The sequence below is a fragment of the Vibrio neptunius genome (assembly GCF_000967495.1).
GTDB classification, from domain to species: Bacteria; Pseudomonadota; Gammaproteobacteria; order Enterobacterales; family Vibrionaceae; genus Vibrio; species Vibrio neptunius.
Map to the genome: position 1 here is coordinate 57,672 of NZ_JXXU01000040.1, position 115,343 is coordinate 173,014.

General features: G+C 45.1%; 94 protein-coding genes, 2 tRNA genes and 1 other RNA gene (2 of these 97 cut by a window edge). 26 read left to right on the plus strand and 71 right to left on the minus strand.

The annotated features are described in order from the left end of the window. The 5 genes from TW84_RS13380 to TW84_RS13395 all read right to left on the minus strand — a co-directional run. A protein-coding gene (locus TW84_RS13380) for a NupC/NupG family nucleoside CNT transporter (protein WP_045976139.1) crosses the window boundary here: on the minus strand, window positions 1-579 show its 5' end (the start). The gene continues 684 nt to the left of window position 1, outside the view; the window shows 579 of its 1,263 coding nt (coding positions 1-579); its start codon is at window positions 577-579; its stop codon lies off the left edge, out of view. Between the two features lie 204 nt (window positions 580-783). Next, on the minus strand, window positions 784-1,557 hold the full coding sequence (locus TW84_RS13385) for a TatD family hydrolase (protein ID WP_045976140.1): 774 nt from the start codon (window positions 1,555-1,557) through the stop codon (window positions 784-786). Then, window positions 1,557-1,706, minus strand: a complete 150-nt coding sequence (locus TW84_RS24590) for a DUF5363 family protein (RefSeq protein WP_162197125.1) — start codon at window positions 1,704-1,706, stop codon at window positions 1,557-1,559. The genes TW84_RS13385 and TW84_RS24590 overlap by 1 nt, the downstream gene beginning before the upstream one ends. Before the next feature lie 12 nt (window positions 1,707-1,718). Beyond that, window positions 1,719-2,492, minus strand: a complete 774-nt coding sequence (yaaA, locus tag TW84_RS13390) for a peroxide stress protein YaaA (RefSeq protein ID WP_045976141.1) — start codon at window positions 2,490-2,492, stop codon at window positions 1,719-1,721. Between the two features lie 100 nt (window positions 2,493-2,592). Beyond that, a complete protein-coding gene (locus TW84_RS13395; RefSeq protein WP_045976142.1) occupies window positions 2,593-4,023 on the minus strand; it encodes an alanine/glycine:cation symporter family protein in 1,431 nt (476 codons plus the stop codon). Window positions 4,024-4,726: 703 nt separating this feature from the next. On the opposite strand from TW84_RS13395, the gene TW84_RS13400 reads away from it, so the two are divergent. After that, a complete protein-coding gene (locus tag TW84_RS13400; protein ID WP_045976143.1) occupies window positions 4,727-4,909 on the plus strand; it encodes a DUF3545 family protein in 183 nt (60 codons plus the stop codon). 53 nt (window positions 4,910-4,962) lie between these two features. Here TW84_RS13400 and TW84_RS13405 read toward each other — a convergent pair whose 3' ends face one another. The 3 genes from TW84_RS13405 to nfo form a co-directional block, all read right to left on the minus strand. Then, window positions 4,963-5,514 carry a hemerythrin domain-containing protein gene (locus tag TW84_RS13405; RefSeq protein WP_045976144.1) on the minus strand — a complete coding sequence of 184 codons (552 nt, stop codon included), beginning with the start codon at window positions 5,512-5,514 and terminating at the stop codon, window positions 4,963-4,965. Window positions 5,515-5,613: 99 nt separating this feature from the next. Beyond that, window positions 5,614-6,300: a uracil-DNA glycosylase gene (gene ung, locus TW84_RS13410; protein WP_045976145.1), complete on the minus strand. Its 687-nt coding sequence runs from the start codon at window positions 6,298-6,300 to the stop codon at window positions 5,614-5,616. A 244-nt stretch (window positions 6,301-6,544) separates the two neighbouring features. Next, window positions 6,545-7,429, minus strand: a complete 885-nt coding sequence (gene nfo, locus TW84_RS13415; protein WP_045976146.1) for a deoxyribonuclease IV — start codon at window positions 7,427-7,429, stop codon at window positions 6,545-6,547. Window positions 7,430-7,747: 318 nt separating this feature from the next. Here nfo and grcA point away from each other — a divergent pair, with 318 nt between their 5' ends. Both grcA and TW84_RS13425 read left to right on the plus strand, forming a co-directional pair. Beyond that, complete coding sequence (gene grcA, locus TW84_RS13420) at window positions 7,748-8,125, plus strand: autonomous glycyl radical cofactor GrcA (protein WP_045976147.1); 378 nt, start codon at window positions 7,748-7,750, stop codon at window positions 8,123-8,125. A 134-nt stretch (window positions 8,126-8,259) separates the two neighbouring features. Beyond that, complete coding sequence (locus tag TW84_RS13425; RefSeq protein ID WP_045976148.1) at window positions 8,260-9,105, plus strand: LysR family transcriptional regulator; 846 nt, start codon at window positions 8,260-8,262, stop codon at window positions 9,103-9,105. On the opposite strand, the gene TW84_RS13430 is transcribed toward TW84_RS13425, so the two are convergent. The 22 genes from TW84_RS13430 to rsmI form a co-directional block, all read right to left on the minus strand. Continuing rightward, on the minus strand, window positions 9,056-9,835 hold the full coding sequence (locus tag TW84_RS13430; RefSeq protein WP_045976149.1) for a TSUP family transporter: 780 nt from the start codon (window positions 9,833-9,835) through the stop codon (window positions 9,056-9,058). The genes TW84_RS13425 and TW84_RS13430 overlap by 50 nt on opposite strands. Window positions 9,836-10,023: 188 nt before the next feature. Continuing rightward, the gene (carB, locus tag TW84_RS13435) at window positions 10,024-13,254 is read right to left on the minus strand and encodes a carbamoyl-phosphate synthase large subunit (RefSeq protein ID WP_045976150.1); all 3,231 of its coding nucleotides are present in this window, start codon (window positions 13,252-13,254) and stop codon (window positions 10,024-10,026) included. A gap of 16 nt (window positions 13,255-13,270) precedes the next feature. Continuing rightward, the gene (gene carA / locus TW84_RS13440) at window positions 13,271-14,410 is read right to left on the minus strand and encodes a glutamine-hydrolyzing carbamoyl-phosphate synthase small subunit (RefSeq protein WP_019274504.1); all 1,140 of its coding nucleotides are present in this window, start codon (window positions 14,408-14,410) and stop codon (window positions 13,271-13,273) included. 535 nt (window positions 14,411-14,945) lie between these two features. After that, window positions 14,946-15,755 (minus strand): 4-hydroxy-tetrahydrodipicolinate reductase, encoded by an 810-nt coding sequence (gene dapB, locus TW84_RS13445; RefSeq protein WP_045976151.1) that lies wholly within the window; start codon window positions 15,753-15,755, stop codon window positions 14,946-14,948. A gap of 123 nt (window positions 15,756-15,878) precedes the next feature. After that, complete coding sequence (mutT, locus tag TW84_RS13450) at window positions 15,879-16,283, minus strand: 8-oxo-dGTP diphosphatase MutT (RefSeq protein WP_045976152.1); 405 nt, start codon at window positions 16,281-16,283, stop codon at window positions 15,879-15,881. 63 nt (window positions 16,284-16,346) lie between these two features. Next, a complete protein-coding gene (secA, locus tag TW84_RS13455; RefSeq protein ID WP_045976153.1) occupies window positions 16,347-19,076 on the minus strand; it encodes a preprotein translocase subunit SecA in 2,730 nt (909 codons plus the stop codon). 407 nt (window positions 19,077-19,483) lie between these two features. Then, window positions 19,484-20,401, minus strand: coding sequence for a UDP-3-O-acyl-N-acetylglucosamine deacetylase (gene lpxC, locus TW84_RS13460; RefSeq protein WP_045976154.1), 918 nt, complete (start codon window positions 20,399-20,401; stop codon window positions 19,484-19,486). Between the two features lie 100 nt (window positions 20,402-20,501). Continuing rightward, window positions 20,502-21,737: a cell division protein FtsZ gene (ftsZ, locus tag TW84_RS13465; RefSeq protein ID WP_045976155.1), complete on the minus strand. Its 1,236-nt coding sequence runs from the start codon at window positions 21,735-21,737 to the stop codon at window positions 20,502-20,504. A gap of 30 nt (window positions 21,738-21,767) precedes the next feature. Beyond that, window positions 21,768-23,030, minus strand: a complete 1,263-nt coding sequence (ftsA, locus tag TW84_RS13470; protein WP_045976156.1) for a cell division protein FtsA — start codon at window positions 23,028-23,030, stop codon at window positions 21,768-21,770. Continuing rightward, window positions 23,023-23,805, minus strand: a complete 783-nt coding sequence (locus TW84_RS13475) for a cell division protein FtsQ/DivIB (RefSeq protein WP_045976157.1) — start codon at window positions 23,803-23,805, stop codon at window positions 23,023-23,025. The genes ftsA and TW84_RS13475 overlap by 8 nt, the downstream gene beginning before the upstream one ends. A 183-nt stretch (window positions 23,806-23,988) precedes the next feature. Beyond that, on the minus strand, window positions 23,989-25,449 hold the full coding sequence (murC, locus tag TW84_RS13480) for a UDP-N-acetylmuramate--L-alanine ligase (RefSeq protein WP_045976158.1): 1,461 nt from the start codon (window positions 25,447-25,449) through the stop codon (window positions 23,989-23,991). 12 nt (window positions 25,450-25,461) lie between these two features. After that, on the minus strand, window positions 25,462-26,523 hold the full coding sequence (gene murG / locus TW84_RS13485; protein WP_045976159.1) for an undecaprenyldiphospho-muramoylpentapeptide beta-N-acetylglucosaminyltransferase: 1,062 nt from the start codon (window positions 26,521-26,523) through the stop codon (window positions 25,462-25,464). Next, window positions 26,510-27,709 carry a cell division protein FtsW gene (gene ftsW, locus TW84_RS13490; RefSeq protein ID WP_045976160.1) on the minus strand — a complete coding sequence of 400 codons (1,200 nt, stop codon included), beginning with the start codon at window positions 27,707-27,709 and terminating at the stop codon, window positions 26,510-26,512. Before ftsW ends, murG begins: the two co-directional genes overlap by 14 nt. A 14-nt stretch (window positions 27,710-27,723) precedes the next feature. Further along, on the minus strand, window positions 27,724-29,043 hold the full coding sequence (murD, locus tag TW84_RS13495) for a UDP-N-acetylmuramoyl-L-alanine--D-glutamate ligase (protein WP_045976161.1): 1,320 nt from the start codon (window positions 29,041-29,043) through the stop codon (window positions 27,724-27,726). A gap of 18 nt (window positions 29,044-29,061) precedes the next feature. After that, window positions 29,062-30,144, minus strand: coding sequence for a phospho-N-acetylmuramoyl-pentapeptide-transferase (gene mraY, locus TW84_RS13500; RefSeq protein ID WP_045976162.1), 1,083 nt, complete (start codon window positions 30,142-30,144; stop codon window positions 29,062-29,064). Beyond that, window positions 30,141-31,499, minus strand: coding sequence for a UDP-N-acetylmuramoyl-tripeptide--D-alanyl-D-alanine ligase (locus TW84_RS13505; protein WP_045976163.1), 1,359 nt, complete (start codon window positions 31,497-31,499; stop codon window positions 30,141-30,143). The genes mraY and TW84_RS13505 overlap by 4 nt, the downstream gene beginning before the upstream one ends. Continuing rightward, window positions 31,496-32,980: a UDP-N-acetylmuramoyl-L-alanyl-D-glutamate--2,6-diaminopimelate ligase gene (murE, locus tag TW84_RS13510; RefSeq protein WP_045976164.1), complete on the minus strand. Its 1,485-nt coding sequence runs from the start codon at window positions 32,978-32,980 to the stop codon at window positions 31,496-31,498. Before murE ends, TW84_RS13505 begins: the two co-directional genes overlap by 4 nt. 12 nt (window positions 32,981-32,992) lie before the next feature. Continuing rightward, complete coding sequence (locus tag TW84_RS13515; protein ID WP_045976165.1) at window positions 32,993-34,723, minus strand: penicillin-binding transpeptidase domain-containing protein; 1,731 nt, start codon at window positions 34,721-34,723, stop codon at window positions 32,993-32,995. Beyond that, the gene (gene ftsL, locus TW84_RS13520) at window positions 34,720-35,037 is read right to left on the minus strand and encodes a cell division protein FtsL (protein WP_045976166.1); all 318 of its coding nucleotides are present in this window, start codon (window positions 35,035-35,037) and stop codon (window positions 34,720-34,722) included. The genes TW84_RS13515 and ftsL overlap by 4 nt, the downstream gene beginning before the upstream one ends. A gap of 5 nt (window positions 35,038-35,042) precedes the next feature. Further along, on the minus strand, window positions 35,043-35,993 hold the full coding sequence (gene rsmH / locus TW84_RS13525) for a 16S rRNA (cytosine(1402)-N(4))-methyltransferase RsmH (RefSeq protein ID WP_045976167.1): 951 nt from the start codon (window positions 35,991-35,993) through the stop codon (window positions 35,043-35,045). 184 nt (window positions 35,994-36,177) lie between these two features. Beyond that, window positions 36,178-36,568, minus strand: an RNA gene (rnpB, locus tag TW84_RS23770) — RNase P RNA component class A. A 250-nt stretch (window positions 36,569-36,818) separates the two neighbouring features. Beyond that, window positions 36,819-37,682: a 16S rRNA (cytidine(1402)-2'-O)-methyltransferase gene (rsmI, locus tag TW84_RS13530; protein WP_045976168.1), complete on the minus strand. Its 864-nt coding sequence runs from the start codon at window positions 37,680-37,682 to the stop codon at window positions 36,819-36,821. Between the two features lie 63 nt (window positions 37,683-37,745). Between rsmI and TW84_RS13535 the strand changes: the two genes are divergently transcribed. The 4 genes from TW84_RS13535 to TW84_RS13550 are packed head-to-tail and all read left to right on the plus strand — an operon-like array spanning window position 37,746 to window position 41,079. Then, window positions 37,746-39,560: a penicillin-binding protein activator gene (locus tag TW84_RS13535; RefSeq protein ID WP_045976169.1), complete on the plus strand. Its 1,815-nt coding sequence runs from the start codon at window positions 37,746-37,748 to the stop codon at window positions 39,558-39,560. Then, window positions 39,544-39,912: a YraN family protein gene (locus TW84_RS13540; protein WP_045976170.1), complete on the plus strand. Its 369-nt coding sequence runs from the start codon at window positions 39,544-39,546 to the stop codon at window positions 39,910-39,912. The genes TW84_RS13535 and TW84_RS13540 overlap by 17 nt, the downstream gene beginning before the upstream one ends. 3 nt (window positions 39,913-39,915) lie before the next feature. Then, a complete protein-coding gene (locus tag TW84_RS13545; protein WP_045976171.1) occupies window positions 39,916-40,506 on the plus strand; it encodes a phosphoheptose isomerase in 591 nt (196 codons plus the stop codon). Window positions 40,507-40,509: 3 nt separating this feature from the next. Further along, entirely contained in the window at window positions 40,510-41,079 is a 570-nt protein-coding gene (locus TW84_RS13550; protein WP_045976172.1) for a BON domain-containing protein, read from the plus strand. Window positions 41,080-41,132: 53 nt separating this feature from the next. Here the strand turns inward: TW84_RS13550 and sspB are convergent, their stop codons facing one another. The 8 genes from sspB to zapE form a co-directional block, all read right to left on the minus strand. Then, on the minus strand, window positions 41,133-41,624 hold the full coding sequence (sspB, locus tag TW84_RS13555) for a ClpXP protease specificity-enhancing factor (RefSeq protein ID WP_045976173.1): 492 nt from the start codon (window positions 41,622-41,624) through the stop codon (window positions 41,133-41,135). An 11-nt stretch (window positions 41,625-41,635) separates the two neighbouring features. Next, a complete protein-coding gene (gene sspA, locus TW84_RS13560) occupies window positions 41,636-42,271 on the minus strand; it encodes a stringent starvation protein SspA (protein ID WP_045976174.1) in 636 nt (211 codons plus the stop codon). 97 nt (window positions 42,272-42,368) lie between these two features. Beyond that, on the minus strand, window positions 42,369-43,106 hold the full coding sequence (locus TW84_RS13565; protein ID WP_045976175.1) for a cytochrome c1: 738 nt from the start codon (window positions 43,104-43,106) through the stop codon (window positions 42,369-42,371). Continuing rightward, window positions 43,103-44,368, minus strand: a complete 1,266-nt coding sequence (locus tag TW84_RS13570; protein ID WP_045976176.1) for a cytochrome b — start codon at window positions 44,366-44,368, stop codon at window positions 43,103-43,105. Before TW84_RS13570 ends, TW84_RS13565 begins: the two co-directional genes overlap by 4 nt. Continuing rightward, window positions 44,368-44,961, minus strand: coding sequence for a ubiquinol-cytochrome c reductase iron-sulfur subunit (gene petA, locus TW84_RS13575; protein WP_045976177.1), 594 nt, complete (start codon window positions 44,959-44,961; stop codon window positions 44,368-44,370). Before petA ends, TW84_RS13570 begins: the two co-directional genes overlap by 1 nt. 328 nt (window positions 44,962-45,289) lie before the next feature. Beyond that, window positions 45,290-45,682, minus strand: a complete 393-nt coding sequence (rpsI, locus tag TW84_RS13580) for a 30S ribosomal protein S9 (protein WP_005436094.1) — start codon at window positions 45,680-45,682, stop codon at window positions 45,290-45,292. Between the two features lie 15 nt (window positions 45,683-45,697). After that, a complete protein-coding gene (gene rplM / locus TW84_RS13585) occupies window positions 45,698-46,126 on the minus strand; it encodes a 50S ribosomal protein L13 (RefSeq protein ID WP_045976178.1) in 429 nt (142 codons plus the stop codon). Window positions 46,127-46,358: 232 nt separating this feature from the next. Beyond that, complete coding sequence (zapE, locus tag TW84_RS13590; RefSeq protein ID WP_045976179.1) at window positions 46,359-47,462, minus strand: cell division protein ZapE; 1,104 nt, start codon at window positions 47,460-47,462, stop codon at window positions 46,359-46,361. Between the two features lie 152 nt (window positions 47,463-47,614). On the opposite strand from zapE, the gene zapG reads away from it, so the two are divergent. The 3 genes from zapG to degS all read left to right on the plus strand — a co-directional run bounded on the left by zapG (window position 47,615) and on the right by degS (window position 50,748). Then, window positions 47,615-48,073 carry a Z-ring associated protein ZapG gene (zapG, locus tag TW84_RS13595; RefSeq protein ID WP_045976180.1) on the plus strand — a complete coding sequence of 153 codons (459 nt, stop codon included), beginning with the start codon at window positions 47,615-47,617 and terminating at the stop codon, window positions 48,071-48,073. A gap of 126 nt (window positions 48,074-48,199) precedes the next feature. Further along, entirely contained in the window at window positions 48,200-49,567 is a 1,368-nt protein-coding gene (locus TW84_RS13600) for a DegQ family serine endoprotease (protein ID WP_045976181.1), read from the plus strand. A gap of 113 nt (window positions 49,568-49,680) precedes the next feature. Beyond that, window positions 49,681-50,748, plus strand: coding sequence for an outer membrane-stress sensor serine endopeptidase DegS (gene degS, locus TW84_RS13605; RefSeq protein WP_045976182.1), 1,068 nt, complete (start codon window positions 49,681-49,683; stop codon window positions 50,746-50,748). Window positions 50,749-50,792: 44 nt separating this feature from the next. On the opposite strand, the gene parC is transcribed toward degS, so the two are convergent. From parC to nudF, 6 genes are all read right to left on the minus strand, one after another. Continuing rightward, window positions 50,793-53,063 carry a DNA topoisomerase IV subunit A gene (gene parC, locus TW84_RS13610; protein WP_045976183.1) on the minus strand — a complete coding sequence of 757 codons (2,271 nt, stop codon included), beginning with the start codon at window positions 53,061-53,063 and terminating at the stop codon, window positions 50,793-50,795. A gap of 3 nt (window positions 53,064-53,066) precedes the next feature. Further along, complete coding sequence (gene parE, locus TW84_RS13615) at window positions 53,067-54,947, minus strand: DNA topoisomerase IV subunit B (RefSeq protein WP_045976184.1); 1,881 nt, start codon at window positions 54,945-54,947, stop codon at window positions 53,067-53,069. 214 nt (window positions 54,948-55,161) lie between these two features. Further along, on the minus strand, window positions 55,162-55,743 hold the full coding sequence (yqiA, locus tag TW84_RS13620) for an esterase YqiA (RefSeq protein WP_045976185.1): 582 nt from the start codon (window positions 55,741-55,743) through the stop codon (window positions 55,162-55,164). 28 nt (window positions 55,744-55,771) lie between these two features. Then, window positions 55,772-56,590, minus strand: a complete 819-nt coding sequence (gene cpdA / locus TW84_RS13625) for a 3',5'-cyclic-AMP phosphodiesterase (protein WP_045976186.1) — start codon at window positions 56,588-56,590, stop codon at window positions 55,772-55,774. 9 nt (window positions 56,591-56,599) lie between these two features. Continuing rightward, window positions 56,600-57,040, minus strand: coding sequence for a DUF1249 family protein (locus TW84_RS13630; protein ID WP_045976187.1), 441 nt, complete (start codon window positions 57,038-57,040; stop codon window positions 56,600-56,602). Beyond that, the gene (gene nudF / locus TW84_RS13635) at window positions 57,022-57,657 is read right to left on the minus strand and encodes an ADP-ribose diphosphatase (RefSeq protein ID WP_045976188.1); all 636 of its coding nucleotides are present in this window, start codon (window positions 57,655-57,657) and stop codon (window positions 57,022-57,024) included. Before nudF ends, TW84_RS13630 begins: the two co-directional genes overlap by 19 nt. Before the next feature lie 233 nt (window positions 57,658-57,890). Here nudF and tolC point away from each other — a divergent pair, with 233 nt between their 5' ends. Continuing rightward, complete coding sequence (tolC, locus tag TW84_RS13640; RefSeq protein WP_045976189.1) at window positions 57,891-59,216, plus strand: outer membrane channel protein TolC; 1,326 nt, start codon at window positions 57,891-57,893, stop codon at window positions 59,214-59,216. 57 nt (window positions 59,217-59,273) lie between these two features. Here tolC and TW84_RS13645 read toward each other — a convergent pair whose 3' ends face one another. The 4 genes from TW84_RS13645 to mnmL all read right to left on the minus strand — a co-directional run bounded on the left by TW84_RS13645 (window position 59,274) and on the right by mnmL (window position 64,905). Beyond that, window positions 59,274-59,720, minus strand: a complete 447-nt coding sequence (locus tag TW84_RS13645; protein WP_045976190.1) for a putative periplasmic lipoprotein — start codon at window positions 59,718-59,720, stop codon at window positions 59,274-59,276. Between the two features lie 5 nt (window positions 59,721-59,725). Beyond that, window positions 59,726-62,065 carry an aerobic respiration two-component sensor histidine kinase ArcB gene (arcB, locus tag TW84_RS13650; RefSeq protein WP_045976191.1) on the minus strand — a complete coding sequence of 780 codons (2,340 nt, stop codon included), beginning with the start codon at window positions 62,063-62,065 and terminating at the stop codon, window positions 59,726-59,728. An 81-nt stretch (window positions 62,066-62,146) separates the two neighbouring features. Then, window positions 62,147-63,895 carry a diguanylate cyclase domain-containing protein gene (locus TW84_RS13655; RefSeq protein WP_045976192.1) on the minus strand — a complete coding sequence of 583 codons (1,749 nt, stop codon included), beginning with the start codon at window positions 63,893-63,895 and terminating at the stop codon, window positions 62,147-62,149. A 50-nt stretch (window positions 63,896-63,945) separates the two neighbouring features. After that, window positions 63,946-64,905: a tRNA modification radical SAM protein MnmL/YtqA gene (mnmL, locus tag TW84_RS13660; RefSeq protein ID WP_045976193.1), complete on the minus strand. Its 960-nt coding sequence runs from the start codon at window positions 64,903-64,905 to the stop codon at window positions 63,946-63,948. A gap of 528 nt (window positions 64,906-65,433) precedes the next feature. Between mnmL and gltB (TW84_RS13665) the strand changes: the two genes are divergently transcribed. The 5 genes from gltB (TW84_RS13665) to TW84_RS13685 all read left to right on the plus strand — a co-directional run bounded on the left by gltB (TW84_RS13665) (window position 65,434) and on the right by TW84_RS13685 (window position 78,306). Then, a complete protein-coding gene (gene gltB / locus TW84_RS13665; protein WP_045976194.1) occupies window positions 65,434-69,984 on the plus strand; it encodes a glutamate synthase large subunit in 4,551 nt (1,516 codons plus the stop codon). Further along, window positions 69,984-71,453, plus strand: a complete 1,470-nt coding sequence (locus TW84_RS13670; protein WP_045976195.1) for a glutamate synthase subunit beta — start codon at window positions 69,984-69,986, stop codon at window positions 71,451-71,453. The genes gltB (TW84_RS13665) and TW84_RS13670 overlap by 1 nt, the downstream gene beginning before the upstream one ends. Before the next feature lie 432 nt (window positions 71,454-71,885). After that, the gene (gene gltB / locus TW84_RS13675) at window positions 71,886-76,349 is read left to right on the plus strand and encodes a glutamate synthase large subunit (RefSeq protein WP_045976196.1); all 4,464 of its coding nucleotides are present in this window, start codon (window positions 71,886-71,888) and stop codon (window positions 76,347-76,349) included. Between the two features lie 20 nt (window positions 76,350-76,369). Beyond that, a complete protein-coding gene (locus TW84_RS13680) occupies window positions 76,370-77,782 on the plus strand; it encodes an FAD-dependent oxidoreductase (protein ID WP_045976197.1) in 1,413 nt (470 codons plus the stop codon). A gap of 95 nt (window positions 77,783-77,877) precedes the next feature. Beyond that, window positions 77,878-78,306 carry a DUF1499 domain-containing protein gene (locus TW84_RS13685; protein WP_045976198.1) on the plus strand — a complete coding sequence of 143 codons (429 nt, stop codon included), beginning with the start codon at window positions 77,878-77,880 and terminating at the stop codon, window positions 78,304-78,306. 184 nt (window positions 78,307-78,490) lie between these two features. Here the strand turns inward: TW84_RS13685 and truB are convergent, their stop codons facing one another. The 10 genes from truB to ubiT form a co-directional block, all read right to left on the minus strand. Continuing rightward, complete coding sequence (truB, locus tag TW84_RS13690) at window positions 78,491-79,438, minus strand: tRNA pseudouridine(55) synthase TruB (RefSeq protein ID WP_045976199.1); 948 nt, start codon at window positions 79,436-79,438, stop codon at window positions 78,491-78,493. Further along, window positions 79,438-79,851 (minus strand): 30S ribosome-binding factor RbfA, encoded by a 414-nt coding sequence (rbfA, locus tag TW84_RS13695; protein ID WP_045976200.1) that lies wholly within the window; start codon window positions 79,849-79,851, stop codon window positions 79,438-79,440. The genes truB and rbfA overlap by 1 nt, the downstream gene beginning before the upstream one ends. Window positions 79,852-79,965: 114 nt before the next feature. Further along, window positions 79,966-82,656, minus strand: coding sequence for a translation initiation factor IF-2 (infB, locus tag TW84_RS13700; protein WP_045976201.1), 2,691 nt, complete (start codon window positions 82,654-82,656; stop codon window positions 79,966-79,968). Between the two features lie 22 nt (window positions 82,657-82,678). Then, window positions 82,679-84,166: a transcription termination factor NusA gene (gene nusA / locus TW84_RS13705; protein WP_045976202.1), complete on the minus strand. Its 1,488-nt coding sequence runs from the start codon at window positions 84,164-84,166 to the stop codon at window positions 82,679-82,681. Window positions 84,167-84,190: 24 nt separating this feature from the next. Continuing rightward, window positions 84,191-84,646 carry a ribosome maturation factor RimP gene (gene rimP, locus TW84_RS13710; RefSeq protein ID WP_006958050.1) on the minus strand — a complete coding sequence of 152 codons (456 nt, stop codon included), beginning with the start codon at window positions 84,644-84,646 and terminating at the stop codon, window positions 84,191-84,193. Between the two features lie 225 nt (window positions 84,647-84,871). Further along, window positions 84,872-84,948: transfer RNA gene (locus TW84_RS13715), tRNA-Met, on the minus strand. Window positions 84,949-85,003: 55 nt separating this feature from the next. After that, window positions 85,004-85,087: transfer RNA gene (locus TW84_RS13720), tRNA-Leu, on the minus strand. 15 nt (window positions 85,088-85,102) lie between these two features. Beyond that, window positions 85,103-85,438: a preprotein translocase subunit SecG gene (secG, locus tag TW84_RS13725; RefSeq protein ID WP_045976255.1), complete on the minus strand. Its 336-nt coding sequence runs from the start codon at window positions 85,436-85,438 to the stop codon at window positions 85,103-85,105. A gap of 223 nt (window positions 85,439-85,661) precedes the next feature. Beyond that, window positions 85,662-86,165 (minus strand): GNAT family N-acetyltransferase, encoded by a 504-nt coding sequence (locus tag TW84_RS13730; RefSeq protein WP_045976203.1) that lies wholly within the window; start codon window positions 86,163-86,165, stop codon window positions 85,662-85,664. Beyond that, complete coding sequence (gene ubiT / locus TW84_RS13735) at window positions 86,149-86,676, minus strand: ubiquinone anaerobic biosynthesis accessory factor UbiT (protein WP_045976204.1); 528 nt, start codon at window positions 86,674-86,676, stop codon at window positions 86,149-86,151. The genes TW84_RS13730 and ubiT overlap by 17 nt, the downstream gene beginning before the upstream one ends. A gap of 197 nt (window positions 86,677-86,873) precedes the next feature. Here ubiT and TW84_RS13740 point away from each other — a divergent pair, with 197 nt between their 5' ends. The 3 genes from TW84_RS13740 to TW84_RS13750 all read left to right on the plus strand — a co-directional run bounded on the left by TW84_RS13740 (window position 86,874) and on the right by TW84_RS13750 (window position 90,953). Beyond that, window positions 86,874-88,913, plus strand: a complete 2,040-nt coding sequence (locus tag TW84_RS13740; protein WP_045976205.1) for a putative bifunctional diguanylate cyclase/phosphodiesterase — start codon at window positions 86,874-86,876, stop codon at window positions 88,911-88,913. A 127-nt stretch (window positions 88,914-89,040) separates the two neighbouring features. Then, window positions 89,041-90,054, plus strand: a complete 1,014-nt coding sequence (gene ubiU, locus TW84_RS13745; RefSeq protein ID WP_045976206.1) for a ubiquinone anaerobic biosynthesis protein UbiU — start codon at window positions 89,041-89,043, stop codon at window positions 90,052-90,054. A 20-nt stretch (window positions 90,055-90,074) separates the two neighbouring features. After that, the gene (locus TW84_RS13750) at window positions 90,075-90,953 is read left to right on the plus strand and encodes a U32 family peptidase (RefSeq protein ID WP_045976207.1); all 879 of its coding nucleotides are present in this window, start codon (window positions 90,075-90,077) and stop codon (window positions 90,951-90,953) included. 69 nt (window positions 90,954-91,022) lie between these two features. Here the strand turns inward: TW84_RS13750 and lysS are convergent, their stop codons facing one another. The 3 genes from lysS to brnQ form a co-directional block, all read right to left on the minus strand. Then, on the minus strand, window positions 91,023-92,540 hold the full coding sequence (lysS, locus tag TW84_RS13755; protein WP_006958058.1) for a lysine--tRNA ligase: 1,518 nt from the start codon (window positions 92,538-92,540) through the stop codon (window positions 91,023-91,025). A 48-nt stretch (window positions 92,541-92,588) separates the two neighbouring features. Then, a protein-coding gene (gene prfB, locus TW84_RS13760) for a peptide chain release factor 2 (protein WP_096000866.1) occupies window positions 92,589-93,687 on the minus strand; the annotation gives its coding sequence in 2 pieces (ribosomal slippage) (window positions 92,589-93,611 and window positions 93,613-93,687; 1,098 coding nt in all). Between the two features lie 161 nt (window positions 93,688-93,848). After that, window positions 93,849-95,162, minus strand: a complete 1,314-nt coding sequence (gene brnQ / locus TW84_RS13765) for a branched-chain amino acid transport system II carrier protein (protein ID WP_045976208.1) — start codon at window positions 95,160-95,162, stop codon at window positions 93,849-93,851. Window positions 95,163-95,466: 304 nt separating this feature from the next. Here brnQ and TW84_RS13770 point away from each other — a divergent pair, with 304 nt between their 5' ends. Continuing rightward, window positions 95,467-96,186, plus strand: a complete 720-nt coding sequence (locus TW84_RS13770) for a tRNA1(Val) (adenine(37)-N6)-methyltransferase (protein ID WP_045976209.1) — start codon at window positions 95,467-95,469, stop codon at window positions 96,184-96,186. A gap of 90 nt (window positions 96,187-96,276) precedes the next feature. Beyond that, on the plus strand, window positions 96,277-97,506 hold the full coding sequence (gene srmB, locus TW84_RS13775; protein WP_045976210.1) for an ATP-dependent RNA helicase SrmB: 1,230 nt from the start codon (window positions 96,277-96,279) through the stop codon (window positions 97,504-97,506). Between the two features lie 454 nt (window positions 97,507-97,960). Here the strand turns inward: srmB and prfC are convergent, their stop codons facing one another. After that, window positions 97,961-99,550 (minus strand): peptide chain release factor 3, encoded by a 1,590-nt coding sequence (gene prfC, locus TW84_RS13780; protein ID WP_045976211.1) that lies wholly within the window; start codon window positions 99,548-99,550, stop codon window positions 97,961-97,963. A 222-nt stretch (window positions 99,551-99,772) separates the two neighbouring features. Between prfC and TW84_RS13785 the strand changes: the two genes are divergently transcribed. Continuing rightward, entirely contained in the window at window positions 99,773-101,824 is a 2,052-nt protein-coding gene (locus TW84_RS13785) for a putative bifunctional diguanylate cyclase/phosphodiesterase (protein WP_045976212.1), read from the plus strand. A 1-nt stretch (window position 101,825) separates the two neighbouring features. Here TW84_RS13785 and rimI read toward each other — a convergent pair whose 3' ends face one another. The 6 genes from rimI to rlmE form a co-directional block, all read right to left on the minus strand. Further along, the gene (gene rimI / locus TW84_RS13790) at window positions 101,826-102,266 is read right to left on the minus strand and encodes a ribosomal protein S18-alanine N-acetyltransferase (RefSeq protein ID WP_045976213.1); all 441 of its coding nucleotides are present in this window, start codon (window positions 102,264-102,266) and stop codon (window positions 101,826-101,828) included. A gap of 1 nt (window position 102,267) precedes the next feature. Continuing rightward, window positions 102,268-102,666, minus strand: a complete 399-nt coding sequence (locus TW84_RS13795; RefSeq protein ID WP_045976214.1) for a DNA polymerase III subunit psi — start codon at window positions 102,664-102,666, stop codon at window positions 102,268-102,270. Window positions 102,667-102,751: 85 nt separating this feature from the next. After that, window positions 102,752-104,092: a phosphoglucosamine mutase gene (gene glmM, locus TW84_RS13800; protein WP_045976215.1), complete on the minus strand. Its 1,341-nt coding sequence runs from the start codon at window positions 104,090-104,092 to the stop codon at window positions 102,752-102,754. A gap of 28 nt (window positions 104,093-104,120) precedes the next feature. Further along, window positions 104,121-104,951 carry a dihydropteroate synthase gene (folP, locus tag TW84_RS13805; protein ID WP_045976216.1) on the minus strand — a complete coding sequence of 277 codons (831 nt, stop codon included), beginning with the start codon at window positions 104,949-104,951 and terminating at the stop codon, window positions 104,121-104,123. A 48-nt stretch (window positions 104,952-104,999) separates the two neighbouring features. Beyond that, window positions 105,000-106,964 (minus strand): ATP-dependent zinc metalloprotease FtsH, encoded by a 1,965-nt coding sequence (gene ftsH, locus TW84_RS13810; RefSeq protein ID WP_045976217.1) that lies wholly within the window; start codon window positions 106,962-106,964, stop codon window positions 105,000-105,002. 107 nt (window positions 106,965-107,071) lie between these two features. Continuing rightward, window positions 107,072-107,701 (minus strand): 23S rRNA (uridine(2552)-2'-O)-methyltransferase RlmE, encoded by a 630-nt coding sequence (gene rlmE, locus TW84_RS13815; RefSeq protein WP_045976218.1) that lies wholly within the window; start codon window positions 107,699-107,701, stop codon window positions 107,072-107,074. Window positions 107,702-107,814: 113 nt separating this feature from the next. On the opposite strand from rlmE, the gene yhbY reads away from it, so the two are divergent. Beyond that, window positions 107,815-108,111 carry a ribosome assembly RNA-binding protein YhbY gene (gene yhbY, locus TW84_RS13820; RefSeq protein WP_045976256.1) on the plus strand — a complete coding sequence of 99 codons (297 nt, stop codon included), beginning with the start codon at window positions 107,815-107,817 and terminating at the stop codon, window positions 108,109-108,111. A 74-nt stretch (window positions 108,112-108,185) separates the two neighbouring features. Here yhbY and greA read toward each other — a convergent pair whose 3' ends face one another. Then, window positions 108,186-108,659 (minus strand): transcription elongation factor GreA, encoded by a 474-nt coding sequence (gene greA / locus TW84_RS13825; protein WP_045976219.1) that lies wholly within the window; start codon window positions 108,657-108,659, stop codon window positions 108,186-108,188. Between the two features lie 525 nt (window positions 108,660-109,184). On the opposite strand from greA, the gene TW84_RS13830 reads away from it, so the two are divergent. Together TW84_RS13830 and dacB are read left to right on the plus strand one after the other, a co-directional pair. Continuing rightward, a complete protein-coding gene (locus tag TW84_RS13830) occupies window positions 109,185-110,204 on the plus strand; it encodes a porin (protein WP_045976220.1) in 1,020 nt (339 codons plus the stop codon). A 101-nt stretch (window positions 110,205-110,305) separates the two neighbouring features. Next, window positions 110,306-111,736, plus strand: coding sequence for a serine-type D-Ala-D-Ala carboxypeptidase (gene dacB, locus TW84_RS13835; RefSeq protein ID WP_045976221.1), 1,431 nt, complete (start codon window positions 110,306-110,308; stop codon window positions 111,734-111,736). On the opposite strand, the gene TW84_RS13840 is transcribed toward dacB, so the two are convergent. Both TW84_RS13840 and tyrS read right to left on the minus strand, forming a co-directional pair. Further along, complete coding sequence (locus TW84_RS13840; RefSeq protein WP_045976222.1) at window positions 111,715-112,560, minus strand: magnesium transporter; 846 nt, start codon at window positions 112,558-112,560, stop codon at window positions 111,715-111,717. The two genes, dacB and TW84_RS13840, sit on opposite strands and share 22 nt — an antisense overlap. A gap of 393 nt (window positions 112,561-112,953) precedes the next feature. Further along, complete coding sequence (gene tyrS, locus TW84_RS13845) at window positions 112,954-114,141, minus strand: tyrosine--tRNA ligase (protein WP_045976223.1); 1,188 nt, start codon at window positions 114,139-114,141, stop codon at window positions 112,954-112,956. Window positions 114,142-114,269: 128 nt separating this feature from the next. Between tyrS and TW84_RS13850 the strand changes: the two genes are divergently transcribed. Then, window positions 114,270-115,343, plus strand: partial view of a peptidoglycan DD-metalloendopeptidase family protein gene (locus TW84_RS13850; protein WP_045976224.1) — the 5' portion only. 213 nt of this gene lie beyond the right edge of the window; the window shows 1,074 of its 1,287 coding nt (coding positions 1-1,074); the start codon lies at window positions 114,270-114,272; its stop codon lies beyond the right edge, outside the window.

Genomic DNA, 115,343 nt, shown 5'->3' on the forward strand with positions numbered 1-115,343 from the left:
TACACCCATAGAAGCGTAGCCCGCTAGTACACCACCAGCAACTGAAGCTAGACCACCACACATTACCGCGAATAGTTCAGATTGCGTCATCTTAGGAACAAACGGACGAACCACAAGAGGTGCTTCAGTTTGCCCTACGAAAATGTTCGCAGCCGCAGACATTGACTCCGCACGCGACGTGCCAAGTGCAGCCTGTAAACCGCCACCAAGAATCTTGATTACCCACTGCATGATACCAACGTAGTAAAGTACAGAGATAAGTGCAGAGAAGAAGATTAGCGTTGGAAGTACCTGGAACGCAAAAATGAAGCCAATACCGTCAACTGAGAAGTTAACTAGGCTGCCAAATAGAAAACCAGTACCGTCTTTACCGTAGTCGATAACACTTTGTACACCAGCTGAGAAGCCAGCTAGAAGGTCACGACCCCATGGTACGTAAAGAACGAAACCACCGATGATAAATTGGATAGCAAATGCGCCACCCACAGTTCTTAGATTGATAGCTTTTCGGTTATCAGACAGTAGTAATGCAATTCCTAGCAATACTGCCATACCGACTAGGCTCATAAACAGGCTCATAGTTTATGATTTCCTTATATGTTATTTGTTGGCGTGTTACAAAATGGAGCTCTAAAGCGGAGCCAATTATACTCATCCGTCCAATGATAAAGTAATGCTGCCCTCACAGTTTCTAATAAGATTCATCATGCGTTCACCCATTTACGTGAAGAAGATCACCTTACAGCGAACTGCAAATCATAAAAAGAACATTTTCTTTAGAAACTATTCACAAATACCGAACGCAGAATTGCTATTTTTCCAGATGCTTTCAGCAAGCGTTTGCTCATTAATACCCTTCAGCTTTGCGAGACATGACAAGGTTTGAGCTAACATTTCCGGATGATTAGGTTTGCCTTGGTGCCCGTAAAGAGGCATGTCTGGCGCGTCCGTTTCCAGAACGAGACATTCCATAGGTAAGTTCATCACCGCTTGGCGCGTTTTCCGTGCTCTTGGATAAGTGATAACGCCACCAATACCAATATAGAAACCCAACTCGACAAATTGCATTGCCTGCTGATAGCTACCCGAAAAACCGTGTAACACTCCACCGTAAGGAAATTTATGACGCTTTAGCAACTGAAGAACCAAATTGTGGGTTTTCCTCGCGTGGAGGATCAGCGGTAACTTGAGTGTTTTCGCCAATTCAACCTGAGTAACAAACACTTGTCGTTGAATCTCTTCGTCAACAGCAACCATTGCATCTAAGCCACACTCACCAATCGCTTTACAACGTTCAAGCTTTGTTTCAAACAAAGTGTGTAACTCAGGTAACTGCTGCTGACTATCTTGCGTTAAAAAGTAGGGGTGCATGCCCAACGCAATATAAACAGATGGATATAAAGAAGACAGTGCAATTAATTGCTTCCAATTGGAGGGCCCAATAGCCGGAATCATGAACCGTTCAACACCCGCTCGCTTTGCCAGTTGCAGTTGAGCCGGAAAATCATCTGAAAAGGGGGCGAAATCGAAATGACAATGGGTATCAAAAAGGCGCATTACCGCTGCGCCTTTTTATTAGATTGAGAAGCTTGCTGAACGGGGTCTGTTTGATAAGGAACACAACTGCGTTTATTCTGCGGAGTTAGGCCCATCGACTGACACCACTCGTCGTATCGCGCAACCCACTGTTTAAACCAAGCTATCATCTGTTGATTCCTTTATTGCTCTTCGCGTTTAAAGACCAATTCGGTCGGTGAAGACTCATCTTCAACAAAATAATAGCCCGCTGTGTCAAATTTAGTCAGGTCCGCAACGCTCTCGATACGATTCTCAATGATGTATCGTGCCATCATGCCACGTGCTTTCTTCGCATAGAAGCTGATCACCTTGTACTGACCATTTTTACAGTCTTTGAAAATTGGCGTAATTACCTGAGCATCCAGAGATTTTGGTTTTACGGCTTTAAAGTACTCGTTTGAAGCAAGGTTAATTAGAACATTATCACCCTGTTCAGTAATAGCTTGATTTATCTTATCAGTAATCACATTACCCCAGAACTGATACAGGTTATTGCCGTTTTCATTGGCAAGTTTCGTTCCCATCTCCAAACGGTAAGGCTGCATTAGATCAAGTGGTTTTAATAAACCATATAAGCCAGATAACATGCGTAAGTGCTGTTGAGCATAATCAAAGTCATCGTCTGACAGGCTTTGAGCGTCTAAGCCAGTGTAGACATCACCTTTAAAAGCCAGAATCGCTTGGCGTGAGTTCTCCGCCGTAAACGTCTCACTCCACTCCTGAAAGCGGCCAACGTTCAGGTCAGCGATCTTATCGCTCACTTTCATCAAGCTAGCGACATCGGCAGGCGTCAGCTTACGACAGGCATCAATCAGTTGTTTTGAATACTCTGTCAGTTCTGGCTGAGTAAATTTCTCTGTAGCCAGTGGAGATTCATAATCTAAGGTTTTCGCTGGTGAAACGACGATTAGCATGGCTTTACTCTATCTGTTCTGTTTTTATTCGCTATAGGTTACAAAAAAAACCATGCAATGTCTGCATGGCTTTTTGAATCGTTTTAATAGAGATTGGCTATTAATCTTTTTTGCTCTGATCCCAGATACCATCCTCAAGCTGAGATTTCAGCTCAGGAAAATCGTTCGAATCAAATGTCGGCACTTTACCTTCTTTTAGCTGACGGTTGTAATCTTTCGCCAGCTTAATCACGATGCCAGAGAGAAGCAAAATCGCCACCAGGTTGACAATCGCCATCATACCCATAGAAACATCTGCCAATGCCCAAACGATAGGTAGTGATGCAACGGCTCCAAACATTACCATCGCTAGTACAACCAGACGGAACACGCCCAGACCGGCTTTATGGTTATGCTCAAGGAAAATAAGGTTTGTTTCCGCGTATGAGTAGTTCGCTATAATAGACGTAAAGGCGAAGAAGAAAATCGCAACAGCTACAAAGATTCCACCCCACGAGCCTACCTGAGAGCTCAACGCTGCCTGAGTCAGTTCAATACCCGTGATCTCACCATGCGGAACGTACTCACCGGACATCAGGATAATCGCCACCGTCGCTGAACAGATCACGATAGTGTCCATAAACACACCTAACATCTGAACATAGCCCTGAGACGCAGGGTGTGGCGGATAAGGTGTAGCTGATGCCGCTGCGTTTGGCGCAGAACCCATACCAGCTTCGTTTGAGAAAAGACCACGTTTAATACCGTTAATCATTGCTTGAGCAATTGCATAACCTAAACCACCTGCCGCGGCTTCTTGCAGGCCAAAGGCACTCTTGAAGATCAAGCTCAGTACTGCCGGTAACTTATCGATATTCATGAACACAACGAATAGCGCCAGTAGCAGGTAAAGTAGCGCCATTGCAGGGACAATCATTTCTGCTACGCGCGCGATACGCTTGATGCCACCAAAGATAACCACTGCAGACAACAGAACTACGGCAACACCGACATAAGTTTCATCCCAACCAAATGCCGTATTCATGGCACCAGCAATTGAGTTAGCCTGAACCGCGTTAAATACCAAACCAAAAGCGATGATCAGGAAGATAGAGAACAATACGCCCATCCAGCGCATCCCTAAACCTTTCTCCATGTAGTAGGCAGGGCCACCACGATAGTTACCGTCATCATCTTTGGTTTTGTATAACTGCGCCAAGGTACTCTCGGCGAACGAGGTTGCCATACCCAGCATTGCGATCAGCCACATCCAGAAAATTGCACCTGGGCCCCCGGCGGTAAGAGCGACGGCAACACCCGCCATGTTACCTGTACCCACACGGGCTGCTAGGCTAGTACACAGAGCTTGGAATGATGAAATACCCGCTTTATCCGCTTTACGGCTGTTCTTTAACACCGAAAACATATGGCCAAAGTGGCGGAACTGGATAAAGCCCAGTCTGAATGTGAAGTAGACCCCCACACCAACTAAGAGATAAACCAGAATAGAGCCCCAAAGTAGGTCATTCATCAAATTAATTAAATCTGTCATAAGATCCTCATAGTGAGTTTTCGCTGATCTCTGCTTCCCAGCCTTCCATCCAGTTGCAAACCAAGTGTCAATTTTGCTTAGTATTATTGTGTAATTATTGTGCAACTCAGATATGTAAAACGCGCCTCATGCTTCCATTTTACGTACCAGCGTATTTTTGACGGGCGGATAATGCAGTCAAGGATACCAAAAATCAATATGCATCAAAATGTATATTGTTGTTATTTTTCACTATAAAATCACCATTGATTAACACAAAAAAGAACATAAAAACCACAAAAACAGAACATTAACATCAAAATTTAACAACAATAAAGAACACACAACTCGATAAGAAATAGCAGAGCCGCAAATAATTGACACTCCTTTGTCATCAAGGACTCAGAGAAGAGAAGGTTAAGTGATTCGATCTGTAAATTCGATGTATCAACTCAGCCAAATAAACCTAATTGCATAGTTCAAGAAACCGCTGTTTTTTCACACACAGCGTTAACATACATATTTTGAAAATTTAATCGTTTTCGGCAAACCGTTTGAACAAAAAACAACCAAGCATTGCTCCGTTTTTTGTGAAGCCAAGTCTAAAACAACATGAAAACTTCATGGAATCGTAACAAATGAGAAACGAATCAAAGTTACGCTCCAAACAGAATGGTATTTAAACAGTACCCCTTCAAAGAGTAATCATTAAAAGAGGTAGCTTATGGAAGGCTTAAACTTTGAAGAAATCATGGAAATGGATTTTCCAAAAAATCGGGCAACACGTTCTAAACCCGCAAAGCGTAAATGGCGTGAAATCGAAGCAATAAAGGACAGGCAGAGACTTCGACGTGAATTGAAAGATATGGACATCGGATTCGACGATATTGATAATCTAGATTACTAACATTAGAAAAGAGGCGTATTAGCGCCTCTTTTTTGTTTATCGACACTTGAGCGTCAAACACACTCTTGATCGACCTGCCTAACACGTTGGGCTAATTGCTGATACTGTTCTGCAATGGTGTGGCCAAAAACAGGGTCGTCTTCAGTGACGCTCCAACGTTTCTCGACAACTTGCCAATCATGTAAAGTGAAGCTCTTATTAATGAGAGGTAATATTGACTGCTCTTCAAGATCCATGTGGCGCTTTTGCGTCAAGACAAAATCTTCGAGTTGCTGTACAAATAGAGCTTGAGGTACCACAGCATCTTGGAGAATCATATCAACAGTATCGAGAAAAGCATGAGTTCTTTGTGACAATGTCTCATGCTCTAGTTCAAGATTCTCGATATCCGTGTGATGGCCGTAATGCTCTAGATAATAGTGGTAGAGAATATCCTCTTTAGGGTGATGGACACGCTCAGAGTGGTGAGCCAGATACTCCACTATTTCTCTCACTAAACTGTAATTGATGGTCTGTTCTTCCTTTAGCAGGGCAATCTTTTGCCTCAATACTGCCAGCAAACGAACCATGTAACCATGCTCTCGCCTTATCCTTTCAATCATCATAGCGCTTCTCCTTAACACCTACTTTTAATGAGTGTATAAAAGAAGCGCCAGTCAAATTTTGACATTGCTCGAAGATTAAGCAATCCACTTTGGGGAGAACTACATATTGACTTGATCAGGAAGGTGCCAATTTATAGTTGGTTTACCTTGCGAACTAAGAATATGATTTGCTTGAGAAAAGTGTCGGCAACCGAAAAATCCGCGATGCGCTGACAATGGAGAAGGGTGTGGCGCAGCCAATACATGGTGCTTATTACGGTCGATGAAACGCCCCTTCTTTTGCGCATGGGAGCCCCAAAGTAAAAACACCACACCAGACTGATACTGGTTAACCGCTTCAATGACTTTGTCAGTAAAGGTTTCCCAACCAGTTTTAGAATGCGAATGGGCTTTTCCCTGTTCGACCGTAAGAACAGTATTAAGTAACAAAACACCTTGCTCAGCCCAGCTTTGAAGGTAACCATGCGCCGGAATCTGAAAACCATCAATGTCCTGTGCTAACTCTTTATACATATTGACTAAAGAGGGAGGAGTCTTGATACCTGGTAAAACAGAGAAACACAGACCATGCGCCTGTCGAGGGCCGTGATAAGGATCCTGTCCTAAGATCACAACTTTCACGTCATCAAACTCAGTCGCCCGAAAGGCATTAAACACATCTTTTGCCGGAGGAAAGATCGCTTTACCTAAGCCCCTTTCCGATTCAACAAAATTCAACGTCTGCTGAAAATAGTCCTGCTGCTTTTCAGCCCCAATGACGTCTTGCCATGTCAATGACGGGTTCATGTTTTGTTCCTTCTACTATGTGCGCTCAAACAATTGTCGCAAAAGTTAATGAAGGAACAAAGCGATAAAGTGAACTAGCTTTTTTGTGGGATCCGATAATGTCCCTGACCCGTCACATGACGATTAGGAACAGGAAGGCGTGGCGAGCGTGCGATAGTATAAAAAGCAGTGTAAGGCATAGTGGCATCCTTATTTGTCTGAGTACCTCAACTCACTATGAAAAATTAATGCCACTTTTAAATAGTTAGGCCATTTCCTTGAGCCGAGCAACATGATGCTGACGTATAAACTCAATTTCGTCAGGCCAACTTTCCGGCTCTATTGTTTCTAGAATCAATGGGATATGGTCAAATCGAGGATCTTTAGCGATATACTCAAAACACGACCAACCAATTTCTCCTTTGCCTAATGCGTGGTGACGATCGACCTTCCCACCTAGGGCAATCTTTGAATCATTAATGTGCATTGCCCTTAAATAATGCATACCAACAACGCGCTCAAACTCCTCAAAAGTCGCCTCGCACGCATCAAAGCTGCTCAGATCATACCCAGCAGCGAAGGCATGGCAGGTATCAATACAGACACCAACGCGAGATTTATCCTTAACTTGTTGAATGATTTCCGCCAAATGCTCAAATCGCCAGCCTAGGTTGGTACCCTGACCCGCCGTATTTTCTATCACCGCGGTCACGTTTGGTACCGCTTGGTGGGCAATATTGATCGATTCCGCGATTCGCACTAAACACTCTTTCTCAGAAATTTTCTTTAAGTGGCTTCCTGGATGAAAATTGAGTAAGCCTAGCCCAAGCTGATGGCAACGCTGCATTTCATCAATAAATGCAGCGCGGGACTTCTCGAGTTTTTCTTCCTCTGGAGCGCCGAGATTAATCAAGTATGAATCGTGTGGGAGTATCTGCTCAGCGGTAAAACCTAACAGGGTACAATTAGACTTAAATGCGGCGATGGTTGTTTCATCAAGCGGTTTGGCACTCCACTGGCGCTGATTTTTAGTAAATAAGGCAAACGCATTTGCTCCTATTTTATTTGCCCTCAATGGTGCCTGATCAACACCACCTGCTGCGGAAACATGAGCACCGATAAACTTGTTACCGTACGACTTTTCTAACATGTTGCTTTATCACTTTTGACTTTCAATATATGGCACGAATTACAGCAAGTTATTAGACTCATCTCAACAACCACACCAGGCTTGTAGTAATATTACAACAAAACAAGAGATCCAAATCTATCGCCAAGGTCATAAATCATTGCTATATATGATATTATTGATTCAAATCAACACATTAACCACTTAATAAGTGATGATATTGGTAGTTATTTGACTTAAATCAAAACCACCCAAGTAATTTCAGGTTATATAATACGCAGCTCGACGAAATTCGGAAATTAACACCAATAAAACCACTAATGTGGATAGGAGACTGTGATGATTCAAGGCATTCAAATTACTAAAGCGGCAAACGATGCACTACTGAACTCTATTTGGTTACTTGATAGTGAAAAAAATGAAGCGCGCTGCGTGGCTGCAAACACAGGTTTTGAAACTGACCAAGTTGTAGCAATCAACGAACTTGGCGAATACGAAAGCCGCGAAGTTGCGATCGAGAAAGCACCTCGCATCGAAGGTGGTCAACACCTGAACGTTAACGTTCTTAAGCGTGAAACTTTAGAAGATGCGGTTGAAAACCCTGAGAAATACCCTCAGCTAACTATCCGCGTTTCTGGCTACGCTGTTCGTTTCAACTCGCTAACGACTGAACAACAACGAGATGTAATTGCACGTACATTTACTGAATCTCTATAATTCAGTGAGTGGTACATTGAACATGACAACGGCGCCTTAATGGCGTCGTTTTTTATGACTTTAGAAAGAAGCAGTGCAAGCGAGCTTTTTTTCCGTTACATTAATTGACCCATTCCTAGTTTTCATCAGTAGCTATGTTACTTGAAGGCATCGAGACTTTATTAGTTCTTAGTAAAGCGAAAACCATGAGCCGAACTGGCAGCTTACTGTATATCAGTCAATCAGCAGTCAGTAAACGAATCGCCAATTTAGAAAAAAAACTCGGTAAAAAATTAATCGAACCTTCTGGCCGTTCAATCAAACTAACACCCGATGGACAGGCTCTGATTGACAACATAGGTCCTTCTTTTAATGAGCTGCGAGGTCTGATCTATGAACAACAAGAGTTGGAAGATACTTCCCTCATCAAACTCGATAGCTCAAAATCTTTGATTGCAGGATATCTAGGCAAGACCATTGGCGACTACATCAAAAGCGATCAGTACATTACAATCACGACCAACCACACACCTCGTATTGTAGAACATGTTCAATCAGGTAAAGCAACGCTCGGCCTCTGTGCGGGTTTACTACCAGCCCACCATGGATTGATGACCTTTCACTTATTTGATGAGCCTTTCGCTGTCGTAAACGATGCCCCTTTAAAGCAATTACCCGACAAGATCATCACAAACGATTTAACCAACCCCGCCAACAGCTATCAACTCATCACGCTAGAAAAGCTCGGTATCAAGCCAATCATGGAAATGGATGCTTACACCGCTGCAGCCCAGCTGGCGTTAGGCGGAACAGCGCCAGCGTTGATCCCTCACTCAATCATTAAAGCGCTCAATATCCCCGACAAACATTGCTTTCATTTCAAACAATTACAACACCTAATTCGACCTATCCATATTTGCGTCAGACAGAGTGTGTATCAATCACCTCGGGTTAAAAAACTGATAGCAACCATTGTTGATGCTGTTCCCAAAGCAGTTTAAATGCCATCGCCATCGACATCACGATCACTAGGGGACGGATCCATTTTTGGCCTTTGGTCACAACCACTTTCGCTCCCATACGAGCCCCAAAGAATCCACCGACCGCCATTACCAATCCTAATTCCCAGATCGGTAATCCTGCCAACACAAAAAACAGTAATGCAGCGATGTTAGAAGTAAAGTTCAGAACCTTGGTGCGAGCGGTCGCATCGACCAACGAAAAATGCCCAATGGCAACAAAACACACAGTAAAAATGGAGCCTGTTCCTGGGCCGAAGAAGCCATCATAAAACCCAACCCCACCGCCTACGGACAAAGCAAACATCGCTTCTGACAGCTTGGCTTGCCCCGAATGTTGTTTCGTTTTTGGCATCAGCAAAAAGTAAAGCGAGATAGCGACAAGAAGAATGGGAATAAGACTGGTCAGGGTACTTGCGTCAATATACTGCACCGCTTCCGCACCAATCGCTGAGCCAATGAAAGTACACAGAATGGCTAAGCGCATCTCTTTTATACTGACAATACCGTTGCGCACGAAATACCAGCTAGCAGAAAAACTCCCAAACGAGCTTTGCAACTTGTTTGTCGCTAAGGCTTGAGTCGGTGGAACCCCCGCCGCCAGTAGCGCAGGTAGCGTTAATAAACCACCGCCACCAGCCATAGCATCGATAAAGCCTGCAGCAGTAGCAACAAAGAAAAGTATGGTCAGTATTTCGAGGGAGATTTCCATAACTTATGTCTAAACGGCGAAACAATGGCCATAACCATAACACTGAGCTTTCCAGTCGGATAAGGAAAGCATCGAAATTGACCTATTCCATTTTTTCATCACTCTAATACACCGCATAAAAAAGCCCGCTCAAAAGAGCGGGCAATGAGGTTGTCATATAGGCTCTGTTGCGAGCCTACTGGTTTTTATTACGCTTCGTTCTGTGCCACTTTAGCGTGCAGCTCTTGAACTGAAGTCACTGATGTTTTAGCGTCAGCCGTGTGTGCCATACACACTGCAAACGCGGCATTCAGTGTCGTTGTGTAGTTCACTTTCTCAGCCAATGCGCCACGACGAAGTACTTTTGAATCCTCAATCGCTTGACGACCTGCCGCGGTGTTGACGATGTAGGTGTACTCGTTGTTCTTGATACGGTCAAGAATGTGTGGACGACCTTCGTGTACCTTGTTCACTAGACGTGGGTTGATACCTGCTTCGCCTAGGATAACTGCTGTACCGTGCGTTGCATCCAGTTGGTAACCAAGTTTAGTTAGCTTAGACGCTAGGTCTACTACACGCTGCTTGTCGCCTTCACGAACAGACAGTAGTGCGCGACCTCCTTCTGGGTACACTGCGCCACAACCGAGTTCTGCTTTCGCGTAAGCTTCTGCGAACGTGGCACCTACACCCATTACCTCACCAGTAGAGCGCATTTCTGGACCTAACAGTGGGTCAACACCAGGGAACTTGTTGAACGGAAGTACTACTTCTTTCACTGAGTAGTAAGGTGGGATAATTTCTTTAGTAAAGCCCTGAGACTCTAGAGATTGACCCGCCATCACACGTGCAGCGATTTTCGCTAGTGGAGCACCTGTTGCTTTAGATACGAATGGTACTGTACGAGCAGCACGAGGGTTTACTTCGATTAGGTAAACTTCGTTTTCTTTAACAGCAAACTGTGTGTTCATCAGACCGCGTACACCAAGTTCGAAAGCTAGCTTCTCTACTTGCTCACGCATCTTATCCTGGATTTCCTGACTTAGCGTATAAGCAGGTAGTGAACATGCCGAGTCACCAGAGTGAACACCCGCTTGCTCGATGTGCTCCATGATACCGCCGATAACTACGCGCTCACCGTCACAGATAGCATCGATATCAACTTCAGTTGCGTCGTCTAGGAAACGGTCCAGAAGCACTGGTGACTCGTTCGATACGCTCACCGCTTCGTTAAAGTAACGGCGTAAGTCTTGCTCGTCGTAGACGATTTCCATTGCGCGACCACCGAGCACGTATGAAGGACGTACAACCAACGGGAAGCCAATTTCTTTCGATTTCTCAACCGCTTGCTCGATTGTCGTTACTGTCGCATTTTCTGGCTGTAGAAGACCTAGGCGGTCAACGGCAGCTTGGAAACGCTCGCGATCTTCAGCGCGGTCGATTGCATCTGGGCTAGTACCTATGATTGGCACACCTGCCGCTTCTAGAGCTCGAGCAAGTTTAAGTGGAGTCTGACCACCGTACTGAACGATAACGCCTTTTGGCTTCTCTACACGTACGATTGAAAGCACGTCTTCAAGTGTGACTGGTTCGAAGTACAGACGATCTGACGTGTCATAGTCAGTAGAAACTGTCTCTGGGTTACAGTTAACCATGATAGTTTCATAACCATCTTCACGTAGAGCTAGTGAAGCGTGTACACAACAGTAGTCAAATTCAATACCTTGGCCGATACGGTTTGGACCACCACCAAGAACCATGATCTTGTCTTTGTCTGTCGGCTGCGCTTCACACTCTTCATCATAAGATGAGTACATGTAAGCCGTATCAGAAGAAAACTCAGCCGCACAAGTATCAACGCGCTTGTACACTGGGTGAATGTCGTACTGGTCACGCAGGCGACGAATTTCGTTCTCAGATACACCAAGAATTGAAGAGAGACGAGCATCAGAGAAACCTTTACGCTTCATCTTACGTAGCACATCTTCAGTCAAGCCAGCAAAACCGCCTGCCTTAACTTGATTTTCCAGGTTAACCAGTTCTTCAATCTGAACTAGGAACCAACGGTCAATTGCCGTTAGATTGAATACGCCATCTACTGACATACCAGCACGGAATGCGTCTGCGATGTACCAGATACGCTCAGCACCAGCTTCTTTTAGTTCATGACGAATGGTTGTTAGTGCATCAGGCGCATCCAGATCAACCATTTCGTCAAAACCGTTGGCACCAACTTCAAGGCCACGAAGCGCTTTTTGTAGAGATTCTTGTTGGTTACGGCCGATAGCCATAACCTCACCCACTGACTTCATCTGAGTTGTCAGACGGTCGTTAGCGCCGGCAAATTTCTCGAAGTTAAAGCGAGGGATCTTAGTTACTACGTAGTCGATTGTTGGTTCGAATGATGCCGGAGTCGCACCACCAGTGATGTCGTTTTGTAGCTCATCAAGAGTGAAGCCAACGGCCAGTTTCGCTGCAATCTTAGCGATTGGGAAACCTGTTGCTTTAGAAGCAAGAGCAGAAGAACGAGATACACGTGGGTTCATCTCGATGATAACCATGCGGCCATCTTTCGGATTAATACCAAACTGTACGTTTGAACCACCTGTCTCAACACCGATTTCGCGCAGTACCGCTAGAGATGCATTACGCATCAACTGGTACTCTTTGTCAGTCAGCGTTTGGGCTGGTGCCACTGTGATTGAGTCACCAGTGTGGATACCCATTGGGTCGAAGTTTTCGATAGAACATACGATGATACAGTTGTCCGCTTTGTCACGAACCACTTCCATCTCATATTCTTTCCAACCGATTAGTGATTCATCGATTAGAAGCTCGTTGGTTGGCGACAGGTCCAAACCACGACGACAGATCTCTTCGAACTCTTCTTTGTTGTAAGCGATACCACCACCAGTACCACCCATAGTGAATGAAGGACGAATGATACATGGGAAGCCGACCATATCGAGAACTTTGTAAGCTTCTTCCATCGTCTTAGCCGTATCCGCACGCGGACACTCTAGGCCGATTGACTTCATCGCTTTATCAAAACGAGAACGATCTTCTGCTTTGTCGATAGCGTCTGCAGTTGCACCGATCATCTCTACGCCGAACTCTTCAAGTACGCCGTGCTTCTCAAGGTCTAGAGCACAGTTAAGTGCAGTCTGGCCACCCATAGTAGGTAGTACTGCATCAGGGCGCTCTTTCTCAATGATCTTGCGAACCACTTCCCACTGGATTGGTTCGATGTAAGTGGCATCCGCCATGTCTGGGTCAGTCATGATGGTTGCAGGGTTAGAGTTTACAAGGATAACTCGATAACCCTCTTCGCGCAGTGCTTTACATGCTTGAGCACCAGAGTAGTCAAACTCACATGCCTGACCGATAACAATCGGGCCTGCACCTAGAATTAGAATACTTTTTAAGTCAGTACGTTTTGGCATTCTCTACTACTCCGAATTAAGCGCTGTGTTGTTTGATTAGTTCGATAAAGTGGTCAAATAATGGTGCTGCGTCGTGTGGACCAGGGCTTGCTTCAGGGTGACCTTGGAAGCTAAATGCTGGCTTATCTGTACGGTGGATACCTTGTAGAGAGCCATCAAATAGTGACACGTGAGTTGCACGTAGGTTCTCAGGCAATGTTGCTTCATCAGCAGCAAAACCGTGGTTCTGAGAAGTAATCATCACAACATTACGATCTAGGTCTTTAACTGGGTGGTTAGCACCGTGGTGACCAAATTTCATCTTAACGGTTTGCGCACCAGACGCTAACGCAAGGATTTGGTGACCTAAACAGATACCAAAGATTGGCAAACCTTTATCCAAGAACACTTTGGTCGCTTCGATAGCGTAAGTACATGGTTCAGGGTCACCAGGGCCGTTTGACAAAAACACGCCGTCAGGGTTGAGCGCCAAAACTTCTTCTGCACTGGTTTCAGCAGGAACTACTGTTAAGCGGCAGCCTCGGTCAACAAGCATACGCAGGATGTTTCGTTTTGCACCGAAGTCATAGGCAACAACGTGATATGGCAATTCGCTGTCGTCTTGCGCCTCAGGAAGTCCACCCTCAAGCGTCCACGAACCTTGTTTCCATTGATACGCTTCTTTTGTTGTAACTTCTTTCGCAAGGTCCATACCTTTTAGGCCAGGGAATTCTTTTGCTTTAGCCAGCGCTAGAGCCTCGTCTAAGTTGTTACCCGCAACGATACAACCGTTTTGTGCACCTTTTTCACGCAGGATGCGAGTCAGCTTACGCGTATCAATATCAGCGATGCCAACGATGTTTTGCGATTTAAGGTAATCAGAAAGGGATTGTTCGTTACGAAAGTTAGAAGCGATGAGAGGGAGATCGCGAATCACAAGGCCTTGTGCATGAATGGAAGAGGATTCTTCATCTTCGGAATTGGTTCCGGTATTGCCTATGTGAGGATAAGTAAGTGTGACGATTTGTTGGGAATAGGAAGGATCAGTGAGGATTTCTTGGTACCCCGTCATCGAGGTATTAAAAACAACTTCACCAACGGACGACCCATCTGCTCCAATGGAAACTCCGCGGAACACTGTCCCATCTTCTAGGACTAACAGTGCTGATTTACTCAAGACAACCTCCAGAATAAAAATGCAAAAATAATAAATTAAACTGCAAATCTGCCTTCCTTCACGCAATAAAAAAGCGTTTTCAGGTTATTTAGACAAATTGGCGGTATTCTAATGAGGCGATAAAGAAGTGTCAACAGAGACACGAAAATAAATTTAATATTTAGAGCAGTTAAAACCAAAAATGTTTTTAGATGGCTAAAATATACAGTTTAGTCCGACTAACAAGGAGATAAGACGAACTATTTATGAAATGGAGTATTTTCAACATATCTGAGATCACAGTTTTTATCATCACCTTAGCGCAAACGTTGAACAACACACAATTACCATAACTTTTAAGCAACTAAGCAAAAATAAACACACAAACAATCAAAAAACACACTAAACTTAGATGCAGATATCATATGTCAACTTGTTTATTGGATTACTAATTTAAGCCAGATACAAAAAGCGCCGGGCAAACCCAGCGCATAATTATTTACTTTCAGTTTCTAGTTTCACTTTAATACTAAGATGCAGGGTAATTCCCTTCAAACTAAAGCTCGTTTAGACCCAATACATCGGTCATAGTGTAAAAACCCGCTGGCTTCTCATTAAGCCAAACCGCTGCCTTAATTGCACCATTAGCGAAAGTCATGCGATCTGTAGCTTTATGGGTCACTTCCACACGTTCGCCAATATCAGCAAACATTGCTGTATGCTCACCAATGATGTCACCAGCGCGGATGGTCGCGAAGCCAATTTCATCTTTAGTACGCTCACCTGTGATACCTTCACGAGCGTAGACCGCCACATCACTTAGCTTATTACCCATTGCATCAGCAATCGCTTCTCCCATACCAATTGCAGTACCTGATGGCGCATCTACTTTATGACGATGGTGTGCTTCTACAATTTCAATATCGCAATAATCGCCCATTACCTTGGCGGCTTTTTCGAGGAGCTTGAAAACCAGGTTTACTCCCACAGAGTAGTTAGGTGCCATGACCACAGGTACATGCTGCGCAAATGCGTCAATTTGTTCACGCTCTTGCTCGGTAAAGCCTGTCGTACCAATAATAATACCCTTTGCGTGTTGCTTACATAACTCAAGGTTAGCAAGGGTGCTTGAAGGGGCAGTAAAGTCGACGATCACATCAAAGTTATTAATATCTTTTGCCAAATTATCAGTCACTACAATGTCAAACTTTCCTTCACCACACAGCTCCCCAATATCTACGCCGACTAAAGATGACTCTGGTCTCTCGGAGCCTGCACCTACTTGAGCCTTTTGGTTCAAATAAGTGGCTTTAACTAAGTTTCGGCCCATACGACCAGCAGCTCCGGCAATTGCAATACGTACCATTGCACCTCTCCATTATTATCATTAAATGTGCTTAGTAGATTAAAACTACCAACATTAACCATTGCTGGCTAGATCCGGATGATCTTTCATCACAAAATTTTTATTAAAACGAACGACACTTACCTACCTCTGTGCAAATTCGTTCATCACTCGATGTAAAATGGGTATGTTAGCTTCCGGGAATGCATAGCGAGTAAGCTCAGTTATTGGTACCCAAACGCCTTGTTGACCTTCTTTACCGTACGGAGCATTCTCGAATCTGGTCACACTAATGAAATCAAACTTGAGCGACTTTTCTGGGTAGTCATATTCAAGGTGTTCGAATAGACTCTGCTCTGTCACCTTAATACCGACTTCTTCTTCGAGTTCTCGAACAATAGCGTCTTCTATGGTTTCACCTAATTCCACTTTACCACCAGGAAACTCCCAGAAGCCCCCCTTATGTTTATCATCTGGCCTCTTGGTAATAAACACTTCCGATTGGTCGGAATTAAAAATGATGGCCGCAACAATATGAATACGTTTCATAGTAATTTTCCTCAAAAAAAGAGCCGCTTAAGCGACTCTTTACTTTTCATGTACGGTTTCAAATTAGCTATTAATTTGACCGTGACATTGCTTGTACTTCTTACCGCTACCACATGGGCATGGCTCATTTCGGCCAACTTTGCGTTCTTCACGAACCGTTGGCTGATGTGCACCATCATGGTTTTCTTCGTCGGAAAGTTGATTTTCAGCTGATGCATGCTGAGCTTGAGCACGGCGAGCCGCTTCTTCTGCTTGGGCACGGCGCTGCGCTTCCATACGCTCAACTTCTTCCTGCTGTTGAACTCGGACTTTAGACAGTATGGTAATGACGTCCGATTTAAGCGCATCTAGAAGACCTTCAAACAACTCAAACGACTCACGTTTGTACTCTTGCTTCGGGTTTTTCTGAGCATAGCCACGTAGGTGGATACCTTGACGCAAATGATCCATTGCCGCCAAATGCTCTTTCCAAAGCGTATCCAGCGTTTGTAGCATAACGGATTTTTCAAAGTTACGTAGAACCTGCTCACCCACCACCGCTTCTTTCTCTTTATAAACGGCAACAGAAGTTTCAAGGATCTTCTCACGTAACGCTTCTTCGTATAACTTATCGTCTTCTTCAAGCCACTGTTTGACCGGCGCATCCAAATCAAAATCGTTCTTCAGACGCTCTTGAAGGCCTTCTACATCCCACATATCTTCCAGAGATTGTGGTGGAATGTATTCGTCGATAATAGCACTGATCACATCAGCTCGATTTTGCTCAATCATTTCACTGATGTCTTCAATACTCATCAGTTCATCACGAAGCTCATAAACCACTTTACGCTGATCGTTCGCCACATCATCGTATTCAAGTAGCTGTTTACGAATGTCGAAGTTACGACCTTCGACTTTACGTTGCGCTTTTTCAATGGAGCGAGATAGCATCTTAGATTCAATCGCTTCCCCTTCTTCCATACCACTTTGGATAAGACTAGCCATGCGATCTGAGGTGAAGATACGTAATAGGGAGTCTTCCATCGATAAATAGAAACGCGAAGAACCTGCATCTCCCTGACGACCCGAACGACCTCGTAGCTGGTTATCAATACGACGAGACTCGTGACGTTCAGTACCAATGATGTGCAGACCGCCAGCTTCAAGAACTTTGTCGTGTACTTCTTTCCACTCTGCTTTAATCGTTTCGATTTGCTCTTGTGTTGGATTCTGCATTGAATCCACTTTCGCCTGCCAGCTTCCGCCTAACACAATATCAGTACCACGACCAGCCATGTTAGTGGCGATTGTCACCGCACCAGGGGTTCCTGCTTCAGCAACAATTTCTGCTTCACGTTCGTGAAATTTTGCATTCAAAACGTTATGTTTGATCTTCGCTTTTTTCAGCGCATTAGACAGCAGTTCAGACTTTTCAATCGAAACTGTACCCACTAGAGAAGGCTGACCTTTAGCAACGCGCTCTTTAATATCTTCAATAATCGCATTGAATTTGTCTGCTTCAGTACGATAAACCACATCCGGCATATCGTTACGAATCATGGGTTTGTTGGTTGGGATCACAACCGTCTCTAGACCATAAATAGATTGAAATTCAAACGCTTCAGTATCCGCAGTACCCGTCATACCTGATAACTTTTCGTATAAACGGAAGAAATTCTGGAATGTAATAGATGCGAGCGTTTGGTTTTCGTTCTGGATCTTCACACCTTCTTTGGCTTCAACAGCTTGGTGAAGACCTTCAGACCAACGACGGCCAGGCATTGTACGGCCAGTATGTTCATCAACGATCACCACCTCGCCATCTTCATTGACAATGTAGTCTACGTTCTTTTCAAACAGAACATGGGCACGCAGGGCCGCATTAACGTGATGCAACAGGCTAATGTTCGCCGGAGAGTAAAGTGTATCTCCTTCTTCCATTAAGCCATTCTTGATCATCAGTTCTTCAACAAACTCCTGACCCGTCTCTGTCAGATGGACCTGCTTCGATTTTTCATCAACGGTGTAATGGCCATCACCACGATACTCTTCTGAATCTTCCTGATCTTGTTTCTGAAGATTTGGAATAAGTGTGTTAATACGCGTGTACAGTTCAGAACTATCTTCTGCAGGACCAGAGATGATCAATGGCGTACGTGCTTCATCAATAAGAATCGAATCTACTTCATCCACTACTGCAAAGAACCGAGCACGTTGAACGCGGTCTTCGGGACGGAAGGCCATGTTGTCACGCAGGTAGTCAAAACCAAACTCATTGTTGGTTCCGTATAGAATATCCGCTAAGTAAGCTTGTTTCTTTTCTTGTGGAGGCATATTTGGCACATTGACGCCAACGGTCATCCCAAGAAATTCGAAGAGAGGACGGTTTGTTTCTGCATCACGCTTTGCTAGGTAGTCGTTGACGGTAACAACGTGCACACCCTTTCCTGCAAGAGCATTAAGATAAGCAGGTAATGTCGCTGTCAGTGTTTTACCTTCACCGGTGCGCATTTCAGCAATCTGACCAGCATTAAGTACCATACCACCAATAAGCTGGACGTCGAAGTGACGCATACCATAAACACGCTTTGATGCTTCACGTACTGTCGCAAACGCTTCTGGCAGAAGTTTATCTAAGGTTTCACCCTGTTCAAGACGCTGGCGGAACTCAACCGTTTTGGCTTTCAATTCTTCATCAGAAAGCGCTTCGAAGGTTGGTTCATAGTTATTAATTTCTTTTACAATTTTTCTAAGGCGACGTAACGTGCGGTCGTTGCGACTGCCAATTACCTTTGTCAGTAGCTTAGTTATCATTTGCTATGCATCTCTCTTTACTTAGATCGGGCCCGATCTACATTCTGTGCCTTCAGTCTCTAACAGTTTTGAACTAAGAATACTGAGATAAATCACTTTACTCAGATATTGTGATGAGAACTATAGATTTCAAGGCTTAAGTGGCGGTTAGTTTAAGGAATTTTGCCTCTAACGACCAATAACAAGGTGATTTGTTTGAAGCATTCTTTATTTTTGTTCGTTATATGATGGATGTTTATCCTCTGAGATTAAAATATGCCCAGTAAACCGAATAAATTTGTTTATTGGACCTATAGATTCAAATTGATCGGCAAGATCTTTTGAACTGTTGGCAGATCTTTGCCATGCGGCAAACGACGAAAACAAAAAAACCAGGCTTTCGCCTGGTTTTTTAAATTTTTTGCTTTTTACGCTACAACCATGCTTGGTTGCGCGAAAGCGACTGGTGAAACTGCTTCTTCTTCAAACGTTACCCACTCCCACGCTTCTTGATCTGCTAGAACAGAACGTAGTAATTGGTTGTTTAAACCGTGGCCAGATTTAAACGCACGGAACTCACCAATGATTGGGTGGCCACACATGTAAAGGTCACCAATAGCATCCAATACTTTATGAGTAACAAATTCGTTTTCGAATCGCAGACCTTCTTCATTAAGAATACGGTATTCGTCTAATACGATGGCACAATCAAAGCTTCCACCTAAACATAGGTTTTGAGATTGTAAATATTCAATATCGCGCATAAAACCGAAGGTGCGTGCACGAGATATATCTTTGACAAAGCCTTGTGATGAAAAATCAAACAATAAATGTTGTTCATCTGATTCAATTGCTGGGTGGTTGAACTCAATCTCGAAATCCATACGGAAACCATTGAAAGGTACAAACTCTGCCCATTTATCGTCATCTTCAAAGCGCACAGGTTTCTTGATACGGATAAAACGCTTAGGTGCGTTCTGTTCTTCAATACCAGCTTGTTGCAGCAAAAACACAAAAGGGCTAGCACTGCCATCCATGATTGGAATCTCTGGCGCATCAACCTCAACAATAATGTTATCGATACCCATACCTGCAAGTGCAGCATTTAAGTGTTCGACTGTTGAAATGCGTACGCCTTCGTCATTAACCAAAGCGGTACAAAGCATGGTATCACGAACTGATTCTGGATCTGCTGGAAAATCGACAGGTGGATTAACATCTGTACGACGGTAAATAATACCTGTGTTTGCAGCCGCTGGGCGAAGAGTAAGTGTCACTTTGCGACCAGAGTGGAGTCCCACACCAGTTGTTTTCACTATTTCTTTCAGAGTACGTTGTCTGATCATCTGCTTGCCTCAGTACTAATTGCTACAAAACGCGGTCAATGAGTAATATTGACCGCGAATCGTACCATAATTTTGAACAGTGTCAAATTATGACTTAATTTTAGTCAGCCTGACGACGTAAGAATGCTGGAATATCAAGATAACCAGTGTCCTTATCAGCTTTAGGGGCGGCACTTTGTTGACCAGCACCTGAGCTCGAAGGAGCAGAACTTGTCGGCTGAGGAGTCACCTGAGGTTTCTCTTGCAAACTTGGTGCCGGTTTTTCTTCCACTTTATTGACAGCTGGCTGCTGAGTAGGTGCAGCTGGCTGTGTTTGTGGTTGTGCAACAGAAGAAACTTTCGTTTTTCCACCAGCCACCAAAGTGATGTCAGGCTTTTTCTCTGTGCCAATACCAGTAGCAACAACGGTTACGCGAATTTCATCAGCCATATCAGGGTCTAACGAAGTACCAATAACAACTGTAGCATTATCTGAAGCAAATGCTTTAACCGTGTTACCCACTGTTTCAAACTCATCCAGACGCATATCAAGACCAGCTGTAATGTTAACAAGAACACCACGAGCACCAGCGAGATCGATATCTTCCAGAAGTGGGCTTGAGATAGCCATCTCAGCCGCTTCTTCAGCACGATCTTCACCTTTGGCAACGCCGCTACCCATCATTGCATGACCCATTTCAGACATCACAGTTCGAACATCTGCAAAGTCGACGTTAATCATGCCCGGACGAGTAATAAGTTCTGCAATACCTTGTACTGCATTCTTAAGTACGTCATTCGCGCTAGCAAAAGCTTCGAGTAGAGTGATGCCACGACCCAATACTTTGAGTAGCTTTTCGTTTGGAATCGTAATTAATGAGTCTACCTGCTTAGACAACTCTTCAATTCCTTGCTCAGCAAAAGCTAAACGCTTCTTGCCTTCAAAGCTAAATGGCTTAGTCACGACGGCAACAGTGAGTATACCCAGCTCTTTTGCGACTTCTGCAATCACTGGAGCAGCACCTGTTCCTGTACCACCGCCCATGCCAGCTGCGATAAATACCATATCGGCACCATCGAGCTCTTCTTTAATTCTATCTCGATCTTCGAGAGCAGCATCACGCCCAACCTGAGGGTTAGCGCCTGCACCCAGACCTTTAGTGATATCACCACCAATCTGGATCACGCTATTCACGCTTGTTTTACGAAGCGCTTGCGCATCAGTGTTGATGCTAATGAACTCCACGCCTTCGATGGATTCACGTACCATGTGTTCAACGGCATTACCACCACCGCCACCAACCCCAACGACTTTAATTACTGCGTCGTCAGACATTTCCATCATCGGTTCAAACATGTGTTATCTCCGTTTATCCTGCTGCTCAGGTTAAAATTCTTTTTGTATCCAGTTACGCAAGCGTCCAAAAAATGACGTTACAGATTGGCGTTTAGGCTCATTGTATTCTGTATCGTCATTGATCTGGCTGTCTCTTGCATAATGAAGTAAACCCACCGCCGTAGAGTGATACGGCTCTTTTACATAGTCTGTAAGTCCGCTCACCTCGAGAGGTTTGCCAACTCGCACTTGATTACGGAATACACGTTCCGCGCACTCTACCAATCCTTCAATCTGCGCAGCACCACCAGTGAGCACCACACCAGCTGCAAGATGATGTTTAATCCCTTCTTCACGCAGCTTCTCCTGAACAGTATCGATAGTTTGATTAACCAGCCCCATCAACTCAGTATAACGAGGTTCAATCACCTCAGACAAAGTTTGTCTTTGCAAACTGCGTGATGGACGCCCTCCTACACTAGGAACGTTAACCGTGTCATCCTTGCTGACCAACTCACTTAGAGCACAGCCATATTTCACTTTTATTTCTTCTGCATCGCTAACAGGAGTACCAAATGCAAAAGCAATGTCACTTGTCACAGCGTTACCCGCGTAAGAAAACACTTCTGTGTGACGCAAAGCACCACCTGTCCAGATTGACACATCCATAGTGCCAGCACCAATATCGACAACACAAACGCCTAGCTCACGTTCGTCTTCAGTGATCACAGCATTACTCGCAGCTAAACCCGAGTAAACTAGGTGCTCCACTTTCAAACCACACCGCTCAACAGCTTTGATAATGTTTCTCGCCATATCATTGTGGCAAGAGATCAAATGCACGCTCACTTCCATCCTTACTCCTGATAAACCTAGCGGATTTTTAATCCCTTCTTGGTAATCGATAGTAAATTCTTGTGGAATTACATGCAGAATGCGCTGTTCGTCACCTATTTTGATAGATTTAGCAGTATGGATTGCACGGTCCATGTCCTCTTGTGAAACCTCTTCATCGGAGATGGTTCCCATGCCTTTCTCTATTCGGCTAGCAATATGTCTACCAGAGATAGAAATAAAGACATGACTGATTTGGCATTCGGCCATCAGTTCAGCTTGATCAACCGCTCTCTGGACAGACTTTACAACGGATTCAAGATCGTTGACGCCACCCTTGTCCATTCCGCGCGATGGACTACTACCTGCACCGATTATGTTTATCTGACCATCAGGCAGTACTTCTCCAACCAGAGCCGATACGGTTGCAGTACCTATATCAAGACCAACAATAATGTTGTCATCAGCGGTCTTAGTCATCTGTGCTCTCTTGTTCTAAATCTTGCTCAGGGAACCACCCAACGGAAGCTCCCGTATCATACCTGAGGTCAATATAACTGACTCTTTGGGAGTCGCTACCTAAGTTTTTGTACAAAGAGAGGAATCTTTCCACCCTCTCTTCTAAAGATTCTTTACCTAGTTCTAGCCTGATACCGTTATCAAGGATAATCTGCCATGCACGGCGTTCATTCAGTAATAACGAAGAAATCTTTAGGTTTAATACTGCAAATTGAGGATTGATTTGTTGCCATATTTCCAAGACTTCTTGGTTCGTGCCTATGGGGCCATAGAGCTTAACTCGCTCTTCCTCTAACTTGCCAATATCTCCATTAAATACCAGTCCCCGACTATTGAGCAGCTCATTACCATTCCAGATAGCGACCGCTTTATACTCGGTCAGAAAAACTTTTACAGTATCAGGCCACTGTTTACGAATCGATGCATGCGAAACCCAAGGAATAGCCTCAACCGTATCCTGAAGTACTTTCACATCTTGTGACATAAAAGTACCAACATGCTGTAACCTAGCGAATGCGCGCTGAACGTCGAGAGGGGAAACGTATTTCAAATCCCCCTCTAAAACGATGTGAGATAAAGGTAGACGCTTATCATCCCACATCCAAGATAAAGTGGCATAAAGGGTAGACCCTATCAACATCAAAACCACCAGCAAAAATGCACCGCCAAAGGTGTGCTTTTTCACTAGTGGTGAGTCAGTAAAACGACGGCCTTCATTCACAGCACTTTCAATCAAGTCCGCTGTCCCTACTATCAGTTCGCAACTCTAAGCCCTATCTCATTTTTCGTAAAAAAGGCAAAAGCAATTACTTTAACCTTCGGATTATACTGGCGTCATTGAAAGTATCAAACACTGAAATTGAGAAATCGCACTTTAATTGCATTAATTAATCGAATTAATCGAAATCTCATATTTAAATCATGCCATTTGCATCTTATCGATACTTAATTCAAAAGCAGCTAGCTGCTTGGCTACTTTGCCAATATCTCCAGCACCTTGCGTTAGTACCAAGTCACCATCTTGCAAAACATTCGCTAAAACAGAGGGTAAAGTGCAACTATCTGAGACAAAAATGGGGTCAATTTTACCTCTACTACGAATAGTGCGGCACAAGTCACGGCTGTCAGCTCCAGCAATTGGTTTCTCACCGGCAGAGTAAACGTCGAGCATCAAAAGAACATCGACTTGCTCTAGCACATTAGCAAAATCATCGTACAAATCCCGCGTTCGACTATAACGATGGGGTTGAAAGATCATCACCAAACGCTTGTCTTGCCAGCCATTGCGAGCAGCATGAATTGTGACATCTACTTCGGTTGGGTGATGACCATAGTCATCCACCAACATAGCGCTGCCATTGCCGGTATCAAACTCGCCAAGGTGTTCAAAGCGGCGTCCTGTCCCTTGCGTTCCTGCCATAGCACGTAAGATAGCTTTATCGTCTATATCATCTTCCGTCGCAACGGCAATCGCTGCAGAAGCATTAAGTGCATTGTGGCGGCCAGGAATATTCAGTGTAATATCCAGATTTACACGCCCTTTACGCACCACGGTAAATTGTCCCTGCTGGCCTTCCTGGCGGTAGTTTTCAATACGAACATCTGCGTCTTCAGAAAAGCCATAAGTGATGACTTGTCGACTCATTTTCGGGATCAAATCTCGAACTACCGGATCATCAATACACACAATCGCTTGCCCATAAAAAGGCAAATTGTGAAGAAAATCGATGAATGTTTGCTTTAGAGTTTCAAAGTCTCCGCCGTAGGTATCCATATGATCGGCTTCGATATTGGTTACGATACTCACCATAGGTTGAAGATGAAGAAAAGACGCATCGCTTTCGTCCGCTTCAGCGATTAGGATACGACTCGAACCAAGACGTGCATTCGTGCCAGCGCTCTTAACTAAGCCACCGTTAACAAAGGTAGGATCGAGGCCTGCTTCAGAATAAATTTGAGTAACCAGTGCAGTCGTCGTGGTTTTACCATGAGTACCAGCCACGGCAATACCGTGACGGAAACGCATAAGTTCTGCCAACATTTCCGCACGGCGCACAACAGGTATCCTCGCCGTTCTTGCTGCTTTAATCTCAGGATTTTCTTCATTGATAGCGGTCGAGACAACGACAACACTTGCTTGCTGAACGTTATCTTCAGTATGACCAATAAAAATCGTCGCACCTTTTTTAGCAAGTCGCTCAGTGACAGGATTTTCAGCTAAGTCAGAACCAGTAATTTGATAACCTTCATTGAGTAGAACCTCAGCGATCCCACTCATTCCTGCGCCACCGATACCGATAAAATGAATACATTTAACACGGCGCATTTCTGGCACCATGGCTCGAATTTGCGCTAAATCTTGGGTATGTTGAATTGTCATGAATATTTCTCTTTAATTCGCGAGCGCAATGATAGCTTCAGCGACTTTGGTATCGGCATCTAACTTGGCAGCAGTTCGGGCACTTTGTGCCATCTCAAGTAGCTTCGTGCGATCCAACTGGTGAATTTGTTCGGTTAATTTTTCGATTGTGAGATCAGGCTGCTCAATCATTTTTGCTGCACCACATTCAACTAAGTGATCGGCGTTCAATGCTTGCTGCCTGTCTTTGTGCATAAATGGAATAAACACAGCGCCAACTCCAGCAGCCGACACTTCGGAAACCGTCAGAGCTCCGGAGCGACAAACTAACAGATCTGCCCATGCATAAGCTTGTGCAACATCATCAATGAATTCTATTGCCTGAGCATTTTCAACACTAAAAGCTTGGTATGCTGCAGACACTTCTAAGTGATTATTTCTACCTGCCTGGTGGCGAATTTCATACTTAGAGCCTAACCTAGACATGACTTCCGGCATTGTAATATTGAGAATTTTCGCGCCTTGGCTCCCCCCCATCACTAGGATACGGATTTTCCCATCGCGCTCCATCATTCTCTGTTGTGGACAGGGTAATGCTACCACATCCTCACGAACAGGATTACCGACTACCTCAGCATCTGGGAAAGCCCCTGGAAATGCTTGAAAAACCTTAGATGCAATGCGCGATAACCACTGGTTAGTTAGTCCTGCCACCGCATTTTGCTCATGCAGAATAACGGGTATTCCCAGTATCTTAGCCGCAATACCGCCTGGACCGCTAACGTATCCGCCCATTCCAAGTACAGCATCAGGTTGCCATCGTTGCATATGTTTCTTTGCTTGCAGTATAGCATTCGCAATTTGAAAAGGCGCTTTGATAAGTCGACTCAGTCCCTGACCACGTAATCCTTTGACTTTAATAAAGTCAATATCGATACCGTGCTTAGGTACCAGTTCCGCTTCCATACGATCGGCCGTTCCAAGCCAACGAATTTCCCATCCTTGCTGCTGAAGCTTCTTCGCGACAGCCAATCCAGGAAAGACGTGACCACCAGTGCCTCCGGCCATCACCATTAATCGTTTATTCTCTTTCATTTTCTTCTTTCTGTTGCTGCTCGCTATGCAATGCGATCAATCGACATTCATGATCTATACGGAGCAATATCGCGACGGCTGTCGACATTATAATCAGACTGGAACCACCGTAACTAATCAAGGGTAACGTCAGGCCTTTCGTTGGTACCATACCAGCCGCAGCACCAACATTAACCAAAGTCTGAAAAGCGAACCAAATTCCGATTCCAAACGCTAAGTAACCTCCAAACAATAAATCGTGTTCAAAGGCTTTACGGCCTATCAGAATCGCTTTAACCACCAGACTAAAAATCAGCATTAAAACCAGTACTACACCAACAAAACCCAATTCTTCAGCTAGTACTGCAAATACAAAATCTGTGTGTGCTTCTGGCAAATACTCTAACTTCTGAATCGAATTACCCAGCCCCTGACCAAACCATTCACCTCGACCAAACGCCATCAGTGACTGAGTTAGCTGGTAACCACTACCAAATGGATCTTCCCAAGGATCAAGAAATGATGTCACACGACGCATTCGATAAGGCTCGACTAAAATAAGTCCAACAACAGAGACAATCCCTACGACCATCAGTGCCAAAAACTGAGTGAGCTTGGCCCCAGCAATAAAAAGCATACCAAACAAGGTGACAAGCATTACAATGACGGTTCCAAGATCCGGCTGAAGCAACAGCAAACTTGCAAGGGTGCCAAACACTATAATGGGTTTGATAAAACCACCAAAAAAGCTTGATCGAACTTCTTCGTGTTTGCGGACTAAGTAATCGGACATATAGATAAACAGAGACAGCTTGGCAATCTCAGCTGGTTGAAGGTTAAACAGCCCCAGGGGTATCCATCGGGAAGCACCATTAACCGATTTACCCGCTACGAGTACAACCACTAAAAGAAAGAAAGATAGCCCGAGCAACACAGTACTGTACTGAGACCATTTTCTCAGCGGCACCTGCAAAATGACGCTAGCTGTAGACAATGCCAGTAGCAAAAAGACAGCATGGCGAAACATAAAATGGAACGGTTGATCTGTTAAACGTGAGCTGATCGGGAATGAGGCTGAAGTCACCATCACTAAACCAGTCAACATCAAACCTAAAGAGATCCACACCAATTGACGGTCAAAAAAGGCCTCTGGAGACGAAGTTGTCATCCACAGTTTGGTAGTCGAAAATAAGTGTCTTATCTGCATTCCAGTCGGTTCAATTAAGCATATTGCTTAGCGAGGGCAGCAAAAGCCTCGCCACGTACCATAAAATTCTTAAACTGATCAAAGCTCGCACATGCTGGAGACAACATAACCATATCTCCTGACTCGACCTGTAAGCTGACCCATTTTACAATCTCTTCAAGAGTCTCAAATCGTTTGGCGTCTGGATGTAACGGCAGAAACTTATCGCCGTCAGCTCCAAAACAACATAGCTGAACGTTCAATGGACTCAATACTGACGCTAATTCAGAAAAATCCGCCCCTTTTCCGTCACCACCGACTAACAAATACAGCCTGCCAGAGAGAGTTAAACCGGAAAGTGCTGCCAATGTACTTGCTACGTTGGTAGCTTTGGAATCGTTGACCCACTTAACACCCTTATTATCCATGACTACCTGACATCGATGTGTCAGGCCGCTGTAAGTCCTAAGTGCATCTATTCCGTGAGAAATAGCAATACCGGCTTGTTCGAGTAAGGCAAAGACAACTAATGCATTAGCTAAATTATGTCTTCCCACTAGGTTAAGCTCATCAGACGCCAATATTTTTACATTTTGGTGACACAAGTACTCTCTTCCATCCACCACTTTGATATGGAACTCGCAATTTTTTTCTAGGCTAAATTCGACGAGAGGGGCATGTTCCTTGTCTGGATAGGTAGCGAGATCATCTGCATTGACAATACATGCCTGAGCATTATCAAAAATGCGAAGTTTAGCCTGACGATAGTCTTCCATACCGTCATAGCGATCCATATGATCCTCAGACAAATTTAAGAATGCCGCCGCTTCAAGACTTAGGCTAGATGTTGTTTCCAACTGAAAACTGGATAACTCAAGTACATACAATTCGGCTTCTTGCTCAAGCAAGTCCAACGCAGGTACACCAATATTACCACCAATGGCAGTTTTTACTCCCGCGGCATTGGCGACCACACCCGTCAAATCGGTCACAGTGCTCTTACCGTTTGAGCCTGTTATTGCCAACACTGGCTTATCTACCTGCCAAGCGAACAGCTCTATATCACCAACTACGCGAATATTAGAGTCTATAGCTTGTTGAATTTCTGGATTGGTCAGCGCAATACCAGGATTGGCGACGATCAAATCGGCTGCCATCAACCAGTCCAAGTTCCAACCACCAGAATGAAGCTCAACTCCCTCAGGTAGCGCTTCACTACCCGGTGGGTTATTGCGTGTATCGATGACGCGAATAGTTAAAGAGTAAGGTAATTTTACCAAGTATTTAACAACCGAGAGCCCGGTAATACCGAGCCCCACAACGACAACACTCTCTATGTTCTGCCAACGATCCATAGTCAAATTCTGATTTCCCTAACGTACTTTGAGTGTAGCTAAACCTACAAGGACCAGAACGATAGAAATGATCCAGAAGCGTACAATAACACGTGGTTCGGGCCAGCCCTTAAGCTCGTAGTGATGATGAATTGGAGCCATACGGAAAATACGCTGACCACGTAACTTGTAGGAACCAACTTGAAGAATCACCGACAGAGTTTCCATGACAAATACCCCTCCCATGATAACTAACACAAACTCTTGGCGAACAAGCACTGCAATTGTGCCCAGTGCACCACCTAGTGCCAGTGAACCAACATCGCCCATAAAGACTTGGGCTGGATACGTGTTAAACCATAAAAAACCTAACCCTGCACCGACTATTGCCGTACAAACGACCACCAGCTCAGAAGCGTGAGGAACGTGAGGAATATGGAGGTAATTTGCGAAGTTAACATTGCCAGTAGCCCAAGCAATCGCGGCAAAGCCTGCTGCGACCAAGACTGTAGGCATAATGGCTAAGCCATCAAGACCGTCGGTCAAGTTAACGGCATTACTAGTGCCAACAATAACGAAGTAAGTCAAAACAATGTACATCAGGCCAAGTTGAGGCATGATGTCTTTGAAGAAAGGCACAACCAGTTGAGTCGCCGAAGTTTCATTTCCATACGCATACAAGCTGAAGGCAACAACCAGTGCAATAGCCGATTGCCAAAAGTATTTCCAGCGCGCAATAAGTCCATCGGTATTTTTACGCACAACTTTTCGGTAATCATCGACAAAACCGATAGCACCATAGCCAATCAGAACAGCCAGCACCGCCCAAACGTATGGATTAGAGAGGTCAGTCCAAAGTAAAACCGTCGTCACTATTGCAGTCAGGATCATGATTCCCCCCATTGTCGGGGTCCCACGTTTACTGAAGTGTGACTCTGGACCTTCGTTGCGCACGACCTGACCAATTTGAAGCATCTGTAAACGGCGAATCATGAGCGGCCCCATCCAAAGTGATATGCCTAACGCAGTCAACACACTTATGATAGCCCGAAACGATAAGTATTCGAACAAACGGAAGAATGAAAAGTATGGCTGTAGGAGCTCTGCAAGCCAAATGATCATGTATACATCTCCTTCAAAGCAGCCGCGATCTTGCTCATACCTGCACTGTTTGCTCCTTTAACCAGTAATGTCTGAGAGCCAGTATTCAGGTTGAGCTGCTGCTCAATAAACTCAATCATGCTGTCATGAGTATCAAAGTGCTTACCCTTGCACACATCGCTGATCGCTTGAGTATCAGCACCGTAAGTAAGCACATATTCAAATTTAAATGGGGCCGCATGTTCACCGACTTGGCGGTGAAGTGCAAGACTTTCATCACCTAACTCCGCCATATTGCCCAAAATCAACCACCGTATGCCATCGAAGCTATTTAATAGATCTGCAGCTGCTTTCATAGCAGGAACGCTGGCGTTGTAACTGTCATCAATCAGCCTTATGCTATCGCTTAGCTCAATCGTTTCAACTCGACCTTTCACTTTTGATAAGTTGGCTAGACCTGATGAGATCATCTCTGATGTTGCCCCCAGCTCTATTGATAAAGCTACTGCTGCGAGTGCATTTGCTACATTGTGCTGACCGATCATCCCCAGCTTGACATCAAATGATGTATCTGGTGCCTCAACGGTAAAGGATGCCTCACCATTCACATTCATTGTTACATTACGCGCTTTATATTCCGCACTGTTATCACACAGTGAAAAAGTCTTCACTGTTTTGTCAGACAGTACTTCTCGCCAGTAATCTCCACCATGGCTATCTAGGTTTACAATAGCGACAGAACCTGGTTTAAGCCCCTGATAAATTTCACCTTTAGCACGTTTAACGCCATCCATTGAGCCGAAACCTTCCAAATGCGCAGCTGCAACGTTATTCACCAATGCGACATCTGGGCTAACCAGTTGTGTCGTGTAAGCAATCTCTCCAATATGGTTGGCACCCAATTCAATGACGGCAAAGTCATCTTCCGGTTGAGAACGCAGCAAAGTTAGTGGAACACCGATATCATTGTTAAAGTTGCCAGCGGTATACAGCACTTGGCCTTGCTGGCTCATAATACTGGCGACCATTTCTTTGACTGTCGTTTTGCCGCAGCTTCCTGTAATCGCTACAGTTGGCGTTTGACACACTTGATGAACAAACTGACCCAGCTTACCCAGTGCAACCTTGGTGTTTTCAACCAACAACTGAGGCACCTGAACGTCGACCGCTTTGCTCACCAACAACGCACTCGCTCCAGACGTGACAGCCTGACCTGCAAAGTCATGGGCATCAAATCGTTCACCCACCAATGCGACAAATAGAGACCCTGACTCAATCGTCCTCGTATCCGTTGAGACAGATTGAATAGCGGTATCGTCACCGATGAGTTGGGCGTCCAGTACATCAACAAGTTGGGACAGCATTAGAGTAATCATAGTGTTAGCTCCAAAAGTCGTTGGGCAGATTCGCGATCAGAGTAATGAATGGTTTCATTAGCCATCACTTGGTAGTCTTCATGGCCTTTACCAGCGAGCAAAATAATATCGTCGCCACTACTGTGCTTTAGTGCCTGAGCTAAAGCGTTATAGCGATCATGTTCAACAATGGCACTTTGAGGTGAAGCCATACCCGCTAGCATATCTTTAACTATCGCTGACGGAGATTCGCTGCGAGGGTTATCATCCGTTAAAATAACCACATCCGCTAAACTTTCGCCAATTGATGCCATCATCGGGCGCTTGCCTGTATCTCTATCTCCACCACAACCAAATATTGCCCACAATCTCCCTTTACAATGGACCCTCAGCGCAGATAGCGCTTTCTCCAATGCGTCAGGAGTATGTGCATAATCAACCACAACTTTGGCTTTGCCCTCTGCCTGAAACAATTCCATACGCCCTAAGACAGGTTTAAGTTGGCTGGCAGTGTCTATCAACGCTTGTTTTTCTATTCCCATAGATAGCAGCGCAGTAAAAGCCACCAGCACATTGCTGGCATTAAATGCTCCAATCAAAGGTATTGTAAAGCAGCCTTCACCATACTGACCGGAAAATTTCAGCGAAATACCCGCTTCAGAATATTCGACATGGCTAGCAAATACGCCATTGCCGTTTTGAATCGGAGATAAAGAGACCGGAATACAATTGCCGAGCTGTTTAACCCAGCTTTCCCCAATGGGGTCATCAAGATTGATCACAGCCTGAGCGCAATCATGTTGAGTAAACAAGGATAGCTTGGCTCGTGCATACTCTTCCATTGTGCCATGGTAATCGAGATGATCACGACTGAGATTAGAGAATACACCAACCGCAAAGCTGAGCGCTTTCACTCTGTCTTGAACCAAACCGTGAGACGAAATCTCCATCGCGGTATATTGTGCACCTTGTTTTTCTAAATCCACCAAAGTTTGCTGAACTTCTAACGCATTGCCCGTTGTATTCAAGGCTGGCTTCAACGAGTCTAAAAAACCGTTGCCTGTCGTCCCCAATACCGCCGCTCTTTTCCCAGTCAGCTCTAACCATTGAGCAATCAGCTGAGTAATGGTCGTTTTACCGTTAGTTCCTGTCACTGCGATAAGTTGATTGCGCTCAAGAGGTTGAAAACGGTTTGCAAGTCCAGACAAATGGCTGGATAGCTGCTTGATGTAAATAACAGGAACATCACCAATCCATGTCACCTTACCGTGGACTGCCTTCTCATCCGCTTCAGCAATAATGGCGTTGGCTCCCTGCTCAACCGCAGAGTGGATAAACTGCCGCCCATCGACAGCATGACCTTTAATGGCAACAAAGGTAGAACCAGGAGCCACTTTACGACTATCGAGAACCAATCTCTCAATAACAATGTCACCTCCGGTCTGGGGTGACAAGTCAGCCAAAGGAGCAAGCAAATTAGCCAGTGTGAGTTCTTTGGTCATCTAACACCTCACTTATTCTTCTTTAAATCTGTTTTCATCAGGAGCAACGTTGAGGATCTGCAGTGTGCCCTTTAATATCTCAGAAAACACGGGGCCAGCAACGGAACCGCCATAGTAGTTGTCTCCTTGAGGTTCATTAACCACTACCACTAGAGCTACGCGTGGATTACTGACAGGCGCCACACCTGCGGTATAGGCAAAATACTCATCACCATATCCCCCAGCAATCGCCTTGCGTGAGGTACCTGTCTTTGCTGCAACACGATAACCAGGCACCGCCGCTTTGGTTGCAGTACCACCAGGCTGAGTTACGGTTTCTAACATATTCAGCACCATATGTGCATTGTTCTCATCAATCACCTGACGGGATAGGTCCTGTTGGTTGTTTTCGATAATATGGATGGGTTGATACTTGCCGAAATTACCCAGCGTGGCATAAGCATGCGCAAGTTGAAGAGGTGTAATAGTCAAACCATAACCAAATGCCAAAGTTGCAATTTCAAATTTGGACCAACGACGTCGATCGGGGAAAATACCTGATGTTTCACCCACTAGGTTCAGCCCTGACATTTCACCAAACCCGATAGAACTGTACATACCAAGCAAGGCTTCTAAAGGCATATCGAGCGCTAGCTTAGCAACACCGATGTTACTCGATTTTTTCAAAATCGTCGTTAGATCCGCTTTTCCTACTTTGGATGTATCACGTACTCTCTGGCCGCCAATTGGCATAATGCCACTGCCAGTATCAATGATCGTATTTTTATCCGCGACCCCGTTTTCCAGCGCGGCTAAAACAACAAAAGGTTTCACCGTTGAACCAGGCTCAAACGCATCAGTGATGGCCCGGTTTCTCATTTTGGCCGATTGAAGGTCAGAACGGTTATTTGGGTTGTATGAAGGAGCATTGACCATCGCCAACACTGCACCGGTTTTTACATCCAATATCACCGCTGTTCCCGAGGTAGCGCGGTAATCAGCTACAGCTTGCTTGATAGAACGATAAGCAATGGCCTGGATACGTTGATCAATTGTCAGCTCGAGCGGTTTACCTTCTTCTCGCTCTTCCAATGAAATGTTTTCAACTACCCGACCATATCGGTCTTTACGAATGATGCGCTTACCCGCTTCCCCCGTCAGCCATTTATCATAGCTACGCTCAACACCTTCCAATCCGTGGCCATCAATACCAGTCACACCGACCAAGTGAGCACTAACTTCACCTGTCGGATAATAACGTCTGGACTCAGCTTTCAGACCAACGCCTGCAAGTTTCAGTTCACGGATATAGTGAGCCATTGCTGGGCTAACTTGACGTTGAAGATAGACAAACCGGCGGGATTTGTTACGACGGATTTTGTTGACCATTTCTTTACGGTCAAGGCCGAGAACATCGGCCAGAGCATACCAACGATCCATGTTAGCAAAGCCGTCACGTTTAAAAATAGTTGCCGGATCAGCCCAGACCGCCTCCACAGGCACACTAACAGCGAGAGGCTCACCATTGCGATCAGAAATGATTCCTCGAGCAGAGTGAATAGTTTTCGCTCGGATAGAACGTAAATCACCCTGCTGAATGAGATTGTCAGGCTCAACGATTTGAATGTAGGCTATGCGGGCTACCAGAGCTGAGAATGCCCCTAAAACAAACAGTAGGACTAAATAAAAACGCCAACGAATCAAGCTAGGCTTCTCTGTATTCGCCGGTTTCTTGGTAGGAGCGGTGACTTTACTTTTACTCATGGGAGGTCAATTACCACTTCTTTATCTGAGTCCGGACGTTTCATTTGCAGTTCATCTTTGGCAATTTCTTGCACTCGACTATGCTCGGCTAGCGCCGTTTCTTCAATCAGCAAGTTGCGCCACTCATTGTCTAGCCTTTCTCGTTCCTGCAAGGCTTGATCTTTTTCGGTAATAGCTTGTCGTGTGTGGTGTGTCGTGAAAACAACGCCCATGGCGGATGCAAAGATCAAAATCAATACCAGCAAAGGCATTCGCCCCACTGTCAGAAGGTCGACAACAATCAGTTTAGCTAGATTTGACTTGGCTTTACTCATTGCTATCAGAGTTTCTCCGCAATACGCAGTACAGAGCTACGAGAGCGAGTATTGATATCAATTTCTAGCTTAGAAGGCTTAATTGCTTTTCCTATTGGTTTTAAGTTAGCACTACCTAGGGCTTTGATTTGTGCTTCTGTCATTGGAATTCCATGAGGGACTTCAGGACCTTTGCTCTCTTTGCGAATAAAGCGCTTCACCATGCGATCTTCAAGGGAGTGGAAACTGATCACGGACAGACGGCCTTCAGCAGCTAAAATACTAGCAGCGCCTTTTAACGCGGTATCGATTTCTTCAAGCTCACTATTGATGTAAATACGGAACGCCTGAAATGCACGCGTAGCTGGGTGTTTTTTCTCTTTAAAACTCTTTGGCGCCGCGTCGGAAATCAGCTTAGCAAGCTGACCTGTACGTAGCAGCGGTTCATTTTCTTCGTTTTCACGGTAAGCCACAATCGCTTTCGCAATTCGACGAGCATGTTTATCCTCACCAAACTCACGAATAACCCAAGTGATGTCATCTAGATCGGCTTCCATTAGCCACTGAGAAACAGGGATCCCTGATGTGGGATCCATGCGCATATCCAGCGGGCCATCTTTCATAAAACTGAAACCACGCTCAGCATCATCGAGCTGAGGAGATGAAACACCAAGATCAAGCAAGACACCATCAACTTGACCAACTAAGCCTCGCTCTTTTGCATACGTCGCCATGCCTGAGAAAGGGCCATGAATAATCGTAAATCTAGGATCATCGATCGTTTGAGCTTCTTCAATGGCTTGCGGATCACGATCGATACTAAAAAGACGACCATGCTCTCCCAGCTGAGAAAGGATTTGACGACTGTGCCCACCACGACCAAAGGTTCCGTCAATGTAGGTACCATCAGGCTTAATGGCTAAGCCATCGATAGATTCATGCAGTAATACAGAAATGTGCTTAAATTCTTCGGTCATGATTTTTTATCTCGCTCTCGCACCGCGCGCTCAAACTCTCCAGTGTACTGATTTAGAGGGTGATCGCCACCCATTGCAGACTGGAACACGTGATATTGCGCTAAGTTTAGTGCTTGCAGAATTAATTTCGTCAATAAAAAGCAAAAAACCCATCATAACGCTGAGGTTACGATGGGTTTCGAATAGGTGGAGCCGACATGTAAGCCGGGTTCTGTTCCGCTTATGCGGTGGTAGCCATTCGTCTAGGCCAGCAATCGCTCACTGGCTCAAGCAACCTACCCGCTTCCTTACGCGAGCAACGCAATGTGGAAGCCTATTTGGTCTTGCTCCGGGTGGAGTTTACCTTGCAGCGAACTGTTACCAGTCGCCCGGTGCGCTCTTACCGCACCCTTTCACCCTTACCTGTACCCTAAGGCCATCGGCGGTCTTCTCTCTGCTGCACTTGTCGTAGGCTTGCGCCTCCCAGGCGTTACCTGGCACCCTGCTCTATGGAGCCCGGACTTTCCTCCCCTTCATCAGTCTCCCCAACACAAGGCTAGGGACATCAATGAAGCAGCGACTACCCAGTCAACTCCGATGCGGATTGTATAGAGTTCAGAGAGCAGTGTCTAGCGAGATCACAGATTTGCTGACATGAGGGTGTTAACTGAGTAAAAAGCGTGCAGTTAATTGTCAATAATTGGTCATTCCATAGAGCGACGAAGGAGTGAGTAGGGAATCTCCAACCAAAATAGAGATCCCCAACTCGTTCGTGCCTCACTCTTGAGGATGACGATATGAAGTGACAACTAGTTATCAAACTCGATTGTCATTTCCTGGAGCGACTTAGTCTAGATTCTCCAACCCCCACTTATACAGGGCATTCTTTTTCAGGTTGTAGATTTCCGCTGCCATCGCTGCTGCTTTCTTTAATGGCAACTCTTTGGTCAAAATGGTTACCGTGCGCTGAACTTCTTCAGGGATAGAGTCATCTTCTGCTGCGCGGTAGCCATGGATCAGCAGTGCCATTTCACCACGTTGCTGGTTAGAGTCCGACTTGACCCATTCAACCAGTTCACCTAGCGGCATACCTTGGATGGTTTCGAAGGTTTTAGTCAGCTCCCGCGCTAATACCACTTCTCTGTCTGGACCCAAGATTTCAAGCATGTCGTCGAGTGAGTCTAAAATACGGTGTGGAGATTCATAGAAGACACAAGTACGCTCAACTTTAGCGATTTCAAGAAACTTATCCTTACGTCCTTTACTTTTAGCCGGCAAGAAGCCTTCAAAGCTAAAGCGGTCAGAGGGTAGACCTGACGCACTTAATGCGGTGATGACCGCGCAAGCGCCTGGTAACGGAACAACTTTGACTCCCGCCTGACGACATTGAGTCACAAGATGGTAACCTGGATCACTAATTAAAGGTGTACCTGCATCAGACACTAGGGCAATTGAGTGTCCGGATAATAACTTTTCGACCAACATTTGCGCTTTTTGCTGTTCATTATGGTCATGCAATGCAAAGGTTTTTGTCGGAATGCCGAAATGAGACAACAGTTTGCCAGTATGGCGAGTATCTTCGGCAGCAATGAGATCGACATCGGTTAAAACATCAAGTGCACGTTGAGTGATATCCCCTAAATTTCCAATTGGGGTTGGAACAATGTAGAGAGTTGGGACCTCAGTTGGTAAGGTTTTGTTATCTGTCATTTGTTTACCATCACTTCAACGATTAATATAGACACAATTTTATACGGAATTAGTTAATTACTCATGGCCATAAAAAACCAAAAGCGACTTAGTGTAACACGCTTACTGACTCCTGTAGCCCTCGCTGTCACACTAGCAGCCTGTTCTACAACCCCCTCAGCACCAACCAGTGTAGACATTACGCTCGATCCAAACCAGTCTATGCAGACTTATCTGATGCGAGCAGACAGTAGTGAAGGAAGTATTCAGAACGATTGGTTGGTTATGGCATTGAAAGCGGCCGTTGAGTCAAGTGACATTGCTCAGGCTAAGTTGCTACTCAAGCGACTAGCAAGACAAAACCTTTCCCATCTGCAACAAGCAGAATGGCAGCTCGCTAATGCTGAAGCTTTAATCAAACAAGAGCAATATGAGCAAGCACTGAACACACTTAAGTTCAAAACATCGTGGAAACTAGCCAATGAGCAGTGGAAAAGTTATCACCAGCTTCGTGCCAAGCTGTTCTCTCAACAAGGCCAGTACTTTGAAGCCGCTCGTGCATTAACTGAGTCAGCGGAGTTTGTTAAAGGTTCTGAGCAAGAAGTTATCGCACAAAGTGTGTGGAACAACCTGAGCCAATACAGTCAGTACCAGATCACTCAATTCTCTGCGGAGCCTGATGAAGCTGTTCTGGACGGTTGGCTGCAGTTAGCTATCTATACAAAAACATTATCCGGCAATATTCCTCAGCTTAAAAATACTCTCGAAAAGTGGTTGGAAGAAAATCCGGCTCACCCTGCAGCAGTTTACACGCCTAAAGCGATTAGCAATATTCTCGCTCTCGATATTGTAAAACCCGTCAGTACAGCCTTGCTTCTGCCTTTGTCTGGTAAATTCGCTAAACAAGCTCAGTTGATTCGTGATGGCTTCATCTTAGAAATGATGAACGACACGCAGCGCGATGAGAATGCTAATTTGACTGTCATTGATACCAATACCGTGACGCCAGAGCAGCTAGAGCAGACTTTAGTAGAGAAGAACATCGACTTTGTCGTTGGCCCACTCATCAAAAGCAACATTGAAAAGCTACAGCAAGCCCAAACCAGCTTTTCACGCCCACTGCCTACTTTAGCGTTAAATATTCCAGATGACCTAGAACCAGGCAATAACACTTGCTATTTAGCACTCTCACCAGAGCAAGAAGTTGCTCAAGCGGCAAAGCACCTGTTTGCTCAAGGCTACCGCTACCCATTGATTCTTGCCCCTCAAGGCAGGCTTGGTACACGTGTTGTTGAAGCTTTCGAAAAGGAATGGAAGCATTACAGTAAAGATAAAGTCGCAGTCAATCTGTTTGGCGACAAACGCCAGCTTCAACGTGATATTAATAAAGTCTTTGGCTTACAAGAAAGCCAACAGCATATCGCGCAGATGGAATCATTACTTAATATACCTCTAGAAAGCCAGCCGCGTAGCCGTCGTGATATAGATGCTGTATATATCGTCGCAGGTAGCTCCGAACTAACATTGATTAAGCCATTTATAGAAGTCGCAGTAAATCCAGATACTACGCCACCCAAACTGTTTTCAAATTCACGCAGTAATAGCGGGCGTCAACAATATGAAGATCTAACTGGAGTCATGTATAGTGACATCCCTCTTCTAATACAGCCAAATGCAGCACTAGAGGCTCAGATGGAACAACTTTGGCCGAAAGACTCTAATGCGGAGAAACGTCTTCAAGCTCTCGGAATGGATGCCTATTTACTCATGGAACAATTACCACAAATGAAAGTTGTCCTGGGTCATACTTTACAGGGTAATACCGGAGTACTGAGTATCAACGAAGACTGCGTAGTGCAACGAGAAATCAGCTGGGCTGAGCATGGCGTGGCTAAATAGACGTCATAGTGGCAAGCATTATGAAGCTCTGGCGGAGCAGTACTTGGTTCGTCAGGGCTTATCACCAATAGGAAGAAACTTCCATTCCAAAGGGGGTGAACTCGATCTTATAATGCTTGAAGGCTCAACAGTAGTTTTTGTTGAAGTACGCTATCGTGCAAGCCAACATTATGGTCATGCGGCAGAAACGGTCACTCCAAGTAAGATAAACAAACTCATTAACACAGCTAACGTCTGGTTGATGAAGCAAGGGAAATCTGTTCATACCACAGACTTTCGATTTGACTTGGTGGCGATGCACCAGCAAGGTAAACAAATCGAATGGATAAAAAACGCAATAACCCAAGGATAATCAATGCTAGACAGCATTAAAGACAGCTTCACTGAAAGTATTCAGATTCAAATCGCAGCAGCAGAAGCTCTGCCCGATGCAATTACCCACGCCGCCCAAGCAATGGTAGCGAGCTTATTAAACGGCAACAAGATCTTATGTTGTGGCAATGGAGGGTCGTCTTCTAATGCACAGCAGTTTGTATCTTGCCTCCTAAACCGTTTTGAAACTGAACGACCGAGTCTACCTGCTATGGCACTCACTGCCGACAATACAACGCTGACTGCCGTCGCCAATGATTACCATTATGAAGAGATCTTCTCAAAGCAGGTCAGAGCGTTTGGCCAAGCAGGAGACATTTTACTGGCTATATCGACCAGTGGTAACAGTAAGAACATCATCAAAGCTATGGAAGCGGCGGTTACACGTGACATGACGATAATTGCTTTCACAGGTAAAGACGGTGGTGAAATGGCTGGTCTGTTAGGTGAGAATGATGTTGAGATTCGGATTCCATCTCACAGAACCGCAAGGATCCATGAAGTGCATATGGTGACCCTCCACTGCTTATGCGATCTTATTGATCAAGTTCTATTTCCTGCGCACGAAGAGTAAGCTATGAAACACCTTAAAGCTTTTGTTATTACTTGTATTTTGCTAAGCACTACTGGATGTGCTGGCTTGTTTGTTGCCGGCGCCGCCACCACAGTTAACGTTGTGACTGACACTCGTACCACTCAAGAAATGTGGAACGACAATAACATCGAATTTGAAGTAGCCGGTCTGACGAACAAACCACCTTTTCAGCGCGAAGTCCGAATTACAGCAAGTTCTTATGATGGAACCGTAATACTAATGGGCCAAGCCAGCAATCAAGATCTACTCAATCAATTTGTTGCTACAATAAAAGACTTTAAAGGTGTGGAAAAAATCCATAATCAGGTTCGAATTAAAGCACCATTGTCCGTTGGCCAAATAAGTCACGACAGTTGGATCACAACTAAGGTCAAATCTGCTCTTCTAACAAATGGCCAACTGAATGGCGTGAAAGTAAAAGTCATTACTGAAGACAAAGAAGTGTTTTTGTTAGGCTACGTTTCTCCAGAGCAAGCGGCTATTGCAGTGGATGTTGCGCGAAACATTTCAGGGGTAAAACAAGTCATTAAGGCATTCAAGACTGGAAGCTAGTGTTATTTTATTACTCAATTTAAGACAAAAAAGCAGCGGTAACGCTGCTTTTTTCACTTTACAACTCTTAAGCTCGGACGACCTTTTGGTCTAGGTGGCTCATCATCTGGAGTGTTTTCTTCTTCTTTGTTACTAGGCTCTATAGCCAAAGATAACCCTGAATCATCTTCTGGTGAATCTTCAACTTCAAACACTTCTTCATCAAAGTCGTTCATGTATGCATCTTCGGGCTCAAACATAGTACCAGCACCGTTTTCACGCGCATAGATAGCTTGGACAGCATACAGTGGAACAATAACAGAATGAGGACGGCCAGAGAAACGAGCGTTAAAAGTGATTGCCTCGTTACCTAGCTCAAGGTTGCCTACTGCTCGTGGAGCAATGTTCAGAATAATTTGTCCATCTTGAACAAATTCAACTGGAACACGAACGCCAGGAAGGGTAGCGGCAACAACCAGATGAGGAGTCAAATCATTATCCACCAGCCAATCATAAAATGCTCTAAGCATATATGGTCGGCGTGGTGTCATTTTTTCTATGTCCATTTCGCTTCCAATTAGCGACTCAGACGCATTTCACGTTCAGCTTCTGTCAAAGAGGCTAAGAATGAATCACGCTCAAATACGCGGTTCATGTAAACCTTCAGCTCTTTAGAACCAGGACCGGCAAGTTCGATACCTAGCTGAGGCAAACGCCACAATAGTGGAGCTAAATAACAATCGATCAGACTGAACTCTTCGCTCATGAAGTATTCAAACTCTGCAAAGACAGGGCCAAGAGTCAGAAGGTCGTTACGTAGTTTGTTACGTGCAGCTTCAGCTTCTTCAGCATTGCCTTTCACCACTTTTTCTGCCAGTGAATACCAGTTTTTCTCAATACGATAAATCATCAAACGACTGTTACCACGAGCAACTGGGTAAACAGGCATTAATGGAGGATGAGGGAAACGCTCGTCCAGATATTCCATGATAATTTTTGAATCGTAAAGCGCTAGCTCGCGATCAACCAAGGTTGGCACTGATTTATACGGATTTAGCTCAATCAGCTCTGCAGGAAGATTCGCTTCGTCGACGAGTTCAACTTCGACACTCACCCCTTTTTCAGCTAGAACGATACGTACCTGATGGCTATACATATCAGATGCACTTGAAAATAGAGTCATCACAGAACGTTTATTGGCAGCTACAGCCATGGAGCCCTCCAGCACACTTACAGATATAAAAATAATGGAGGCTTAGCCTCCATTATCAACAATAAAAATTGGGAATTAGCACAGCATGATAGCACAATTAGTGCACATCACGCCAATACTCTTTCTTAAGTAGAACCACCACGATGGTGAAGATAACGAGAAATGCCATTACCCACCAACCAAGAGCATGACGCTCCAGTTTCACAGGGTCACCTGAGTACTCAAGGAAGTTCACCAGATCGCGAACTGCATCGTTATACTCTTCTTGGTTAAGCTCGCCAGTACCATCGCTTTCAACACCAACCACAACCTTATGCTCTTCGCCATCAACGATTTGAGTATCGTAAACTGGCTTGGGAATGCCCTGAAGCTCTTCCAATACATGCGGCATACCGACACTTGGGAAAACAATGTTGTTTACTCCAAATGGACGAGATGGGTCCTCATAGAAAGAACGTAAGTATGTATATAGCCAGTCAGAACCACGAACACGGGCAACTAGCGTCAAATCTGGTGGCGTTGCACCAAACCATTTCGCAGCTGATTTGTCCGGAATGGCGTTTTCCATTAGATCACCAACTTTCGCATTTGGGTCGAAAATCAGGTTTTCCTTTAGCAACTCAACTGGAATACCGATATCACGAGCAACACGCTCGTAGCGTTGGTACTGCGCTGAGTGACACCCGAAGCAGTAGTTCATAAACAGCTTGGCACCATTTTGTAGTGAAGCTTGGTCACTTAGGTCGTTGTTTGCTTTATCAAGCGGTACATTTGCGCCCGCTGCCATTGCCAGGGAAGGCAGCATTGCAAACAAAATTACAATCCATTTTTTCATTTGAATGTCACCCTTTCTGGTAGTGGCTTAGTCGCTTCGTTCTTACTGTAGAAGTACAGAAGGACGAAGAACATGAAGTAAGCTAAGCTAAAGATCTGAGCTAATAGCGTGTATGTTGGCGTCGCTGGAAGCGCACCAAGAACACCTAGGGCAATAAAGCTGATCGTAAACTGGATGATATTGAATAAATGGAACTTACTGCGGTAGCGGTAAGAGCGAACTTTACAACGGTCTAGCCATGGTAGAACAAACAACACGACAATAGATGCTCCCATTGCGATAACACCTAGCAACTTATCAGGAACCGCACGTAGAATCGCGTAGAACGGTGTGAAGTACCATACTGGTGCAATGTGCTCTGGTGTTTTCAGTGGGTTAGCAGCTTCAAAGTTAGGCGGCTCAAGGAAGTATCCACCCATTTCTGGATTGAAGAACAACACGTAACAGAACAGGAATAAGAATCCTGCGACACCAACCATATCCTTCACCGTACCATAAGGATGGAAAGGAATAGAATCAATAATGTCGTATTTCTTAGTGTAATCTTTGTGGAATGGGAACTGAGTTTTGTAGCCGTCGCCCATCGAGCCTTTAGGTAGCTTAGTTTCGATACCATCTGGGTTGTTAGACCCTACTTCATGCAAAGCCAATACGTGTAGAACGATAAGCAGCAGAAGTACGATAGGAAGTGCGATAACGTGCAGTGCAAAGAAGCGGTTCAGAGTAGCGCCTGAGATAACGTAGTCACCACGAATCCATAACGTTAGGTCATCACCAATAACCGGAATCGCACCAAACAGTGAAATGATTACCTGTGCACCCCAGTAAGACATCTGACCCCATGGAAGTAAGTAGCCCATGAAAGCTTCAGCCATCAACACAAGGAAGATAAGCATACCGAAAATCCACAGAAGCTCACGAGGCTTCTGATAAGAACCATAAATCAGGCCTCGGAACATGTGTAGGTAGACAACAACGAAGAACGCAGACGCGCCCGTTGAGTGCATATAACGGAGTAGCCAACCGTACTCTACGTCACGCATGATGTATTCGATAGAAGCAAACGCGCCATCGCCAGATGGAACGTAGTTCATTGTTAACCAGATACCCGTTAGGATTTGGTTAACCAACACAAGCATTGCTAGTGAGCCGAACAGATACCAAAAGTTAAAGTTCTTCGGCATCGGATACTCAGAAAGGTGCTTTTTGTACGCATTCATTGCGGGTAGACGTTTTTCTACCCAATCAAGTAGAGCTTGCATTATGCCTCCCCTTCTTCGTCAACACCAATAATAATCTTAGTATCACTCAGGTACATGTGCTTCGGAACAACCAAATTAAGTGGAGCAGGTACACCTTGGAATACACGACCAGCCATATCAAACTTGGAGCCATGGCAAGGACAGAAGAAACCTGATTTAACACCCTGAACCTGTTCACTGAAACTGTCCGGTAAATAAGTTGGTGAACAACCAAGGTGGGTACAGATACCTACAGCAACAAAGTACTCAGGCTTGATAGAACGGTAGGCATTTTGAGCATATGCTGGTTGCTGCTCTTCACCTGATGCTGGGTCACGAAGCTGACCATCGATACTTTTCAGCGCGTCTACAATGGATTGTGCACGGCGGACAACCCACACAGGTTTACCACGCCATTCGACACGAACCATCTGCCCTTCTTCAAGTTTACCGATATCAACTTCAACAGGGGCACCCGCAGCTTTTGCTTTTTCACTTGGGTTCCAAGATTTAATAAAAGGAACGGCGACAGCAGCTGCTCCGAGACCACCCACAACCGCGGTTGTAGCTGTCAAGAAACGTCTGCGACCGTTATTTAAAGGCGCATTGCTCATCCAAACATTCTCCCATTTGCTCCTTTTGGATTATTATTATTCCGCTTAAAGAGCATGGCTAACAAAATACGAATTTAGTTGTATTTATTTGATGGCAAATGATAAATAAAACCCTACTTTTTGACAAGATAAAGCTACCTTTTTGTAACAACCGTGAAGTAAATCGCCTATGAGGTCACAAAAGGGGAATATGTCAGATAAAAGTTAGTGAAACGGGTCTGGGAGAAGGGATTCTTTTGCTGAGAAAAACAAAAAGCCTGGCAAGAAGCCAGGCTTTTGGGACCACATTCCGGTGAGAACACCGAAGGCCAATCTTTTCGAAAAAAGATTAACGCTTAGAGAACTGTGGACGACGACGTGCTTTACGTAGACCAACTTTCTTACGTTCAACGCAACGAGCGTCACGAGTAACGTAACCAGCGGCACGTAGAGTAGGACGTAGAGACTCATCGTATTCCATTAGAGCGCGAGTGATACCGTGACGGATAGCACCTGCTTGACCAGAAATACCGCCACCTTTAACAGTAACGTATAGGTCTAGTTTCTCAGTCAATTCAACTAGCTCTAGAGGCTGTTTAACAACCATACGAGAAGTTGGACGACCGAAGTACTCATCAAGGCTACGCTTGTTGATTACGATGTTGCCGCTGCCTGGTTTGATGAAAACACGTGCAGCTGAGCTTTTGCGACGGCCAGTGCCGTAGTATTGATTCTCTGCCATTTTCGAAATCCCCGATTAGATGTCTAGTACTTGTGGTTGTTGAGCAACATGGTTGTGCTCAGCACCAGCGTAAACTTTCAGTTTACGGTACATAGCACGGCCTAGAGGACCACGTGGTAGCATACCTTTAACTGCTAGTTCAATCGCCATCTCTGGCTTACGATCAATTAGCTTCTCGAAGCTGATTGATTTTAGGCCGCCAGGGAATTCAGTGTGACGGTAGTAAATCTTACCTTTAGCTTTGTTACCAGTTACAGTAACTTTCTCCGCGTTTACAACGATGATGTAATCACCAGTGTCAACGTGTGGAGTGTACTCAGCTTTATGTTTGCCACGTAGGCGAGATGCAATTTCACTTGCTAGACGACCAAGAGTTTTACCTTCAGCGTCTACAACGTACCAGTCGCGTTTTACAGTTTCTGGTTTAGCAACGAAAGTTTTCATGCTAATAATAACCCGTTAATTTAAATTTACACTTCAGGAGCATTGCTCCCACTGACTAAGAGCCCAGTCATCACCCCTTCGAGTGGATGGCACTCTCGACCCTAGATCCGCTATGGATTTGGTCTGCAGTAACGGTGGGTCGCAGGATTATAGAGAAGTCAGTTGAAAAAATCACCTCTTTTCGGATAAAAAGTTTAATTTTTTTTCAGTCCTCGTAGAAACACCCAACGCCTTATGCCAAATGCTCTTTCGCTAGATAATCATGGCTTTGCATTTCGATCAATCGAGACTGGCAACGTTTGAATTCAAATTCCAATTGTCCCTGAGTGTATAACTCCTCTAACGGTACTTGTGCTGAGATAATCAATTTGACGTTTCGCTCATAGAACTCGTCTACCAGCGCAATGAAACGACGAGCTGCGTCGTCGCTTGCTCTCCCCATTTGTTGTACATCGGCAAGTAGCACCGTATTGTAAATTCTTGATAATTCAATATAGTCATTCTGACTTCTGGCCGATTGACATAACTGACTAAAAGTGGCGTGCAATACCCCTTCGTAAGAATTCACGATTTCTATCTGACGATGATTAATGTCTATGCTTTTGTCACCCTGCTTGTTTTCACCAACAAGCTGTTCAAAGTAATGGCACAGGTTGGTGTTGGCCTTAGTATCTAATGGGAAATGGTAAATCTCTGCTTGTTCCAATGTTCTTAGTCGGTAATCTATACCGCTGTCTACATTCAGTATCCGGCAATTAGCATTGATTAACTCAATGGCTGGTAAGAAACGTACTCTTTGTAAACCATTTCGGTAAAGATCTTGAGGTGGGATATTAGACGTAGCTACAAGCACTACACCACGCTTAAACAAGGCTTGGAATAAAGTACCTAAAATCATTGCATCAGTGATATCTGAAACAAAAAACTCATCAAAACAGATAATTTCTGCTTCTGATTTAAACTTATCCGCCACTAACTCCAGAGGATCATTAACCTCCCCCAATGTGTTCAGCTCATCATGTACTCGATACATAAATCGGTGAAAGTGTACCCGCATTTTTTTTTCACAGGGCAAAGCTTCATAAAACGTATCCATTAAATACGTTTTTCCACGCCCTACCCCACCCCAAAAATACAACCCCTTAGGGGCGACAGGTAACGAGGCTGTTTTACCGAACCAACTCTTCCACCTCGCAACAGGTTCAACTGAGGTGTTTACGTATTGAACAAATTCATGGTAGAGATTATCCAAAGCTGTCACTGCTTGAAGCTGCGCTTCATCTTGTTGAAAGCCATGTTCTTTTACATCTTTTGTATAGATCTCTAAGGGTGTCATCACTTCACTCACGTGCTATAGAAGGATTGAAACTGCTATGCAGAGCACACGCATTTTTCTTTATCGTCTCGAATTCTCATAGTAACATGTCCGATGAGCATGTGTAACCAGCCGGTAAAAAACATGTTAAATAACAATGATAAGGAGCGAATATGCCTTGGATTTATGCCCTCGTAGGTTTGCTTGTTGGCGCTGTTTTAGGAATCATCATCTCGCGCATTTCCACTCCGGGATACAAAAAACAGAAGACCATCCAGAAAGACTTAGAAACTGCTAAGTTCGAGCTTGAGCAACAAAAACAAGATCTTGCCGATCATTTTGCTCAGACAGCCGAAATGTTAGATTCACTAGGTAAGGAATACACTAAGCTGTACCAACATATGACGAAAACGTCTGCAGAACTGTTGCCAAACATTCCTGAGCAAGACAATCCGTTCAATAAAAAAGTCGCGGATCAATCTCAAACTGAACAGTCCGCTGAGCCCAAACAACCATCACAGGCGTTTAGTGAAGCACCTAAAGATTACGTTTCAGGAGCAACGGGCATGTTAGCAGAAGAGGAAAAAGAAGTTCTCGACTCAGCACAGGCAGTAACTGCAAAAGCGTCGTAGTTCTATTTCACTTCTTGCTGAACTTTGCAAAGGTTTTTGAGTCATAACTCCCATAAGTGTCGATTGATTTCTTATTTTTCAAACAAATATTGAATCTCAGGCCTTAACTTAACTAGGAGTTATCAGATGAAAAAACCTTTGCTTGCTTTAACCGTCCTGTCTTTAAGCTTAAGTTCAATCATCACCCCCATACAAGCTACAGCGGCTCTCCCTCTATCTGTTGATGGAGAACAATTACCTAGCCTTGCACCAATGCTTGAAACCGTAACCCCTGCGGTGGTCAGTATTTCAGTAGAAGGCACTCAAGTATCTAAGCAACGTATTCCCGAGCAGTTCCGTTTCTTCTTCGGGCCTGAATTTCCAACAGAACAATTGCAAGAACGTCCATTTAGAGGGCTCGGTTCCGGGGTTATCGTTAATGCAGAAAAAGGCTATGTGGTCACCAACTACCATGTCATTAATGGCGCAGAAAAAATTCGCGTTAAACTGCATGATGGCCGTGAGTACGATGCTGAGCTAGTTGGCGGAGACCAGATGTCAGATGTCGCTCTTCTGCAACTTGAGAAAGCTAAAAACTTAACGGAAATTAAGATTGCAGATTCCGATGCTTTGCGTGTCGGTGACTTCGCTGTCGCGATTGGTAACCCATTCGGCTTAGGTCAAACAGTAACTTCAGGTATTGTCTCTGCGTTAGGTCGAAGTGGTTTAAATATCGAAAACTTCGAGAACTTCATCCAGACCGATGCAGCCATTAACAGCGGCAACTCAGGTGGTGCTCTGGTTAATCTGAAAGGTGAACTGATTGGTATCAATACTGCGATTCTGGGTCCAAACGGTGGCAACGTTGGGATAGGTTTTGCCATTCCATCTAACATGATGACAAACCTCACCGACCAAATCTTAGAGTTTGGTGAAGTCAAGCGCGGAATGCTCGGTGTACAAGGGGGAGAGATCACTTCCGAACTTGCGGACGCTCTGGGTTATGAATCAAGTAAAGGGGCTTTTGTCAGCCAAGTGGTTCCAGACAGCGCTGCTGACAAAGCAGGCATTAAAGCTGGCGACGTCATTGTTTCTGTCAACGGCAAAGAGATTCACTCGTTTAGTGAGCTGCGAGCTAAGGTCGCAACACTCGGTGCTGGCAAAAAGATCTCACTCGGAATTATCCGTGATGGCAAAAAAGAGAACTTTGAGGTCACCCTAGGCGAGCAACAAAACGTGAAAGCATCAGCAGATAAACTGCACGAAGGGCTTTCTGGTGCTGAGTTAACCAACACAACATCGAGTGACTCAGTCCAAGGCATAAAAGTCGCTTCAGTAGAAAAAGGCTCGAAAGCTGAGGCTTATCAACTTGCAAAAGGAGACATTATCATTGGTGTAAACCGTAAGCGTGTCAAAAACCTTGCAGAGTTCAGAAAAGTCCTTGAAAAACAACCTGGTGTTTTAGCTTTAAACATTCAGCGCGGTGAACGTACGATTTATTTGGTTGTGCGTTAAAAACAAAAAATCCATGTCAAAGGACGGTAGGATCTTCTACCGTCCTTTTATTATTTTCTCATCTAATGCTATCCTTTCGCCACTTGTCTGAATTTTGAAGTGGTTAGGAAAATATGCTGCAATTCTTGTTGCGTTCAATCGGTTTAGGGTTGGCGACAGCTGCTCTGTTACTATTAGCTATCCCCTCTCTACGTTCCAGTATTCTTCCTCAGACTTTCAGCAATGAAATCAATATCACTTCAGCTCAAGAGATATCCTTTAATGGTGCGGTGCGAAAAGCAGCCCCTGCCGTAGTAAATATATACAGCCGAAAATACACGGAAGACGATCGTTCTAAACTCCTGACTCAAGGGCTGGGCTCTGGAGTCATCGTTAGTGAAAAAGGCTACATCATAACCAACTACCATGTCGTCGCTCAGGCTGATCAGATTGTAGTAGCACTTCAGGATGGACGGGTAGCTGCCGCTCAATTAGTGGGTACTGACAAACGTACTGACATCGCGATTTTGCGTGTCGAAGGCAGCAATCTCCCCGTGATACCACTCAATCCTAATTACACTCCAACCGTAGGCGATGTGGTTCTTGCTATTGGTAACCCATACAATCTAGGTCAAACGACAACCTTTGGAATTGTTTCTGCGACTGGCCGTTCTTCCATTAGTGCAGGTGGACTACAAGGCTTTATTCAGACTGACGCGGCGATCAATGAAGGTAATTCTGGAGGGGCGTTAGTCAATACAAGAGGAGAGTTAGTTGGGATCAATACAGCCTCATTCCAGCAAGCAACTGAACTAGAAACCTACGGCATTTCTTTTGCTATTCCATACGCGCTGGCAAATAAGATCATGCAGAAGATCATTGCCGACGGTCGTGTTATCCGAGGCTATATAGGTATCGACGGTCAAGATATTAATTCCGTCACCTCTCGTTTATTGGGTAATGAGCATTTGGGCGGCATTGTTGTATTAGGCGTTGACCCTAACGGACCTGGTGCAGACGCAGGATTTCAGGCTCAGGACATTATTCTTAAAATCGATGGACAAAGAATTAATGGTCGTCAAAGCGTAATGGATATTGTCACTGAATTGAGACCAGGGACTAGCGTCGATGTACTGATTCTACGTAAGGGTAAAGAACAAACACTTAACGTTATGATTGCAGAAGACACTCAAAAGATTTAAACATTGAATAAAAAATCCCATACTTTCTAGTATGGGATTTGTTTTTACTCGCTGTCTTGCTCCATTGTAGAGCCTTCGATTTCTATGCGTGTTACTCTTTGTAATCCTCTAGGTAGTAGACTGCCTCGACGGCCTCGCTCACCACGGAAGTTGTCCAGATCGGCGCTCTTCAAACCTAGCTTACGCTTACCCGCATAAAGAGTGACTGAAGCTCCTTGAGGCAAGGATATCAAATGTGATACCACCTCTTCGCGTTCTTTGGCTTTAGCAGCAGGAATATTGATAATCTTATTACCCTTACCTTTACCCAATTGAGGAAGATCCTTGATAGGGAATAACAGCATTCGACCTTGGTTGGTGATCGCTAAAATTTCATCATTATCTAGATCACTAATGGTGTCAGGTGTAATCACTTCCGAGTTTTGTGGTAATGTAACCAGTGCTTTACCACTACGGTTTTTTGATAAAAGATCACTGCCTTTACAAACGAAACCATAGCCAGCATCAGAACCCACTAACCACAATTGTTCTTCTTCCCCCATTACCACATGACGGATATTAGTTCCTGCACTAATGTTAAGACGCCCAGTAATCGGCTCGCCCTGACTACGGGCTGACGGTAGAGAATGCGACTCGAGTGAATAGCTTCGACCATCACTGCCGAGGAAAACGGCCTGCTGATTACTCTTACCGCGAGCATGAGCAAGGTATTTATCACCCGACTTATAGTTCAGGCCATCCGCATCAACATCATGTCCTTTAGCATGACGAATCCAACCTTTCTCAGAAAGCACAACCGTAATTGGTTCACTAGGGACTAAGTCACGCTCTGTTAGCGCCTTGGCTTCTGCGCGCTCAACCATTGGCGAACGGCGATCATCACCATACTTGTCTGCGTCCGCTTTGATTTCTTTCTTCAGAAGCGTATTGAGACGTCGCTCAGAACCTAATAGTTGCTCTAGCTTTTCACGCTCTTTTTCTAGCTCTTCCTGCTCTCCACGAATCTTCATCTCTTCCAATTTCGCTAAGTGGCGAAGCTTGGTATCGAGAATCGCATCGGCTTGAATATCAGTAATACCAAAACGTTCCATCAGCACCGCTTTAGGATCGTCTTCAGTACGAATAATCTCAATCACCTCATCAAGGTTAAGGTATGCAACCAACAAACCTTCCAAGATGTGCAAGCGAGCCATAACTTTATCTAAACGGTGTTGCAAACGACGACGTACAGTCGCACGGCGGAATTCGATCCATTCAGAGAGAATTTGAACGAGCCCTTTCACCTGAGGGCGGTTGTCTAAACCAATCATGTTTAGGTTTACACGGAAGTTCTTTTCAAGATCGGTTGAGGCAAATAGATGGTTCATCAACTGGTCACAGTCAACGCGGTTTGAACGCGGCACCACCACGATACGAGTCGGATTCTCGTGATCGGATTCATCACGCAGATCGTCAACCATAGGCAGCTTTTTAGCACGCATTTGGTTAGCGATTTGCTCTAGTAACTTAGCGCCGGACACTTGGTGTGGCAGAGCGGTAATGACGATCTCTGAACCTTCTTTATGCCACACAGCACGCATTTTAATGCTGCCGCGACCAGTACGATAAATCTTCTCTAAGTCTGCTTTAGGCGAAATGATCTCTGCTTCTGTTGGGTAATCAGGCCCTTGAACAAAGTTCATTACGTCTGCAAGTTCAGACTTTGGATTGTCGATAAGGTGAATCGTTGCTTCCGCCACTTCACGTACGTTGTGTGGTGGAATATCCGTGGCCATACCTACCGCAATACCTGTCACACCGTTAAGCAGGATGTGAGGTAAACGTGATGGCAACATTTGCGGCTCTTTCATTGTGCCGTCAAAGTTCGGCTGCCATTCCACGGTGCCTTGACCTAGCTCGCCAAGCAAAACTTCCGCAAACTTAGATAGTTTGGCTTCGGTATAACGCATCGCCGCGAACGATTTAGGATCATCAGGCGCACCCCAGTTCCCTTGACCATCTACGAGCGGATAGCGATATGAAAATGGCTGAGCCATCAATACCATAGCTTCGTAACAAGCAGAGTCCCCGTGAGGATGGTATTTACCCAACACGTCACCAACAGTACGTGCTGATTTTTTGTATTTTGCCGCTGCCGAAAGGCCAAGCTCCGACATTGCGTAGATAATACGACGCTGAACCGGCTTTAAACCGTCACCAATATATGGCAACGCGCGATCCATAATGACGTACATCGAATAATTGAGATAAGCGTCTTCGGTGAACTTGCGCATTGGCAACTGTTCAACGCCATCAAATGTGATTTCAGTAGACATCTGTTAAACCTCTGCCATGTCGCCGTTGTTTTGTAACCAAGAGCGACGATCATCAGCACGCTTCTTACCAAGCAGCATATCCATCATTTCCATGGTGGCTTGGTTGTCATCAATGGTTAGCTGAACTAAGCGACGAGTATTTGGATCCATCGTCGTTTCACGAAGTTGCAGTGGGTTCATCTCACCCAAACCTTTGAATCGCTGTACGTTGATTTTTGCTTTCTTCTTCGACAAGCGCTCTAGAATGCCTTCTTTTTCATCGTCATCAAGGGCATAGAATACTTCCTTACCACAGTCGATACGATAGAGCGGTGGCATGGCTACATAAATATGACCCGCTTCAACGAGAGAACGGAAATGACGCGTAAATAGGGCGCATAGTAGCGTTGCGATATGCAGACCATCCGAGTCCGCATCGGCAAGGATACAGATCTTACCGTAGCGAAGACCTTCAAGATTCTCGCTATCTGGATCAATACCTAGTGCCACTGAGATATCATGGACTTCTTGAGAAGCAAGTACCTGATCAGGAGAGACTTCCCACGTATTAAGAATTTTACCGCGTAGTGGCATTACCGCTTGGAACTCACGGTCACGAGCTTGCTTAGCTGAACCACCTGCCGAGTCACCCTCGACGAAGAAGATTTCAGTGCGGTTTAAATCTTGAACCGAACAATCCGTCAGTTTGCCTGGTAGAGCTGGGCCTGAAGCCACTTTTTTACGCACCACCTTCTTACTTGCACGCATACGGCGGTGAGCGTTAGCAATACAGACTTCAGCCAGCTGTTCAGCAAGTTGTGGTTTTTCATTTAGCCATAAGCTGAATGAATCCTTCACGACTCCAGAAACAAATGCAGCGGTTTGACGTGAAGAGAGACGCTCTTTAGTCTGACCAGCAAATTGGGGATCCTGCATCTTAACCGACAACACGTACGAACAGCGATCAAATACATCATCCCCCGTAAGCTTAACGCCACGTGGCAACAGGTTGCGGAATTCACAGAACTCTCGCATAGCATCAAGCAAACCTTGGCGCAGACCATTGACGTGGGTACCACCTTGTGCGGTAGGAATGAGGTTAACGTAGCTTTCGGTGATCATCTCACCACCTTCTGGCTGCCAAATGACAGCCCAGTTTGCGGCTTCTGTTTCAGCAGAAAATTCGCCAGTAAATGGCTCTTCAGGCAAAACTGTATAGCCTTTCACGCCTTCCGCAAGATAATCTTTGAGACCATCTTCATACAACCATTTATGCTCGTTACCATTGACCTTATCAGAGAACGTGATTTCCAGTCCTGGACAAAGCACAGCTTTGGCTCGAAGGTTGTTAATCAGTCGGGTGACTGAGAAGTTTGCCGAGTCAAAGTACTTAGCGTCCGGCCAGAAGTGAACGCTAGTACCTTTGTTACGGCGTCCACAAGTCCCTGTCACGGTTAAATCAGAAACCTTATCACCATGTTCAAATGCAATGTCATACACCTGACCATCACGGCGCACCGTCACTTCCACACGCTTAGACAAGGCGTTCACCACGGAGATACCTACCCCGTGCAGACCACCAGAGAATTGATAGTTTTTATTCGAGAACTTACCACCTGCGTGAAGCTTACATAGAATAAGCTCCACACCAGAGACTTTCTCTTCTGGGTGGATATCAACGGGCATGCCTCGACCATCATCGGTCACTTCAAGTGACTGGTCAGCATGGAGAATTACTTGAACTTTTGAAGCGTGTCCGGCGAGCGCTTCATCGACACTGTTATCGATGACTTCTTGTCCCAAATGGTTAGGACGCGCGGTATCCGTATACATCCCTGGTCGGCGACGTACTGGCTCCAAACCATTAAGAACCTCAATGGCTCCTGCATTATATTGTTCAGTCATAATACGGAATTTCGTTATATAAAATAAATGGGTTACTGAGCCAGCAATTTTTTGTTCTTTTTATCAATGAGCCTAAAAAGTAGCAAAAACGGCCAAACTCTCGTCGTTCTGAATCCAGCTCAGTACAGGTGAAACATAGTCTGGAAGAGAGGCAATGATGTCAAGCGGGATAACGAAGTAACCACTAAAATTATGACTCTTCCCTCAAGGAGTGCTAGAGCTGAAGAAATTCGATAATTTGTTGGGGGTAGCGTTCGAAGTTAATAAAACTATGATCCCCTCCTTCTTCAACAGTTTGCTTAGCTCCTAAAAATTTATCGACTGCCTGATGATAATCCAGCACTTCATCCTTAGTTTGCTGCAAAAGCCAGAAATCCTGAGGTCGCTTGATTGAAGGTGTATCCAACACTTTAAGCTCATCAATGTGTCTATCTTCTAAAACATAACGTTGATGTGTATAGGGATTTTCTTGTTCACCTAAGTAATCAGCGAGCAATTCATAAGGTTTTACTGCTGGGTTAACAACCACAGCTCTGAAGCCAAATTGAGCATTCAGCCACATAGACATGTATCCCCCAAGAGAGCTGCCAATCAAACCAATACGATATTCATTGATATGTTGTTCAATAATGTCCAATAAACACTCAGCGGCTTGTTTCGGGAAGCACGGTAGCTGAGGCACAACCACCTTAATATCAGGATGATATTGCTTACAATACTCCTTCATAACAGTAGCTTTATGAGACAAAGGAGAACTGTTAAAGCCATGAATATAAAGAAGTAATGAAGGTCGCATAGAGATCCTTAGTAAGAAGAATTCAAGTTTAATAGCCCGTTGAATGAAAATCAGGTTGGAAGCTACCCACAGGTAGCCGTTTCACTTCAGTCTCGACAGTACCGTCGTCGTGTAACAGAAGTTCACGCCAACCTGGAGCCTGATTATCTAAAGCAAAATCATCGCAGTGTGGTTTGAACTGAACGCAGGTGGATGGCGTTGCCATAACACGAACGCCTTTACGAACGACATTCATATCTTGATGCACATGACCACATAAGACAGCTTTAACGTTATTATGTTTATCAAGGATTTGCCATAAATCTTCTGAATCTTTCAAGGTGTGCTGATCTAGCCAAGCACTACCAACCAGTATAGGATGATGATGAAGTAAAATCAGGGTGTAGCGTTGAGGGTACTGAGCGAGTTTTTCCTCAAGAAGCATAAGCTGCTTGTCGCTCAAACGACCATGCGGTACACCTGCAACCTGAGAGTCAAGCACAATCATCTGCCATTGTTCACCCAACAGTGCATGTTCAATTTGCTGAATTTGCGGAGAAGGTATCACTGATGTCATGCTCGGTTTGAAATCATGATTACCCGGCAACCAGAAACATTTTTTCTTGAGTGGGATAATACCTTTCTCAAACCGTTGGTAAGAAGCTTCGCTATGATCTTGTGAAATATCCCCTGTCGCCAAAATGGCATCATAGGCAGGATTTTCTTCGACAATAGCGTCAATGACAGCTTTGAAACTGTCGCCTGTATTCACACTCAAAAGGCTTCCATCTGCTGCTTCAAATAGATGAGTATCTGTAATCTGGAGCAGCCTAATGCTGCTATCTGATGAGCTTGACGTTACTTTCAAAACTAAAACCTAAATATTGATCGGCGTCCGGCTGATACCATGCCTTAAGCAAAAAGATAACCAATCACCCAAGAAACGATTCAATTGTACTTTCTCATCTTGTTGAACCATTTTGTCATTGGGATATTCGTATCGAGCATTCACTCGTTTTAAATGTTCGCACTCGCATACCTCGGCTACACGAGCATCGTGATAGAGCCTGACAGACATTTTTGGCAATGGAAACACCGGTATATCATCACTTTGACAAATATCGACCAAAGTTGTGTACTTTGTGACTTCGACCACTTGAATTTGATACGCCATGTCAGCAGCTTGATAGCAGCGTAAATCTCCGACCTTAGCCCCAAGTGGAAGTAAAGCGTTGAGTTTGGCGTAATTGGTTTCATAGGTACGCATCAAATCTGCTAAATCAACGTGATACGCCTTTTTTACTGCTGCTTGTGCCATTGTTCTCTTACTGCTTGGTAGTTGAGCTGTAACCACTGCAAAGCAATGATCGAAGCACCATTTTCAAATTTCCCGTCCGTGACCCATTGATAGGCGACCTCGCGATCAACCACATGAACTCGGATATCCTCACCTTCATAGTCTAAACCATGAACGCCATGTGCGGAGGAAGCTTGGGCTTTCCCAACGTACACATCCAGTTTCTCTGAGCAGCCTCCAGAAGAAGGATAATAGGACACCACTTTGATTAACCCATCAACTGAAATGCCGGCTTCTTCTGCCGCTTCGCGACGAACAACCTCTTCTGGTGACTCTTGTGTATCAATAATCCCGGCGACAATTTCTAGTTGCCATGGATGATCATGCTCCAAAGCCCCCACTCGAATTTGTTCAATCAACACAACCTGATCCGTCACTGGGTCATATGGCAGTAGAGCTGCAGCGTGCCCTCGCTCGAACATTTCACGTTCAATCACTTCACTCCAACCTCCTTCAAACAATTTATGTCGAAAGCGATACTTAACCATCTTAAAAAAGCCCTTAAATAGAGTTTCTTTTGAGATAATTTCTACATCTTGTGGAGTAAATTCACTTTGTTGACTGTCAGATAGTTGCATTCGGCACCTCAGTGAGTGAATCTTATAGTTTACTCAGACAAAAGCTTAACTTCCAAGGATATGGCTCAACTTTTTATACAATTTTTGTATTCTGAGTTAAATTGATGAATTAAATATATTGCACAAGTGGATAGTTAAGTGTAAAAATTTGCAAAGTTTTGCGTGAATTAGCATCAGTATGAGTTAAACTCTCGATGAGTCACCTTTTTCATATTTTGGCAGGAATAGGACCTATGAAAAAACTGCTTCCACTATTTATCAGTGCAGCACTAGGAAGCCTGAGCACAAATGCTTTCGCTGACACACTGACGGAAATTTATAACCAAGCAAAAGATAACGACCCAACATTACTTAGCGCAGCAGCTTCTCGCGATTCTGCATTTGAAGCGGTGACTTCTAGCCGTGCAACCTTACTACCTCAAATTAGCTTAACAGCAGCTTATGACGTAAACCGTGGTGAACGTAACAGTGCCACAAACGATTCTGAGGCTTGGAATGCCGCAGTAGGCTTTACCCAAGAGTTATACAAGCGCTCAAGCTGGATAACTCTAGATACAGCGGAAAAAACGGCACGCCAAGCTGACGCGACTTATGCAGCAGCCCAGCAAGATCTCATTCTTAGGGTTGCCACTGCCTATTTTGAAGTGCTAAGAGCAAAAGACAATTTGGTTTTTGTTCAAGCCGAAAAAGCAGCAGTGGGTCGCCAATTAGAGCAAACTAAACAACGTTTTGAAGTAGGCCTTTCTGCCATTACTGACGTACATGATGCGCAGGCGCAGTACGACTCAGTATTAGCTGATGAGGTATTAGCTGAAAATAGTTTGGTAAACAGCTACGAGGGTTTACGAGAGATCACCGGCCTAGAACACGCCAATCTAAATGTATTAGATATTACTCGTTTCTCTGCGACTAAAACTCAAACGCCAGTCGACGCTTTAGTTGAAGAAGCTCAGCAGAAAAACCTGAGCCTACTGTCTTCACGTATCGCACAAGATATCGCCAAGGATAATATTTCACTTCAAAGCTCAGGTCACCTCCCTTCATTAACTTTGGATGGTAGCTACAGCCTTGCCGAACAAATGAATAGTACCCCAAGCTCTGGTGATTATGACTCAGATGGCTTTAACATCGGGCTAAATTTGTCGGTACCTCTATACACGGGTGGTTCAACGACCTCTCTCACCAAGCAAGCTGAATTTGATTACGTAGCAGCGAGCCAAGATTTAGAAGCAACTTACCGCGGCGTAGTAAAAAACGTACGTGCTTTTAACAATGACATCAGCGCTTCAATTGGAGCACTGCGTGCTTATGAACAAACCGTTGTATCGACTAAGTCTGCTTTAGAAGCCACTGAGGCAGGGTTCGATGTTGGTACTCGTACTATCGTTGATGTTCTCGATTCGACTCGCAACTTGTATGATGCGAACAAGAATTTATCTAACGCACGTTACGATTACATTTTGAGCGTATTAAAACTTCGCCAAGCCGTCGGAACTTTAAGCGAACAGGATGTTCTCGACATCAATGCTGGTTTAAAAGAGGCGCCAGCGAGTAGCTAAAAACGAAAAAGGTTGATGCCAAGGCATCAACCTTTTCGATCTCTGGGAGACCAGTGACTAATAGACTGTATCTATTGCTACTTCTTTTTCTACCAGCCACTCGACCTTATCACAGTTCTTAAGCATGACAGCCACATCCACTGGTTGATCTGCATTCACAGCAAACTGCCACACAAAAGCGACCTCCCAGTGACTTTGATTGTGCGTGCGTAATTCCAGTAATTCACCATCAATAGTCCAGCTATCATCACCTTGCTTAATAGAAATACTGTCAACTTCCAGAGTTGCCGGTAATAGCTTGTCAGACTCTAGATTCAGCGAACCATGGAGCGTTTGATCTTGGACTTCACCTAAGGTCGGCATCTTATTCAACCAAAGGTTACTCTTCAAGCGTACCGTCGCTTCTTCAACTGTTGCTTGGTTTCTTTGTTCCCAACCGACTGGTGCGGTTGAACACCCTGCTAAAAGCACTGCGCCAAGAGCGACTAATGCGATTTTTTTCATTGTTATCACCTTTGAGCCAACCACTCTTTCAGAATCTGAATATCATTCTGATATTCATTCTTTATTTCTTCAACCCAGTCATCGATATTTTCCCACCATGCAGGCAAGTCAGGGGATTGTGCTTTCTGAGCAATTTTCTGAATATGTTTGAGGCCGATAGAGCCCGCTGCGCCTTTAATCTTATGGGCTTCAGAAACAATACCGTCTTGATGCTTCGCTGTCATATTCGAATTAAGCACATCAATGTATTCTGGCATCATGTTTTCAAACATATCAATACTATCCAGCACTGGCTTAGCACCAACAATACCCACGTAAGAGTCCAGCATCTCTAGGTCCAGCACTCTGCTGTATAATTCGTTAATTTCTGGAATATCGACCTCTTCGACAGGCTCTGGACGTTGGTATAATTCATCCGAGGTAAACTTAGCAATCACTTCCTGCACCGCGATCACCGATAGGGGTTTACTAATCGCATCGTCCATGCCTTTTTCAAGATACTCATTTTTATTCTTTAGTACATTAGCAGTAAGGGCGACCAAAGGAGGTAAATCTTTATAGGTTTTACGATAAAATTCTGCGACATCGAAACCTGTCATATCCGGAAGCTGTATATCGAGGAAGGCTAGATCATAGATCTCAGGGTCAAACATTTCGATCGCATCTTGCCCGGTCATGGCGACACTAACCTCATGCCCCATACTTTCAAGCAGCGAGCGCGCAACAGTGATGTTGAGTTCAATATCTTCAACCATAAAGATATTAAGTTCCTTACGCTCAGTATCAGAGACTCCAGATTCTTCAACGGCCTGAGATAGAGGGACATGAATAGTCACGGTAAAGGTACTACCAAAGCCTTCCTCGCTGCTTACCGTAATATCTCCATCCATCATCTTAATCAGTTGTTTAGACACGGCAAGGCCAATCCCAGTGCCAACAGCATGCAGATTATCTTTGCCCGATTTAACTTGATAATACATGGCAAAAATCTTTTCCAATTCGGCTTCCGGTATCCCAATACCACTGTCTTCAATTTCCATTGTAATGCGAGCAAACTCTTCATCGACTTCAGCTTCTACCGTCATTACAACACCGCCCTCTTTGGTGAACTTCATGGCGTTGCTAATCAAATTCCACAACACCTGCCTCAATCGGGTTGCATCTACATCAATCGCCGTTGGAAGTTCACTAAGACGCTCAAGGTCAAAGCGCAAACCTTTCTGAGACGCCATTAAGGCAGAAATGCTCTCTATTTCAGCAACAAACTCTTCAAAATTCAGTGACGACGGGAAAAGCTCAAGCTTACGGCGATCAAACTTATCCATATCAATAATATCGTTGAAAATATTACCAAGAGTAATCGCACTAACATTAATAGTTTGCATGTGGTTTCGCTGCTCATCTGTCAATGGCGTATCAAGCAGCATGCGGCTCAATCCAACAATACCATTAAGAGGTGTTCGCAGTTCATGGCTGATGGTTGAAATGAAAGTCGTTTTATCTCGACTCGCTTTCTTCAAAGATTCTTCGTGACGCTTACGCTCGGTAATGTCACGCCCAAAACCAACCAACCCAAGATGACGGCCATCCTTGCTATAAAACGGAACTTTACGCAATTCAAAATAGTTCTTACGACCATCTGGGTATTCCAGCCATTGCTCATAGGTCAACGCCTGATTGTCTGCAAACACCTTTTCATCTGTATCAACAATCTGCTGAGCAACTTCTCTGCTATAAACGTCCCATGGTGTTAAACCCACTAATTGATTTTCTTTTTTACCAGTCAACTCTTCCATGGCACGGTTACAGCCAGAGAAAACACCATCAGCATTGCGGTAATATATAAGATCAGGAGAAGCATCTATAAATGAACGAAGTAGCGCGGTTCTTTCAGCTAACTCAAGTTGAGTACGCTCACGCTGATAAACCTCATTTTCAAGATCTTTCATGGCTTCTTCGCGTGCTTCTTCAGCTTTAATCCGCTCTTCAATTTCCTGATTGAGCTTGGCAATGTTTTGCTGCAGCTTATGATTTAAGTCCTGATCCCGAGAGCGCATATCTTTGAGTTTAGAAACGAGCTTGGACAAGCGTTGGCGTGACTCCTCAAGCTGATCGACTACCACTGAAAGGAAGTACACAGCCCAAGGTGTGATCAGCAGACCGAAAAATACAGAGCGAACGATATCAATGTCATCCACATGGCCACTCAAAACTAACGTAATGCCAACCTGAACGACAACAGCTAAAGCGACTAATGCCAATGCAAGTAAAATTGAGAAACGCAAAATGCCGAGCTTAACCAAAAGATCGACATAATACTGAGCGAGGTTTTTTATCGGTTTCATGGAGCGCTCCGTGCGACAAGGTTAGGTAAATACTACCTGTTTTCACTGAGCACGGCTAAGGGAACCTAGGTCCTGACGACGTTAATTGTCTGATGTGTGATGGACACAAGTTTGATTACGTCCATTTGCTTTCGCCTGATACAAAGCACTGTCAGCCAGAGCAATCAAGCTTTCGCTATTGTCCATAGGTTGAGGAGAAAGAGTCGCGATACCAATACTCACGGTCAAGATGGAGGAGGCTTCTGAAGCACAATGTTCTAAATGCAGCAACTTCACTTCTTGGTGAATTTTTTCTGCAACCTGCAAGGCACCGTCAACCGTTGTATTGGGTAAAATAAATCCAAACTCCTCACCGCCATATCGAGCCACGCAATCACTGGTTCGAAATAACACTGACTTGAACACTCCTGCAACTTTAGCTAGGGCTTCATCACCTGTTTGATGTCCATAATAGTCGTTGAAGCCTTTGAAATAGTCGATATCACATAACATAACGCTTAGAGGCTGACGCTCACGTATATGCAATGGCCACAAGGTCGCTAACTGTTCATCGAATCGACGTCGATTCGGAATTTGCGTCAAACTATCAATAAAGCTGAGCCGCTCGAGTTCCTGATTCGCCTCTTCAAGTTTTTGCGCGGCAAGATAACGGTCAGAGACATCCCTAGCCATGACCAAGACACCATTCGTACCTGAAGCAGGATCGCGAAAAGGCGATTTGACCACATCATACCAAGTGAACTCACCGTTACTATTGATCGCCTTGTCAATGTAACGCAATGATTTTCCCTCATACAGCACCTTTTGATCCGTTTCAGACAAACGGCTATATACGTCATCAGGAATCACATCTTGCAACCGTTTACCGATTAGATCATCAACATCAGAAATACCAAGAGCGCGAACAAATGGCTTATTACATGCCTGATAGACCATATTCTCGTTAAATATACCTATAGAGTCAGGGCTGGACTCTAGAATATTTTGCAAAATGGTATCGCGCTGAGCCAAAGCCACTTCAGTATCACGACGCTTGTCCATCTCATTACGGAGGTTTTGTTGCATATTGTGCCAGTCCGTCACATCATGACTGATACCTATGCTTCCCATCGTTTCCCCTGATGAAGAAATCAAAATATTCTGATAGGTTTCGAGTAGGCAACTTCGGCCATCGGCATTTGTGGTCCAGCGGCGTTTATTTGCCCGCCCTTTAACGACTCCTTTAATGTCTTCACTGCCTTCCTCAGCACGTACGCCCCAGAAACGTTCAAATGCACGATTCGTTGAAATCAATTCACCTTCGTTATTTTTTATAAAAACCAATTCAGAAAGGTTATCCAATGCACTTCTGACCACTGAAAGAGACTCAATTTCTCGCGCCATTTCATCCTCAGTTGCTTGGTAGGAAGACAGATATAGCAGCCAAGAAACACGTCTCCGGTAAATGGTTCTACGGCCACTCATCTCTACCTTAACACGGGTATTTTTCGACACCTGCCATTCTATAGGAAAGCGCTTAAACCCTTCGCCAGAGAACTGGTTGGTTATCGATAGTAAGAATTGACATGGAACGGTGTCGGGCAAAAGATACGATTTACCTACCCGGCGAATTGCCAGCAATTGCATGGCACCCTTATTGGCAAGAAGTAACTTACCAGACTGAGCTTCAACTAATATCAAGGCTGTCGGTGTATCCTGAACCAACGCCTCAATATGTTTTTGTAAGCGAGAATAGAGCACAAAGGACATAATCACACAAAACAGAATGACAACAAGGCCAAAACCATGCCCATGGGAGGTATCCAATAACCAGTAAAACACCTGCTCCATTCTAATACTCTATGTCAATCTGCAACCTAATACTAAGGTTACAAAAGATATCAGCTTATTGCTGATTTTTCTGTATTTATTGAGGGTTTTGTATATAAAAAAGGTTGGTTAATTAAGGAACCTTGTGGCCCATCACGCTCAAGCGTACGTCCAATTTCTGTCATGGCTAACCAACGATTCTCACACCATAAAGGGGCAAGCAGAGTTGGACGCCGGGCTGCCGATGAAACCCGATGAAACACAATATCGGGTGGTGTCATGCGGATCATTGCGCTAGCAGTATCCACATATTGCTGCAGAGAGGGAGCATTAAGCTTGCCTGCCTTCCAAGCTTTAGCCATGGTACTACCTTCTACAATGTGCAAGCTGTGAAGTTTGATCCCATCAGTTCCGACATCAATAACTTTACGCATCGTATCAATGTTATCTTGGTGGGTGTCTTTCGGTAGGCCAACTATTAAGTGGGTACAGACTTTAATACCTAAAGCTCTCGCTCGTTTAGCGATGCTAGCATAACAATTAAAATCATGGCCGCGATTTATGCGCTTAAGGGTATGATTGTTCGCAGTCTGAAGACCGAGCTCAAGCCAGACTTCATAACCTCGCTGCACATAACTCGCCAAAAGCTCTAACACTGCATCAGGAACACAGTCAGGTCTTGTTCCAACGCACAGTCCAACAATGTTTGCCGCTTTTAATGCCTGTTCATACATACGTTTCAACACTTCGACTTCTGCATAGGTGCTGGTGTAGGCCTGAAAATAAGCAAGATATTTTTCCGCTCTGCTGATTTCACCAGCGCGATCTTTGAGCTGTTCATATATGCTCTTGATCTGATTTTTTTCGTCTGAAAAAGAAGCAACATTACAGAAAGTACACCCTCCTCGGCCTATTGTTCCATCTCTATTTGGACAGCTAAAGCCACCATGTAACGTCAACTTATGTACTTTCTCCCCGTAGCGGCGCTGAAGATCTTGCCCAATCGTATTGACTAGTTCGTGCAGTTGCAATTCTCACCCCAAACAATAATAAATATCATTCCCATTAATGTAATTAAATTACACAAATGAAAAAAATAAAGGTTGAAAGTTATCGATTTAAAACGGCTAGGGAGTTATCCAAAATCAATAAACATGCATAAAATGAAGCAATAGATACTAATTTTAAGCAAAAGTTAAACATAAAGATCAAAATCAGACATAAAAAAGAACGCCATAACCTCGAATTTCGATTGCATTTACGCCTAACAAAATTGTAGGATAATTTCAGATTTTAGTTTTACTTGTGCATTAAATTACACATTTAGTTACTAAAACATCGGTGTTTTCCAGCTCTCACCTATATAAATCACTAGATTGTGATACAAAAAACATGGATTTCACCAAGGATTGTTTTTCTCGCAATATTTTTCCTGCGAGGTACGGAATGGAGTCAAAGTCGCCAACCTAGGCAGGCTGCGAATCATAAAAATAAAGGACTGGACGCAGAACTAGTATCAGCTAGTACATTTGCGTCTACTGAACTGGAAGGATGTATCTATGGTAGATAGAGAGCAAAGTTCACAGGGTCTGTATACTCCTGAACTGGAGCATGACGCTTGTGGTATCGGTTTTGTTGCTCACCTCAAAAACCGTAAATCGCACGAAGTAGTAACTCAGGCATTGGATATGCTGGCACGAATGGAACACCGCGGTGGTCAAGGTTGTGACCCATGCAGCGGTGACGGTGCGGGTATCTTGCTACAAAAACCTCATGAATTCCTGTTAGAAGAAGCGGTTAAGCTAGGCATTAAATTGCCTTCGTTTGAAAAGTATGGTGTTGGTATCGTTCTTTTCCCGAAAGACGAATACAAACGTGAGCAATGCCGTGACATTCTGGAACGTAACGCACAACGTCTAGATCTTGAAGTCATCGGCTACCGTGTACTACCAACTGACAACTCAATGATCGGTGCAGATCCACTAAGCACAGAACCTCAGTTTGAGCATGTGTTTATCTCTGGTGGCCCGGGTATCACACCCGAAGAGCTTGAGCGCAAACTGTATGTACTTCGTAACTACACTGTACGTGTTTGCCTAGAAAGCGTTTCGAACATAGGTGACGACTTCTACATTAACTCGATGTCTTACAAGACATTGGTGTACAAAGGTCAGTTAACGACCGAGCAAGTACCTCAGTACTTCCTTGATCTGCAAAACCCGACCATGGTGACTGCACTGGCACTGGTGCACTCTCGTTTCTCTACCAATACCTTCCCGAAATGGCGCCTTGCACAGCCTTTCCGTTACATTGCACACAACGGTGAAATCAATACAGTTCGCGGCAATTTGAACTGGATGAAAGCCCGCGAAGCAATCCTAGAATCAGACCTGTTTACTCAGGCTGAAATCGACATGCTTCTTCCAATCTGTCAGGAGGGGAGCTCGGATTCATCTAACTTTGACATGGCACTTGAGCTCCTAGTTCTTTCTGGTCGTAGCCTGCCACACGCACTGATGATGTTGATACCAGAAGCATGGCAAGAAAACAAAAATATGGATCCTAAACGTCGCGCGTTCTATCAGTACCACGCGAATATCATGGAACCATGGGATGGTCCTGCTTCAGTGTGTTTTACTGATGGTGTTCAAGTTGGTGCGACACTTGACCGTAACGGCCTACGCCCTTCTCGCTACACAGTGACCAAAGACAATTTCCTCGTGATGGCATCAGAATCTGGTGTTGTGGATATTGAACCAGAGAACGTTGAGTTCCGCGGTCGTCTACAACCAGGTCGTATCTTCGTTGCAGACCTAGAGCAAGGTCGCATCATTTCTGACGAAGAAGTGAAAGACAGCATTGCAACGGCGCAGCCTTACGAGAAGTGGGTAGAAGAAAACCTACTGAGCTTGAAGAAGCTACCAGATGCGAGCAACCAGTTCAGCCAACCTTCTCCTGAGCGTTTGCTGCACCGTCAACAAGCTTTCGGTGTGAGCACTGAAGAAGTGAACGAAATCATCGTCCCAATGGCGAATGACGCGAAGGAACCATTATCAGCTATGGGTGCCGACTGGCCTCTTGCGGTTCTATCTCATCAGTCTCAGCACCTTTCAAACTACTTTAAGCAGCTGTTTGCACAGGTAACTAACCCACCGATCGACCCGATCCGTGAGCGTATGGTTATGTCGCTGAACACATACTTGGGTAAAGACCAAAACCTTCTGACTGAAACGCCACTTCACTGTCAGAAAGTCGAGTTGGAATCACCTGTGCTGGCGAACTCCGAGCTTGAAAAACTGCGAGCTATCGATAACGAGCACCTACAAGCGAAGACGTTGGATATCGTATTCCAAGCCAATGAAGATCAAGGCAAGCTTGAGCGTGCACTGAAACGTATCTGCCAATACGCAGAAGACGCGGTTGTCGATGGTTACTCAATCATCTTACTAACTGACCGTGCAGTGAACTCAAACCATGCGGCGATTCCAGCAATGCTGGCTGTTGGTGCTGTGCACCACCATTTGATCCGCAAAGGTCTACGTGCGAAATGTGACATCGTGGTTGAAACCGGTGACGCACGCGAAACGCACCACTTTGCAACGCTACTTGGTTACGGTGCGAATGCGGTTAACCCTTACCTAGTGATTGAAACCATCATTGAACTTCAACGTACCAAGAAGTTAGATCCAGAAGCAAACCCTCGCGATCTGTTCAACAACTACCGTAAAGCGATCAATGGCGGTCTTCTGAAGATCTTCTCGAAGATGGGGATTTCTACGCTACAGTCGTACCATGGTGCGCAAATCTTCGAAGCCTTGGGTATCCATAAGTCTGTGGTAGACAAATACTTCACAGGTACGGTTTCTCGTATCCAAGGTCTAACCCTTGATGATATCGCCAAAGAAGTTTTGATCCGTCACCGCATCGGTTACCCACAACGCGAAATTCCAATTCAAATGCTGGATGTTGGTGGTGTTTACCAATGGAAACAGCGTGGTGAGAAGCACCTATTTAACCCAGAAACCATATCTCTACTGCAAGAGTCTACGCGCAACAAGAACTACAATCAGTTCAAGCAATACGCGACCGCTGTAGATAAACAAGGTGACAACGCAGTAACCCTGCGTAGCCAACTTGAGTTCATTAAGAACCCAGCAGGCTCTATCTCTATCGACGAAGTCGAGCCAATTGAAAGCATAGTGAAACGCTTCGCGACCGGCGCAATGTCATTCGGTTCTATTTCGTACGAAGCACACTCGACACTGGCTGTTGCGATGAACCGCCTTGGCGCGAAATCGAACTCCGGTGAAGGTGGTGAAGACCCAATGCGTTTCGAGCGCAAAGAAAATGGCGATTGGGAGCGCTCAGCAATCAAGCAGGTCGCTTCAGGTCGTTTCGGCGTAACCTCTTACTACCTAACCAACGCTGATGAGCTACAGATCAAGATGGCTCAAGGCGCGAAACCAGGTGAAGGTGGTCAACTACCAGGCGATAAGGTAGACGATTGGATCGGTGCAACACGTCACTCAACTCCGGGCGTTGGTCTTATCTCGCCACCACCACACCACGATATCTACTCAATCGAAGATTTGGCTCAGCTTATCTACGACTTGAAGAATGCGAACCGCACGGGTCGTGTAAACGTGAAACTGGTATCGGAAGCGGGCGTCGGTACTATCGCTTCTGGTGTTGCTAAAGCGAAAGCAGACGTTGTACTTATCGCAGGTTTCGACGGTGGTACTGGTGCATCACCAATGTCTTCAATCCGTCATACTGGTCTTCCTTGGGAACTTGGTTTGGCAGAAACGCATCAAACGCTACTGAAGAACGGTCTGCGTAACCGTATCGTGGTTCAAGCGGATGGTCAGATGAAGACACCTCGTGACCTTGCAGTGGCAACACTGCTTGGTGCAGAAGAATGGGGCGTGGCAACCGCAGCATTGGTGGTTGAAGGCTGTATTATGATGCGTAAGTGTCATAAGAACACCTGTCCTGTCGGTATCGCGACTCAAAACAAGACGCTTCGCGAGCGCTTTGATGGTCGCGTAGAAGACGTCGTCACCTTCTTCCAGTACATGGCACAAGGTCTACGTGAAATCATGGCTGAACTTGGCTTCCGCACTATCGATGAGATGGTCGGTCAAGGCCAGAAGCTGAAGATTCGCCAAGACGTGTCTCACTGGAAATACAAGAACCTAGATCTGTCCCCTGTTCTCCACGTTGAGCAACCACGCGAAGCCGATGGCGTATTCAACCAAGCTCAGCAGAACCACAACCTAGAAGAAGTGCTAGACCGCAAGCTGATTCAAGCAGCAATTCCCGCTCTGGAGAAAGGCGAAGCGGTGAATGCAGAATTCCCTATCGTCAACACGGACCGCTCTGCAGGTACCATGTTGTCGAACGAAATCTCGAAAGTGTACAAAGATGCGGGTCTACCTGAGCCAATGAACGTGAAATTCAAAGGTTCTGCGGGTCAGTCATTCGGTGCATTCCTCGCTAAGGGCGTGAAGTTTGAAGTGGAAGGCGACGCGAACGACTACTGGGGTAAAGGCTTATCTGGCGGTACCTTAGTACTTTACCCAGATGCGAAATCAAGCATTGTCGCGGAAGACAACATCGTGGTTGGTAACGTGTGTTTCTACGGTGCAACTTCGGGTGAGTCTTTCATTCGCGGTATGGCTGGCGAACGTTTCTGTGTTCGTAACTCAGGCGCGAAAGTAGTAGTAGAAGGCGTCGGTGACCACGGTTGTGAGTACATGACGGGCGGTGCAGCAATTATCCTTGGTTCAACAGGTCGTAACTTTGCCGCAGGTATGAGTGGCGGCGTCGCTTATGTATGGGATAAATCAGGCGACTTTGAGTCAAAACTGAACCCAGAGCTAGTAGACCTAGATCCAATCGAGCAAGAAGACAGAGATCTATTACTCGACATGCTAACTAAGCATGTTCACTTCACAGGAAGTGAAGTCGCTCAGTCTTTCCTAGACAACTTTGAAGCAAGCCTAGCCTCTATGGTTAAGGTAATGCCGCGTGACTACAAAGCGGTTCTTCAAAAGCGTAAAGCTGAAGCACAGTCTCAAGGAAACGAAACTCAAGTGGAGGCCGTATAATGGGTAAGCCTACTGGATTTTTAGAGCATGGTCGTGAACTACCACAGAAGATCGACCCAGCTGAACGCATCAAGAACAACAAAGAGTTCGTTCTGAACGAGGAGTTTGGTGACAAGATCAATACTCAGGCTTCTCGTTGTATGGATTGTGGTGTGCCGTTTTGTCATAACGGCTGCCCTATCGGTAACATCATCCCAGAGTTTAACGATGCCGTTTATCGTGATAGCTGGGAAGAAGCATGGAACATTCTAAGCTCAACCAATAACTTCCCAGAGTTCACTGGTCGTGTTTGCCCTGCTCCGTGTGAAAGTGCTTGTGTACTTGGCATCAACCAAGATCCAATCACTATCTGTAATATCGAGAAAACCATCGTAGAAACGGCGTATCGTGAAGGGTACGCCAAACCAAAAACACCTCGTTCTCGCACTGGTAAAACCGTTGCGATCATCGGTTCGGGCCCTGCTGGCCTTGCGGCTGCTGAGCAGTTAAACAGCGCTGGTCATACTGTGACAGTATTCGAGCGAGACGAGAAAGTAGGCGGTCTGCTGCGTTTTGGTATCCCAGATTTCAAACTGGGTATGGATGTGATTGATCGTAAGATCAACCTAATGGCAGAAGCGGGTATTGAATTCAAAGTTAACCAACATGTTGGTGTTGATGTGAATGCTCAGCAGCTGCGTCAAGAGTTCGATGTGGTTCTACTGACTGGTGGTTCAACCGTTCCTCGTGATTTGCCAGTTCCGGGTCGTGAACTAAAAGGCGTTCACTTCGCAATGGAATTCCTAGGTCAAAACAACCGCCGTGCCAACGACATGGATCTTAAGGGTGAAGAACTTCACGCCGCGGGCAAGCATGTTGTGGTGATCGGTGGTGGTGATACCGGCTCTGACTGTGTGGGTACATCTAACCGTCATGGCGCAGCAAGCATCACTCAGGTTGAAATCATGCCGATTCCACCAGAGAAACGTCCTGCCAATATGCCATGGCCACAGTACCCGATGATCCTACGTACTTCGACGTCTCATGAAGAAGGCGTTGATCGTCACTGGAATATCCTAACCAAAGAGTTCATCGGCAATGACAAAGGTGAAGTTACAGGCCTTCGTTTAGCTGATATCGTTTGGCAAGATGCGAAACCAGGCGAGCGTCCAAGCTTCAAAGAAGTAGAAGGCAGCGAACGTGTGATTCCATGTGATATGGCATTTCTAGCGATGGGCTTCCTACACCCTGAACCAACAGGCGTACTTGCTCAACTGGATATCGCGCTAGATGATCGCGGTAACGTAGCAACTCAAGGTTTTGCTACTAACCAAGAAGGCGTATTTGCTGCTGGTGATATGCGAACAGGCCAGTCTTTAGTGGTTCGTTGTATCAATGAAGGTCGCGAATGTGCCCGTGCGATCGATGACTACCTAATGGGTGGGACTCATCTTGAAGCGAAAGCCGATTCACTAATGCTATCAGCATAAGTCGAATCAACTCCAGCATCAGACAACAATGAATGATTCTGGAGTTAAAACGAATAACTAATCAATCCTTCCAAACTATCCAACTTGACCAGCACATTGTGCTGGTCTTTTTTATTTCAACCGAATTCAATTGTTGCAAAATTGTAACAATCAAAAACATATACTCATGATATATAAGTACTTTTTAGGATATTAGTGGGTAAATAGAACATTGATGTTATATATCACCAAAAACTTGACCTTTTCTATCATACGCTATACGTTGTGAAGTCGATGAAAATGATTTCGTCTTTATTTAAAAAATAATAACAAACCATTCTGTGTATATTTATGCGGAATTTAACAATTTGAAAGCATAGTTAGTCATACATACCAACCCTTGTGATGTTGGTATTTCTGTCTGGAAGACAGAGAAGCAAAGGGAGAATTGCAATGGCTTTATATGATCCTAGTCTTGAAAAAGACAACTGTGGATTTGGTTTGATCGCTCACATGGAAGGACAACCAAGCCACAAACTGGTTCGTACAGCAATTTCGGCATTGGATCGCATGACCCACCGAGGTGGTATCGCCGCCGACGGTAAAACCGGCGATGGTTGTGGACTTCTATTACAAAAGCCCGACTCATATTTACGCCTCATCGCGGAAGAGAACAGCTTTAACCTCAGTAAACAATACGCTGTAGGTATGATGTTTTTCAGCCAAGATCCAGTCAAAGCACAATCTGCTAAAGACATCATCAATAAAGAGTTAACTCAAGAAACTCTGACCGTTTCAGGTTGGCGTGATGTGCCGACCAACTCAGATGTTTTAGGCCCAATCGCGCTGGATTCGTTACCTAATATTCAACAAGTATTCATTTCAGCCCCTGCAGGCTGGCGTGAACGTGACATTGAACGTCGTTTGTATATCGCACGCCGCCGCATAGAAAAACAAATCACGCAAGACAGTGATTTTTACATCTGCAGCTTGTCCACACAGGTGATTGTATACAAAGGCCTGTGCATGCCTGCAGACTTACCACGCTTTTACCTCGATCTCGCAGATTTGCGCATGGAATCCGCTATTTGCTTGTTCCACCAGCGTTTTTCAACAAATACCCAGCCACGTTGGCCGCTGGCTCAACCCTTCCGCTATCTGGCACACAATGGTGAAATCAATACCATTGAAGGCAATCGCCAGTGGGCACGTGCTCGTGCATACAAATTCGCTTCGCCCCTACTGCCTGACTTGCAAACAGCAGCTCCATTTGTGAACGAAACGGGCTCTGATTCATCCAGTCTGGATAACATGCTCGACCTTTTCCTAGCGGGTGGCATGGACGTCTTCCGTGCGATGAGAATGCTGGTGCCGCCTGCATGGCAAAATCACCCGGATATGGATCCGGATTTGCGTGCATTCTACGATTTCAACTCCAAACATATGGAACCATGGGATGGCCCTGCTGGCATCGTATTGTCCGATGGCCGTTATGCTGCGTGTAATCTAGATCGTAATGGCCTGCGCCCCGCTCGTTATGTCATCACTAAAGATCAGCTGATTACACTGGCATCAGAGGTTGGTATTTGGGATTATGCTCCCGACGAAGTGGCAGAAAAAGGCCGTGTTGGACCGGGCGAATTGTTGGTCGTTGACACACGCCGCGGGAAATTATGGCAATCAAGTGAAATTGACAACGATCTAAAAGGTCGTCACCCATATAAAGAGTGGATGGACAATAACGTCCATAAGCTCACACCATTTGCTCAGCTGCCTGAAGAGCAGGTAGGTAAGCGTAATTTTGATAATGACTTGCTCAAGACCTATCAGAAGCAATTCGCTATGACTAACGAAGAAGTCGATCAAGTCCTTCGAGTCCTTGGTGATATGGGTCAAGAAGCGGTTGGCTCTATGGGTGATGATACCCCGATGGCCATTCTTTCCTCGAAAGAACGATTAGTTACAGACTACTTCCGTCAGAAATTTGCTCAGGTCACCAATCCACCGATCGATCCGTTGCGTGAAAAGCACGTCATGTCACTGGCGACCAGTATTGGTCAAGAAATGAACGTTTTCTGTGAAACCGATGGACACGCTCATCGCGTAACTTTTGATTCCCCGGTGCTGCTGTACTCGGACATGCAGCAACTGCTCGAACTGGCTGATGAGCACTACCGTCATACCATCTTAGATATCAATTACGATCCTAAGAGTAAGAACCTCCAACAAGCGATCAACGATTTATGTGACCAAGCAGTCGATATTGTACGTGAAGGTACTGTACTGGTGGTGTTATCTGATCGCGCGTTGGTGAAAGGCAAGCTGCCAATTCCTGCTGCTATGGCGGTAGGCGCGGTGCAAACACGTTTAATTGAAGAGAATCTTCGTTGTGATGCCAACATTATTGTCGAGACAGCCACTGCTCGCGATCCACATCAATTCGCTGTCCTACTTGGATTTGGCGCAACAGCGGTATACCCATACTTAGCTTATGAAGCATTGAGTAAACTGATTGATGATGGTGCACTTATAAAAAGCTACCGCGATGTAATGCAAAACTATCAATATGGTATCAACAAAGGCCTCTACAAAATCATGTCCAAAATGGGCATATCCACCGTCGCCTCTTACCGTTGTTCGCAACTATTTGAAGCGGTAGGCCTGAGTGAAGATGTCGTCGAACTTTGCTTCCGCGGGGTCACGACACGTATACAGGGCGCCAGCTTCGACGATTTCCAGCAAGACTTGTTTAACCTTTCACGTAAAGCTTGGGCGAAACGTAAAGCCATCGAACACGGTGGTTTGCTTAAATACGTCCATGGCGGTGAGTATCATGCCTATAACCCAGATGTCGTAGGCACACTCCAACAGGCGGTAAAGTCTGGTGAGAGTAGTGATTATCAGAGCTTTGCCAAGCAAGTAAACCAACGTCCTGTAGCGATGCTGCGCGATTTGATGACGCTGAAACAATCCGCAACACCGCTACCTTTAGAAAAAGTCGAGCCAAGCACAGAGTTATTTAAGCGTTTCGACTCTGCCGCGATGTCCATTGGCGCTCTGAGCCCAGAAGCTCATGAAGCACTGGCGACCGCGATGAACCGTCTTGGTGGCTATTCAAATTCAGGTGAAGGTGGTGAAGATCCACGTCGCTTCGGCACAGAGCGTAACTCTCGCATTAAGCAAATTGCCTCAGGTCGGTTTGGTGTCACTCCGCATTACCTGACCAATGCCGATGTTCTGCAAATCAAAGTCGCTCAGGGTGCAAAGCCGGGTGAAGGCGGTCAGCTTCCAGGACATAAAGTGACGGCGGAAATCGCTAAGCTACGTTATTCAGTCCAAGGCGTTACGCTGATCTCTCCTCCGCCACACCACGATATTTATTCAATTGAAGATTTAGCTCAGCTGATTTTCGACCTAAAACAGGTCAATCCAAATGCGCTAGTTTCGGTGAAATTAGTATCTGAGCCTGGTGTCGGCACCATCGCAACAGGTGTCGCGAAGGCCTACGCTGATCTTATTACCATCTCAGGTTACGACGGCGGTACCGCAGCAAGCCCACTAACCTCAGTGAAATACGCAGGTTGTCCTTGGGAGCTGGGCCTTGCAGAGACTCAACAAGCACTGGTTGCTAACGGGCTTCGTCACAAGATTCGCCTTCAAGTGGATGGCGGTCTAAAAACAGGTTTAGACGTTGTAAAAGCCGCGATTCTAGGTGCAGAAAGCTTCGGTTTTGGAACAGCACCTATGGTAGCGATGGGCTGTAAGTTCCTGCGCATTTGTCACCTCAACAATTGTGCAACAGGCGTTGCCACTCAAGACGAATTGTTACGCAAAGAGTTCTTCAAAGGCTTGCCAGAGCAAGTGATGAATTATTTTGTCGGTTTGGCTGATGAAGTACGCACCTTGTTAGCGGAACTGGAAGTGGAAAAACTCACTGATCTCATCGGGCGAACTGAGTTGCTGGAGACAGCAGAAGGTATGACCGCCAAGCAAACCAAGCTCGACTTAAGCAACATTCTCGAGGCGCCTGCATCACCAGAAGGTCATCCACTATTTTGGACAGAGCCTAACACACCGTTTGATAAAGCCGAGTTAAACCAGAAGATCATTGATGACGCGCTCTCAGCCGTAGAATCCGGCGAATCAGCTAGCTTCTTCTACAATGTCATCAATACCGATCGCTCGATTGGTGCGCGTCTATCAGGTGAAATAGCGAAACGCTATGGAAACCAAGGCATGGCGGCCACCCCCATTAAACTGCATCTTGATGGCACCGCTGGACAGTCATTTGGGGTCTGGAATGCGGGTGGCGTAGAACAGTACCTCACTGGTGACGCCAACGACTATGTTGGTAAAGGCATGGCTGGTGGCAAGTTGGTCATCAAACCACATCAGGGAACCGCATTCCGCTGTAATGAAGCCACTATTATTGGTAACACCTGCTTATACGGTGCAACTGGCGGCAAACTCTTTGCTGCTGGTACGGCTGGCGAGCGCTTTGGCGTCCGTAACTCTGGAACCATCGCTGTCATAGAAGGCGCTGGCGACAACGCTTGTGAATACATGACAGGAGGTATTGTGGCAATTCTTGGCGCAACTGGGGTCAATTTTGGCGCAGGGATGACAGGTGGATTTGCCTACGTTCTTGATAAGAACGAAGACTTCCAAGGCCGGGTGAACAATGAATCCGTAGAAGCATTGGCGCTATCTGATCTCTATATACATCAAGAACATTTACGCGGCCTAATAGCAGAGCATCTTGAAGAAACAAATTCCGTCCACGCAGAAGATATTCTGGCGAACTTTGATGAATGGATTCCAAAGTTCTATCTGGTGAAACCTAAAGCTGCAGACCTTCGTACCTTGCTGGGTCACCAAAGTCGTAGTGCCGCTGAACTTCGCGTTCAAGCGCAGTAATCATGGAGGATGTTTGAATCATGAGCCAGAACGTATACCAATTTATTGATGTACAACGCGTCGATCCTGCGAAGAAACCGATTAAAGTTCGCAAGATTGAATTCGTCGAAATTTATGAACCCTTTACCAAGCAACAAGCCACTGCTCAAGCTGATCGCTGTCTTGACTGCGGCAACCCATACTGCGAGTGGAAATGCCCTGTACATAACTATATTCCGCAATGGCTAAAACTTGCTAATGAAGGGCGAATCTTGGAAGCCGTTGAGCTTTCTCACCAAACTAATAGCTTACCAGAAGTGTGTGGGCGAGTTTGTCCACAAGACCGATTATGCGAAGGTTCTTGTACCCTGAATGATGACTTTGGCGCCGTAACCATAGGTAATATTGAAAAATATATCACAGATAAAGCCTTCGAAATGGGTTGGAAACCAGATATGTCCAAGGTGGAATGGACAGATAAGAAGGTCGCTATTATTGGCGCAGGCCCAGCAGGACTTGCTGCTGCAGATATTTTAGTGCGCAATGGAGTCAAACCTGTTGTGTTCGATCGCTACCCAGAAATCGGTGGCCTACTCACTTTTGGTATCCCATCATTCAAACTGGAAAAAGGCGTCATGGAAAATCGACGTCGTGTCTTTACTGAAATGGGCGTGGAATTCCAGCTCAACGTTGAGGTAGGTAAAGATATTCAGATGCAGCAACTGATTGAAGAATATGATGCCGTGTTTCTTGGGGTTGGTACCTATAAAAACATGCGTGCCGGCCTAGAAAATGAAGAAGCGCCGGGTGTCTATGATGCACTGCCGTTTTTGATTTCCAACACATACAAAGTCATGGGCTTGGAAGCTGAGCAACCCTTCATTGATATGACGGGTAAGAAAGTCGTCGTACTAGGGGGTGGTGATACCGCGATGGACTGTGTTCGCACATCCATTAGACAAGGGGCCTCTAACGTCATTTGTGCCTATCGACGTGATGAAGCCAACATGCCAGGCTCTCGTCGAGAAGTAAAAAATGCCAAAGAAGAAGGCGTGGATTTTAAGTTTAACCTTCAACCTTTAGGTGTCGAAGTGGATGTCTTTGGCAAGGTTTCGGGGGTGAAAGTGGTTAAAACCGCGCTTGGAGAGCCCGATGAAGCAGGGCGTCGCCGTCCAGAGCCTGTGGCAGGCAGTGAGCACATATTGACAGCAGATGCAGTGATCATGGCATTCGGCTTCCAGCCACATAAAATGGAATGGTTGACACCGTATGATGTTGAACTCGATCAATGGGGACGCATCAAAGCACCTTCAGACCAAGAGTTTATGTTCCAGACAAGCAACAAAAAAATCTTTGCCGGAGGGGATGCCGTTCGCGGATCTGATCTTGTCGTCACTGCGATTGATGAAGGCCGCAAAGCTGCTGAAGGTATACTTGATTACCTTGAGGTATAGTCCTACCTCAACTCACAAAAGGATCCACTAATTGGATCCTTTTTTAATTTAAAACATATAATTGAATTCGATAAGAACAAGACAAGGTATTCAAAATGAAGAACGCCGCTCTCCTCTCTATCACCCTGTTGGGTTTAACCGCTTGTAGCCAAGGAGTACAAGATATGTCAGATCGCACAGCTTCCCCTTGTGGTGACAAGCCTAACTGCGTTTCAACACAAGATACTCGACCAGAGCATAACCTCGCACCGTTTGAACTCAATGACGGCGTGACCTTAGATCAGGTCGAAGCTGTGGTACTAAAAGAGCCAAGAACCAAAACTGCGGAAAAAAGCGCTGATTATTTACGAATAGAATTTACCAGTAAGATCATGCGTTTCGTCGATGATTTGGAATTAAGAATAGAAGGGAACAGTCTGATTGTTCGCTCTGAATCTCGCACCGGTCACTCTGATTTTGGGGTTAACCGCAAACGCGCTGACGCACTGAGAGCCGCTCTGAACGAGGCTAAGCTAATTAAATAGCCTCTTACACAAGAGTCCGGACTCCCTTTCCAAGGCTACAAAATTCGACGCCTTGGCAAACCTCGCTACATAAGTAAAGACTGCTTCTTGCTATTGCATCAAGTATCCACAGAAATTGCGCCACACAGCTATAAAAAAACCGAAGCTTTAAGCTTCGGTTTTAAATATTCAGTAGTGATGGCCGCTACTCAGCTTCTTCGCGAAAGACAACTAGGCGCTTTGGTGCCACCTTACCATCATCATTCACTTCAGCAACACCAATGAACAACTTCTCTTCACCGGAAGTCATACGCAGCGGTGTGCCTTCTGGTGCGCCGAATACTTGCACTGGCATACCGTGTTGAACCAAGTTGGTCAATTCAGCATTAAGGTTTACTTCTGGTAAGTCTTCTACCGCGGTATCCATAGGTAACAACAGAGGATCAAGTAGCTCTTTCGGAGCAACTTCATCACGATGTGCTTGCTCTAATAGCTCATTAAGTTGCTCTAAAGTCACCATTTTCTCGTATGGGTATTTGGCAACACCTGTACGACGAAGCATAGTGACATGAGCACCACAGCATAACATCTCACCGAGATCATCAACGATAGTACGGATGTAAGTTCCTTTAGAACAGTGGACTTCCATCTCGACTTCATCACCTTCAAAACGATGCAGTACGATTTCATAAACCGTAATTTTGCGTGATTCACGCGGCACTTCAATGCCTTTTCGTGCATATTCATACAAAGGCTTACCTTGGTATTTCAATGCCGAAAACATTGAAGGCACTTGATCTGATTCACCACGGAACTTATCAATACAGGCTTCAAGCTTTTCGAGAGAAACGTCTACCGGACGAGTCTCAACCACTTCACCATCAGAATCCGAAGTATCTGTGCGCTCACCTAACTTGGCGATCACTCGGTAGCGTTTATCAGAATCCAACAAGAACTGAGAGAACTTGGTTGCTTCACCAAGACAAATTGGCAGCATACCTGTCGCTAGGGGATCCAGAGCACCGGTATGACCTGCTTTCTCTGCAAAGTAAATGCGTTTTACTTTCTGCAGCGCATCATTAGATGAAATGCCTGTTGGCTTGTCTAAGAGGACAACCCCATTAATTGGACGACCTTTACGACGGCGAGCCATTATGCCTTACCTTCTTCCGAATTTTCGTCTTCACGGCCAGCGTCATGCTGTTTACGCTTATCTTCGTTAACTACCTCTGACACTAGGTTGGACATACGCATACCCTCGACAAGTGTATTGTCGTAGTGGAAACGCACTTCAGGTGTTAGACGTAGGCGAATGCGTTTGCCTAGCATCATACGGATATGAACTTCATGCTCACGTAGTGCTTCTAGGCAAGATTCTGGAGTTTGCTCACCAACACATAGGAAAGTTACAAACACTTTTGCGTATGCTAAATCACGTGACACTTCCACATCAGAAATCGTCACCATGCCTAGGCGAGAATCTCGAACTTCGCGTTGAAGGATCATTGCGAGTTCTTTTTGCAGCTGCTGTGCAACACGCTGCGTGCGGCTAAATTCTTTTGACATATCTTTTCTCTTATTAGAAAGAATGGGGGGATGGATAAATTCCAGCCCCCCATGGCGTATTCAACAACCAATTACTGCTTATCTATCAATAAGTAAGCCAGCAATGTTAGTCAATTAGTCTAGAGTACGTTTAACTTCAACGATTTCGAAGACTTCGATTTGGTCACCAACGCGAACATCGTTGTAGTTCTTAACGCCGATACCACATTCGTAGCCGTTCTTAACTTCTTGTACGTCATCTTTAAAGCGACGTAGTGACTCTAGTTCACCTTCGTAGATAACCACGTTCTCACGTAGTACACGAATTGGGTTACTGCGCTTAATAGTACCTTCAGTAACCATACAACCCGCAATAGCGCCAAGTTTTGGTGACTTAAATACATCACGCACTTCTGCAAGGCCGATAATTTCTTGCTTGAACTCTGGAGCAAGCATACCGCCCATTGCTTGTTTTACTTCATCAATCAATTGATAAATGATTGAGTAGTAACGTAGATCTAGGTTTTCAGCTTCAACTGCACGACGCGCAGTTGCATCAGCACGAACGTTGAAACCTAGGATGATAGCGTTAGATGCGGCCGCTAGAACAGCATCTGTTTCTGTAATACCACCAACACCAGAACCCACGATGTTCACTTTCACTTCTTCAGTAGAAAGTTTACGTAGCGAGTCTGCGATAGCTTCCACAGAACCTTGAACGTCTGCTTTAAGCACCACATTAAGCTCAGCCACTTCACCAGCTGCCATGTTAGAGAACATGTTCTCTAGTTTCGCTTTTTGTTGACGTGCTAGTTTAACATCACGGAATTTACCTTGACGGTAGTTGGCAACTTCACGTGCTTTACGCTCATCACGAACAACAGTCGCTTCATCACCAGATGCAGGCACACCAGACAGACCAATGATTTCTACTGGGATAGAAGGACCCGCAGTGAAGATCTCTTGACCATTCTCGTCACGCATTGCACGAACACGGCCGTACTCTTGACCACAAAGAAGGATATCACCTTTGTTTAGAGTACCAGACTGAACCAGTACAGTGGCAACAGGACCGCGACCTTTATCTAGGCGAGATTCAACAACCACACCAGACGCCATGCCTTCTTCTACCGCTGTCAGCTCAAGAACTTCAGATTGTAGAAGGATAGTTTCTAGCAGACCTTCAATGTTTGTACCCTGTTTCGCAGAGATGTGAACAAACATGTTCTCACCGCCCCACTCCTCAGGAATAACATCGTATTGAGCCAGCTCATTCTTAACGTTGTCTGGGTTCGCGTCTTCTTTATCGATCTTGTTCACTGCAACAATCAGAGGTACACCCGCCGCTTTCGCGTGCTGGATTGCTTCGATTGTCTGTGGCATTACGCCATCGTCTGCTGCTACAACAAGAACAACAATATCTGTTGCCTGAGCACCACGAGCACGCATTGCAGTAAACGCCGCGTGTCCAGGAGTATCTAGGAAGGTGATCATGCCGTTTTCAGTTTCAACGTGGTATGCACCGATGTGCTGTGTAATACCACCGGCTTCGCCTGACGCAACGTGCGCTTTACGGATGTAGTCAAGTGTCGATGTCTTACCATGGTCAACGTGACCCATGATAGTAACAACTGGAGCACGAGGTACCGCTTCCGCATTGCTGTCACGATCTGACAGTACTGCTTCTTCTAGCTCGTTCTCTTTACGCAGAATTACCTTGTGACCCATTTCTTCAGCTACAAGTTGTGCTGTTTCTTGGTCGATAACCTGGTTGATCGTCGCCATTGCACCCATCTTCATCATTACTTTGATAACTTCTGTCCCTTTTACAGACATCTTGTTAGCAAGTTCTGATACAACGATGGTTTCACCGACAACAACGTCAGCTTTCGCAACAGTAGCTGTCTTATCGAAACCTTGCTGCATTGAAGCAGGCTTCGCCAATTTACCTTTGTTGCGACCTCTAGCGCCGCGCTGGTTACGGCCACCACGGTTTTGATCATCGTTGCCAGAAGCTTTCTTCTTCTTCTTACGACGACCACCTTCTTCTTTGCGATCCGCAGCATCTTCTGCTTCACGAGCATATGATGAAGTTGTTACGTGATAGTCAGAGTTTTCCAACTCTTTCTTCTTCTGTTCCGCTTCATTCCAGCGAGCTTCATTTTCTTCAGCAAGCTTACGAGCTTCTTCAACCAGCTTAGCTGCTTCTTGTTCAGCTTTACGCTGTGCTTCTTCTTCCTGACGACGTTTCAGTTCGTCAGCTTCGTTTTTCGCTTGCGCGTTCACTTCTGCACTTTTTGTTGCATTCATGTCTTTCTTAGCCTTATCAGCTTGTACGCGTTTGGCCTTTTCTTCAGCTTCACGTTTTGCATCCGCTTCTCGCTTCGCTTTTTCTTCGGCCTCGCGTTGTGCTTTCTCTGCAGCTTCACGTTTTGCTAGCTCTTCAGCTTCACGCTTCGCAAGCTCTTCAGCTTCACGCTTTGCTGCTTCCTCAGCCTCGCGGTTCGCGTCGTCTTCGATAGTGCTGCGCTTCACATAAGTGCGCTTTTTGCGCACTTCTACTTGAACATCCTTACTCTTGCCGCCACCAGCATTGACGCTTAGTGTGCTGCGAGTTTTACGCTGTAGAGTTAAACGAGTTGGTTCAGCTTCACCAGAAGTATCACCGTGCTCTTTTTTCAGGTGAGTAAGCAATTTTTGCTTCTCTTCTTCGGTTACCTGATCTGCACTCGCTTTTGTCATACCAGCATCAGCAAGTTGCTCTAATAAGCGGTCAACTGGTGTACCAATTTCTTCACTCAGTGCTTTAACAGTAATTTGTGTCATGCCGCTTTCTCCTTGCTGAATATTATTCGTCTTCGCCGAACCAACAGATGTTACGAGCTGCCATGATTAATTCACCCGCACGTTCTTCAGTTAGGCCGTCGATACCTTCTAGGTCATCAATACCTTGATCTGCTAGATCTTCCAGTGTTGCTACCCCTTTAGCTGCTAGTTTAAAGGCCATTTCACGCTCTAAACCTTCAAGACCAAGCAAGTCTTCCGCAGGCTCTAAGCCTTCAAAAGATTCTTCCTGAGCCAAAGCCATTGTTGTTAGGGCATCTTTTGCACGATTACGTAGTTCTTCGACAAGATCTTCGTCTAGACCATCGACTTCAAGCAGTTCGTTTACTGGTACGTAAGCGACCTCTTCAAGAGAAGAGAAGCCTTCTTCAACTAACAGCTGAGCGAAATCTTCTTCGATATCTAGGTACTTCATGAAGTTTTCAATTGACGCTTGAGACTCTTCTGCGTGTTTCTTCTGCAGATCTTCAACCGTCATTACGTTCAGTTCCCAACCTGTTAGTTGAGAAGCTAGACGTACGTTTTGACCGTTACGGCCAATAGCTTGTGCTAGGTTATCGGCTTCAACCGCAATATCCATTGCGTGAGCATCTTCATCAACGATGATAGAAGCCACGTCTGCTGGTGCCATTGCATTGATAACAAACTGAGCTGGGTTATCATCCCAAAGCACAATATCAATACGCTCACCGCCAAGCTCGCCAGAGACTGCCTGTACACGTGCACCACGCATACCAACACACGCACCCACTGGGTCAATGCGCTTGTCGTTAGTCTTCACTGCAATCTTCGCACGAGAACCCGGATCGCGAGCCGCACCTTTCAGTTCAATGATCTCTTCTGCTATTTCCGGTACTTCAACACGGAATAGCTCCGCCAGCATTTCTGGCTTAGATCGTGTGATGAATAGTTGGAAACCACGTGCTTCTGGCGCTACGCGGTACAGAAGACCACGAACGCGGTCACCCGGACGGTGGTTTTCACGAGGAAGCTGGTCATCACGTAGAATTACCGCTTCAGCGTTGTTACCTAGGTCAAGTACGATAGTTTCGCGGTTAACTTTCTTAACCACACCAGTAACTAGCTCACCTTCATTGTCGATGAACTGCTCTACGATCTGGGCACGTTCAGCTTCACGAACTTTCTGTACGATGACCTGCTTCGCTGTTTGCGTAGTAATACGATCAAAAGTTACTGACTCGATATCATCTTCTACGTAGTCACCTAGCTCAATCGTCTCATCATCAAACTGTGCTGCTTCAAGAGAGATTTCTTTTGTTGGGCTCTCCACTTCTTCAACAACTAACCAACGACGATAAGTATCGAACTCACCCGTTTTACGGTCAATTTCAACACGCACATCGATTTCGATTTCGTGTTTCTTCTTTGTAGATGTAGCTAGAGCTATCTCTAGGGCTTCAAAGATGCGCTCACGAGGTACCCCTTTTTCGTTTGATACCGCTTCTGCTACCGCTAAAATTTCTTTACTCATTTTAAATAGCCTCTAAGACCTTAATTAAAATTTAGGGATCAGGTTAGCTTTTGAAATGTTGCTCAAAGCAAACTCTTCTGCGTTGCCGTCCACAGTAACTGTTACTGTTTCACCCTCGATTGCGTGGATAACACCTTTCCACTTACGACGGTTACCAACAGCCATTTTCAAAACGATGCTTACCTCGTGACCAATAAATTGTTCATAGTGTGCTGCTTTGAAAAGTGGTCTTTCTAAACCTGGAGAAGACACTTCTAGGTTGTAAGCCACGGTGATTGGATCTTCAACGTCCATAACTGCACTGACCTGACGGCTAACTTCTGCACAATCATCTACAGAGATGCCATTTTCATGATCAATAAAGATACGTAATGTTGAATGTTCGCCTGCGCGAATAAATTCTAATCCAACTAACTCATAACCTGATGCAGCTACTGGTGCTTCAAGCATTTCAGTAAGTTGTCTTTCTAAACCAGTCATTTAAACCACTCCAGAAACAAAAAAAGGGCTCAGAGCCCAATTTAAATTCCAAGCAATGTCTGAAATTCTGAGATACAGAAATTCAGATAACAAAAAACCCCGAAAGTCGGGGTTTTTTGATGCTGGACCCTGATGTGTTAAGCAATCAAAATCTGCCTAACTCACAGTTGCTATTGCAACTGCGCAAACTTGTCCACATCCACTATCTATAAAAGAAAAGGGATTTGGTTGCGGGGGCCGGATTTGAACCGACGACCTTCGGGTTATGAGCCCGACGAGCTACCAAGCTGCTCCACCCCGCGTCCGACTTGTCGAGCATTATACGCTCTCCAAGTTGTTTTACAAGTTTGTAAATAATGGTGCCGAGAGAGGGACTCGAACCCTCACACCTAAGGCACTAGCACCTCATGCTAGCGTGTCTACCAATTTCACCATCTCGGCAGCTAAATCTTTAGCTTATTGAGGAATTTCGTCGCCTGTAGGGGCTGGAACTTCACTCGCAGCATCGTCAGCTTTCTGGATAACTTGACCTTGAGTCGGGTCAACCCACTGAGATTCAGTTTTATGAGTTGACATGTTACCTAGCACTAAGCTGAGGATGAAAAATACTGTTGCAAAAATTGCAGTCATTCGGGTTAGGAAATTACCTGAGCCGCTTGCGCCAAACACTGTGTTTGATGCGCCTGCACCGAATGAGGCTCCCATATCTGCGCCTTTACCTTGTTGAATCAGCACTAGGCCGATTACACCAACCGCTGCCAACAGGTAAATCACAAGTAGAACTGTAAACATGATTTCCACCTATGTTCCAAATTGTTGAGCCAGCGCCGCTCGAAAACTTATTTTTGATGTTTTTGAACAAGGCTAGCGACCTCCTTATCGAAGGCCGAGCAATACTAGCGAAACGTTATTACGCTGACAAGTAGAATTTTTCAAAAAAAGACGACTTAGAGGCTAAGCGGTCAAAAAAAGGACAAAAGTCTTACTTTTCTCTACCTTCGCGTATGCACTCTACCTAAAACGCTGAAAACTCTGGGCTGTATTCAATTAGACCACTTCGATTAGTAAACTCACCTTCTGCAAGCGCTATTACTTGGAATGAACCAATTGGCACTTCCCATTGACAATTGAAACCATACTTTTCACTCGCTTCAAAACCAAAGCGCGAATAATACTCTGGTTGACCTAATACTACGCAAGCTGGATAACCAAATTCCTTCAGAGATTCGAAAGCCTCTTTAACTAGCTCTGCCGCTACTCCTTGGCGTCGATAACTTTCTTTTACAGCCAAAGGAGCCAACCCTTGCCAATTCAAGTCTTCATTATTTAGTGTGACCGGACTGAACATAACATGCCCAACAACCTCACCATCATCATTACAGGCAACCAATGATAAGGTTCTACGTCCATTTTCTCTTAGCTTCATAACTAAAGCTGCTTCAGCTTTTGTTTCAAAAGTAGACTTAAGTAGTCTGTCGACCGCAAGAATATCAGCCGGAGCTTCAGTTCGAATTAGCATTAATCACCTCACTTTGTGCAATAGGCGATTGTAACCCTTTCTGCACAAAATCGGCTAGTTGATTTAATAGAGTTTGCAATGGTTTCGGCAACTGCTCGAAATCAATACTATCCATTAAGTTTTTAATCTCTAACCCCAGCTCTGTATCCCCTTCTATAGACAAGCGGCGCTGAAAGAATAATGTATCAGGATCTTCTTTTCTTCCTGCTATCAATACTAGATCATTGAGATTACCGCGAAACGCTATATCTTCCTCGACTTGAGCATTTGCCACAATCAGCTTGTCTTTCTGATAGCTCAAACACCAACTGAGATGCATATCCTTTATCTCTATTTTCAACCACTTATCTTGGATAAACTCAAAATCACCGTCTTCGAGCGACTCTTTAAATACCATCTTCAATCCATTCAACAAGGCTTTTTTTTGTACAGATTCTGGTAATAACTGGACTGGAGATCTCAAAATTGATGCGGCATTTTCAACTAGCTGAGTACGAATCTTGTTAATCACGAGCGTTATCCGTTACTTTGTAAATAGGAAACTCATCATAATGGATGATGATGGAGCGATTCCTGTTGTGTATCAAAAATGAGTCTGATACCGCTAACCCTTTAATCTAGCGGCAATCACAGTTATAGTTATTGGTATCGCTTCTATTCACAACTCTGTGACTCGTATTGCTCTTTGGAGAGTCGGTAATACCTTTGATGCTTTCGCAACAACTACAGCATTGGTTCACGAAGATAACGGCGAACAGCCCGTTTTTTTTCGCCATTTTGGATAGCCAGCATAACTATGCCATGGTTAATGGTCGCTATTGCGATATAGCAGGTCTATCCAATCGAGAGCTGGTCGGTATGAGCGATACGCAAACCTTAGGTGAACATTTCTATCATCAGCTCAAGCCTTATTATGAGAGAGCCTTTAACGGAGAATTTCTCGAAGCAGAAATCACACTGAACGAGATTGAGCTCGAAACAAGTCTGCATTTCAGCTTAGCCCCCATCTTAATCGACAAGAAAATTGAATACGTAGCTTTTCATGCTGTCGATACATCCGAAAAACATATTCTGGTTCGCTCTCTAGAAGAGTCGGAAAATAAGTTCTCAACACTTACTACCTTATTACCAGATGGCTTGCTCATTGTAGAAGACGATTGCATCATTTCAGCCAACCCTGCGGCGGTACGTTTACTCGGCTTTGAAGATAACAATGATTTGTTGGGTGAAGAGCTTTCACGCTTATTTGTCGATGAGAAAACCAAAACGGTTTTCAGTAAATTGCTCAGCAGTTCACTGGCGAAAGCACCTTTAACCTGTCTGACAGGGCCAAGGTGTGGCTTTGAGCGCCGTGTTCAACTGCACGCTGATGAGGCGATGGTGCTAGGCAGTGGTTCTCAGTTAGTGCTCATTCAAGATGCTGATGAGGCCCCCAAACATCTAAGTAACAAACCCTTAGAAGATGCACATATTGATTCTTTAACTGGCCTTTACAATCGTTTTGGTTTTACCAAACGTCTTGAGCAGTTCATTCATAATGAAACACCACTTTTGTTGCTCTATTTAGATATTGATAATTTTAAAAACATCAATGATTCTCTAGGCCATCATATCGGTGACAAAGTGATAAAAGAAGTGTCGTCACGTCTTAAGCGTTTGTTACCACAGCACGCAGTAGTAGGGCATTTAGGAGGCGATGAATTCGGTCTGATTATGCCTGAACCAGACAATCATCACATGGCCGAAATGCTTGCTGAACGCATCATTTCCCTCATTAACCAGCCTTTTGATCTGCACCATTTCAGCAAACGTTTAGCGTGCTCTATTGGCAGTGTGACTTATCCAGGTGACGGCAACGACGCTCGTATTCTGCTGCAAAACGCAGATACCGCGATGTACGAAGCCAAAGACCGTGGCCGAAATCGTCTGATTAAGTTTAATGACCAGATGAACAAAGAAGCACGTATGCGTTTATGGCTAGAGATAGAGCTGCAAAAAGCCCTGCAACAAAATGGCTTGGAAGTGTGGTACCAGCCTAAGGTCAACGCCCGTGATTTCAGCATTAATGGCGCCGAAGCTCTTATCCGCTGGAAACATCCCGTGGAAGGTTACATTAGCCCAGGAGCCTTCATTCCCGTAGCTGAACGAGCAGGTTTGATTGAACACTTGGGTAGAGTTGTCATGCGAGAAGTATTTAGTACCGTTAAGCGTTGGAAACTTCAAAGTATTTTGCCGGGTCGAGTCGCAATCAACCTGTCGCCAGAACAATTTGGCAATCCAAAACTGATCGATTACATGGAAAAACTCCTGCGTACTACAGAGCTTGATCCCAACTGTATCACGTTTGAACTGACCGAAAGTGCAGTGATGAGCGATAGCGAGCATACGCTGCAAATGCTCAACGCCATTAAAAAGCTTGGCTTTGCTTTGTCGATTGACGACTTTGGTACCGGCTATTCTTCGCTTTCTTATCTGGCCCGTTTCCCTATTGATGAGCTTAAAATTGATCGCGCTTTCATCAGTGACATAGATACGCTACCGAAGCAGGTAACGGTGATCGAAAATATCATTAATCTGGGTAAATCACTTAATCTGACTGTCGTTGCAGAAGGCGTCGAAACTCAGCAACAAGCGACTCTCCTCTCTAACCTCAATTGCAATTCGATTCAGGGATTCCATTTCTATCGCCCGCAACCAAAGCACGAGGTCGAAGAGCTGTTTGCTCAGCATCGTCGCCATAAAAACTGATCGCAACTCACTGTAAATGAGTATTTAACTCAGAAACTTACCTAAACCTGCCTTAAATCAAACTTGCCATTCATATTCCTTCATAAAATGCGGAGCAATTTTTCGCAAAGACAGATTGGAAGGCGCTATGGAACTCCTCTGCCCTGCAGGTAACTTACCTGCTCTTAAAACAGCCATCGACTGTGGTGCTGACGCTGTATACATCGGCTTCAAAGACGATACCAATGCGCGCCACTTCGCAGGTCTTAACTTCACTGGCAAGAAACTGGACAAAGCGGTTCAATACGTTCACGACCATAAGAAAAAAATTCACGTCGCGCTGAATACTTTCGCCCATCCTGATGGATTTGAACGCTGGACGGACGCCGTCGATCGCGCCGCCCAAAGTGGTATTAATGCATTAATCATTGCTGATATCGCCGTACTGGATTATGCCGCCAACAAATACCCAGAGCTCGAACTGCATTTGTCGGTTCAAGCATCTGCGACCAATGTAGCAGCGATAGACTTCTATAAACGCAATTTCAATGTTAAACGTGTGGTGCTGCCGCGTGTACTGTCTATCCATCAGGTCAAACAACTGTCACGCAATATTCCACAGGATGTCGATTTGGAAGTGTTCGCCTTCGGCAGCTTGTGCATTATGTCTGAAGGCCGCTGTTACCTTTCTTCATATATGACGGGCGAATCACCCAATACCGTTGGCGCGTGCTCACCTGCAAAGTTTGTTCGTTGGCAGGAAACAGACAAAGGGCTGGAATCTCGGTTGAATAAAATTCTCATTGATCGCTACAGTGATGGCGAAAATGCTGGCTACCCCACTTTGTGTAAGGGCAGATTCACGGCAGAACTGGACGAGTACACTCAGGCTTATCATGCATTGGAAGAGCCCACCAGCCTCAATACACTCTCGATGTTGCCTGATTTGTTCGCCGCGAATGTGGCTTCTGTAAAAATCGAAGGCCGTCAACGAAGCCCCGCCTATGTAGAACAGGTGACTCGTACTTGGCGTGCAGCCATTGACCACTACTTAGACAAACCTGAAACCTATCAAGTTGAAGCAGCTTGGGATGCTACTCTGGCCAACATCTCGGAAGGTACTCAGACAACTCTCGGTGCTTATCACCGTAAGTGGCAGTAAGGTATAGAATGGAAAATACGATGAAATACGCCCTTGGCCCTCTCCTTTACTTCTGGCCTAAGCAAGATGTAGAAGAGTTTTATCTGCAAGCCGCATCGAGCGACGCCGACATCATTTATCTAGGTGAGAGTGTGTGTTCCAAACGTCGAGAAATGAAACCTGCACATTGGCTGGATATTGCGAGAGCGCTCAGCCAATCCGGCAAACAAGTCGTGCTATCCACCATGGCATTGCTTGAAGCGCCTAGTGAAGTCAATATCATGAAGAAGTACATTGATAATGGCGAATTTGCTATCGAAGCTAACGATGTCTCTGCCATACAGTTGGCTTCTAAACAGAAGATTCCATTTGTTGTCGGCCCTGCTGTGAATGTTTATAACGCACATACGCTGAAACTATTTGTTAAACAAGGCATGAGCCGATGGTGTATGCCAGTTGAGCTTTCCCGCGACTGGTTGGATAAAATAATGATGCAATCTGAAGAAATAGGGATTCGTGGACAGTTCGATGTTGAAGTTTTCAGCCATGGCTATTTGCCACTCGCCTATTCTGCGCGCTGCTTCACTGCTCGCGCTGAAAATAGAGCCAAAGACGATTGTGAAACTTGCTGTATCAAATACCCAACAGGTATAAAAGTCAGCAGTCAGGAAGGTCAACAAGTGTTTAATCTCAATGGTATTCAGACTCAATCAGGCTATTGCTACAACCTGATTAACGATTTGCCAAGTATGAGAGGATTGGTCGATGTCGTTCGTCTCAGCCCACTTGGCATCGAGACCCTTTCAGAGTTAAACCATTTTCGAGCTAACGAATTCGGACAAAGTCCGATGAACATTGAAAGCCGCCAATGTAACGGTTATTGGCATCAGATCGCAGGCCTGGAAGTGAAAAACCTCTGACCCTAGAGCCATAAAAAAGGCCGATACCACAGAGTGATATCGGCCTTTTCGCTGTTTTTACACTCGCTATTAAGCTTGTGGACGCATTGCTGGGAACAGAATCACGTCACGGATAGTGTGCGTGTTAGTAAACAGCATCGCTAGACGATCGATACCGATACCTTGACCTGCCGTTGGCGGTAAGCCGTGCTCAAGTGCTGTGATGTAGTCCGCATCGTAGTACATAGCTTCATCATCACCTGCATCTTTCGCATCAACCTGTGCTTTAAAGCGCGCATCTTGGTCTTCTGCATCGTTAAGCTCTGAGAAGCCATTCGCCACTTCACGACCACCGATGAAGAACTCGAAACGGTCTGTGAAGAATGGGTTGTCATCGCTGCGACGAGCAAGAGGAGAAATATCCGCTGGGTAACCAGTGATGAACGTTGGTTGAATTAGCTGAGGTTCAGCAGTCTCACCAAAGATCTCTTCTAGAAGCTGACCACATGTCCAGAACGTTTCTACTTCCACGTGTACCGATTTTGCGATAGCAACCATCTTGTCACGATTAGTAAGGTCTTGTTCTGTGAGCGCCTGGATCTCAGCGTGCTCTGGGTTGTAGTGTTTGATTGCTTCAAACATGCTCATGCGAGCGTACTTACCACCAAACTCAACTGTTTCGTCACCGTAAGGCATAGACGTTGAACCCAGAACGTCCATCGCAACTGTGCTTAGCATCTCTTCAGTCAGATCCATTAGGTCTTTGTAGTCAGAGTACGCTTGGTAGAATTCCATCATAGTGAACTCTGGGTTATGACGTGGCGATAGACCTTCGTTACGGAAGTTACGGTTGATCTCGAATACGCGGTCAAAACCGCCAACCACTAGACGCTTTAGGTAAAGCTCTGGAGCAACACGTAGGTACATGTCGATGTCTAGTGCGTTGTGGTGAGTGATGAATGGGCGAGCCGTTGCACCACCTGGGATAACGTGCATCATTGGCGTTTCAACTTCTAGGTAGCCTTTTGAGCTCATGAAGTTACGGATTGCCGATACAAGCTTAGAACGGATGATGAAAGCTTCACGTGAATCTTGGTTGACGATAAGGTCAACGTAACGCTGACGGTAACGCATCTCTTGGTCAGTCAGACCGTGGAATTTCTCTGGAAGTGGACGAAGTGCTTTCGTTAGCAACTCGTACGACTCCATGTTCACATAAAGGTCGCCTTTACCTGACTTGTGAAGAGCACCTTTCACACCGATGATGTCACCGATATCTAGGCCTTGGTATTTCTCTTTCAGCTCTTTTTGAACATCTTTCGCAGCGTAAGCTTGGATACGACCAGAGGTTTCTTGAATCGCTAGGAAAGGACCACGCTTAGCCATGACACGACCAGCGATTGCCACAACATGGTTTAGCTCTTCTAGCTCTTCTTTCGTCTTTTCACCGAATTCCGCTTGAAGATCGCCAGCTAGGTGCTCACGACGGAAGTCATTTGGGTGGCCGTTTGCTTTGCAGCTCTGACGGATATGATCCAGTTTAGCGCGGCGCTCAGCAATCAGCTTATTCTCTTCTTGTACATTGTCGTTTTGAACAGCATCAGTCATTTTGATGTATCCTGTCTTTCTTTATGAAAATAGTTTTCGGTGAAAAGCTTACAGGCCTGATTTCAGGCTAGCTTCGATAAATTTGTCTAGGTCGCCGTCAAGAACCGCTTGAGTGTTGCGATTTTCAACGCTAGTACGCAGATCTTTGATGCGTGAGTCATCCAGTACGTATGAACGTATCTGGCTACCCCAACCGATGTCTGACTTAGCGTCTTCATTGGCTTGCTTCTCTGCATTTTGCTTTTGAATCTCTAATTCAAATAGCTTCGCACGAAGCTGTTTCATCGCCTGATCTTTGTTCTTGTGCTGAGAACGATCATTCTGACACTGAACCACAGTATTGGTTGGAACGTGCGTAATACGTACCGCCGATTCCGTGGTGTTAACGTGCTGACCACCCGCACCAGATGCACGGTATACGTCAATACGTAGATCAGAAGGGTTAATGTCGATGTCGATGTTGTCATCAATCTCTGGGTAGATAAACGCAGAAGCAAACGATGTATGACGACGGCCACTTGAATCGAATGGCGATTTACGAACCAAGCGATGAACACCTGTTTCCGTACGTAGCCAACCATAAGCGTATTCGCCGGAGATCTTAACCGTTGCACCTTTCAGACCAGCAACTTCACCTTCAGAGACTTCGATCACTTCCGTCTTAAAGCCTTTTGCTTCAGCCCAACGTAAGTACATGCGTAGCATCATCGACGTCCAGTCCTGCGCTTCTGTACCACCAGAGCCTGACTGCAAATCGATGTAGCAGTCAGATGCATCATGGTCGCCAGAGAACATACGACGAAATTCTAGCTTTTCTAACTTAGCTTCAAGCTCAGCAAGCTCAGGTTCAATTTCATCAAAGGTTTCTTGATCTTCTTCTTCAACTGCAAGCTCTAGAAGGCCATCAACGTCCTCCACTCCTTGCTCAAGTTGGTCAATCGTTTCCACAACCGCTTCTAGCGCAGAACGTTCTTTACCTAGCGCTTGCGCACGTTCAGGCTCGTTCCACACATCCGGTTGTTCTAGTTCTGCGTTGACTTCTTCTAGACGCTCTTGTTTAGCGTCATAGTCAAAGATACCCCCTCAGGACATTGGTGCGCTCAGACACGTCCTTAAGGCGGTTTTTAATGGGATTGATTTCAAACATGTTTGCTCAACATTTATGAGTAGAATTTAACCGAAGAATTGTACTGAAAAGTGTGACGAAGATACAGGGATTTTTTGCATGGGAGCCTGAGAATAATACAACGAAAAATCCCCTGTCACACGAGGTATGACAGGGGATTATTATCCATGGTTTGTTTTAGCTCAAACCGTTTTTTTGGCTAACTCTGGTTGAGTCGGTTTTCCAACAAAGAACATGCAGAGTATCGCCGCAATAGTTGGTAGTAACCAACCCATACCAATATCAAACAGCGGTAACATACTCAGAGCAGATACATCAATGCCCGCTACTTTTGCTGCATCAATCAGAGCAAATAGAAGCGATACTAAAATAACCGTGCGATAAGCTAATTTAGGGCTTGGTAGTTTCTTGCGAACAAAGGTCAGTGCAACCAAAGCAATAGCGACTGGATATAGAGCAAAGAGCACAGGAACAGACAGAGTGATCAGTTGAGAAAGACCGACATTGGCAACCAAAGCACACGCTGCACCATTGATTAGAACCCAAGTTTTATAAGACATCGGTGTCAAAGAACTGAAGTAATCAGAACACGCTGAGATAATACCAATCGCGGTCGTCAAACACGCTAAAAGCACAATCACTGACAACACAATTTGACCATAAGGGCCGAAGAGAGATTGAACGTACACACTCAGAATCACACCACCATTGTCTGCGCCAGCAGCTACAGCCGCACTGGTTGCGCCGAGATAGAATAGCGATACGTATACAAACGCCAACCCTGCAGCGGCAACACACGCTGCTCTGATCAAGTATTTTGCAGTCGCTTTTTGGTCTGAAATCCCTTTTTGACGGAGTGCATCCACGATAAGCCCACCAAACATCAACGAGGCAAAAGTGTCCATCGTGTTATAGCCTTCGAGGAAGCCTTTTTGCAATGGGTGCGAAAGGTAATCACCGTTTGCCGCGATCATTTCCCCTTGAGGATCGATAAACACAGCAACAGCAAGCACAAGCAAACCTAAGAAAAGCACTGGAGTCAACACTTTACCGATAACATCAATCAGTTTGCCTTGTGACCAAGCAAATAGCATTGCCACAGCAAAAAATAGGATAGAGAAAACCGTTAAATGTGATTGTGCCGCCTCGACAAAAAAGGGTTTTACCGCCATTTCGTAAGCCACTAAACCTGTGCGTGGCGCGGCAAATGCAGGACCGATAATGATAAAGATCAATACAGCAATAGTCATCGCCACACGTTTAGGTAAATCTTTAGTAAGGTGATCCCAAGAGCCACCAGCAACGGCAATAGCAACGATAGTAATAAGAGGAAGACCTACCGCCGTTAAAAGAAACCCTGTCATCGCAGGAACGAGATTCTCACCTGCTAGCTGTCCTGCCAATGGCGGGAAGATAATGTTGCCCGCTCCAAGGAAGAAAGCGAAAAGCATAAAGCCTACCGCAATAATATCTGTTAATTTTAAAGTCTGATTCACAAGAGACCCTTAAATATTTTGATTGATGTTGTGCATGCTGGGCAATCCGAATTGGCTACCCAATCTATAAATTTGGAGGCGAATAATGACGAAACACACACCTAACCGCAAGCCTAGGGCAAAAAACACCATATAAATTTATGTATTAGCCAGAATACTAGTAGTTTAAACCACCACAATATTAATTATTAGCTTAATATATGGATCAATAAATCAAAAAAATGAAACACTGATAGAACAAAAGACCATACAAATATCCAACAAAAGACTTAATCACTCAATTAACAAACGTGTACAGAACAAAATGAAAAATACTCAATTCACGACAAAAGGCTTTTCATTCAAGCAGTTTAAAATTGCAGGTGGTCATTCAGGTATGCCTGTCAGTACCGATGGCGTCTTACTCGGTGCGTGGTGCGACATTAGACAAGCGAATACCATTTTGGATATTGGAACAGGTACAGGTTTGTTGGCTTTAATGTGTGCACAGCGCAACCCTGACTGTGTCATTGACGCGATAGACATTGATCAGCACGCTTTACAGGCTGCGAAAGAAAACTTCACCTCTTCTCCTTGGTCTTCCCGGCTGGCACTGCTGGAAGGCGACTTGCTCAACTTTCCATTCGAAACAAGCTATGACGCTATTGTATGTAACCCTCCTTATTTTAATTCAGGAGAGCACGCCCAAAACCAGCAACGAGCGACCGCAAGGCATACCTTAACCTTGAGCCACGAAGCTTTGCTTGAACGCTGTTTTAAGTTACTGAGCGCTGAGGGCCAGGCTTGGTTTGTCCTCCCAGAAGCAGAAGGACGTATGTTTATCTCCTTGGCAGAAACACTTGGTTGGCATCTAGCGGGTTTATGTGAAGTACAGCCAACAGCCAAGAAACCCGTTAGCCGCTTGCTGATTGAACTTAGCCAGCACCCATCAAACACCAAGATAGAAAAGTTGATAATTCAAAAGGATAATGGCTACAGCGATGAATTCGTCGCATTAACTAAAGCGTTTTATTTAAAGATGTAGAAATTAAGGTGTGATCCTTATCACCGAACCCTCTATAATGCTTCCCCTTAAATTTATCGTTCTCACTTACCAGCTTGTGGAGACACCAGAGTGATCAAAAATTTTGCTGAACTAGAGCTAGATGAAAACCTGCTCGTTGCCATCGAAGAAATGGGTTATACCCGCCCAACCCAGATCCAGGCCGAAGCAATTCCACAAGCTTTGGACGGTAGGGATATTCTCGCTTCTGCGCCAACTGGTACAGGCAAAACCGCCGCTTTTGTTCTGCCAGCTCTACAATACTTGCAGGACTTCCCGCGTCGTAAGCCTGGGCCGGCTCGTGTGCTTATCCTGACTCCTACTCGCGAGTTGGCAATGCAAGTCGCTGATCAGGCTCGTGAGCTCGCCAAAAACACTAATCTGAACATCTTCACCATCACTGGTGGTGTGCAGTATCAAGAACACGCCGATATTCTCGCTAAGACACAAGATATTGTTGTTGCAACGCCTGGTCGTTTGATGGAATACATCGAAGCGGAACGTTTTGACTGCCGTGCTATTGAATGGTTGATCCTTGATGAAGCGGATCGCATGCTCGATATGGGCTTTGGCCCGACAGTGGATCGCCTTTCTTCTGAATGTCGCTGGCGTAAACAAACGCTGCTCTTCTCTGCAACGCTAGAAGGCAAAGGCGTGGAAGGATTCACCGCAGATCTGCTTAAAGAACCTGCTGAGATCGACGCTGAGCCATCTCGCCGTGAACGTAAGAAAATTGCCCAGTGGTATCACCGTGCAGATGATATGAAGCATAAGCTGGCACTGTTGAAAACCATCATCAACGACCAAGCTGAGCGCTCTATTGTATTTCTGAAAACTCGTGAACGTTTAGCCGAGCTGCGCGTTGAGCTGGAAAAAGCGCAAATTCCTTGTGCATGGATCCAAGGTGAAATGCCGCAAGATCGTCGTAACAATGCCATTGCGCGTTTTCGTGACGGTACAGTAAACGTACTTCTGGCAACAGACGTCGCTGCCCGTGGTATCGACCTGCCAGATGTTAGCCATGTCATTAACTACGACATGCCACGCAGTGCAGACGTGTACCTCCACCGTATCGGCCGTACCGCCCGCGCAGGTAAAAAGGGCAATGCGATCTCTTTAGTTGAAGCTCATGACCAAACCATGATGGACCGTGTAGCTCGCTACGTAAAAGAAGAGATCAAAGAGCGCTTTATTAAAGAGCTTCGTCCGAAACACAAAAAGCCAGTGTTTAAGAAGAAGAAAAAAGACGACAAGAAAAAAACAGCTTCTAAAGGCAAAAAGAAAGTCGCCAAGAAGAAATAGCGGAAGAGCTAAAAAAATTTGGAGGGTTGATGTGAGAGCATCAACCCTTTTTGTTTGCGGCTAGTGATATAGGATGCGGGAGACGGGAACGGACTTCGTCCTATGGATAGCTGGAGAACTGGAGAACTGGAGAACTGGAGAACTGGAGAACTGGAGAACTAAGGTTGAGTTAGCACCTTAGAGAGTCAACTTCATTTTTCCCGAAGGGCGAAGCCCGATCCTGTTTTCCATAAGCGAAGCGTTCTATAGGACGAAGTCCGTTCTACTCCCCTAGACAAAAAAATGCCGCCTTAACTAGGGCAGCATTTATACAACTGAGGTTATCACTCCATCTTCAAAGCATTTGTTGTGAGAGCAAGGCGACAAGTAAACTCCGCCTTGGGAGCGCAGTCCACTACGTGACCAAGGTGAGTTTGCGCAGTCAACGCCGCTATCGCAGCAAAGGCGAAGAAGATTAGTGTTCGCGGGTTGCGCGGAACTCCACTTCTGGAAAACGCTCTTTCGCCAGATTTAAGTTAACCATAGTTGGAGCAATGTACGTCAGGTTATCGCCACCATCTAGGGCTAGGTTGGTTTGGTTCCTACGCTGGAACTCATCCAGTTTCTTACCATCTTCACATTCCACCCAACGTGCGGTTGCAACGTTAACGCTCTCATAAATCGCTTCAACGTTGTACTCGGCTTTTAAACGCGCAACGACGACGTCAAACTGAAGCACACCGACCGCACCAACAATTAGGTCATTGTTTTGTAGTGGACGGAATACCTGTACAGCCCCTTCTTCAGACAGCTGTACCAAACCTTTAAGCAACTGCTTTTGCTTCAATGGATCTCTCAGGCGAATACGACGGAATAGCTCAGGCGCAAAGTTTGGAATACCTGCAAATTTCAGTGCTTCACCTTGAGTGAAGGTGTCACCAATCTGAATAGTGCCGTGGTTGTGTAGACCAATGATATCGCCCGCGTAGGCATTTTCAGCGCGAGAGCGATCACCCGCCATAAAGGTTACCGCATCAGAGATATTGATCTGCTTGCCAAGGCGCACGTGGTTCATCTTCATACCCTGTGTGTAGGTACCAGATACAATACGCATGAAAGCAATACGGTCTCGGTGCTTGGGATCCATGTTGGCCTGAATCTTAAATACGAAGCCAGAGAATTTCTCTTCGTTCGCTTCCACTTGACGCTCATTCGCTTGACGCGGCATTGGCGCAGGCGCCCATTCCGTCAAACCATCCAACATATGGTCAACACCAAAGTTACCCAGTGCGGTACCAAAGTATACTGGCGTCAGTTCACCAGCAAGGAACAGCTCCTGATCAAACTCAGGGCATGCACCAATCACAAGCTCTAACTCTTCACGTAACTGTTCCGCTAACTCAGCGCCAACAGCTTCATCAAGTTCAGGGTTATCCAGCCCCTTCACCACCAGCTTGTCCTGAATGGTGTGGCCTTGACCTGTACTGTAGAGAATCGTTTCATCACGGTGAATGTGATAGACACCTTTAAACTCTTTGCCACATCCAATTGGCCAAGTAATCGGCGCACAGGAAATGTTTAGCTCACTTTCAACTTCATCCAATAACTCCATTGGGTCACGGATATCGCGGTCGAGTTTGTTCATGAAAGTGACGATAGGTGTATCACGAAGACGGGTAACTTCCATCAACTTACGTGTACGATCTTCAACACCTTTAGCGGCATCAATAACCATCAAACAAGAGTCAACCGCGGTCAAGGTACGGTAGGTATCTTCTGAGAAGTCCTCGTGCCCAGGAGTATCCAATAGGTTGACCAGACACTCGTTATAAGGGAACTGCATCACAGAAGTAGTTACCGAGATACCACGTTCTTTTTCCATTTCCATCCAGTCAGACTTCGCGTGCTGAGCAGAACCTCGACCTTTGACTGTCCCGGCCGTTTGGATTGCACGCCCGAAAAGTAATACTTTTTCAGTAATGGTGGTCTTACCCGCATCTGGGTGAGAAATGATAGCGAACGTTCTACGCTTAGAAACTTCGCCCGTAAATGCTGTATTTGACATCAAAAGGTCTTCTTCGGTCTGTAAGCTAGAATCTCATCACGAATCGTCATGACATATCACCTAGCAGATGGATTCGATATTGCGCTGTATTCTCGCTTATATTGCGCTTTGGAGCAACAGAGGCATATAAAACCTCGATAAATCACATCCAAACAAGATACAAATTAAAATATCAATAAATTTGGGCTATAACTAAAGGAGTAGAGGGAACCATAGAAAATTATGCCTGCGAGCAAAAAAATTAACTCATTAGCATTTAGACAAGCAAAGACTGTTTTTCTCGTATCCGTGATACTAGGGATCATATTCAGCTTGTATCAAATTTTGGTGGATCTTCATCAGGAACAAAAGCGGATTGAAGAACACTACCAATTTAAGCTACTGCAGAACTACTCCAACGCAAGTCAAGCTGCCTATCACTTGAATCAGCTCCTAGCGGAACAGGTGGCATCAAGCTTGATGATGGATGGTGCTATTTATCAGGTTTCGATTGTTGACGACTTTGGCGATACCTTGACCGAAAGAGAAAGAGGTGTGTCACTTGAAAGCTCGTTTACAGAGGCACTTTCACGCTATCTAACACCGACAACCCCAGTCTATAAAACCGAGTTACATCAACCCAATTCGCATGTTGTCGTCGGGACACTGAGTTTCTCGGTCAATGGCGCCAATATCGCCAAGGACTTTATCGCCAAAACCAGTCAAATACTGCTGTTTGACCTGTTCCGGAATATCTTGCTGACGACCATCTTATTGTTGTTCTTCTACCAAAAGCTCTCGAAGCCACTAGTGACGTTGATTGACTGGGTTCGCTCACTGCAAGATAAAAAAGCCGAAGTTCCGATGCCGAATCTGTATCGAGATGATGAACTCGGCCACTTGGCGAAAACCTTCCACAATTTATGGAAAGACAGAGAAGCGGCAGAAGCAAAACTGAACCAATTGGCTTATTACGATTCACTCACGGGCTTAGCCAACCGTAGTTTATTGCTGCAAATGCTCGAAGAAGCGATCGATAATGCCAACAAGACCAATACATCTGGTGTGCTTTTCTATCTCGATTTAGATCGCTTTAAAACAATTAACGATTCATTAGGCCACACCATTGGTGACCACCTTATCAAAGCGATCTCGAAACGCATGGAGGCATGGTTGGTCGAAGATTATACAGCCGCACGTATCGGAGGAGACGAGTTCGCTATCTTAATGCCATCGATATCGACTGACAAAGCCCATGAAACTGCTCAACAGCTTTTAGCATTGATCTCAAACCCTTACTCGATCGACGATCACTTACTTTACTGCACGACGAGTGTCGGTATTTCTGTGTTCCCCTCGGTCAACAGCACTAATATAGATGTATTGCGTCAGGCTGACACCGCACTCTATCGAGCTAAAGTGGCTGGTAGAAACAAGTACATGTTCTATGAACCAGAAATGCAGGCTCAGGTCGAATCATTTTTAGAGATAGAGAAAGGGCTTCATGAAGCACTCAACAAAGGACAGTTAGAGCTCTACTATCAACCTCAGGTAAATGGAGAACAACAGATTGTCGGTGTTGAAGCCTTGATTCGTTGGAACCATCCTGAAAAAGGCGTTTTGCCTCCCGGCGTATTTATGCCAATTGCCGAAGAAACCGGACAGATCTTACAAATTGGTAATTGGATTATTGAACAAGCGTGCTATCAATACTCGCGTTGGCGTAAACAAGGGGTGCTGCCTGATACGTTCCGTCGCCTTGCCATTAACATCAGCCCATTACAATTTTCACAGAACAGCTTTGTCGAGCATATACATGATGTGCTTGCCCAAGCTGATATTGATGGCGAGCATATAGAATTGGAGATTACTGAGAACCTGTTACTTGAAAACGTTGAAAGTGCGATACAGAAAATGAGCGAACTAAAGCAATACAACCTCAAAATTTCGATCGACGACTTTGGTACGGGCTATTCTTCGCTCAGATACTTAAAACACCTTGCCGCGGATGTGCTAAAAATAGATCGCTCTTTTGTAACTCAATTGCATTTGGATGAGAGTGATCAAGCTATCGTAGATACTATCATTATGACAGCTCAGAGATTGAACCTAGAAGTGATAGCTGAAGGCGTAGAAGATGCTAACGAACTCAATACGCTAAAGCAACTCGGTTGTGACCAGTTTCAGGGCTATCTGTTCGACAAGCCTCTACCAGCATCCGAGTTAATTTCTCGATTCGAAGCAAATTTCTACCCCGTTGAAGGCTCCCCCATCATCAAAGCAGTTCAAAAGTAGTTTACAAGAAGATGTAACTCATGATGATGGCGTCCTCTTTTCCTTCAGAAGTCGGATAGTAGTTACGACGCCGATCGACTTCATTGAACCCCGCTGACTCGTATAAGTGAGCAGCACGAGTATTGCTTTCCCTAACCTCTAACCAGGCACTTTCCGCTTTTCTTTGTTCACACAAGGCTAAAAACGATTCGATAAGCTGTTTGCCATATCCTTTACCTTGCAGAGCCGGATCCACAGCAATATTGAGCAGGGTGACTTCACCGATTATGTTCTGAGCATAAAAATACCCGACAACCTTATCATCATCGATGAGCACATGATGACACGCCCCTCTGCTTGTCACATCGCGAATCATTGTTTCTGTCCAAGGGTGCGTATGGGCTTGAATTTCTATTGAGTACACCGATTCTAGGTGAGTTTCAGCTAAAGGAAGTAACTTCATTTTATTTCAAAGCTTGAATCTGCTGCCAAAGCGCGCGTTTATGTTGTTGATTGCCCTCAATCTCACTCAGGTTTGGAGAATGAAGAGTTTTCTGGCCAAGATCCCTTTGCACCTCACAGCCTGCGAACCAGATCCATTCGACTTGAGTGGGTGTAAGTAGACTCAAGTATTCAGGGGCCAAATAGAGAGCATGTTCCAACTTCAAGTTCATTGTTTTTATAATGTTCTCAAACAGTATCGCAGTCGAACCCGAAGGTTGTTGAGGTGAAACCAAGAGGATTTTACAGTCTTCAGACAAAGTAATGCCTTCAACACTATAGCCATGTAACCTATCTGGATGGACCAGTTCATAGGCTTGTATCCCCATTTCATGTATATACGTAAGCTCTCGAGTCGACATAATTGGCAAATCGCTAGAATGAAAAACGGTGCCATGCTATCACAAGCTGGCACCGCTATTATATGACTAAACGAAATGAAAAGCCTTAGAAGCTAGCTTTCACTGCGTCTGCAATTTTTAATGCTGATGATTTCACTAGCTCTGCATCTTCTCCTTCCACCATAACGCGGATAAGAGGTTCAGTGCCTGATTTACGTAACAGCACTCGACCTTTGTCCCCGAGTTCGGCTTCAACGGCCGCGACTGAAGCTTTTACCGCTGCAGCTTCTAGTGGATTAGAGTCACCAGAAAAACGAACATTTTCCAGTACTTGAGGATAAAGAGTCATGCCTTGAGAAAGCTCATGCAAAGACATATCACTACCGACTACGGATGCCAATACTTGCAATGCAGCCACAATCGCATCGCCAGTGGTCACTTTATCAAGTAAGATCACATGGCCTGAATTTTCCGCCCCGATCTTCCAGCCTTTTTCAAGCAGCTGCTCCATTACATAACGATCACCTACCGCCGCACGAACGAAGGGAATACCTAATTGCTTGAGGCCATTTTCCATACCTAAATTCGTCATCAGGGTTCCAACAACACCACCTTTCAACTCACCACGACGCATGGCATCACGAGCAATGATGTAAGCAATCTGGTCACCATCAACCTTATTCCCAAGGTGATCAACCATGATTATGCGGTCACCATCACCATCGAAAGCTAAACCAAGATGGGCCTGCTCCTGTACTACTCTCTGCTGTAGGGCTTTGACATCGGTTGCGCCCACTTCGTAGTTTATGTTGGTACCATTCGGTTCAATCCCCATAGCAATAACGTCTGCGCCTAACTCACTAAACACAGCCGGTGCAATATGGTAAGTCGCACCGTTTGCACAATCCACTACAATTTTCAATCCAGCGAGACTAAGTTCTGAAGGGTATGTGCTTTTACAAAACTCAATGTAACGTCCAGCAGCGTCATCAAGGCGACTTGCTTTACCTAGTAATGAGGACTCGACACATTCAATGTCTTTATCAAGTTCAGCTTCAATCGCTAACTCAATATCATCGGGGAGCTTAGTGCCCTCTGAAGAGAAGAATTTAATACCGTTATCGTAATAAGGGTTGTGAGAAGCTGAAATAACAATACCTGCTTCAGCCCGAAACGTTTGAGTCAGGTATGCCACTGCTGGTGTTGGCATTGGGCCCGTAAATGTCGCTTTTAAACCCGCAGCAGCAAGGCCTGCTTCGAGAGCAGACTCCAACATGTAACCCGAGATTCGGGTATCTTTACCAATAATGACTTTCTTTGTGCCCTGCTTTGCTAGGACTCTTCCTGCGGCCCATCCAAGCTTGAGCACAAAATCCGGTGTGATCGGGTACTGACCCACTTTTCCACGTACACCATCTGTACCGAAGTAACGCCTTTTATTAGACATGGTTGTTCCTTTTATCTTTCTATTCTGATCAATGATTCGCGTTGGTCATCGAAACAATTCTTATCGCATCCAACGTTTGCTCAAAATCGTGCACACGTATGATTTGTGCTCCTTTCAAAGCAGCGATTGTAGCGCATGCGACACTAGCTGACACACACTCTGCTGGGGCTTTATTGAGGAGTTTGAAGATCATAGATTTTCGCGACATCCCTGCAAGAATTGGCAAGCCAAATTGATGGAATTCTTCTAGGTGAGACAGCATATGATAGTTGTGTTCAAGCGTTTTACCAAAGCCAAAACCAGGATCTAAGATCAGTTTTTCACGAGTAATCCCTATCGCTTCACAAGCAGCAACACGTTCTTGAAGAAATTCACCCACTTCTTGAATTAGATCTTCATAATGTGGGTGAGCTTGCATTGTGCGAGGTTGTCCCTGCATATGCATAAGACAAATAGGCAAACCACTAGCGGCAGCAACTTCTAATGCTCCTGGTTCTTGCAATGCACGGACATCATTAATGATATCAGCACCAACACTTGCCGCTTGCCGCATCACTTCGGCTTTACTGGTATCGATAGAGATCCATACATCAGATTGAGCACGAATACCTTTAATAACGGGAATAGTACGTTGAAGTTCTTCTTCTAACGTAACATCAGGCGCGCCTGGACGAGTCGATTCACCACCAACATCAATAATGGTCACACCTGAATCGATCATACGTTGAGCTTGAGCAAGCGCATCTTCCAGTGCCCTAAACTTTCCACCATCAGAGAAAGAATCAGGGGTGACATTCAGAATGCCCATCACTTGTGGTTGAGATAAATCGAGAGTTTTATTATTGGCTTTCAAGATCATAAACACAAAAACCCCGAGTTGCCTCGGGGTTTCTCTTAATCATAACAATTATTCTGAATCTTTCTTCTCAGTCGTTTCAGCTGAAGCCGAATCTTGTGAAGGCGTTGGTTCATCAGCTTTCACTTCAGTCGCTTCTGTTTTACCTTCAGATTTGTCGTCAGGCTTTGCGTCTGGTTTATTGCTAACGCTGTCACCCCAACCTGCTGGTTCACGGATCTCTGCCTTACGCTGCATTAGATCTTCAATCTGGCCCGCATCGATAGTTTCGTACTTCATCAACGCATCTTTCATGGCATGCATGATATCCATGTTATCTTGAATCAGCTTCAGTGCACGATCGTAGTTGCGATCAATAATGGCTCGGATTTCTGAGTCTATTAGTTTGGCAGTATCATCAGAAACATGCTTAGTCTGAGTCACACTGCGCCCCAAGAATACTTCGCCTTCTTCCTCGGCATACAGAAGAGGCCCAAGTTTTTCTGAGTATCCCCACTGAGTAACCATGTTGCGTGCCAGATTCGTCGCTACCTTGATATCATTCGATGCACCAGTAGAGACTTTATCAGCGCCATAGATCAAGTCTTCAGCAATACGTCCACCGTATAGAGTTGCAATTTTGCTCTCTAGAAATTGACGGCTGTAGCTAATTGCATCTTCTTCTGGGAGGAAAAAGGTTACACCAAGAGCGCGTCCGCGTGGGATAATTGTCACCTTATGGACAGGATCATGTTCTGGTGACAGATAACCAACAATAGCGTGGCCCGCTTCATGATATGCCGTCGATTCTTTAATCTCTTCAGACATAACCATAGATTTGCGTTCTGCACCCATGTTGATTTTGTCTTTCGCTTTTTCAAACTCAACCATGGAGACATTGCGCTTATTTCCACGCGCAGCAAACAACGCGGCTTCATTAACGAGGTTGGCAAGATCTGCACCAGAATAACCCGGTGTACCGCGCGCCAATACGGATGCATCGACATCATCTGCACGCGGAACTTTACGCATATGGACTTTCAGGATCTGCTCACGACCACGGACATCTGGCAGACCTACCACTACTTGGCGGTCAAAGCGACCAGGGCGAAGAAGCGCAGGGTCAAGAACATCTGGACGGTTGGTAGCTGCGATAACAATGATGCCTTCGTTACCTTCGAAGCCATCCATCTCAACCAGCATTTGGTTAAGAGTCTGCTCACGCTCATCGTGTCCACCACCAACACCCGCACCACGCTGACGACCTACTGCATCAATCTCATCAATAAAGATGATACAAGGCGCGGCTTTTTTAGCTTGCTCGAACATGTCACGTACACGTGATGCACCAACACCAACGAACATCTCAACAAAGTCAGAACCTGAAATAGTAAAGAACGGAACTTTCGCTTCACCAGCTATCGCTTTGGCGAGAAGCGTTTTACCCGTGCCCGGAGGGCCAACCATAAGCACACCCGTTGGGATCTTACCACCAAGTTTTTGGAATCGGCTCGGATCACGAAGGAAATCAACCAACTCTTTGACATCTTCTTTTGCTTCGTCACAGCCTGCAACATCAGCAAAAGTTGTCTTGATTTGTTCCTCACTCATCATTCGAGCTTTACTCTTACCGAAAGACATTGCGCCTTTACCGCCACCGCCTTGCATTTGACGCATGAAGAAAATCCATACACCAATCAGTAAGATCATTGGGAACCAAGAAATGAAAATGGTACTCAGTAAGCTCTGCTCTTCTGGCGGCGTACCTTGTACTTTAACATTCTGATTAATCAGGTCATCCAGCAGTTTCTGGTCATAGACCGGCATGTAAGTAACATAACGCGAGCCACCGCCACGACGAGTGAAGGTAATCTCCTCGCCTTTAAATGTTGCTTCCTGAACCTGGCCTTGGCCAACTTCCTGTACAAAAGTGGTGTAATCAACCGCTCTGCCGTTGTTTTCTCCAGGACCAAAGCTCTGGAAAACCGACATCAAGACTACGGCGATCACAAGCCACAGAATTAAATTTTTTGCCATGTCACTCAAGGTGTCAGCCTCGCGATAACTAATTGTAATTAAAGGTAGGGTACTACAGTTTGATGACTGTAGCTACATTGTTAACTGCTGCTCGATCAAGCAAATAGTTAACCTTTGTAACCAGTGGCTACAATAAATACTTCTCGGGAGCGAGCCCTTGAAGAATCGGGTTTACGGATTTTCACGACTTTGAACATGTCACGAACATCTTTAACGTATTGATCGAAGCCCTCGCCCTGAAAGACTTTGACAACAAAGCTACCATTGGGCGCAAGAACTTGTCGACACATATCTAAAGCTAATTCGACCAAATACATTGCTCTCGGCTGATCAACCGAATTGTTCCCAGCAATATTTGGTGCCATGTCAGACATAACTACATTAACCATTGAAGGTTGGATTCTGTCGAGTAACGCTTCTAAAACCGCATCTTCACGGAAGTCACCCTGCAGAAAACTCACACCAGCGATAGGGTCCATTGGCAGTAAATCACACGCGATGATTTTACCTTCATCTCCTACTATCTTAGCAGCATATTGGGACCAACCACCTGGGGCAGCACCTAAATCAACGACGGTCATCCCAGATTTGAGTATTTTGTCTTTGTTTTGAATCTCTTCCATTTTGAAATAGGCTCGAGAACGGTAGCCCTTTTTACGAGCTTCGTTTGCGAATTTATCGTCAAAATGTTCTTTCAACCAACGGCCAGAACTAGCCGAATGTTTCTGTTTACTCATTCGATTCCTAACTAATAGAGGGACCATCTTGCCCAATAAATTATAGTCTTCAAGGATAGATGGCGTTAAAATGGTATTTTTCAACCCTTATAGTAAAGAAAATTGGCCGCGTAATGAACCTAAGCACCAAACAAAAACAGCATCTAAAAGGCCTAGCGCACAGTCTAAAACCTGTTGTGCTTATGGGCGCGAATGGACTAACCGAAGCTGTTCTAGCGGAAATCGAAATCGCTCTAGATCATCATGAGTTGATTAAAGTAAAAATCGCTTCTGAAGATCGTGAAACGAAAAACCTGATTGTAGACGCTATCGTCCGTGAAACAGGCGCAGAGAAAGTACAAGTTATCGGCAAAACGCTGGTTCTGTATCGTCAGACTGAAGATCGCAAAATCGAATTACCACGTAAATAATACTGGTTTCGCTTTTCTTAGTATAAAAAAGGTCGCATTCAGCGACCTTTTTGGGTTTTATCAAGCAGAGAGTGTTAAACATACTCAACGCTATCAATTTCAAAATCGCGATCACCACCAGGTGTAGAAATCACAACTTCATCACCTTCCATCTTACCAATCAAGCCACGAGCAATTGGTGAGCTTACCGAAATTCGACCAGCTTTAATGTCTGCTTCATCGTCACCCACAATCTGGTATGTTTTCTCTGCTTCCGTGTCGCAGTCAATCAAGGTGACTGTCGAGCCAAAGATAACCTTGCCTGAGTTATCCATCTTAGTAACATCAATGACCTGCGCTACTGAAAGTTTATATTCAATATCGCGGATCTGTGCTTCACAGATACCCTGCTCTTCGCGTGCCGCGTGGTATTCTGCGTTTTCTTTCAGGTCACCTAGCTCTCGAGCTTCTGCTATAGCTTCGGAAATCTGTGGGCGAAGCTTCAGTAGTCGGTCTAATTCTTCACGCAGCTTTTGTTCGCCACGCACTGTCATTGGGACTTTTTCCATTGTTTACCTCATTGCCAAAGCTACCTTTGGACAAAACAAAACTACCTAATCCTATGGATTAGGTAGTGAGTGAACGAATCATTTTCCTTTAGTGTAAACAAAGTTAGCGACTAAATCATCTGAATTCAATACTCATCATTTTTCCGTCCCATTTATGATAGTTCAGTCAACTAAATTTCCTGAAAACGTTTTTTTATAGTTGCTCCATTGGATAAAAAAAACTAAATAATAAAAATGTAAACAAACGAAAAAAATTGAATTAAAGACAATAAAAAACAAACACTTGATTATTTTTTACATAAAATAAAACAGTGTTCATTATTCCAATTTATATCATTTTACTAACTCATCGAGGAACTTTGGCGGTACAACAAGGCTCACCAAATGCTCTATGGCATTCCATGTGTGTTGTATTTCTTATCAATGATCACTCGAATCCATAGAACGGAAGAAAGAGAAAGGTGCAGCAAACTTTATGCTGTTTCTCAAAAAACTATTTATGGACAGTAAATTAGGACTTATAAGATGAACAAAACTCTGATCGCTCTAGCAGTTTCTGCAGCAGCAGTGGCAACTGGCGCAAACGCGGCGGAAATCTACAGCCAAGACGGCAACACTATCGAAATGGGAGGCCGCGCAGAAGCTCGCCTATCTCTAAAAGATGGTAAAGCTCAAGACAACTCTCGCGTGCGCCTGAACTTCCTAGGTACAGCTCAGATCAACGACAGCCTATACGGTGTCGGTTTCTACGAAGGTGAGTTCACTACAAATGAAAATGGTGGCGCAACAGATAGCAGCACAGACACTCTAACAAACCGTTACCTATACGGTGGTCTGGGTGGTCAGTTTGGTGAAGTCACTTATGGTAAAAACGAAGGTGCCCTAGGCGTACTAACAGACTTTACTGATATCATGGCTTACCATGGTAACTCAGCAGCAGACAAGCTAGCTGTAGCTGATCGTTCAGACAACATGATCTCTTACAAAGGCCAATTTGCTGACCTCGGTCTGAAAGCAAGCTACCGTTTTGCTGACCGTACAGAAGATGCAACTACGGGTTCATACACAGACAACGATGCTGACGGCTACTCTCTATCAGCTATCTACGCTTTCGGCGAAAGTGGTGTGAAGGTAGGTGCTGGTTACGCAGCTCAAGACGAAGCTAACGAGTACATGGGTACTGCGTCATACTCAATCAATGACCTTTACTTTGCTGGTATTTACACAGACGGTGAAAAGCAACTTTCTAACTCAAAGAGCACTGTTGACTACACAGGTTACGAACTAGCAGCAGCCTACACTATGGGTCAGACTGTTTTCTCGACGACATACAACAACGCAGAAACTAACAAAGAGACTTCTGCTGACAACGTAGCAATTGATGCAACTTACTACTTCAAGCCTAACTTCCGTGGTTACGTTTCTTACAACTTTAACCTAATCAGTGAAGGCGATAAGATCGGTTCGGTAGCAGCTTCAAACGGCACAGCTAGCAAGATTGACTCAGAAGACGAAATCGCTCTAGGTCTGCGTTACGACTTCTAATTTGTGATTTAACGTCATGATATCTAAACGCCCGCTGCTAGCGGGCGTTTTTTTTACTGGCTATACTGCTTTCTTGTCTTTCGATCTCACGGCGCTTTGCTATGCAGCTTTCCAAACTGTTTCTGTTGTTTTTTATCTCTCTGTTTTCTCTCTCAGCTTTTGCCTATGCGCCCGTGGGTCAATTGCCCAATGGCAGTCGAGCAGCTCTGCTTGTTGAATCACTCGACCAGCAAAATTCCTTACTTGATACTCACAATAGTGATCAGTACTTTCCTCCAGCGAGCACACTCAAGCTCGTCACTGCCTTAGCAGCAAAGCTTGAGCTAGGTGATAACTTTCGCTTCGAAACCCAACTTGAGCAAACCGATAAAGACATCATCATCCACTTTTCTGGCGACCCTACTCTGACAACTGAAGATTTAAAGCAGTTATTTGTCGTCGCGAAGAGACATGGACTTAGCAAGATTAAAGGCGACATCTGGTTAGATAACAGCGCGTTTACTGGATACGACCGCGCTGTCGGCTGGCCATGGGATATACTAGGCGTTTGTTATAGCGCCCCTGCAACTGCCATTTCACTTGACGGTAACTGTGTCCAAGCTTCTATTTATACCCAAGATGATGGCAACACTCGCGTTTACGTACCGGAGCACTTTCCTGTCTACGTCACTACCCAGGCATCAAGTGTCAGCAAAGACCAACAAGAAAGTACTCAGTGTGATTTGGAGCTGATCTACTCTCCAGACAACCATTATCAGCTTCAAGGTTGTTTAACCGAGCGGAGCAAACCCCTGCCACTCAAATTCGCGGTACAAGATCCTGAGCTTTACACTCAGCGAATGTTAAACAGCGTGTTAAACCAATTAAATCTGCCTTTCTCAGGAACGGTACGTATTGGGCGACCAGATCACTCAACTAGCAAGGTCCTTCTCGCCACTCATAGTTCCTTACCACTCACAAAGTTACTTGAAACCATGCTGAAAAAATCGGATAACCTGATCGCCGATAATCTCACTAAAACACTGGGGGCCAAGTTTTATATCCAGTCCGGCAGCTTCAGCAATGGTACTAAAGCTATTAAGCAGATTATTTTTTCCAACACCGGAATAAACTTAGAGGCCACCCCAATGGCCGACGGTTCTGGTTTATCAAGAAACAACCGTTTTACCAGTCAGGCGATGTCTAAAATCTTACGCTACATCTGGCTCAATGACAGCACATTGAAGATGATTGATTTGATGCCCAAGTCGGGTGAATCTGGCACGCTAAAATATCGCCGAAGTATGCGTAAAGACCCAATAAAAGGAGCACTAATCGCTAAAAGTGGTTCACTTTACGGCAGTAATAATATGGCTGGTTTTGGACTAGATGGGTCGGGAAAGCCAACCACCTTGTTCGTACAGTATGTGGCAGATTATTTGCCACCAAAGAAAAAGAGCGATGGTAAACCGACCATCGCTCCTATCACACAATTTGAAACTTTGTTCTATCAAGACATCGTAAAATTCAGTCAGGCAATACCTAGAAAGTGATTCACAACGGTGAAGTAAATCCACATACCGGATATATCGACAATCGAGGCTAACACTGGGCTCACCAATACAGCTGGGTCCAGTTTGAACGCCCGAGCGAGAATCGGTAACAAACCGCCTAAGGTTGTCGACATCGTTACCTGAATAAACAGTGCGACTGCAATCGCCAGTGCGATATTGATGAGTTCAAAGCCACCCGTTGATGCGCCATCACTAAACAGCATGACCCTGCCAACAATGACCAGCGCGATAGCCAAAGCCAAACACAGTGCGACACGACTTTCTTTCCAAAACACCGCCAACCACTGGCGCTTTTTCAGCTCCCCTGTCGCTAAAGCTCGTATCACCAAAGTCGCCGCTTGAGAACCCGTGTTGCCGCCAGCTGCAGCAATGACGGGCATATAAACCGCCAACAACACTAGTTGACTCAAGGTATCCTCATACTGGGCAATGATTAACCCAGAAACAATACCCAACAACGCCAAGGCAATGATCCAGCCAATGCGCTGTTTCACGTGCCCCAATACTGATGTACTAAGGTAACTGTTAGATGTTTCCACCTCTGAATGAATCAGGCCTAATTGGTGCGCGTAATGGCGCGCGAGCTTGTCATGACCTTCATTTTCCAGCACAGAAATCAACTGCTGGACATAGCCAACTGAACAGTGGTGCAAGATAGCTACCGCTTCTTCAATAGGCATCACAGTCAACAAGTGAACCTGTTGTTGTTGCTCGTATTGCAGAAATGCATTGCGAGCTGCCCCAATTTCTTCCGAAGAGAAATGTAGGGTGTTTTCAATGTATGTATTGCTCATTACCGTCATGGCGAATCTCCCGATTGGCAGTAGGTAACGACCATCTAGTTACAGCAAGCACAACAAGCCAAACGCATATTGAGTATGAGTCTGTAACTGAATACTAGATAGGAAGGAGAAAAATCTGAGATTACTCAAGAAAAGAGACACTCTGCCACTTTGGCAGAGACGAAGATCGCCAATACCGAAGCGGTTTATTTTTCTCCCTTCATACTAGGAGGATGGTCGGTATTGTTCATAAAAATCTCCGAATGAACTGCCAGTTTGGCAGCGCGAGCATGATAACAAAGCGCAGGCTTTTTTACAGTCAATTTAATGAAAAAATCTCAGACTATTGACCAAATTTCTCGTATTAAAAAAGCGCCATTGAGGCGCTTTTTGTTATCGATTTTCAGCAGACGCTTACTTAATCGTAATACGAGCAAATTTACGTTTACCAACTTGGAATACATACGTACCTGCTTGCGGCGCAAACTTAGAATCGGCGACTTTCTCACTATCAATCTTCGCAGCACCTTGCTTGACCATACGCATCGCTTCAGAGGTCGACGCACATAGGCCAGCTTCTTTCAGAAGGTTGCTAACCGGAAGGCCTGCATCAAATTCAAACTCTGGCATTTCATCTGGAATTTGATTCTTAGCAAAACGATTCACGAACTCTTGCTCAGCTGAGTCTGCATCCGCTTCGCTATGGAAGCGAGCAATGATCTCTTTTGCTAGCAAGACTTTAATGTCACGTGGGTTCTTACCTTCAGCAATACTTGCTTTAAACTGTTCGATTTCTTCCAAAGGACGGAACGACAGCAGTTCGTAGTAACTCCACATCAAATCGTCTGAGATTGACATGATCTTACCGAACATTTCACTTGGTGCTTCACTGATACCGATGTAGTTGTTAGCAGACTTCGACATTTTCTTCTCGCCGTCCAAACCAACAAGAAGTGGCATCATTAGTACCGCCTGTGGCTTCTGCCCATTCGCTTTTTGTAACTCGCGGCCCATCAGCAGGTTAAACTTCTGATCGGTACCACCTAGCTCAACGTCAGTTTCCATCGCAACGGAGTCCCAACCTTGCAGCAATGGGTACATAAACTCATGGATAGCGATTGGCTGACCGCCTGCGTAACGCTTTTTAAAGTCATCACGTTCAAGCATGCGAGCAACCGTTTGGTTCGCTGCAAGACGGATCATGCCTTCTGCGCCTAGTTCAGATAGCCATTCCGAGTTGAACTGAATCTTAGTTTTCGCAGGATCAAGGATCTTAAACACCTGTTCCTTGTAAGTTTCGGCATTTCGAAGTACATCTTCACGGCTCAGTGGTGGACGAGTACTGTTCTTACCCGTTGGGTCACCGACCATAGCGGTGAAATCACCGATAAGGAACGTCACTTCATGGCCAAGCTCTTGGAACAAGCGTAGCTTATTGAAAATAACCGTGTGACCCAGGTGAATGTCTGGAGCGGTTGGATCAGCACCCAACTTAATACGTAGAGGACGATTCTCTTTCAGCTTTTCAATCAGCTCTTCTTCTGGAATTAGCTCTTCAACGCCGCGTTTAATCTCGGCCAGTGCAGCTTCAATGCTCGCCATTCTTGTTCACTCCCACAGATTTGGCAAAAATTTGGTAATTTCCCATCTTACTTGAATAGCGATGCTTTTTGAAACCAGTTAGACTAAACAGCTAGCTATTTTTACTGAATTTTTTAGAACGAACATAAATGTTGTCTATTTTTGCTCGACTTCCATGGATGCACCGAGCCTGTATCACCTTATTTAGTGCACTGATTGTCATCGCACTTTTTCTGCCATCACCTCAAGATCTCAGACCGGATGAGAAGCTTTATGAGGTTGGTGAACACTACCCTATCGCAATCGATGCTGAGGCGTTGATGTCTTCTGATTCAGAAAACACAGCGGCCTCACTGCGCTGGGAGAAACACACCATAGGTTCTGGTGACAGCATGGCTCTGCTTTTTCAACGAGCTGGTCTCTCATCCCGCCTACTGTATGATCTGACCACAACCAGCAAAGAAATTAAGCAGCAGCTGACACGAGTCCGTCCTGGCGACTCATTTCAGTTCGGTTTCGACACAAATGATCAACTGGTCCAGATAAAGCGTCAGCTCAATGCTTACGAAACCTTTTTAATTACCCGCTCTGAGACTGGATTTACTTCGCAACTCAATAAAAAAGAAGTCTCTTACCAATACAACTATGCAGAAGCAGACATCACGTCCAATTTCTGGAACGCGGGGGTTGGTGCAGGCCTCACTGCCAATCAGATTATGGAGTTGGCGGGTATTTTTGGCTGGGACATTGATTTCGCGCTCGACATCCGTAAAGGCGATCATTTTGAGATCCTGTATCAGGAACGCGTGGTAGAGGGAGAAGTGGTTGGACGTGGTAAGATTATCGCAGCAATTTTTACCAACCAAGGCGACACCTTCAAAGCGATTATCAATGATAAGAATGGCAACTACTACGATGAAAATGGTCGTGCGATGAAGAAAGCCTTCTTGCGTTCGCCACTGGATTTCCGTCGTGTTTCTTCCAACTTTAATCCTCGCCGTCGCCACCCAGTGACAGGAAAAGTACGTGCACACAGAGGAACAGATTACGCAGCCCCTGTAGGAACACCAATTTGGGCCGCTGGTGATGGTATCGTGCAAAAATCCAGCTACAACCAGTTCAATGGTAATTACGTATTCATCAAACACAGCAATACTTACATCACCAAGTACTTGCACTTAACTAAGCGAACGGTGAAAACCGGTCAGCGTGTCAAACAAGGC

Bases quoted from the DNA above. Each gene is read 5' to 3' on its own strand.
- TW84_RS13385 (WP_045976140.1), bottom strand. From the start codon at position 1,557: ATGCGCCTTTTTGATACCCATTGTCATTTCGATTTCGCCCCCTTTTCA.
- TW84_RS24590 (WP_162197125.1), bottom strand. From the start codon at position 1,706: ATGATAGCTTGGTTTAAACAGTGGGTTGCGCGATACGACGAGTGGTGT.
- yaaA (WP_045976141.1), bottom strand. From the start codon at position 2,492: ATGCTAATCGTCGTTTCACCAGCGAAAACCTTAGATTATGAATCTCCA.
- TW84_RS13395 (WP_045976142.1), bottom strand. From the start codon at position 4,023: ATGACAGATTTAATTAATTTGATGAATGACCTACTTTGGGGCTCTATT.
- TW84_RS13400 (WP_045976143.1), top strand. From the start codon at position 4,727: ATGGAAGGCTTAAACTTTGAAGAAATCATGGAAATGGATTTTCCAAAA.
- TW84_RS13405 (WP_045976144.1), bottom strand. From the start codon at position 5,514: ATGATGATTGAAAGGATAAGGCGAGAGCATGGTTACATGGTTCGTTTG.
- ung (WP_045976145.1), bottom strand. From the start codon at position 6,300: ATGAACCCGTCATTGACATGGCAAGACGTCATTGGGGCTGAAAAGCAG.
- nfo (WP_045976146.1), bottom strand. From the start codon at position 7,429: ATGTTAGAAAAGTCGTACGGTAACAAGTTTATCGGTGCTCATGTTTCC.
- grcA (WP_045976147.1), top strand. From the start codon at position 7,748: ATGATTCAAGGCATTCAAATTACTAAAGCGGCAAACGATGCACTACTG.
- TW84_RS13425 (WP_045976148.1), top strand. From the start codon at position 8,260: ATGTTACTTGAAGGCATCGAGACTTTATTAGTTCTTAGTAAAGCGAAA.
- TW84_RS13430 (WP_045976149.1), bottom strand. From the start codon at position 9,835: ATGGAAATCTCCCTCGAAATACTGACCATACTTTTCTTTGTTGCTACT.
- carB (WP_045976150.1), bottom strand. From the start codon at position 13,254: ATGCCAAAACGTACTGACTTAAAAAGTATTCTAATTCTAGGTGCAGGC.
- dapB (WP_045976151.1), bottom strand. From the start codon at position 15,755: ATGGTACGTATTGCAATTGCCGGAGCTGCTGGTCGTATGGGCCGAAAC.
- mutT (WP_045976152.1), bottom strand. From the start codon at position 16,283: ATGAAACGTATTCATATTGTTGCGGCCATCATTTTTAATTCCGACCAA.
- secA (WP_045976153.1), bottom strand. From the start codon at position 19,076: ATGATAACTAAGCTACTGACAAAGGTAATTGGCAGTCGCAACGACCGC.
- lpxC (WP_045976154.1), bottom strand. From the start codon at position 20,401: ATGATCAGACAACGTACTCTGAAAGAAATAGTGAAAACAACTGGTGTG.
- ftsZ (WP_045976155.1), bottom strand. From the start codon at position 21,737: ATGTTTGAACCGATGATGGAAATGTCTGACGACGCAGTAATTAAAGTC.
- ftsA (WP_045976156.1), bottom strand. From the start codon at position 23,030: ATGACTAAGACCGCTGATGACAACATTATTGTTGGTCTTGATATAGGT.
- murC (WP_045976158.1), bottom strand. From the start codon at position 25,449: ATGACAATTCAACATACCCAAGATTTAGCGCAAATTCGAGCCATGGTG.
- murG (WP_045976159.1), bottom strand. From the start codon at position 26,523: ATGAAAGAGAATAAACGATTAATGGTGATGGCCGGAGGCACTGGTGGT.
- ftsW (WP_045976160.1), bottom strand. From the start codon at position 27,709: ATGCAGATAAGACACTTATTTTCGACTACCAAACTGTGGATGACAACT.
- murD (WP_045976161.1), bottom strand. From the start codon at position 29,043: ATGGATCGTTGGCAGAACATAGAGAGTGTTGTCGTTGTGGGGCTCGGT.
- mraY (WP_045976162.1), bottom strand. From the start codon at position 30,144: ATGATCATTTGGCTTGCAGAGCTCCTACAGCCATACTTTTCATTCTTC.
- TW84_RS13505 (WP_045976163.1), bottom strand. From the start codon at position 31,499: ATGATTACTCTAATGCTGTCCCAACTTGTTGATGTACTGGACGCCCAA.
- murE (WP_045976164.1), bottom strand. From the start codon at position 32,980: ATGACCAAAGAACTCACACTGGCTAATTTGCTTGCTCCTTTGGCTGAC.
- TW84_RS13515 (WP_045976165.1), bottom strand. From the start codon at position 34,723: ATGAGTAAAAGTAAAGTCACCGCTCCTACCAAGAAACCGGCGAATACA.
- ftsL (WP_045976166.1), bottom strand. From the start codon at position 35,037: ATGAGTAAAGCCAAGTCAAATCTAGCTAAACTGATTGTTGTCGACCTT.
- rsmH (WP_045976167.1), bottom strand. From the start codon at position 35,993: ATGACCGAAGAATTTAAGCACATTTCTGTATTACTGCATGAATCTATC.
- rsmI (WP_045976168.1), bottom strand. From the start codon at position 37,682: ATGACAGATAACAAAACCTTACCAACTGAGGTCCCAACTCTCTACATT.
- TW84_RS13535 (WP_045976169.1), top strand. From the start codon at position 37,746: ATGGCCATAAAAAACCAAAAGCGACTTAGTGTAACACGCTTACTGACT.
- TW84_RS13540 (WP_045976170.1), top strand. From the start codon at position 39,544: ATGGCGTGGCTAAATAGACGTCATAGTGGCAAGCATTATGAAGCTCTG.
- TW84_RS13545 (WP_045976171.1), top strand. From the start codon at position 39,916: ATGCTAGACAGCATTAAAGACAGCTTCACTGAAAGTATTCAGATTCAA.
- TW84_RS13550 (WP_045976172.1), top strand. From the start codon at position 40,510: ATGAAACACCTTAAAGCTTTTGTTATTACTTGTATTTTGCTAAGCACT.
- sspB (WP_045976173.1), bottom strand. From the start codon at position 41,624: ATGGACATAGAAAAAATGACACCACGCCGACCATATATGCTTAGAGCA.
- sspA (WP_045976174.1), bottom strand. From the start codon at position 42,271: ATGGCTGTAGCTGCCAATAAACGTTCTGTGATGACTCTATTTTCAAGT.
- TW84_RS13565 (WP_045976175.1), bottom strand. From the start codon at position 43,106: ATGAAAAAATGGATTGTAATTTTGTTTGCAATGCTGCCTTCCCTGGCA.
- TW84_RS13570 (WP_045976176.1), bottom strand. From the start codon at position 44,368: ATGCAAGCTCTACTTGATTGGGTAGAAAAACGTCTACCCGCAATGAAT.
- petA (WP_045976177.1), bottom strand. From the start codon at position 44,961: ATGAGCAATGCGCCTTTAAATAACGGTCGCAGACGTTTCTTGACAGCT.
- rpsI (WP_005436094.1), bottom strand. From the start codon at position 45,682: ATGGCAGAGAATCAATACTACGGCACTGGCCGTCGCAAAAGCTCAGCT.
- rplM (WP_045976178.1), bottom strand. From the start codon at position 46,126: ATGAAAACTTTCGTTGCTAAACCAGAAACTGTAAAACGCGACTGGTAC.
- zapE (WP_045976179.1), bottom strand. From the start codon at position 47,462: ATGACACCCTTAGAGATCTATACAAAAGATGTAAAAGAACATGGCTTT.
- zapG (WP_045976180.1), top strand. From the start codon at position 47,615: ATGCCTTGGATTTATGCCCTCGTAGGTTTGCTTGTTGGCGCTGTTTTA.
- TW84_RS13600 (WP_045976181.1), top strand. From the start codon at position 48,200: ATGAAAAAACCTTTGCTTGCTTTAACCGTCCTGTCTTTAAGCTTAAGT.
- degS (WP_045976182.1), top strand. From the start codon at position 49,681: ATGCTGCAATTCTTGTTGCGTTCAATCGGTTTAGGGTTGGCGACAGCT.
- parC (WP_045976183.1), bottom strand. From the start codon at position 53,063: ATGTCTACTGAAATCACATTTGATGGCGTTGAACAGTTGCCAATGCGC.
- parE (WP_045976184.1), bottom strand. From the start codon at position 54,947: ATGACTGAACAATATAATGCAGGAGCCATTGAGGTTCTTAATGGTTTG.
- yqiA (WP_045976185.1), bottom strand. From the start codon at position 55,743: ATGCGACCTTCATTACTTCTTTATATTCATGGCTTTAACAGTTCTCCT.
- TW84_RS13630 (WP_045976187.1), bottom strand. From the start codon at position 57,040: ATGGCACAAGCAGCAGTAAAAAAGGCGTATCACGTTGATTTAGCAGAT.
- nudF (WP_045976188.1), bottom strand. From the start codon at position 57,657: ATGCAACTATCTGACAGTCAACAAAGTGAATTTACTCCACAAGATGTA.
- tolC (WP_045976189.1), top strand. From the start codon at position 57,891: ATGAAAAAACTGCTTCCACTATTTATCAGTGCAGCACTAGGAAGCCTG.
- TW84_RS13645 (WP_045976190.1), bottom strand. From the start codon at position 59,720: ATGAAAAAAATCGCATTAGTCGCTCTTGGCGCAGTGCTTTTAGCAGGG.
- arcB (WP_045976191.1), bottom strand. From the start codon at position 62,065: ATGAAACCGATAAAAAACCTCGCTCAGTATTATGTCGATCTTTTGGTT.
- TW84_RS13655 (WP_045976192.1), bottom strand. From the start codon at position 63,895: ATGGAGCAGGTGTTTTACTGGTTATTGGATACCTCCCATGGGCATGGT.
- gltB (WP_045976194.1), top strand. From the start codon at position 65,434: ATGGTAGATAGAGAGCAAAGTTCACAGGGTCTGTATACTCCTGAACTG.
- TW84_RS13670 (WP_045976195.1), top strand. From the start codon at position 69,984: ATGGGTAAGCCTACTGGATTTTTAGAGCATGGTCGTGAACTACCACAG.
- gltB (WP_045976196.1), top strand. From the start codon at position 71,886: ATGGCTTTATATGATCCTAGTCTTGAAAAAGACAACTGTGGATTTGGT.
- TW84_RS13680 (WP_045976197.1), top strand. From the start codon at position 76,370: ATGAGCCAGAACGTATACCAATTTATTGATGTACAACGCGTCGATCCT.
- TW84_RS13685 (WP_045976198.1), top strand. From the start codon at position 77,878: ATGAAGAACGCCGCTCTCCTCTCTATCACCCTGTTGGGTTTAACCGCT.
- truB (WP_045976199.1), bottom strand. From the start codon at position 79,438: ATGGCTCGCCGTCGTAAAGGTCGTCCAATTAATGGGGTTGTCCTCTTA.
- rbfA (WP_045976200.1), bottom strand. From the start codon at position 79,851: ATGTCAAAAGAATTTAGCCGCACGCAGCGTGTTGCACAGCAGCTGCAA.
- infB (WP_045976201.1), bottom strand. From the start codon at position 82,656: ATGACACAAATTACTGTTAAAGCACTGAGTGAAGAAATTGGTACACCA.
- nusA (WP_045976202.1), bottom strand. From the start codon at position 84,166: ATGAGTAAAGAAATTTTAGCGGTAGCAGAAGCGGTATCAAACGAAAAA.
- rimP (WP_006958050.1), bottom strand. From the start codon at position 84,646: ATGACTGGTTTAGAAAGACAACTTACTGAAATGCTTGAAGCACCAGTA.
- secG (WP_045976255.1), bottom strand. From the start codon at position 85,438: ATGTTTACAGTTCTACTTGTGATTTACCTGTTGGCAGCGGTTGGTGTA.
- TW84_RS13730 (WP_045976203.1), bottom strand. From the start codon at position 86,165: ATGCTAATTCGAACTGAAGCTCCGGCTGATATTCTTGCGGTCGACAGA.
- TW84_RS13740 (WP_045976205.1), top strand. From the start codon at position 86,874: ATGCTTTCGCAACAACTACAGCATTGGTTCACGAAGATAACGGCGAAC.
- ubiU (WP_045976206.1), top strand. From the start codon at position 89,041: ATGGAACTCCTCTGCCCTGCAGGTAACTTACCTGCTCTTAAAACAGCC.
- TW84_RS13750 (WP_045976207.1), top strand. From the start codon at position 90,075: ATGAAATACGCCCTTGGCCCTCTCCTTTACTTCTGGCCTAAGCAAGAT.
- lysS (WP_006958058.1), bottom strand. From the start codon at position 92,540: ATGACTGATGCTGTTCAAAACGACAATGTACAAGAAGAGAATAAGCTG.
- TW84_RS13770 (WP_045976209.1), top strand. From the start codon at position 95,467: ATGAAAAATACTCAATTCACGACAAAAGGCTTTTCATTCAAGCAGTTT.
- prfC (WP_045976211.1), bottom strand. From the start codon at position 99,550: ATGTCAAATACAGCATTTACGGGCGAAGTTTCTAAGCGTAGAACGTTC.
- TW84_RS13785 (WP_045976212.1), top strand. From the start codon at position 99,773: ATGCCTGCGAGCAAAAAAATTAACTCATTAGCATTTAGACAAGCAAAG.
- rimI (WP_045976213.1), bottom strand. From the start codon at position 102,266: ATGAAGTTACTTCCTTTAGCTGAAACTCACCTAGAATCGGTGTACTCA.
- TW84_RS13795 (WP_045976214.1), bottom strand. From the start codon at position 102,666: ATGTCGACTCGAGAGCTTACGTATATACATGAAATGGGGATACAAGCC.
- glmM (WP_045976215.1), bottom strand. From the start codon at position 104,092: ATGTCTAATAAAAGGCGTTACTTCGGTACAGATGGTGTACGTGGAAAA.
- folP (WP_045976216.1), bottom strand. From the start codon at position 104,951: ATGATCTTGAAAGCCAATAATAAAACTCTCGATTTATCTCAACCACAA.
- ftsH (WP_045976217.1), bottom strand. From the start codon at position 106,964: ATGGCAAAAAATTTAATTCTGTGGCTTGTGATCGCCGTAGTCTTGATG.
- rlmE (WP_045976218.1), bottom strand. From the start codon at position 107,701: ATGAGTAAACAGAAACATTCGGCTAGTTCTGGCCGTTGGTTGAAAGAA.
- yhbY (WP_045976256.1), top strand. From the start codon at position 107,815: ATGAACCTAAGCACCAAACAAAAACAGCATCTAAAAGGCCTAGCGCAC.
- greA (WP_045976219.1), bottom strand. From the start codon at position 108,659: ATGGAAAAAGTCCCAATGACAGTGCGTGGCGAACAAAAGCTGCGTGAA.
- TW84_RS13830 (WP_045976220.1), top strand. From the start codon at position 109,185: ATGAACAAAACTCTGATCGCTCTAGCAGTTTCTGCAGCAGCAGTGGCA.
- dacB (WP_045976221.1), top strand. From the start codon at position 110,306: ATGCAGCTTTCCAAACTGTTTCTGTTGTTTTTTATCTCTCTGTTTTCT.
- TW84_RS13840 (WP_045976222.1), bottom strand. From the start codon at position 112,560: ATGACGGTAATGAGCAATACATACATTGAAAACACCCTACATTTCTCT.
- tyrS (WP_045976223.1), bottom strand. From the start codon at position 114,141: ATGGCGAGCATTGAAGCTGCACTGGCCGAGATTAAACGCGGCGTTGAA.